91 protein-coding genes, 1 tRNA gene and 1 pseudogene are annotated in these 87044 nt (G+C 62.8%); 53 read left to right on the top strand and 40 right to left on the bottom strand.

Annotated elements, in window-relative coordinates:
- Positions 1-200, top strand: a pseudogene (locus M511_RS13010) (IS701 family transposase); the annotation flags it as partial.
- A 668-nt stretch (positions 201-868) separates the two neighbouring features.
- Here the strand turns inward: M511_RS13010 and M511_RS13005 are convergent.
- The 3 genes from M511_RS13005 to M511_RS12995 all read right to left on the bottom strand — a co-directional run bounded on the left by M511_RS13005 (position 869) and on the right by M511_RS12995 (position 4630).
- Positions 869-1516 carry a 5'-methylthioadenosine/S-adenosylhomocysteine nucleosidase gene (locus M511_RS13005; RefSeq protein WP_085502411.1) on the bottom strand — a complete coding sequence of 216 codons (648 nt, stop codon included), beginning with the start codon at positions 1514-1516 and terminating at the stop codon, positions 869-871.
- Between the two features lie 93 nt (positions 1517-1609).
- Complete coding sequence (locus M511_RS13000; RefSeq protein WP_010391992.1) at positions 1610-3208, bottom strand: PAS-domain containing protein; 1599 nt, start codon at positions 3206-3208, stop codon at positions 1610-1612.
- 78 nt (positions 3209-3286) lie between these two features.
- Positions 3287-4630, bottom strand: a complete 1344-nt coding sequence (locus M511_RS12995; protein WP_176224549.1) for an ActS/PrrB/RegB family redox-sensitive histidine kinase — start codon at positions 4628-4630, stop codon at positions 3287-3289.
- A 92-nt stretch (positions 4631-4722) separates the two neighbouring features.
- Here M511_RS12995 and M511_RS12990 point away from each other — a divergent pair, with 92 nt between their 5' ends.
- The 3 genes from M511_RS12990 to M511_RS12980 all read left to right on the top strand — a co-directional run bounded on the left by M511_RS12990 (position 4723) and on the right by M511_RS12980 (position 6351).
- Positions 4723-5382, top strand: coding sequence for an SCO family protein (locus M511_RS12990; protein ID WP_085502410.1), 660 nt, complete (start codon positions 4723-4725; stop codon positions 5380-5382).
- Positions 5383-5412: 30 nt separating this feature from the next.
- Positions 5413-5961, top strand: coding sequence for an ActR/PrrA/RegA family redox response regulator transcription factor (locus M511_RS12985; protein WP_010391997.1), 549 nt, complete (start codon positions 5413-5415; stop codon positions 5959-5961).
- A gap of 81 nt (positions 5962-6042) precedes the next feature.
- Positions 6043-6351: an H-NS histone family protein gene (locus M511_RS12980; RefSeq protein WP_029371213.1), complete on the top strand. Its 309-nt coding sequence runs from the start codon at positions 6043-6045 to the stop codon at positions 6349-6351.
- A gap of 42 nt (positions 6352-6393) precedes the next feature.
- Here M511_RS12980 and M511_RS12975 read toward each other — a convergent pair whose 3' ends face one another.
- The 3 genes from M511_RS12975 to M511_RS12965 all read right to left on the bottom strand — a co-directional run bounded on the left by M511_RS12975 (position 6394) and on the right by M511_RS12965 (position 8266).
- Positions 6394-6999, bottom strand: coding sequence for an HD domain-containing protein (locus tag M511_RS12975; RefSeq protein ID WP_029371215.1), 606 nt, complete (start codon positions 6997-6999; stop codon positions 6394-6396).
- A 119-nt stretch (positions 7000-7118) separates the two neighbouring features.
- Positions 7119-7655 (bottom strand): protein-export chaperone SecB, encoded by a 537-nt coding sequence (gene secB / locus M511_RS12970; RefSeq protein WP_010392003.1) that lies wholly within the window; start codon positions 7653-7655, stop codon positions 7119-7121.
- Between the two features lie 50 nt (positions 7656-7705).
- The gene (locus M511_RS12965; RefSeq protein ID WP_010392005.1) at positions 7706-8266 is read right to left on the bottom strand and encodes an FxsA family protein; all 561 of its coding nucleotides are present in this window, start codon (positions 8264-8266) and stop codon (positions 7706-7708) included.
- 109 nt (positions 8267-8375) lie between these two features.
- Between M511_RS12965 and M511_RS12960 the strand changes: the two genes are divergently transcribed.
- Entirely contained in the window at positions 8376-9032 is a 657-nt protein-coding gene (locus M511_RS12960) for a Tim44/TimA family putative adaptor protein (protein WP_085502409.1), read from the top strand.
- Positions 9033-9035: 3 nt separating this feature from the next.
- Positions 9036-9653 (top strand): Smr/MutS family protein, encoded by a 618-nt coding sequence (locus M511_RS12955; protein WP_085502408.1) that lies wholly within the window; start codon positions 9036-9038, stop codon positions 9651-9653.
- On the opposite strand, the gene M511_RS12950 is transcribed toward M511_RS12955, so the two are convergent.
- The 4 genes from M511_RS12950 to hslV all read right to left on the bottom strand — a co-directional run bounded on the left by M511_RS12950 (position 9650) and on the right by hslV (position 12941).
- Positions 9650-10723, bottom strand: a complete 1074-nt coding sequence (locus tag M511_RS12950; protein ID WP_010392012.1) for an alpha/beta hydrolase — start codon at positions 10721-10723, stop codon at positions 9650-9652. The genes M511_RS12955 and M511_RS12950 overlap by 4 nt on opposite strands.
- A gap of 60 nt (positions 10724-10783) precedes the next feature.
- Positions 10784-10960 carry a PLDc N-terminal domain-containing protein gene (locus M511_RS12945; protein ID WP_010392014.1) on the bottom strand — a complete coding sequence of 59 codons (177 nt, stop codon included), beginning with the start codon at positions 10958-10960 and terminating at the stop codon, positions 10784-10786.
- 56 nt (positions 10961-11016) lie between these two features.
- A complete protein-coding gene (hslU, locus tag M511_RS12940) occupies positions 11017-12321 on the bottom strand; it encodes an ATP-dependent protease ATPase subunit HslU (protein WP_010392016.1) in 1305 nt (434 codons plus the stop codon).
- Positions 12322-12386: 65 nt separating this feature from the next.
- Positions 12387-12941, bottom strand: a complete 555-nt coding sequence (hslV, locus tag M511_RS12935; RefSeq protein ID WP_010392018.1) for an ATP-dependent protease subunit HslV — start codon at positions 12939-12941, stop codon at positions 12387-12389.
- A gap of 102 nt (positions 12942-13043) precedes the next feature.
- Here hslV and M511_RS12930 point away from each other — a divergent pair, with 102 nt between their 5' ends.
- Complete coding sequence (locus M511_RS12930) at positions 13044-13964, top strand: hypothetical protein (protein ID WP_010392020.1); 921 nt, start codon at positions 13044-13046, stop codon at positions 13962-13964.
- A 4-nt stretch (positions 13965-13968) separates the two neighbouring features.
- Here M511_RS12930 and trxA read toward each other — a convergent pair whose 3' ends face one another.
- From trxA to dapB, 6 genes are read right to left on the bottom strand one after another with little or no spacing between them, the layout of a single operon-like run.
- On the bottom strand, positions 13969-14292 hold the full coding sequence (gene trxA, locus M511_RS12925; RefSeq protein ID WP_010392022.1) for a thioredoxin: 324 nt from the start codon (positions 14290-14292) through the stop codon (positions 13969-13971).
- Positions 14293-14345: 53 nt separating this feature from the next.
- The gene (addA, locus tag M511_RS12920) at positions 14346-17726 is read right to left on the bottom strand and encodes a double-strand break repair helicase AddA (RefSeq protein ID WP_085502407.1); all 3381 of its coding nucleotides are present in this window, start codon (positions 17724-17726) and stop codon (positions 14346-14348) included.
- On the bottom strand, positions 17716-20658 hold the full coding sequence (gene addB / locus M511_RS12915) for a double-strand break repair protein AddB (RefSeq protein WP_085502406.1): 2943 nt from the start codon (positions 20656-20658) through the stop codon (positions 17716-17718). Before addB ends, addA begins: the two co-directional genes overlap by 11 nt.
- The gene (locus M511_RS12910) at positions 20651-21322 is read right to left on the bottom strand and encodes a nucleotidyltransferase family protein (RefSeq protein ID WP_085502405.1); all 672 of its coding nucleotides are present in this window, start codon (positions 21320-21322) and stop codon (positions 20651-20653) included. The genes addB and M511_RS12910 overlap by 8 nt, the downstream gene beginning before the upstream one ends.
- Positions 21319-22737 carry a tRNA (adenosine(37)-N6)-threonylcarbamoyltransferase complex ATPase subunit type 1 TsaE gene (tsaE, locus tag M511_RS12905; protein ID WP_085502404.1) on the bottom strand — a complete coding sequence of 473 codons (1419 nt, stop codon included), beginning with the start codon at positions 22735-22737 and terminating at the stop codon, positions 21319-21321. Before tsaE ends, M511_RS12910 begins: the two co-directional genes overlap by 4 nt.
- A 31-nt stretch (positions 22738-22768) precedes the next feature.
- Entirely contained in the window at positions 22769-23575 is an 807-nt protein-coding gene (gene dapB / locus M511_RS12900; RefSeq protein ID WP_085502403.1) for a 4-hydroxy-tetrahydrodipicolinate reductase, read from the bottom strand.
- A 69-nt stretch (positions 23576-23644) separates the two neighbouring features.
- Between dapB and rbfA the strand changes: the two genes are divergently transcribed.
- Genes rbfA through truB form a run of 3 tightly spaced genes read left to right on the top strand, consistent with a single transcriptional unit; the run spans position 23645 to position 25719 of the window.
- Complete coding sequence (gene rbfA / locus M511_RS12895; protein ID WP_010392035.1) at positions 23645-24076, top strand: 30S ribosome-binding factor RbfA; 432 nt, start codon at positions 23645-23647, stop codon at positions 24074-24076.
- Positions 24066-24821 (top strand): phosphodiester glycosidase family protein, encoded by a 756-nt coding sequence (locus tag M511_RS12890; protein ID WP_010392037.1) that lies wholly within the window; start codon positions 24066-24068, stop codon positions 24819-24821. Before rbfA ends, M511_RS12890 begins: the two co-directional genes overlap by 11 nt.
- Position 24822: 1 nt before the next feature.
- On the top strand, positions 24823-25719 hold the full coding sequence (gene truB / locus M511_RS12885; RefSeq protein WP_085502402.1) for a tRNA pseudouridine(55) synthase TruB: 897 nt from the start codon (positions 24823-24825) through the stop codon (positions 25717-25719).
- A 3-nt stretch (positions 25720-25722) separates the two neighbouring features.
- On the opposite strand, the gene M511_RS12880 is transcribed toward truB, so the two are convergent.
- From M511_RS12880 to M511_RS12850, 7 genes are read right to left on the bottom strand one after another with little or no spacing between them, the layout of a single operon-like run.
- Complete coding sequence (locus tag M511_RS12880; protein ID WP_085502401.1) at positions 25723-26370, bottom strand: pseudouridine synthase; 648 nt, start codon at positions 26368-26370, stop codon at positions 25723-25725.
- Positions 26367-26993: a LysE family translocator gene (locus tag M511_RS12875; protein ID WP_085502400.1), complete on the bottom strand. Its 627-nt coding sequence runs from the start codon at positions 26991-26993 to the stop codon at positions 26367-26369. The genes M511_RS12880 and M511_RS12875 overlap by 4 nt, the downstream gene beginning before the upstream one ends.
- Before the next feature lie 50 nt (positions 26994-27043).
- Positions 27044-27439 carry a GFA family protein gene (locus tag M511_RS12870; protein ID WP_085502399.1) on the bottom strand — a complete coding sequence of 132 codons (396 nt, stop codon included), beginning with the start codon at positions 27437-27439 and terminating at the stop codon, positions 27044-27046.
- Positions 27417-27869 carry a GAF domain-containing protein gene (locus M511_RS12865; RefSeq protein ID WP_085502398.1) on the bottom strand — a complete coding sequence of 151 codons (453 nt, stop codon included), beginning with the start codon at positions 27867-27869 and terminating at the stop codon, positions 27417-27419. Before M511_RS12865 ends, M511_RS12870 begins: the two co-directional genes overlap by 23 nt.
- A 9-nt stretch (positions 27870-27878) precedes the next feature.
- Positions 27879-28721, bottom strand: coding sequence for an NAD-dependent epimerase/dehydratase family protein (locus M511_RS12860; RefSeq protein WP_085502397.1), 843 nt, complete (start codon positions 28719-28721; stop codon positions 27879-27881).
- A complete protein-coding gene (locus tag M511_RS12855) occupies positions 28718-29572 on the bottom strand; it encodes a glycosyltransferase (RefSeq protein ID WP_085502396.1) in 855 nt (284 codons plus the stop codon). The genes M511_RS12860 and M511_RS12855 overlap by 4 nt, the downstream gene beginning before the upstream one ends.
- Entirely contained in the window at positions 29569-30786 is a 1218-nt protein-coding gene (locus M511_RS12850) for an NAD-dependent epimerase/dehydratase family protein (RefSeq protein WP_085502395.1), read from the bottom strand. The genes M511_RS12855 and M511_RS12850 overlap by 4 nt, the downstream gene beginning before the upstream one ends.
- Before the next feature lie 153 nt (positions 30787-30939).
- Here M511_RS12850 and M511_RS12845 point away from each other — a divergent pair, with 153 nt between their 5' ends.
- The 5 genes from M511_RS12845 to M511_RS12825 all read left to right on the top strand — a co-directional run bounded on the left by M511_RS12845 (position 30940) and on the right by M511_RS12825 (position 34661).
- On the top strand, positions 30940-31386 hold the full coding sequence (locus M511_RS12845; RefSeq protein ID WP_085502394.1) for an RrF2 family transcriptional regulator: 447 nt from the start codon (positions 30940-30942) through the stop codon (positions 31384-31386).
- Positions 31387-31530: 144 nt separating this feature from the next.
- The gene (locus tag M511_RS12840; protein WP_085502393.1) at positions 31531-32379 is read left to right on the top strand and encodes a shikimate dehydrogenase; all 849 of its coding nucleotides are present in this window, start codon (positions 31531-31533) and stop codon (positions 32377-32379) included.
- On the top strand, positions 32376-32975 hold the full coding sequence (coaE, locus tag M511_RS12835; RefSeq protein WP_010392060.1) for a dephospho-CoA kinase: 600 nt from the start codon (positions 32376-32378) through the stop codon (positions 32973-32975). Before M511_RS12840 ends, coaE begins: the two co-directional genes overlap by 4 nt.
- On the top strand, positions 32968-33687 hold the full coding sequence (dnaQ, locus tag M511_RS12830) for a DNA polymerase III subunit epsilon (RefSeq protein WP_085502392.1): 720 nt from the start codon (positions 32968-32970) through the stop codon (positions 33685-33687). Before coaE ends, dnaQ begins: the two co-directional genes overlap by 8 nt.
- 47 nt (positions 33688-33734) lie before the next feature.
- Complete coding sequence (locus tag M511_RS12825; protein ID WP_010392064.1) at positions 33735-34661, top strand: YihY/virulence factor BrkB family protein; 927 nt, start codon at positions 33735-33737, stop codon at positions 34659-34661.
- On the opposite strand, the gene M511_RS12820 is transcribed toward M511_RS12825, so the two are convergent.
- From M511_RS12820 to M511_RS12810, 3 genes are read right to left on the bottom strand one after another with little or no spacing between them, the layout of a single operon-like run.
- Positions 34658-36439, bottom strand: a complete 1782-nt coding sequence (locus M511_RS12820) for a sensor histidine kinase (protein WP_085502391.1) — start codon at positions 36437-36439, stop codon at positions 34658-34660. The genes M511_RS12825 and M511_RS12820 overlap by 4 nt on opposite strands.
- 9 nt (positions 36440-36448) lie before the next feature.
- Positions 36449-37042: an RNA polymerase sigma factor gene (locus M511_RS12815; RefSeq protein ID WP_085502390.1), complete on the bottom strand. Its 594-nt coding sequence runs from the start codon at positions 37040-37042 to the stop codon at positions 36449-36451.
- Between the two features lie 5 nt (positions 37043-37047).
- Positions 37048-37194, bottom strand: coding sequence for a NepR family anti-sigma factor (locus M511_RS12810; RefSeq protein ID WP_010392070.1), 147 nt, complete (start codon positions 37192-37194; stop codon positions 37048-37050).
- Between the two features lie 98 nt (positions 37195-37292).
- Here M511_RS12810 and M511_RS12805 point away from each other — a divergent pair, with 98 nt between their 5' ends.
- On the top strand, positions 37293-38099 hold the full coding sequence (locus tag M511_RS12805; protein WP_010392073.1) for a response regulator: 807 nt from the start codon (positions 37293-37295) through the stop codon (positions 38097-38099).
- A gap of 40 nt (positions 38100-38139) precedes the next feature.
- Here the strand turns inward: M511_RS12805 and M511_RS12800 are convergent, their stop codons facing one another.
- The 10 genes from M511_RS12800 to M511_RS12750 form a co-directional block, all read right to left on the bottom strand.
- Positions 38140-39108, bottom strand: coding sequence for an NAD(P)H-dependent flavin oxidoreductase (locus tag M511_RS12800; protein ID WP_010392075.1), 969 nt, complete (start codon positions 39106-39108; stop codon positions 38140-38142).
- Positions 39109-39191: 83 nt separating this feature from the next.
- The gene (locus tag M511_RS12795; protein ID WP_085502389.1) at positions 39192-40247 is read right to left on the bottom strand and encodes an aldo/keto reductase; all 1056 of its coding nucleotides are present in this window, start codon (positions 40245-40247) and stop codon (positions 39192-39194) included.
- Between the two features lie 19 nt (positions 40248-40266).
- Positions 40267-40362 (bottom strand) — tRNA-Sec (locus tag M511_RS12790).
- A 459-nt stretch (positions 40363-40821) separates the two neighbouring features.
- Positions 40822-42753: a selenocysteine-specific translation elongation factor gene (gene selB / locus M511_RS12785; RefSeq protein ID WP_010392078.1), complete on the bottom strand. Its 1932-nt coding sequence runs from the start codon at positions 42751-42753 to the stop codon at positions 40822-40824.
- A 19-nt stretch (positions 42754-42772) separates the two neighbouring features.
- Positions 42773-43681: a formate dehydrogenase accessory protein FdhE gene (gene fdhE, locus M511_RS12780; RefSeq protein ID WP_085502388.1), complete on the bottom strand. Its 909-nt coding sequence runs from the start codon at positions 43679-43681 to the stop codon at positions 42773-42775.
- Positions 43682-43705: 24 nt separating this feature from the next.
- Positions 43706-44392, bottom strand: a complete 687-nt coding sequence (locus M511_RS12775; RefSeq protein ID WP_085502387.1) for a formate dehydrogenase subunit gamma — start codon at positions 44390-44392, stop codon at positions 43706-43708.
- On the bottom strand, positions 44392-45390 hold the full coding sequence (gene fdxH / locus M511_RS12770; RefSeq protein ID WP_085502386.1) for a formate dehydrogenase subunit beta: 999 nt from the start codon (positions 45388-45390) through the stop codon (positions 44392-44394). The genes M511_RS12775 and fdxH overlap by 1 nt, the downstream gene beginning before the upstream one ends.
- Positions 45387-48470, bottom strand: coding sequence for a formate dehydrogenase-N subunit alpha (gene fdnG, locus M511_RS12765; RefSeq protein WP_139824586.1), 3084 nt, complete (start codon positions 48468-48470; stop codon positions 45387-45389). The genes fdxH and fdnG overlap by 4 nt, the downstream gene beginning before the upstream one ends.
- 161 nt (positions 48471-48631) lie before the next feature.
- Positions 48632-49708 carry an FAD-binding oxidoreductase gene (locus M511_RS12755; protein WP_085502384.1) on the bottom strand — a complete coding sequence of 359 codons (1077 nt, stop codon included), beginning with the start codon at positions 49706-49708 and terminating at the stop codon, positions 48632-48634.
- Positions 49708-50946, bottom strand: a complete 1239-nt coding sequence (locus tag M511_RS12750; protein ID WP_010392092.1) for an aromatic ring-hydroxylating oxygenase subunit alpha — start codon at positions 50944-50946, stop codon at positions 49708-49710. The genes M511_RS12755 and M511_RS12750 overlap by 1 nt, the downstream gene beginning before the upstream one ends.
- 583 nt (positions 50947-51529) lie before the next feature.
- Between M511_RS12750 and M511_RS12745 the strand changes: the two genes are divergently transcribed.
- From M511_RS12745 to M511_RS12715, 7 genes are all read left to right on the top strand, one after another.
- Positions 51530-51976: a CopD family protein gene (locus M511_RS12745; RefSeq protein WP_010392094.1), complete on the top strand. Its 447-nt coding sequence runs from the start codon at positions 51530-51532 to the stop codon at positions 51974-51976.
- Positions 51977-52103: 127 nt separating this feature from the next.
- A complete protein-coding gene (gene rho / locus M511_RS12740) occupies positions 52104-53375 on the top strand; it encodes a transcription termination factor Rho (protein WP_010392096.1) in 1272 nt (423 codons plus the stop codon).
- Between the two features lie 16 nt (positions 53376-53391).
- On the top strand, positions 53392-54651 hold the full coding sequence (gene mnmE / locus M511_RS12735) for a tRNA uridine-5-carboxymethylaminomethyl(34) synthesis GTPase MnmE (RefSeq protein ID WP_085502383.1): 1260 nt from the start codon (positions 53392-53394) through the stop codon (positions 54649-54651).
- Positions 54652-54659: 8 nt separating this feature from the next.
- The gene (mnmG, locus tag M511_RS12730) at positions 54660-56522 is read left to right on the top strand and encodes a tRNA uridine-5-carboxymethylaminomethyl(34) synthesis enzyme MnmG (protein ID WP_085502382.1); all 1863 of its coding nucleotides are present in this window, start codon (positions 54660-54662) and stop codon (positions 56520-56522) included.
- On the top strand, positions 56516-57103 hold the full coding sequence (rsmG, locus tag M511_RS12725) for a 16S rRNA (guanine(527)-N(7))-methyltransferase RsmG (protein WP_085502381.1): 588 nt from the start codon (positions 56516-56518) through the stop codon (positions 57101-57103). The genes mnmG and rsmG overlap by 7 nt, the downstream gene beginning before the upstream one ends.
- Positions 57096-57872 (top strand): ParA family protein, encoded by a 777-nt coding sequence (locus M511_RS12720; RefSeq protein ID WP_010392105.1) that lies wholly within the window; start codon positions 57096-57098, stop codon positions 57870-57872. Before rsmG ends, M511_RS12720 begins: the two co-directional genes overlap by 8 nt.
- A 9-nt stretch (positions 57873-57881) precedes the next feature.
- Positions 57882-58760 carry a ParB/RepB/Spo0J family partition protein gene (locus M511_RS12715; protein WP_085502380.1) on the top strand — a complete coding sequence of 293 codons (879 nt, stop codon included), beginning with the start codon at positions 57882-57884 and terminating at the stop codon, positions 58758-58760.
- A 118-nt stretch (positions 58761-58878) separates the two neighbouring features.
- Here M511_RS12715 and M511_RS12710 read toward each other — a convergent pair whose 3' ends face one another.
- The gene (locus M511_RS12710; RefSeq protein ID WP_010392108.1) at positions 58879-59421 is read right to left on the bottom strand and encodes a nucleotide exchange factor GrpE; all 543 of its coding nucleotides are present in this window, start codon (positions 59419-59421) and stop codon (positions 58879-58881) included.
- A 7-nt stretch (positions 59422-59428) separates the two neighbouring features.
- Positions 59429-60484 (bottom strand): heat-inducible transcriptional repressor HrcA, encoded by a 1056-nt coding sequence (gene hrcA / locus M511_RS12705; protein WP_010392110.1) that lies wholly within the window; start codon positions 60482-60484, stop codon positions 59429-59431.
- Positions 60485-60570: 86 nt separating this feature from the next.
- Here hrcA and rph point away from each other — a divergent pair, with 86 nt between their 5' ends.
- The 14 genes from rph to M511_RS12635 all read left to right on the top strand — a co-directional run bounded on the left by rph (position 60571) and on the right by M511_RS12635 (position 71981).
- Positions 60571-61293 carry a ribonuclease PH gene (gene rph, locus M511_RS12700; protein ID WP_010392113.1) on the top strand — a complete coding sequence of 241 codons (723 nt, stop codon included), beginning with the start codon at positions 60571-60573 and terminating at the stop codon, positions 61291-61293.
- A complete protein-coding gene (rdgB, locus tag M511_RS12695; protein ID WP_085502379.1) occupies positions 61281-61886 on the top strand; it encodes an RdgB/HAM1 family non-canonical purine NTP pyrophosphatase in 606 nt (201 codons plus the stop codon). Before rph ends, rdgB begins: the two co-directional genes overlap by 13 nt.
- Positions 61879-62253 carry a RidA family protein gene (locus M511_RS12690; RefSeq protein ID WP_029371229.1) on the top strand — a complete coding sequence of 125 codons (375 nt, stop codon included), beginning with the start codon at positions 61879-61881 and terminating at the stop codon, positions 62251-62253. Before rdgB ends, M511_RS12690 begins: the two co-directional genes overlap by 8 nt.
- An 8-nt stretch (positions 62254-62261) precedes the next feature.
- Positions 62262-63473, top strand: coding sequence for a radical SAM family heme chaperone HemW (gene hemW / locus M511_RS12685; protein ID WP_139824585.1), 1212 nt, complete (start codon positions 62262-62264; stop codon positions 63471-63473).
- Between the two features lie 2 nt (positions 63474-63475).
- Positions 63476-63829 carry a YbaN family protein gene (locus tag M511_RS12680; protein WP_010392123.1) on the top strand — a complete coding sequence of 118 codons (354 nt, stop codon included), beginning with the start codon at positions 63476-63478 and terminating at the stop codon, positions 63827-63829.
- Between the two features lie 120 nt (positions 63830-63949).
- On the top strand, positions 63950-64534 hold the full coding sequence (gene gfa, locus M511_RS12675; RefSeq protein WP_010392124.1) for an S-(hydroxymethyl)glutathione synthase: 585 nt from the start codon (positions 63950-63952) through the stop codon (positions 64532-64534).
- A gap of 99 nt (positions 64535-64633) precedes the next feature.
- Entirely contained in the window at positions 64634-65761 is a 1128-nt protein-coding gene (locus tag M511_RS12670) for an S-(hydroxymethyl)glutathione dehydrogenase/class III alcohol dehydrogenase (protein WP_010392127.1), read from the top strand.
- Between the two features lie 75 nt (positions 65762-65836).
- Positions 65837-66472 carry an ATP-dependent Clp protease proteolytic subunit gene (locus M511_RS12665; protein WP_029371233.1) on the top strand — a complete coding sequence of 212 codons (636 nt, stop codon included), beginning with the start codon at positions 65837-65839 and terminating at the stop codon, positions 66470-66472.
- 13 nt (positions 66473-66485) lie between these two features.
- Positions 66486-67004, top strand: coding sequence for a GNAT family N-acetyltransferase (locus M511_RS12660; protein ID WP_010392129.1), 519 nt, complete (start codon positions 66486-66488; stop codon positions 67002-67004).
- Positions 67001-67840, top strand: a complete 840-nt coding sequence (fghA, locus tag M511_RS12655) for an S-formylglutathione hydrolase (RefSeq protein ID WP_010392131.1) — start codon at positions 67001-67003, stop codon at positions 67838-67840. The genes M511_RS12660 and fghA overlap by 4 nt, the downstream gene beginning before the upstream one ends.
- Before the next feature lie 189 nt (positions 67841-68029).
- Positions 68030-69832 carry a methanol/ethanol family PQQ-dependent dehydrogenase gene (locus M511_RS12650; protein ID WP_010392133.1) on the top strand — a complete coding sequence of 601 codons (1803 nt, stop codon included), beginning with the start codon at positions 68030-68032 and terminating at the stop codon, positions 69830-69832.
- 105 nt (positions 69833-69937) lie between these two features.
- Positions 69938-70633, top strand: a complete 696-nt coding sequence (locus M511_RS12645; protein WP_010392134.1) for a c-type cytochrome, methanol metabolism-related — start codon at positions 69938-69940, stop codon at positions 70631-70633.
- Positions 70630-71442 (top strand): substrate-binding domain-containing protein, encoded by an 813-nt coding sequence (locus M511_RS12640; protein ID WP_085502378.1) that lies wholly within the window; start codon positions 70630-70632, stop codon positions 71440-71442. Before M511_RS12645 ends, M511_RS12640 begins: the two co-directional genes overlap by 4 nt.
- On the top strand, positions 71439-71981 hold the full coding sequence (locus tag M511_RS12635; protein ID WP_010392138.1) for a PQQ-dependent catabolism-associated CXXCW motif protein: 543 nt from the start codon (positions 71439-71441) through the stop codon (positions 71979-71981). Before M511_RS12640 ends, M511_RS12635 begins: the two co-directional genes overlap by 4 nt.
- Before the next feature lie 27 nt (positions 71982-72008).
- Here the strand turns inward: M511_RS12635 and M511_RS12630 are convergent, their stop codons facing one another.
- Both M511_RS12630 and M511_RS12625 read right to left on the bottom strand, forming a co-directional pair.
- The gene (locus tag M511_RS12630; protein WP_010392140.1) at positions 72009-72560 is read right to left on the bottom strand and encodes an SRPBCC family protein; all 552 of its coding nucleotides are present in this window, start codon (positions 72558-72560) and stop codon (positions 72009-72011) included.
- Positions 72557-73084: a DUF3280 domain-containing protein gene (locus M511_RS12625; RefSeq protein WP_085502377.1), complete on the bottom strand. Its 528-nt coding sequence runs from the start codon at positions 73082-73084 to the stop codon at positions 72557-72559. The genes M511_RS12630 and M511_RS12625 overlap by 4 nt, the downstream gene beginning before the upstream one ends.
- Positions 73085-73236: 152 nt before the next feature.
- Between M511_RS12625 and M511_RS12620 the strand changes: the two genes are divergently transcribed.
- The 16 genes from M511_RS12620 (at position 73237) to M511_RS12545 (ending at position 86949) form a co-directional block, all read left to right on the top strand.
- Entirely contained in the window at positions 73237-74433 is a 1197-nt protein-coding gene (locus tag M511_RS12620) for an ABC transporter substrate-binding protein (protein ID WP_010392142.1), read from the top strand.
- 8 nt (positions 74434-74441) lie between these two features.
- Positions 74442-75413 carry a YVTN family beta-propeller repeat protein gene (locus M511_RS12615; RefSeq protein WP_010392144.1) on the top strand — a complete coding sequence of 324 codons (972 nt, stop codon included), beginning with the start codon at positions 74442-74444 and terminating at the stop codon, positions 75411-75413.
- A gap of 26 nt (positions 75414-75439) precedes the next feature.
- Positions 75440-76006, top strand: coding sequence for a cupredoxin domain-containing protein (locus tag M511_RS12610; RefSeq protein ID WP_139824584.1), 567 nt, complete (start codon positions 75440-75442; stop codon positions 76004-76006).
- 37 nt (positions 76007-76043) lie between these two features.
- Positions 76044-76766, top strand: a complete 723-nt coding sequence (locus tag M511_RS12605; protein ID WP_085502376.1) for an ABC transporter ATP-binding protein — start codon at positions 76044-76046, stop codon at positions 76764-76766.
- Positions 76763-77581, top strand: coding sequence for an ABC transporter permease (locus tag M511_RS12600; protein ID WP_010392147.1), 819 nt, complete (start codon positions 76763-76765; stop codon positions 77579-77581). The genes M511_RS12605 and M511_RS12600 overlap by 4 nt, the downstream gene beginning before the upstream one ends.
- Positions 77578-78192 (top strand): hypothetical protein, encoded by a 615-nt coding sequence (locus M511_RS12595; RefSeq protein ID WP_085502375.1) that lies wholly within the window; start codon positions 77578-77580, stop codon positions 78190-78192. Before M511_RS12600 ends, M511_RS12595 begins: the two co-directional genes overlap by 4 nt.
- Entirely contained in the window at positions 78189-78806 is a 618-nt protein-coding gene (gene mobA / locus M511_RS12590; protein WP_085502374.1) for a molybdenum cofactor guanylyltransferase MobA, read from the top strand. The genes M511_RS12595 and mobA overlap by 4 nt, the downstream gene beginning before the upstream one ends.
- Before the next feature lie 179 nt (positions 78807-78985).
- Positions 78986-79135, top strand: coding sequence for a hypothetical protein (locus M511_RS12585; protein ID WP_010392150.1), 150 nt, complete (start codon positions 78986-78988; stop codon positions 79133-79135).
- A gap of 84 nt (positions 79136-79219) precedes the next feature.
- Positions 79220-80572 (top strand): LLM class flavin-dependent oxidoreductase, encoded by a 1353-nt coding sequence (locus M511_RS12580; RefSeq protein WP_085502373.1) that lies wholly within the window; start codon positions 79220-79222, stop codon positions 80570-80572.
- Positions 80573-80576: 4 nt separating this feature from the next.
- A complete protein-coding gene (locus tag M511_RS12575; protein WP_010392152.1) occupies positions 80577-81416 on the top strand; it encodes an ABC transporter permease in 840 nt (279 codons plus the stop codon).
- A 29-nt stretch (positions 81417-81445) separates the two neighbouring features.
- Positions 81446-82429, top strand: a complete 984-nt coding sequence (locus M511_RS12570; RefSeq protein WP_010392154.1) for an ABC transporter substrate-binding protein — start codon at positions 81446-81448, stop codon at positions 82427-82429.
- Complete coding sequence (locus M511_RS12565) at positions 82426-83199, top strand: ABC transporter ATP-binding protein (RefSeq protein WP_010392156.1); 774 nt, start codon at positions 82426-82428, stop codon at positions 83197-83199. Before M511_RS12570 ends, M511_RS12565 begins: the two co-directional genes overlap by 4 nt.
- Positions 83200-83368: 169 nt before the next feature.
- Positions 83369-84001, top strand: coding sequence for a CerR family C-terminal domain-containing protein (locus tag M511_RS12560; RefSeq protein WP_240547625.1), 633 nt, complete (start codon positions 83369-83371; stop codon positions 83999-84001).
- Positions 83994-84935 carry an HlyD family secretion protein gene (locus M511_RS12555; protein WP_085502371.1) on the top strand — a complete coding sequence of 314 codons (942 nt, stop codon included), beginning with the start codon at positions 83994-83996 and terminating at the stop codon, positions 84933-84935. Before M511_RS12560 ends, M511_RS12555 begins: the two co-directional genes overlap by 8 nt.
- Complete coding sequence (locus M511_RS12550; protein WP_010392163.1) at positions 84932-85840, top strand: ABC transporter ATP-binding protein; 909 nt, start codon at positions 84932-84934, stop codon at positions 85838-85840. The genes M511_RS12555 and M511_RS12550 overlap by 4 nt, the downstream gene beginning before the upstream one ends.
- Complete coding sequence (locus M511_RS12545; protein ID WP_085502370.1) at positions 85837-86949, top strand: ABC transporter permease; 1113 nt, start codon at positions 85837-85839, stop codon at positions 86947-86949. Before M511_RS12550 ends, M511_RS12545 begins: the two co-directional genes overlap by 4 nt.
- The last annotated feature ends 95 nt before the right edge of the window (positions 86950-87044 follow it).

Raw genomic sequence — 87044 nt, 5'->3', positions numbered from 1 at the left:
ACCGATGGGCGATCGAGGACAGTTTCGAGACCGCGAAGAACGAGCTTGGCCTCGATCACAACGAGACGCGCTCGTGGCACGGCTGGCACCGCCATGTTTCCCTGGTCATGCTGGCCTTCGCCATGACGGCCGTCATCCGCCATCATGCCAATGTCGCACCACCCCCAAAAACGATGCGCGGGCCCCATCGCTACCCCTGATCCGATGGTCTGTCCAGGAAATCCGCCGCATCGCCAATCGCATGGCACAGCGTCAAATCCAGCCCGCGCAGATCATCGCATGGTCATTGTGGCGAAGGGCGCATCAGGCCGCAGCAAGACAGGCTCATATCAAACTGAAAACGCAACTGTAATGTTAGCCGAGTGTAGTTGCTATGCAGAAGCTTACCAATGGCGCCCGGGGCCGGAAATCAGATGGTCGGTGACCGCTCTTGAACAGGCATAAGGCCAGTCCAGGGCAATGGCTTCCTCACTAGTTTCAACGGTACAGCCTTTTTCTGCAAACGCAGGACAAATCCCCGAAGGGGGGTCAGAATCAGCATGCCAAGAACGGGAAACCGGCATCCGCAGCCAGAGCATACGGATCAAGATCGCCCCCGGTTTTGGGGTTCTGACAGGTCAAAACCTTTCCGGTTAGGCGGATACCCGGCTGGCGCTACTGGCCCAGGTGGTATGCCGGAGCATGCCTGGCTGGCGCAGCCTTTTCCCCGCAAACCCCTCCGCGAGGGAGGTCATGGACCGCAAGCGCCCACCTTTGCCTTTTATTGCCGGACCAAGGTTGTGTGACCCACCGCCTCAGCTAAAGGATGCCAAGATTGGCAGCGTCATATCGGGCACGTCTTTGATGATCACATTGCCCGATGCTGCGGTCAGCCGCATTCCAGCAGCAGGTCGCCCCTTTCCAGTGCCTCGCTAAGGCGGTCCACCGCTTCAGCCAGCCGCTCATCGACCAGATGCAGATACTGTGTCCAGTCCGACAGGTGCGACAGCTCTTCGGCCCCGTCCGAAATGCCGCGCAGCCCAATCAGCGGGATGTTGAAACGCTGACAGGCGCGCAGCACAGCATAGGTTTCCATATCGACCATATCCGCATGGATATCGTCATAGGCAGCACCGCTGACAACGCTTGCCCCGGTCGCAAGGCTCGCCTCGGCAATGCCCGGGATGCGCAGCGCCAGATCGATGCGCCCCGGCAGACCCAGCAGCGGCGTTTCGCCCCGTGGGAAGCCCAGTGCCGAGGCATCCATGTCGCGATATTCCAGCGATGAGACCTGATATATGCCAAGCTGCTCAAGCCGCCGCGATCCGGCTGAGCCGAGCGAGACCACCAGTTCGGGCAACTCACCCTGCAGTGACAGCTGCGTCAGGGCCGCTGTCAGCGCCACTGCCGCCTCGACCGGGCCAACACCCGTCATCAACGGCCTGATCCGCGCCCGCAGATGCGGACCGTATTCGCTATCGACCGCCATGACGAAAAGCACACGCCGCCCGGCGACAAGATCGGGGCTGGTCGTCATGACCGCCCGGATTGACGAGACATCCACCCTGTCATCAATCGCTCCCTGAATATTTCGGACAAGGAAGCGCAGACCGGCCGAAAGGGCAAGATATCACCCGGTCACCATACGCCGTTCCTTGGCCTTTTCCGCAGGCTTAAGGTTGGTCGCAGCCCCGTGGATAGTTTCGTGCCCCAAAGGCAGGCTGGGCATCGACGCAGCAAAGCAAAGCAGCAACCGCCCGCCCGACAGGCCGCGCAACTCCCAGGACAGCAGCCCGCCAGCAGGGCCTGCCATAGCCCCGTGCAGAGGCTCGTCAAGCAGGGCAGAGTCCAGCGCCTCGCGCAGGGTGGCAAGGCCGGGGCTGGCACCGCAGGCAGCCGACCAGACCGCGACATGATCCGTCAGGGTGGTCGGAATCGCCTTGCCCCAAAGTTCGGCATAGCGGCGGTTCGACAGCAGCAGCGCACCATTGCCGGAAAACACCGCCATCGCATCCTCGATCGCGTCCAAGACCTCGGCCCCAAGCGACAGGTCAGCCCGGAACTTGCGGGTCAGCGAGATTTCCGAGGTGATATCCTCAAACAGGAAGGCCACCGCGCCGTCGGGATGCGGGCGCCCGGTAACGCGATAGGTCTGACCACCGGGCAGAGACCACATTTCGACATGGTGGCCGGTAGATGCGGCAGCCTCAAGGCTGTTCATCTGATTGCGCCAGCTGCGGTAATCCTTGGGCTCAGGCACCATCCGCGCCTCGCGCAGGCGGTCCAGAAAGGCGTAAAGCGTCGGACGCGCGGTCAGAAAGCCGGTGGCAAGCCCGGTCAGATCGATCAATGCCGGGTTGAAAAGTTGCAGATTGCGATCACGGTCAAAGATAGCAAGCCCTATGGGCAGATCTGCAAAGGTCTTGGTCAGCGTCTGGACGAATTCGCGCAAAGAGCGCTCGGCGCGCACCGCAGCATCCGCAGGCAGGGCGATGGCCACAGTCTGATCAGACATTTCATGCAGATAACAATCATACCAGCGGCTTTGCCCACCCGCATCAACCTGCACCCGTCGCGCCGAACCCGGGCTGCTGGTACTGGCCTGCGCTGGCCGTGCGGACAGATCAATGAGCTGCGGCAGCGGCCAGGCCACATGTCCCTGCGCGTCAACCAGCCCCAGATAGGCCGAGTTCGCCCATGTTACCTGTCCCTGCCGGTCCTCGCGCCAGGCAAGCATCGGCGAATGATCCATAGTGCTGCGCAGGGTCTCAAGCTCTTGCTCCATCGCACGGAGTGTCAGGGAGTCGACCAGAATTCCTGCGTTTTCCGCCGCAAGATCGGCAAGCGTCAGACGCATGAACCCCTCTCCCAGATCCTCGATCAGCAGGCGCAAGGGACTTTCGCTCTCATGTTCACACAGTTCATGGCGCGCAGCACTGCCCAGATCTGGTAAACGCGCCGCAAACTCTGGCAGGCGCATACCAAGCCATGCGGTCAGGCGCTGCCAGTCGCCCTCACCCGGCAAAGTTGCAAGCAACGCCCGGGCCGGTGGTGTCGCATCGACCAGTGCGGTACCGCAGAACAGGAAAACAATAGGCTCGATTTCCCGTTCCAGCTGGCCTGCGCGCCGGGCCTTTTCGCCTTGCCGGTCCAGCAGCCGGATCAACGCCAGTGCCAGCAGCACCGCCAGCGCCGCCGCCAGGAAGGCGATAAGGAAATGCACGACCATGGCAAAGCATCCCTGAGCAAGACCAACGCTTACAGCCTGAAGCGGATACTTTAAAAAGTGGTTAACGCTATTTGAAAATTATGAGCGAATTTCAGGATTTGGCCCCAAAGCCGCCCGATTTTCAGCCTCGATCATCTCGCGCGGCCAGGTCACCACGACTTGGGCACCGCCATGGGGGGCGTTGGCAAAGTTCAGCCACGCACCAGAGCGTTCCAACAGCGCCTTGGCAATAAAGAGGCCCAACCCCATCCCCTCGTAGCTGCGCCCGTCCTCGGCCCGGGGGCGGGTGGTCAGAAACGGGCTGCCAATGCGCGGCAGCAGCCCCGAGGGGAAGCCGGGACCGTCATCGACGATCCGCACCCAGATATTGCGACGGTCGGCCCCGGTCTCAATCGTCACCCGGCCCGAGGCGAAATCGACAGCATTCTGGATCAGGTTGCGCAGGCCGTGGATCACCGCGGCGTCGCGCTGGACAATCAGCCGCTCGGGCGCGGGCAGGATCGAGATCTCGGCCCCGCGATCCTGGTGGGGCGAGGCTGCCTCGGCCAGAACCTCGGTCAGGGGTGCTGATCGAATCAGCAGGTCATCGCGCCCCGCACCGCCCATCGAGTTCAGAATGTCCCGGCAACGATCCGCGGACTGGCGGACCAGGGCGACGTCCTCGGCCAGATCCTCACGATCAGGCAGGGCGTCGGCAAGCTCATCGGCAAGCTCGGCGCTGACCAGCTTGATGGTGGCCAGGGGCGTTCCCAGCTCATGCGCGGCTGCGGCGACGACACCGCCCAGATGTTGCAGCTTTTGTTCCCGCTCCAGCGCCAGACGGGCAGCGAACAGCGCGTCCGAGGTGGCATTGACCTCACCCGCAACCAGACGGGCATAGGCCGAGAAAAACACCGCGCCGATGACAATGGCGAACCAGTGCCCGACCAGAAGTGGCTCGCGCAGCGCCACCAGCCCCTGCGGTCCAAAGGTCAGCGGCTGGGCAAAAATCGCAGCCAGAGTGACCATAAGGAAAGTGGCAATCCCCAGCGCCAGCAGGTGCCGAGGCGGCAGAGCCGTTGCAGCAATCGTCACCGGGGCCAGCAACAGCAGGGCAAACGGGTTCGCAAGCCCCCCGGTCAGTGCAAGCAAGGTCGCAACCTGCGCCAGATCAAAGCCCAGCTGCCAGGCAGCCTCGCGCGCCGGGATGCGTCGGCCCGGACGCGCCATCAGCATCACGTTCAGCGCCACGGCCAGCCCGATCACCAAGAGAACCCCAAGCAGGGGAAAGCCCGCGCCGATCACCAGCGCGGCGCCAACGGCGGCAAGCTGTCCGGCAATGGCCACCCAGCGCAGCAGGATCAGTGTACGCAGGCGGATCGGTTCGGGCGCGGGCTGTCCGGGGAACAGGTCGATGCGGCGAGAGACAAGGCCGAGGGGCACGTCGGGTCTTTCTGCTTGAGACAGGGTTTCGCATTGATAGCCACGGCAGAATGGGCGATCAATGCGCCGCACAGCCGCAAAGGTGCGTCACGATGACGAGCAAAGACCGCAGAATCCTGATCTTTGGCAGCCTGATTGCGGGAATTTTGCTTGTCGCCGGCGCGTTCTGGCTTTCTCCGGGTCGGGCTGATCCCTTTGCCGTTTGCCGTAAAGGCACGGTCTCTGGTGATTTTGGCGGGTTGGGTGGGTCATTTGAACTGACCGATCAAAACGGGCAGCGTGTCAGCGACGGGCAGGTGCTGGCAGAACCCGCACTGCTTTATTTCGGCTATACCTATTGCCCCGATGTCTGCCCGCTAGACAATGCGCGCAATGCCGAGGCGGTTTCGATCCTTGATCAACAGGGCATCGCGGTCAGGCCGGTCTTTATCTCTGTCGATCCCGGGCGCGACACGCCCGAGGTGCTGAAAGGCTTCGCCCAGGCCATGCATCCACGGATGATCGGGCTGACCGGGACCCCCGATGAAATCGCAAAGGTCGCAAAATCCTGGCGCAGCTATTACATGGTGAAAGATCAGGACGATCCGGAAAACTATCTCGTGGACCATACCACCAGCACTTACCTGATCATTCCCGCCGCCGGGACGGTCGAAATCTTTGGCCGCGACATTCCGGCGCAAGAGGTTGCAGACCGCTCTGCCTGTTTCGTTACCGTAGCGGCAGAGTTTGACCGATCCGGAAAAACCCCCTAATCAACACACAGCGTTCAAAGGCGAGCAAATATGGCAGAGGATTACGCAATCGGACCCGACCCCAGTCTGCTTCTGGTCGATGACGACGAGATCTTTCTGAACCGTCTGGCGCGCGCCATGGAAAAACGTGGCTTTAACGTCATTCGCGCCGCCTCGGTCGCCGAGGCCCGCGCCGCAGTCGCTGAACGCGCCCCGGCCTATGCGGTGGTCGATCTGCGGCTGGAAGATGGCTACGGGCTGGATGTCGTCGATGCCCTGCGCGAGGCCCGCGAAGACGCCCGCATCGTCGTTCTGACCGGCTACGGCGCGATCGCCACAGCCGTGGCGGCGGTCAAAATGGGCGCGACCGATTACCTGTCAAAACCTGCTGATGCCGATGATGTGACCCGCGCGCTGCTGTCGCGGAATGAGACGCTGCCGCCCCCGCCCGAAACCCCCATGTCTGCTGATCGGGTGCGCTGGGAGCATATTCAGCGCGTTTACGAACAATGTGATCGTAATGTCAGCGAGACGGCAAGGCGGCTGCATATGCATCGCCGGACCCTACAAAGAATTTTGGCAAAGCGCAGCCCACGTTAATAGCAGAGGCCTGAAAAAGATTGCATTCCAATGCAGAATGCAAATATTGAGGCACACAAACTGCAGAATAAGGATAAACGTATGAGCATCGATCTGGACGCCCTGTCCTTACGCGAGCTTCGGGACCTGCGGAATAAGCTTGATCGCGCTATTTCGACTTTTGAAGACCGTCGCAAGCGTGAAGCTTTGGCCGCAGCCGAGAGTGCTGCCCGGGAATTTGGCTTTAACCTGGCCGAGTTGACCGTTGCCAAGCAAGCACGCGGCAAAGTCGCACCCAAATACGCGAACCCCGAGGATCCGTCCCAGACCTGGACCGGCCGCGGACGCAAGCCCCGCTGGGTACAAGAAGCTCTGGACGCAGGTAAAAATCTGAAAGATATGGAAATCTAGGCCGTTACTGCATTCTCCATGCGGTGACTTGCTTTATGTTTATTAGTATTTGTCTAATTCTGTTATGAGTTCGGAAAAGCGGCGTAGAAACGCGTTGCGGGTTTCCAGTGGTGGACGCAAACGTATTTCCAGCCCTTGTACAATTTCTGGTTGTGGAACTGGAAATAACCGATCTGCTTCTGCCCTGGAAAACCCGGCAATCTGAATGGCTTCCAGCCAGGCCGAAATCCGGTCGGCACGCTTTATTGCGCGCTTAACCGGGGCGGGTAATTGCGCGGGTAAACCAAAGCGGCGATGAATTGCCGCCGTCAAACGCGCATCCATTTCTCCATATTCACTGCCAAGCGCGGCTTTTACCGGGGAGATCATGTCCCCAATCACATATTCCGGTGCATCGTGCAGCAGTGCGGCCAAACGCCAGCGCGGATCGCATCCGGGATTTATGCGGTCGTGGATCTCCACGACCAACAGTGAATGTTCGGCCACCGTATAAGCCCAGTCGCCCCGGGTCTGCCCGTTCCAGCGCGCGACAAAGGCTAAACCATGGGCAATGTCGCCGATCTCGATATCGACCGGGGTCGGGTCCAGAAGATCCAGCCGCCGCCCTGACAGCATCCTCTGCCAGGCCCGTTTTGTGCCTTTTGTCATGCTGCGCTCCGTCTTTTTTGCAATGGGCAGGGCCGTCAGGCCCACGCCAGACATGCAAAGGGTCTGCGGTCAGGAAACCGCAGACCCCAAGGGACCAGTCTCACTTAGAAGTGAACGGTTCAGGACAGCGGCTGATCGGCAGGACGCTGGTCCTGCATGCGCCGGGCAATTTCCTGCCGGTACAACGTCACGAAATCCACCGGGTCCATGTTAAAGGGCGGGAAGCCACCGTCACGCGTCACGTCCGAAACGATGCGTCGCACATAGGGGAACATCAGCCGCGGGCATTCGATCATCAGGAACGGATGCAACTGGTCCTCGGGCACGCCCTCGACCAGAAAGATCCCGCCATAATCCAGTTCGCACAGAAACAGCGGCGACTTGTCCTTGGCGTTCGAGGACTGCACGCGGAATTTGCTGATCACTTCGTACTGGTTGTCGGCCGGGCGCTTGCGGGCGTCCAGGCTGACCTGCACGCTGATCTCGGGCTGGACCTCGCCCGAGGGCAGACCCTTTTGCGCAACCACATTCTCAAAGGACAGGTCGCGGACATATTGCGTCAGGATCTGCAGGCGCACCGCTGGCTGCTGGCCCGCATTCTGCCCGGGGTTCTGGGCATCGGGCGCGCCAGCGCCGTTGTTGTTTTCGTCGCTCATCAAGTTCTCCTCGGATCTTGAGGCGGTTCTAGCACCGCCCGGCCCGCCACTCAATGCCGGGTCCAGCCCGAGTTGCCGGGTTTCCCGCCGGTCCCGCTTTGATCGGTCAGACCCTCGCGCACCGGGGCTGGCGGGTCGTCCTGAACCGAATATTCGCCGTCGATCACGCCATCCTCGCGCCCGCCCCGACCGGGCCGAAAACCCGCCGGATAATCGGTGCCGAAATCAGCGCCGCTTTGGCTATAGTGCAGCCCCATACCCGAGACCTGAACACGTGAGGCCATCTGTCGCAGGATCAGACTGCGCACCGGCGGGATCAGCAGCAACAGTCCAAGCATGCTGGTGAAAAGCCCGGGCACCACCAGAAGCATGCCGCCGATCATCACCAGCGCACCATGGGCCATAGGCCGGCCGGGCGCGCGAAATTCTTGCATCGCACGTTGCAGATCCATCGCAGCACGCGTGCTTTGCCAGCGCATCACTGCCACCCCCAAAAACGCCGAGCCGATGACCAGCGCGATGGCTGGCAGGACGCCGATCGCGCCTCCGACCTGGATGAACAGCGCGATTTCGATGATCGGCAAAACCACGAATGGCAAGAACAGCCACATAAAGCCTTATCCTCCGGCAGCTTCTCTTTCCGGCGTCAACTGGACTTGGGCCGGTCTCCACCCTACATAAGCATGCAAACCGCCGTTACAAAGCTCGTTAGGTCCGTTGATGTCGAACCCCCTGCTGCAACTGATCGTCCTGGCGGCGATTGCCGTGTTCCTGATCCTGCGTCTAAGGGGGGTCCTGGGCACACGAGATGGATTCGAACCGCCGCGCGTGCCCGAAGAACCGGCGCAGCGCAGCCGGTTCGACGTTATCGACGGCACAGCCGAACCGGGTGACAGCGACATCGCCGATCACGCCGAACCGGGCAGCCCCACCGCCAGGGCTTTGGCCGAGATGAAGCGGCTTGAGCCCGATTTTGCCGTTGGCCCGTTCCTGTCTGGCGCAAAAGCTGCCTATGAAATGATCCTGATGGCCTTTGAACGCGGCGACCTGTCCGAGGTCCGCGCCTTTCTCGCCCCCGAGATCGCGCAGGCCTTTGATGCGGTGATCGAGGATCGCAAATCGCGCGGCCTGACCACCGAGGCGCAGTTCCTTGGCACCCGCGAAACCGCGCTTGCAGCGGCCGAGTTCACGCAGGCGACCGGCATGGCCGAGCTTTCGGTGCGCTTCGTCGGCGAAATGATCGTCGCCACCCGCGATGCCGAAGGCAATGTGGTCGAAGGCGATCCCAAGGCTGCCCGCAAACAGCGCGACACCTGGACCTTTGCCCGCCGCATGGGTCAGGATGATCCGAACTGGCAGCTTGTTGCCACGGCCTGAACCATGAAGCGGCGGCGGGGACTTTCGACCGAGGACAAGGTCCTGTGGTCCCGCGTCGCCGCCAGCGTCGATCCATTGCACCCCGGGGGCAGGCATCCCGCACCAGCGGATGATCCGCCCCCGGCACTGACCCCGACAAAAATAGCGCCCTCGCGGCAGGCGGCCGAGCCGGTGCCGCCGCCCTCGCTAGCCGGACTGCGGCTTGGCAACCGCAAGGATGCCGCCTCGACCCGCATCGACCTGTCCCCCTTGCCGAATGAGGCGCTGGACGCCCAGCCCCTGCGCATGGATCACAAGACCCATCGCCAGATGACGCGCGGCAAGCTGTCGCCCGAGGCGCGGATCGACCTGCATGGCATGACACTGGCCGTTGCCCAGCCGGTGCTGACCCGCTTTATCATGCAGGCGCGGGCAGACCGATTACGGCTGGTTCTGGTCATCACCGGCAAGGGACGGGCAGGCGGGCCGGATGCGCCGCTGCCGGTCAGGCCCGGGGCCCTGCGCCACAATGTGCCGCATTGGCTGCATATGCCGCCACTAAGCACAGCCGTGCTGCAGGTCCGTCCAGCGCATCGCCGCCACGGCGGTGAAGGCGCCTATTACGTTTATCTGCGCCGCTAGAAAGCGGGCGAGATCACGATCTGGGCCGCACGCTCGGCATGCAGCGTGGCGCGGGTCAGCGGCCCCAGCCCGCCCGAGGCATCGAGCGAGAATTTCTGGTTCAGCTCTTGCGCCTGCGACAGGATCTGCAACAGTGCCGGAGAGGTGGCGACATTGAAATGCCCGTCTCCGGTCGAAAAGGCACCGACATCGACCAGTGTCACCGGCAGATCCGCCACCGGCGCCGCATCGGTCAGACTGCCCAGCCGCACCTCTTCGGCCGAGATCAGCGCCGAAAGGCTAAGCGCCCGATCCCGCCCCGAGGTAAAGATGACAAAGGGTTGCGGCAGCCGCCCGATCGCTTTGGCCTGCATCCGGAACAGGTCGACGTTGATATCGGGCGACAGCAGCACCACCCCGCCGATACGGTCAAGCGTCTGACGTTTGCCGCCGATGGCCATCTGGCGCAGGCTCTCCATCAGCAGCGCAGCACCCATCGAATGTGCCACCAGAATGACCTTGCCGGCACCCGCATCAGTGGCGATGTCGATGCTGCTTTCCAGTGCATCGCGGGAATAAAGGATGGTTTCGCGATCTGCCGCATAGGCCAGCGGCTGCCCGCGTGATGGCCATGAGAAATGCAGCGGCACTCCGGGCAGGCTCAGGTCATGTTCAAGCTGGGCAAAGCGATAAAGCCCCTCGGCAAAGGTATTGTTGTAACCATGAACGAACAGGACTACGTCGCGGTCGCCTGCGGGCCGCGCGGCGATGGCATGGCGCAGATCGGCGCGGAAATCCCGGGGGCGGGGATAGCGCACAAATTCTGAAACCAGAAAGTCGCGTCGGGGATCGGGCCTTGCCCCCCTGCGGGGATAGGTGATCGAGCCGGGCTGGCGCTCGGGCGGGACCGAGACATCGACGCGGCCAAAGCTTACCTGCTCCTGACCACGGCCATCGGGGGTGCGGTTGGTAGCGATATAGATGCGCTCGACATGACCGACCCCCGCCGCCTCGGGGGCGATGGTGATATCCCCCCGTGGCGCACAAGCCGCGAGCAACAAGATAAGCGAAAACAGGATCCGCGCCGACATATCCCCCGCCTTTCAGACTTGCGGGGGACAATGCCATGCCGCGACGCGGCAGGAAAGTCCTCAGCCGTAATTCGCCTTGGGACCCGCCAGCCACCAGATGATCAACCCGACCACGGGCAGGATAGCCACCAGCGCGATCCAGATCAGCTTGGTCGTCGTGGTTTCATTCGTGTTGATGATCGAGGCAATGGCCCAGACATCCAGCGCGAAGATGATGAATCCGAAGACATATCCCATAAGCGTTCCCCACCGTTGCGTCATCTGCACAACGGTGGGAAAGGCGTCAGGGTTCCCTAAAGCACATAGCGAGACAGGTCGGTCGAACGCGCCAGATCGCCCAGATGCTTTTCGACAAAGGCTTCATCGACCACCACCGTCTCGCCCGAGCGGTCGGGGGCGCTGAAGGACAGCTCTTCGAACACCCGCTCCATCACCGTGTAAAGGCGGCGGGCACCGATGTTCTCGACCGAACTGTTCACCTCGGCAGCGATCCGGGCAAGCGCACGAATGCCATCATCGGTAAACTGGACCGTCACCCCCTCGGTCGCCATCAGGCCGGTGTATTGCCGGGTCAGGGCGTTGTCGGTCTCGGTCAGGATGCGGATAAAGTCCTCTTCGGTCAGGGCCCGCAGCTCGACCCGGATCGGCAGGCGGCCCTGAAGTTCGGGCAGCAGGTCCGATGGCTTGGCGATGTGGAAAGCGCCGCTGGTGATGAACAGGATGTGATCCGTCCTGACCGGGCCGTATTTTGTGGAAACCGTGGTCCCCTCGATCAGCGGCAGCAGGTCGCGCTGCACCCCCTCGCGCGAGACATCGCCGCCCCTTGCATCGGTACGCGCGGCGACCTTGTCGATCTCATCAATAAAGACGATGCCGTTTTCCTGCACCGCCTCAAGCGCGGCGGCGCGGACCACCTCGTCATCCAAAAGCTTGTCTGCCTCTTCCGCGATCAACAGTTCATAGCTTTCCGCGACGGTGATCTTGCGGCGAACCTGCCGGCCGCCGAAAGCCTTGAAAAGACCTGACAGATCCATCATCCCGCCCATGGCACCGGGCTGGCCGGGGATCTCCATCATGCCCAGGGGGTTCGAGCTGTCGCGCAGCTCAAGCTCGATCACCTTGTCGTCCAGCTCACCACGTTTCAGCTTTTCGCGGAACATCTCGCGGGTCTGCTCGCGGGCGCCTTCGCCGGCAAGGGCGGCAACAACGCGGTCCTCAGCCGATTTATGGGCGCGGGCCTTGACCTGTTCGCGCATACGCTCCCGCGTCTCGATGATCGCGGCATCGGTCAGGTCGCGGATGATCTGTTCGACGTCGCGGCCGACATAGCCGACCTCGGTGAACTTGGTCGCCTCGACCTTCAGGAAAGGGGCGCGGGCCAGCTTGGCAAGGCGGCGGCTGATCTCGGTCTTACCGACACCGGTCGGGCCGATCATCAGGATGTTCTTGGGATAGACCTCGTCGCGCAGATCGTCGCCAAGCTGCCGCCGCCGCCAGCGGTTGCGCAGCGCCACGGCCACGGCGCGCTTGGCGTCCCTTTGCCCGATGATGAAGCGATCCAGCTCCGAGACAATCTCGCGCGGCGTCAAGTCACTCATGCTCTACCTTTCCTGTCAGGGGCTACCGGCGGCCATCCTGTTTCCTGCTCACGGGCGGCGGGGCGTCAGCCCAGCACCTCGACCGTCAGATTTCCGTTGGTGTAGACACAGATATCGGCGGCAATCGCCATCGCCTTGCGCGCGACAGCCTCGGCATCCAGGTCGCTTTCCATCAGCCCCCGCGCAGCGGCAAGGGCAAAGTTCCCGCCCGAACCGATGGCCGCCACGTCATGTTCAGGCTCAAGCACGTCGCCCGCGCCGGTGACGACGAAAATATCCTTGCCATCGGTCACGATCAGCATGGCCTCAAGATTGCGCAGGTATTTGTCCATGCGCCAGTCCTTGGCCAGATCGACACAGGCGCGGGCCAGTTGCCCGGGCGCCGCCTCAAGCTTCTTTTCCAGCCGTTCCAGCAGGGTAAAGGCATCGGCGGTCGAACCGGCAAAACCAACGACAACGTCATGCCCGCCCGGGTTTAGCCGGCGCACCTTGCGTGCCGTGCCCTTCATGACCGTCTGGCCAACGCTGACCTGCCCGTCCCCGGCGACGACGACACGGCCATTGCGCCGCACCGCCAGAATCGTGGTTCCGTGCCAGCCGGGAAATTTGTCTTCGGACATGCCTATCTCCGATCTCAGCCCTGCCGCGTCAGATATGGGTCCATGGCCGCTTTCGCAACCCGCCCCCTTCCACAGCGCCGCGCGGGCCGATAGCTTGCCGGCATGACCAAAGCGCCAATCCTGCGTGTCTATCTGGAAGGTTCGATGCTGCGATCGGCCCGGGCAGGCAGTTTTAACTTCATGGCCGTTCTGCGCCGCGCGGTCGAAGGCGCGGGCTGGCAGGTCGAATGGCACGAAACCGGCCATATGGCGCGGATGGCGGCCCCCCTGCGGGGCGGATATGCGCTGTTTCACATGGAGGCCCCCACGCATGAGCGGGCGCTGACCTTTCGCCGCGCCTATCACTATCCGTTCTGGCAGATCGAGCCGGTGCAGCAGCGCTGGCGCTTTCAGGTCGCAAAACGCAGCTACGACCCCGCAACCGTCGATCCCGAGGCAGCGCACACCTTTGCCGAGCGGCTGCGCACAAGGGTCCTGCCCGGTCCGCCGCCGCAGCGGGGCAAGACAGTGCTGGTGCCGCTACAGGGCCACATCCGCCGCTGCCGGTCATTCCAGAGCACGAGCCCGGTCGAGATGCTTGATGCCGTTGCTGCCACCGGGCGCCCGACCGTCGCCACCCTGCACCCAAGAGAGATCTATGACGACGCCGACCATGCCGCGCTGGACCAGCTTGCTGCGCGCTACCCCAACCTGAAAATCGGCGGCGACACGATGCGGATCTTGCGCGACTGCGCCTTTGTCGCGACGCAAAACAGCGCTGTCGCTTTTGACGGCTATCTGCTGGGCAAGCCTGCGGTCCTGTTCGGGCAGATCGACTTTCACCACATCGGCCTGAATGTCGCCGATCTGGGCGTGGCAGAGGCACTGGCCCGCGCCGAGACACATGCCCCGGATTTCGACCGCTACCTGTTCTGGTTTCTTCAGGAAAATTCGATCAATGCCTCGCGGCCCGATGCAGGGGCGCGGATCATTGATGCAATGCGCAGGGGCGGCTGGCCTATCGGCACCGCCCCCGACGCGTAAAGGATCAGATCGACTCGTCGATCCAGGCTTTCAGCGCAGCTTTAGGCGCAGCGCCGATCTTGTTCGAAACGACTTGCCCGTCCTTGAACAGGAAAAGCGCCGGAATACCGCGCACGCCAAGGGCGGCGGGGCTTTCGGGGTTCTCGTCCACGTTGATTTTGACGATTTTCACACGGCCTTCGTATTCGGCTGCCAGCTCTTCCAGCGAGGGGCCGATCTGGCGGCAAGGCCCGCACCATTCGGCCCAGAAATCGACCACGACAGGGGTCGAGGACTGACGGACTTCGCTGTCGAATTCGGCGTCGGTAACGGCTTGAGTGTTGGCCATAGGGCTCTCCTGCAATGTGCCGGCTGGCACCGGCGGGGCGTATCGGACAAGAGCTATGCACCGTCGGTGCCGGGGTCAAGGCCCGCCATGACCCGATCCAGCAGCGCATCCGGCAGCACCATCAGGCTGCGCGCGACCGTCCACAGAACCGCAACCCCGACCTGCGCATCGGGCCAGATCTGGCGCAGCGCAGCGCGATAGGCGGCCATCTGGCGCAGAATGCCCAAGGGCACCGCCTCGGGTCGGTCGGGCACTTCGCGGTTCGATTTGTAGTCAACGGCGACGATCCGTCCCGGCTCGATCACCAGCCGGTCCACCGCACCGGTCAGGGTGCCGATACCCGGAATATCGGCGGCCAAAGCTACCTCGGTCAGCACCTCGGCCTTGTCTGACAAGGCAAAGACCTGCGCAAGGTCCGGGGCCTCGATCACCGCGCGAACCTCATCCAGCAGCGCGCTCATCTCTTCGGGGCCGGGCAATCCGCCCTCGGCATCGGCAAGCACGTCGCGGGCGACCCCGGGCCAGTCCGAGGGGTCACGGTCGGGCAGATGCTCAAGCAGCAGATGCAGCCGGGTCCCGGCAAGCATTGCGGCCTCGGCGTCGCCATCACCATCGCCGGGGGTACCAATCACCTTGGCCCCACCCAAAGCGGTCGCTGCCACCGGCCGGGCCTTTGGCGGCGCAGGCGGCGGGGACGAACGCAGCCACTGCGGCTCATCCAGAGGTGCGCGGCTTTCCCGGATAGCTTCGGGCGCATTCTCGGGCCAGTCGCCAAAAGACAGGCGGCGGATCTCGCCGCCCCAAGGGGCGGGCAGGCGTGTTTGGGTCAGATCGCTGCGGCCCATGCCAGCCTCGACCATCGCGTGCCAGCTGTCCTCGCCCACGCCGGTATCACCGGCTGCGGCAACGATCAGCCAGCTTTCTGCGCGCGTCAGACCTACATAGAGCAACCGCTTGCGTTCCTGTAGCTGACGCTCGGTTTGCAGCGCGGCCAGCTCTTCGACCGGCTCGGGACGCTCGCCATTGCGGCCCCGCCACAGCGCCAGCCCGTCCGGCCCGACCAGCACCGGCATCTCGCGCGGGGCACGGCGTGTCGCGCAGTCGGGCATGATGACGATCGGGCTTTCCAGACCTTTCGAGCCGTGCACGGTCATCACCCGGATCAACCCTTCGCCATCTCCGGCGGAACCGGCCTGACGGCGTACCTCGACATCGCCCCCGGTCAGCCAGACCAGAAACCCGGTCAGCGAGGGGGTCTCCATGCTTTCATAGCTCAGCGCCTGGGACAGCAGCTCATCTATGCCGTCCTCGGCCTCGGGACCCAGACGGGCGATCAGCCGCTCGCGCCCGCCATGGCGGATCAGCAGGCGCTGGATCAGGTCATAGGGGCGCATAAAGCCGGTCTGACCCATCAGATCGGACAGCACCTCGACCGCATGACGGTGCTGGGATTCGCGCAACCGCCGCCACAGGTATTCGCCACGTTTTCGTCCCGAGGCGAGGCGATAAAGTTCCTCTTCGGACAGACCGAACAGCGGCGAGCGCAGGCAGGCGGCCAGCGACAGATCATCCTCGGGCGTGGCCAGCACCGACAGCAGGGCGCGGATGTCACGAACCGCCAGCTCTCCGGCCAGTTTCAGCCGGTCGGCACCGGCGACAGGCAGGGCCGCCGCCTTCAGCGCCGCGATGATCTCGGCAAAAAGCTCAGACCGGCGCTGGACAAGGATCAGCACATCCCCTGCGCGGATCCGGCGTGCCCTGCCGATCTTGGCGTCAAAGATCGGTTGGCCCAGCATGTCACCGACCGCGGCGGCGATGGCGCGGGCCAGCTGCACCGTTTCCGAATTCTCGGCCGGCTGATCGACCGGAGCGGTCCAGTCCCCCGGTTCGGGCTTTTCAGGTTTGGGGATCGGCGGCCACAGATCCACCCGGCCCGGCATCTTATCCCGAAAGGCGCGGTGCTGTGGCGGATCGCCAAGCCCGCGCGCCGCATCACCGGCAAAGACCTGATCGACCAGCGACAGGATCGCGGTCGAACTGCGGAAAGAATGGCGCAGCTCAAGCATCTGCATGGGGTTCTGGACCGCCTCGAACGCCTCGGCAAAGCCCGCGCGCCGGGCCTCGAATACGGCGATATCGGCACCCTGAAACGAATAGATCGACTGTTTGGGGTCGCCCACGACAAAAAGGCTGCGCCGGTCCGTTCGCGCCCCCTGACCCGAGGTGAACTCATCCGTCAGCCGTTCGATCACCTGCCATTGGGCGGGACTTGTGTCCTGCGCCTCATCGACAAGGATATGATCAATGCCGCCATCCAGCCGGAAAAGCACCCATTGCGCCATGCTGTTTTCGGACAACAGCCGTGCGGTGCGTTCGATCAGATCGTCAAAGTCCAGATGGCCATGCGCCGCCTTATGGGCGCGATAGCGGGTCAGAAACGCATGGCCAAAGCGGTGCAGCGCCAGCGTCCGCTCAGCATGGGTCAGGGCAACACGACGAGGGCGGGCGGCCTCGACCCGCTCCATCAGGATGGCAAGGTCGTCGATCAGCCCGGCGCAGGGACCGTTGCGCAGATCCTTGGTCGGAAAGCTGTCATATTTGGCGCTGAAGGGTTGCTTCGCCCCCGCACCGGTCAGCAGCACCGATTCAAGGATCGCAAGCTCGGCCAGCCCCGGCTGCGTCCAATTGCCGGGCATCAGCTTTTCTGCCGCCTTCTGGTCGGTGCTGCGGCCTTTCAGCAGATGCGGGATCAGCGCCGGAATGACCATCGCGCCATCCGCGAAACATTCCGCCAGCAGCGCCTGCATGTCCTCGCCAGGTTCAAGCCCGCTGGCCGCCCATAGCGTATCGCGGTCCGCAGGTGCATCGAACCCTCGCAACCCGGCAAGAAAGGCGTCAAGTTTGTCGCCGGAATGCAAAAGCAGAAGGTCCTGCAATTCAGGCACCTGATCGCGGGCCATCTCCTCGATGATCTCGGCACGGATCAGGGCGGCGCTGCGGTCATCAAGTTCGGTAAAGCCGTGGGGCACCCCGGCCTCGATCGGAAAGCGGCGCAGGACCCCGGCGCAAAAGCTGTGGATCGTCTGGACCTTCAGCCCGCCCGGCGTCTCGATTGCGCGGGCAAACAGCCGGCGCGCGGCAGGCAGATCAGGCGCGCCCGCCTCGCCCAGCCGGGCCAGCTCGGCGCGCAGATCGGCCTCGGGCAGCATCGCCCATTTACCCAGTCGCGACAAAAGACGGTTCTGCATCTCGGTCGCTGCGGCCTTGGTATAGGTCAGGCACAGGATGCGCTCGGGTGCGGTTCCGGCCAGCAGAAGCCGCGCCACGCGGTCGGTCAGCACCCGTGTCTTGCCCGAGCCCGCATTCGCGGTCAGCCAGGTCGAGCGATGCGGGTCCGCCGCCCGCACCTGCGCCAGCGTCGCCTCATCCATCATCGCCGAACCTCTGCTTTTTCGGCATCTCGGTCGTGTCCCATTCCCCATGCCGTGACAGGTGGTCATAGTCGCTGGCATGGTCCGACCGCTCCATCGCCAGACGGGCGGTAAAGCCGCGCTCGCCCGTCAGATAACGGCGGATCAGGGTCACAAAGCCCTGCCAGGTTTCCTCGGCAAGTTCGGGGCTGAACTCGCGGCCCTGGGTTTTTCCCTCGCCGCCAAGCTGGATATAGCTGATCCCTTCGACCTCAGCCGGACCCAGCGCCTGAAAGGCTCCGTTCTGAACCATCGCCGCCTCAAGCGGCAGTTGCTTGTCGAAATGCCGGATCTGCTTATCGGTCGGGGGCGGGCCGGATTTGTAGTCATAGACATGCACCCGGCCGTCCTGCAGCAGATCCAGCCGGTCGGGTCGGGCGATCAGACGGAAATCCAGCCCCTCGACACTCAGGGCGCCGTATTCCTCGACCACGGTCGGGGTGCCGCGCGACAGCCGGTCGACCTCATCCGCGATCAGCCGATCAGCAATACCGGCGATACGCGCCCGCCAGAAAAGCCGCGCCGAGGGCCATGGCACCTCGGCCTCAAGCACCTCATCGGTGATGGACAGCAAGCGCGATTTCATCGCCGCAGGTGTCTCGGGCAGTTCGGGAAGGCCACGCAGAAAGCGGTCCATGATCACATGCAGGACGTTGCCCCGCTCGGCCGCGTCCGGCTCGGGGCGCAGGGGATCCAGCGCGCGCAGGCCCAGAACCCGGCGGGCATAGACCGAATAGGGGTCGCGGATCAGTGTCCGCACCTCGGTCACCGACATTTCGCGCAGCGCCGGGGGCGGCGGGACAGGCGAAGGACGCGGCGCAGGCTCAGGCTGAATGCGCGGACGGGCCTGGACCTCGACAAGATCAAGCCAGTACCGACCGCGGCTGCGCATCGCCTCCAGCGCTTCGGGCCCCTGCTGGGCGGGCAGGCCGCCAAGCAGGTTCACAAGCCGGTTCAGCCAGCGCGAGGGGATCGTCTCGGCCTCGGCATCGCGGCGGGCGCGGGTCAGCACCACCTGCGCAGCGCCAACTGCCTGCTGAAAGTCATGCGCGGCAAGACCCACGCGCCGTTCGGGCAGGGTCAGCCCCGCTGCCAGCCGCATCGGCCGCGACAGCCAGGGATCAGGGGGCAGCGCCTGCGGCCAGCCGCCCTCGTTCAGGCCGGACAGGATGACCAGTCCGGCCTCGGGTCCGACCGCCTCGGTCCGGGCCTCACGCGGGCCGCGAAAACGGACCAGAGGATGGGCGGCCACATCCTGCCGCACCGCCTGACCTTGCAGCTCTTCGTAAAGCAGATCGCGGAATTCGCCCGGACGCAGATCATGGCCCATGGCGGCATGAGCGGCCAGATGGTCAAGCACCCCGCGCGCAAGCCCGCCCGATGCCTTGGCCCACAGTCCGGACGCATCTGCATCCCCCCCCGGACCCGCGGCCAGCTCTTCGGCCAAGGCGCGCAGATCGCGCAGCCGGTCGGCCAGCGGGCGCGGTGCCCGGTCGCGGGCCAGCGGCACGATCCGCTCAAGCAGACCTGCCAGCCACAGCGCCCAGGGTTTGCTAGAGGCATCGCCCCTGTCCGCCCAGTCCCGCAGCGCCTTACCATCGGGAAAGGCGGGGCCGTTGCGACGCAGGTGCAATTCCAGATCGCGGGTGTGGCGGTTGTGTTCGCGCCGGTAATCAGCGCCAAGCCCGGTTGCCGTCACCGGATGCTTAAGCAGCACCAGCAACGCGTCCACCATCATTTCCGTCCCGAAAAGATCGGCGACATGACGCAGGAACAGGCCGGGCGCGGTCAGTGGCAGGGGCTGACCGGCGGAATCGTCAGGGATGATGCCCCAGCGGTCCAGCGCTGACTGCACGCGACGGGTCAGCATGCGGTCAGCGGCAATCAGTGTCACCGGCCGGGCATCCCCGACCGCCTTGCGGATGATAAGCGCGACGGCCTCGGCCTCTTCGCCGGGACTTTCGGCTTCGATCAGTGTCAGGTTTGCGGTCGCAGGCGGCAGATCGCCAAGCTGCGGACCTTCCTCAATCCATTGGTCGGTGACTGGTGCAGGCCGCAGCGCCAGCGAAATCAGCCTGTTGCGTGCCGGATCAGGGGCCGCACCCTCGACCCATTCGCGGGGTGGGCCGAATTCCTCCAGAAAGGGCGCATAGCGGGCCTGGGGGTGATCCTCGGCCATGACATCCAGCCCGTCCCAGACCGATTGCGGCAGGTCGGCATCAAACCCGGGCAGCACCACCGCCCCCATCGGCAGGCGGGCCACGGCGCGCATGAAATCCCGGGTCGCGCCATGCGAGCCAGTCGAGCCCGCGACAATCACCGGCCCTTGCGGCAATTGCTCGCCCCGCGCCCAGGCAGCGGCAAGCGCCTCGGCCGCGGCGCGCTGCCGGGCCTCGCGGTCCTGCGGCGGATCGGCAAGATAGTAGCCCGCCGCAATCTTGAGAAAGGCCAGCGCCCGACCCCAATGCTGGGCATGTTCGCTGGCGTCGATCTTTTCAAGCGCCTCGGGACCAAGCCCCTCAAGCTGCATCTCGGCCATCAGCGCCGCAAGCGATGCCGCCAGTTCCGGCACCGACTGCCCTTGCGCCAGATCGGGATCGGCCCGCAGCGCCGCGTCTATCAGCCGCCCCAGCTCCAGCCGGCGGGCCAGAGGCGCGGTGGCCGCGCCGCCGCCCAGATCGGCGATCAGTCGCAATTGCGGCAAAAGCAGCGGCCCGCGCCGGATAAAGGCCTGACGCAGCGCCATCAGCGACTGACCCGAGTTCGCATAGACCGTGACCCGCGCCATCTCTTGCGGGGGGCGGCCCTCCATGCGGCGGATCAGCCCCTCGGCCAGCGCGCCGGGAAAATCGGCTCCGCAGGGCAGGGCGAACAGGCCGTTCTGCCAGTCACTCATCAATCAGTGCCTCGGCCAGCGGGATGCAGTCAGGCCGGCCAACGTCACACCACAGGCCGGGGTGGACAAGGCCGTAGGCCCGGCCCTCGGCAATCATCAGGTCCCACAGGCGGTTCAGCGAAAACACCTCATCGGGGATCTCGGCCAGCCGGTCGTGCCGGATGATCTGCGCGCCGCCATAGACCAGGTCCCCCTTGCGGATCAGCCGGCCTGCGGGGTCAAGGCTGAAATCTCCGCCCCCCTGACGGCCACGCGTCTGCGCAAGCGGCACCAGCATCAAAAGCGCGTCCATATCCTCGCGCCAGCCATCAAGCAGCGCGCGGACCGGGTTCGGACCAGTCCAGATCACATCGGGATTCACGGTGATGACCGGGCCCGGGCCCAGCAACGGCAGTGCCTTGCGCAGCCCGCCCCCGGTTTCAAGCAACAGATCGGATTCGTCCGAAATGGCGACATCCTGTCCGGCAAGGTGGTCACGTATCTGCTGGCCCAGATGGTGGATGTTCACCGCCAGCCGGGTGGCGCCCGCCTGCCGTCCCAGCGCCAGCGCCCGGTCAAGCAGCGTCTGGCTGCCGACCTTGATCAACGGTTTCGGTACCCGGTCGGTCAACGGCGCCATGCGGGTGCCCTTGCCCGCAGCAAAGACCATCATCGGCAAGCTCATCCGGCAATCCCTTCGATCACCTTGGGCGTGGGGGCGGGGACACCCTCCAGTGCCTCGACCAGCGGGGCCAGCGCAGGATGGGTCAGGTCGCGCTGGATCGCCGCCCAGACGCGCGGCATGAACGCCAGGTAGCGCCGCTTGCCGTCGCGCTGTGCCAGCCGGGTAAAGATACCCATGATGCGCAGGTTGCGCTGCGCGCCCAGCAGCGCATAGACGGCACGGAACCGCGCCTCATCAACCCCGGTCGCGGCGATGTAACGGGCGATCTGGGCCTCTTCGATCTCGGGCGCGACATCGCGGCGCGCATCCTGCAATGCCGAGACAAGGTCATAGGCCGGGTGCACCGCCACCGCGTCCTGAAAATCCAGAAGCCCCAGCGGAGCATCGTCGCGCCAGACGACATTCTCGGCGTGAAAGTCACGCAGACCCAGCACCGGAGGCATGTCCGCGGCCAGTTCGGCATGCAGCCGTTCGATCACCGGGGCGACCTCGGCCCCCTTGCCGGGCGCGCCAGCGGCGGCGGGGTAATATTCGGCAAAAAGCCCGACCTGATGGGCCAGTTCCGCCCCATCGAGGCGCAGCACGAAATCGGGCGGCTCGTGCCCATGCAGCTGCACCAGAAGGTCGGTCATGCGATCATAGATACGCGGCGCAAGCTCGGGCTGGGCCTCAAGCACGCGGGCAACCAGATCGTCGCCCAGATCCTCGATCAGCAGCAGGCCCTGCGCCTGATCGGTGGCGAGTATCCCGGGCGCATGCAGGTCAAGGGCGCGCAGCCATTGCGTCATCGCCACATAGGGCGCGGTCACACCGGGCGAGGCATCCATCAGCACCGCACTGCGCCCGTCCGGTTCGATCAGCCGGAAGTAGCGCCGCGACGAGGCATCTCCGGCCAGCGGGACCAGCCGCGCCTCGGACCAGCCGGCGCGATGGATCAGCCGGGCAATGGCGGGCAGGCGGGTCATCGCGCCCCAATGCGGCTCGGCCCCGGCAATCGTGATACGGCGCAGATCGGGCGCCTCGGGCAAGGGCTCCAGCCCGATGGTCAGCGGATCGGGCAGGGGGCCGCCGTGTTCGGGCCATTCGATCAGCACGATCGCCTCACGCATGGCATCATCAAGGCCCAGCTCTTCCAGCTCGTCGGGATGGGTCAGCCGGTAAAGATCGGCGTGCCAGATCTCGGTCCCCATCGGGTCGGCATAGGTCTGGACAAGGGTAAAGGTCGGGCTGGGCACCTCTTCGGCCCCCGCACCCTGACGTGCGCGGATAAGGGCGCGGGCGAAATGCGTCTTGCCCGCACCGACCGGCCCCTGCAACGCGACCACGTCGCCGGGTTTCAGAACAGCCGCCATGATCCGCGCAAGGCATGCGGTCAGGTCGGCATCGGCATGATCAAGCGTCGCAAGCAGGGTCATCACAGGAAACCTAATGCGGGACGCGCCCCTGTCAAAGCCCCAGAACGTCGGCCATGTCGTATTCCCCCGGCCCCTTGTCCTGTCCCCACAGCGCAGCGCGCAACGCACCGCGGGCAAAGATGGCGCGGTCGGTGGCAACATGGCGCAGCACCACCCGTTCACCCGCGGTGGCAAAGATCACATCGTGTTCGCCCACGATATCGCCGCCACGAATGGCGCTGAAACCGATCGAGCCGGGAACACGGGCGCCAGTGATCCCTTCGCGCGCCGGGGTGCGCAGCTCGTCCAGGCTGTGGCCCCGCCCGGCGGCGGCAGCTTCGCCCAGCATCAGCGCCGTGCCCGAAGGAGCATCGACCTTGCGGTTGTGATGGGCCTCGACCACCTCGACATCCCAGTCCTCGCCCAGGGTGGCTGCGATCCTGCGGGTCAGGCCGACAAGCAGGTTCACCCCAAGGCTCATGTTTCCCGCGCGTATGATCGGCGCATGACGGGCGGCCGCCTTCAGCTTGGCCAGATCTTCGGGCTCAAAGCCGGTGGTGCCGATCACATGCACGGCACGCGCCTGCGCGGTCAGTTCCGCAAAGGCCACGGTTGTCGCCGGAGTGGTAAAATCAATCACCGCCTGTGCCTTGGCAATCGCCTCGACCGGGTCGTCGGTCACGGTGATTCCCAGCGCCGCACCGCCCATTGCCTCACCCAGGTCGCGGCCGACCCAGGAGTTGCCCTCGCGCACGATGGCACCGGCAAGGCGGGCCTGATCCGAGGCAAGAACGGTGCGCACAAGCATCTGACCCATGCGGCCGGATGCGCCCGTGATGACGATTCCCGGTTTTTCCATACTCGATCTCCCGTTTCAGGCATGTCTATCCCGTTGCGGCGCGGGCCGCGACCCCCTACATCTGCGCCCATGGCACAGAACCGCTTTCATTCCGGCGCAGGATCTTCGCATCATGGCCCCTCGCAGCGCCAGCTTCGCGTCGGCGAGCTGATTCGCCGCACGCTTTCCGACGTCCTCCTGCGGGGGGACGTTCACGACCCCGACCTGAACCGGCATTCGATCACGGTCGGAGAGGTCAGGACTTCGCCCGATCTCAAGGTCGCAACTGCCTATGTGCTGCCGCTGGGCGGGCACGACGCCCAGGAGGCGCTGGCCGCGCTGCGCCGCAACTCGGGCGAGCTGCGCCACCTTGTCGCCAAGGCGATGACGCTGAAATACGCGCCGCAGCTGCGCTTTGTCCTAGACGAGACCTTCGACCGTATGGATGACACCCGCCGCCTTCTGTCCGAAGATCGCGTGCGGCGTGATATCGAATCGGCCCCGGAAGACGATGAAGACTGACCTCAGGCGCCGGCTTGGCCTCGCCATCGGCGCGCTGATCGCCATGACCCTGCCCGCCGTAGCAGGGATCTGCGAAAAGCGTGACTTTGACGGGCAGAACTATGTGATCTGCACGCTGACGGCCGAACAGGAGCCGGGGCTCAGGCTGTGGCTGAACGGTCCCGACGGGCGTGTTCTGGGCGATTTTACCTCTGTTCGCCGCACCCTCGCCGAAGACGAAGTGCTGGGGTTTGCCATGAACGCGGGCATGTATCACCCCGATTACTCTCCGGTCGGGCTTTACGTCAGTGAGGGCGTCACCCGACACGATCTGGTCACGGCGGGCGGAGGCGGCAATTTCGGCATGTTGCCAAACGGCGTCTTTTGCGCCGGCGGCACGCGGCCCTATCAGGTGATCGAAAGCCGCGCTTTTGCCAAGGCCCGGCCCGAATGCCGCATCGCCACCCAGTCGGGACCGATGCTGGTGATCGACGGCGCACTGCACCCGCGCTTTCTGGTGGACAGCGACAGCCGTTATATCCGCAACGGTGTCGGCGTCTCGCCCGACGGGCAGACGGCGTGGTTCGCCATCTCGGACCGCGCAGTGACCTTTCACGAATTCGGCCGGTTGTTCCGCGACGGGCTTGGGGCGCGTGACGCGCTCTATTTCGATGGCTCGGTCTCGCGGCTATACGCCCCAGACCTTGGCCGCGCCGATTTCGGCCGGCGGCTGGGGCCGATTATTGGATATGTAGGACAGAACTAGAATGGCGCGAAAAAAGGGACGCGAGATCCACGGTTGGCTGATCGTGGACAAGCCTGCGGGCATTGGCTCGACCGATGTGGTCAGCAAGGTCCGCTGGGCGCTCGACGCGAAAAAGGCCGGCCACGCCGGGACGCTGGACCCCGATGCGACCGGCGTGCTGGCCGTGGCGCTGGGTGAGGCGACCAAGACCGTGCCGGTCCTGACCGAGGCGCTGAAAGCCTATGATTTTACCGTGCTCTGGGGCGCCGAGACGACGACCGACGACGCTTCGGGCGAGGTGACAAGGACCAGCGACATGCGCCCTGACGAGGCCGCGATCCGCGCCGCACTGCCCGATTTCACCGGCGAGATCATGCAGGTCCCCCCCGCCGTTTCGGCGGTCCGTATCGATGGCGCACGCGCCTATGACCTTGCTCGTGAGGGCGAGACGGTCGAGCTTGCCGCCCGCCCGCTGTGGGTGGAATCGCTTGAACTGCTGGCAGCGACCTCCGACAGCGCCGATCTGCGCATGGTCTGCGGCAAAGGCGGCTATGTCCGTTCGATCGCGCGCGACCTTGGCCGCAAACTGGGCTGCCTTGGCCATGTCGGACAGCTGCGCCGCATCTGGTCAGGCCCCTTCGACGCCGGGGACGGCTTTGCCTTTGACCGCATCGACCGCGCCAATCAGGCCGAGATCGAGGCCGCATTGCTGCCCGTACAAGCCGCCCTGACCGACCTGCCCGAGATGCAGGCGACCGAAATCGGCGCCACCCGTATCCTGAACGGCAACCCCGGTCAGGTTCTGGGCCATGCCGAGTTCGGCGAAGAGGTCTGGGTCAGCCGCAACGGTCGCGCCCTGTGCATCGGCCGTTACATGGGTGGCGAGGTCCAGCCATCGCGAGTCTTTAATCTGGGCTAAGGCTCAGAACGGCACGGGCGCGGAAAAGCTTTGCATGACACCGGTTTCCGGGTGTTTGAAACGCAGGCTTTCGGCATGCAGCATCAGCCGCGGGAAATCCGCCGCCGCGCCCGTCGCATAAAGCGGATCGCCAAGGATCGGGTGGCCAAGCTCGGCCATGTGCACCCGCAACTGATGGCTGCGGCCGGTGATCGGCATCAGCCGCACGCGCGTCTCGGCATCCGAGGATTTGACCACCCGCCATTCGGTCTGTGCAGGGCGACCCTGTTCATGATCGACCTTCTGTTGCGGGCGATTCGGCCAGTCGACGATCAGCGGCAGGTCCACCATGCCGCTTTTCGGCTCAAGCCGACCCCAGAGCCGGGCGACATAGGTCTTTTTCGTACGGCGGTCCTCGAACTGTCTGGACAGATGCCGCTGCGCATGGGGCGTCAGGCCAAAAACCATCACCCCCGAGGTGTCCATGTCCAGCCGATGCACCAAAAGCACGGTGGGAAAGGCCGTGCGCAACCGCTCGATCAGGCAGTCGGCGCGATCTTCGCCCCGGCCGGGCACGGACAACAGGCCCGCCGGCTTTTCTACCACGAGGATTTCGTGATCGGCATGGATCACGCGCGGCTGCTCGGCCGTCGGCTGATAGGAAAAGCTCATTTCCAGACCAGCCGCAGCGCCAGACCGGCAAACATCACCGCCGCGATGCGATTGACGACGCCAAGCCTTTGCCCGATCACCTTGCCTGCAAGCCCCGCAACCACGCCATAGCCCATGGTGACCAGCGTCCCCGACAGGGTGAACATCAGCCCCAGCCCCAGAATCTGTTGCCATATCGGGCCGTATTCCGGGCGGGTGAACTGGGGCAGAAAGGCCAGCAGGAACAGCACCGGCTTGGGGTTCAGCAGGTTTGACAGCGCGCCGCGGCGAATGATGTTCCAGCTGCGGCTGGCGGCGCTGGTCTGTAGCGTGATCGCCCCGGCGTTCCAGCTTTTCCATGCCAGAAACAACAGATAAGCCGCCCCGGCATATTTGATCGCCGCAAGCGCGCCCGGATGGGCGGCAACCAGCGCGCCCAGGCCGATCGTCGCCATGACGACATGGCAGACGACGCCAAGCCCGACCCCGAACCCGGCCAAAGCCCCCGCGCGCGGCCCGTTCTGTATGCCACAGGCGCTGGCAAAGAACACATCCTGCCCCGGCGCAAAATTCAGCACCAATGCCCCGGCCATGAAGGCCAGAAGCTGTTGCAACGGAAAATTCGCCAGCGTGTCCCAGATCATCGCGCGCCCCTTTTTTCCCGCCGCCTATGCCGGGCGACGCACGGCGTCAACTATTCGTGCGGATCCTGAGGCAGCCCGTCGATGATCTGATAATAATCACCCTTGTCGGTGACAAAGATATGCCCCTGCAACTGCAACCCGGTCGGGCTGTCGATGGCGCCCGCCGCCACGTCGATAACGGGGGACCCGTCGCGCTGCCAGAACAGCGAACTGCCGCATTCGGCGCAAAAGCCGCGCCGGGCGATGTCCGAGGCGCGATACCATTTCACCTCGCCCTCGATCTGCAGCGACCGGGGCAGAATCGCAGCCCAGTAATGCCCCGACCAACGCCGGCACTGGCTGCAATGGCAGGCCTTGAGGTCATGCCCTGCGTCATAGGTGCCGTGAAAGCGGATGGCGCCGCAAAGGCAATGGCCAGTGAATTCAGTCGCGTCCGAACGTGGCATCAAGGATCTCCTGCAGGCGGCCGGCGTCTTGTTGCGTAAAGGCGTCGGGCTGGTCGCTGTCGATATCCAGAACGCCGACCAGCCGTTCACCGCTGGAAATGACCGGGATCACCAGTTCGGACCTTGTCGAACTGGCGCAGGCGATATGTCCGGGAAAAGCGTCCACATCGGGGACAAGCTGGGTTTGCCGCGTCCGCGCCGCCGCCCCGCAGACCCCACGCGAAAACGGAATCACCAGACAGCCATGCCCGCCCTGATAAGGGCCGATCTTAAGTAATCCGGGCTCGGTCACGCGATAAAAGCCGGTCCAGTCGAAACGGTCGTCCGAGTGGTGGATTTCGCAGGCCAGCGTTGCCATAAGCGCGACCTCGTCAGTCTCGCCATGGGTCAGGGCACGGATGCGGGCAGCAAGGTCATCATAATCTGGCATATGGCCAGATTAACCACGGCTCGCAGCACTGTCACCCTGCAGATCACGCAGGATCGCGGGCATCTCGCACCGTAAAAACGCCCTTCCGCCCGGCCTCCAACCCAAAGCCTCCAGCCGGGAGCAAAGCGGCAGGCGCAGCGCCGAGGCATCGGCGCGCCCGGGCAGGACCGTTCCGCAGCCGGTCAGCCGCGCCACCTCGGCCAGCAGGTCCTGCCGGTCCAGCACCAGATCGCTGACGTTATAGCTGCCCGCCATCGCGGGATCGGCCAGTACCATCAGCGCCGCATTGGCAAGGTCCGCACCATGCACCTCGGTCGCGACGCGGGGAGTGGGGGTCTGGCCCTGCAGGAAATCCGCAATCAGCGCGGCCCATTTCTGCGGCGTGCCCGGGCCATAAAGGCCGGTCGGGCGCAGGCTGGCGGTCAGGAAAGCGGCATCTGCCATTTTGAACAGCGCCGCCTCGGCCCGTGCCTTGACCTCGCCATAAAGGCTGGTCGGCGCGGGGGGCAGATCGTCGGGCAGCGCCATCCCCTCGGGGTGGCCGTCATGCACTGCGCGCGAGGATAGAAACAGCACCCGGCCCACCCCCTGATCCCGGGCCGCACGGAAAAGCATCAGCGAGCCATCAAGGTTCGCGCGCAAAAATCCCTGCGGATCGTCACCCTCACCGCCGCGATAGCGCCCGGGCAGGTGGTGAAATGCAGCATGTATCAGCGCATCGCAGCCCGAAAGACCGGGCAGATCGCCCAGCCGCCAACCGGGCAGTGTCAGCACCTCATGCCCCGCCCCCAGCGCGGCGCGATGCAGCCAGCGCCCGACGAGGCCCGAAGCCCCGGTCACCGCGATCCTCATGCCCCGCCCCCTGCCGCACCGGGCGGGGGTGGCAGATCGCGCAGATCAGGAACCGGACCGTCGCCGGCATGGGCGCGCCACAGCTCGATCAGCGGGGCAAGCTGCCGGGCCTTGGCATGGTCCTGCCACGGTTTTTCATACTGGTAATGCAACACGCGGATATCCTGCCAGTGCCAGAGCTGGGGCAGGTTCAGCCACACATATTGCAGCATGTTGTCGAACACCGGCAGGCCGTGCCAATTCGGAAAGAAGCTTTCCAGGAACGTCTGGTCGGTCCTCCGCCAGAACTGCCCCGGCTGGTCCAGACGAGCCAGCATTGCCTGAAAGGTCATCGCCGAAGGTCTCGCCGTGAACACACCCGAGTTCAGCCGATGAAAATCGGCCAGCGATTCATAGACATTCGGCGCGGCCGAGAACTCGGGGTAGTCGAAAAGCCGGTCGATGTTTTGCAAAACGATGGCATCGGCGTCGATAAAGACCACCCGCGCATAATCCAGCTGCCACAGCCGCAGCTTGGCAAAATTGTCCAGGGGCGTGTGAAAGGGCGGCTTTTCACCCTTGGTAAAGGGCGCTGCGCCATGCAGCCGGTCACGGGCATGCAGCACATTGAACCCCTCGGAGGTCGGCAACAGATCGACGCGCACCGGCCGCACATCCAGTGCCCGCAACCCCTCGACCGCATCCGAGGGCAGGTCAGTATAAAGCAGGACCAGATCGGCGCTGGTCCCGGTCCGCCGTAACGAACGAAACAGCGCCGCCGCCCCGGTCGCATAGTCGGGGTTGGTGGCCAGCGTGACAAAGGCGCGGTCGGACCGCGCCTTGCCTTCTGGGTGAATGCCTTGGGAAATCACGATACGGAACGCAGCCTGTTGCCTTCGGGATCATGCTCAATCCGGCGCGCAAGGTCGCGGGTCCAGGCCGAGACCGCCGGTACGCGCGAACGGTCGATGCGATGGGCATATTTGCGCGCCACCTCGACCACCTCGGACAACAGACCTTCGGCAAGAGTAATCGGTTCCAGACCCAGCGCCAGGAACTGGTCGTTCTTGACCACCAGCTCATTCTCATCGGCCTCTTTGCGGGGGTTCGGCAGATAGGCGACCTCGGCCCCGGTCAAGCGCGCAATCATCTCGGCCAGGTCCCGGACGCGGTGGGTCTCGGTCATCTGGTTAAAGATGCGCACCCGTTCCCCGGCCTGCGGGGCGTCGTTCAAGGCCAGCTCGATACAGCGCACCGAGTCCTGAATATGAATAAAGGCACGCGTCTGGCCGCCGGTGCCATGCACAGTCAGCGGATAGCCGATCGCCGCCTGAATCAGAAAGCGGTTCAGCACCGTGCCGTAATCGCCATCATAGTCAAAGCGGTTGATCAGCTGTTCGTGCCGGCGGGTCTGGTCGGTATGGGTGCCCCAGACGATCCCTTGATGCAGGTCGGTGATCCGCAGCCCGTCATTCTGGGCATAGAACTGGAACATGATCTGATCGAGGCTCTTGGTCATGTGATAGACCGAGCCGGGACGGGTCGGGTACAGGATCTGCTGTTCGCGCGGGCCGGCGGGCGTGTCGATCGAGACATCCAGATAACCCTCGGGGATCGGGGCGCCAACGGTCGAATAGCCATAAACCCCCATGGTACCCAGATGAACCAAATGGGCATTGATGCCGGTTTCGACCAGCGCAGCCAGCAGATTATGCGTGGCGTTGATGTTGTTGTCGACGGTATAGACCTTGTGGCGGTCGGTCTTCATCGAATAGGGCGCGGCGCGCTGTTCGGCGAAATGGATGACCGCGTCGGGACGGTATTCGGCCAGCCACGCCTTCAGCCGCTCATATTCGGTGGCAAGGTTCAAAAGGTGGAAATGGATGCGCCGCCCGGTCTGCTCCTGCCAGATGCGGCAGCGTTCCTGAATCGAATCCATCGGCGTCAGCGATTGCACCCCCAGCTCGGTGTCGATCCAGCGCCGCGACAGATTGTCCACTATATGGATATCATGGCCCAGGTTCGACAGATGCAGGGCCGTCGGCCAGCCCACGAAACCGTCACCGCCAAGAACTGCGATACGCATGGTCTTCTCCTCGCTTTTGCCGGCAGGAATGCGCTGGCAATGTGTCAAAACGATAACGCTTTGGTGTCGGTTCCTAGACGAAATAAAACCCTGCCTGCAAATTCTTGCCGAAATCATTGCATGATGAGACAGTGAACACTAAGGATTTCCTTTATGATCTCGCAGAAAACGAAATATGCCATCAAGGCTCTGATGGCCCTGGCAGATGAGGTAGCCGCCGGCGGCAATGCCCTGACGATCGAAGAGATCGCGCAGCGATCCGGCGCACCCAAACGTTTTCTCGAACATATCATGCTGGAACTGCGCAACGCCGGCTATGTCGGTTCGCGGCGTGGCCGGACAGGCGGCTATGTGCTGATCAAGCGACCTCAGGAAATCTCGATTGGCGAGCTTTTGCGTCAGGTGGACGGGCCTATCGCGCCTTTGCCCTGCCTGTCGCGCCGGTCCTACCAACGCTGCGAGGATTGCGAGGACGAGGCGACCTGCCGCCTGCGCCGCATGTTCGGACAGGTGTTCTGGTCCTACCTGCTGCTGATCGAATCGCTGACGCTGGAAGATCTGGTGGCCGAGGGCGACCTGCCGGAAATCAGCCTGGCCTGAGACATTGGTTGCATTCCTGCCATGGCGGCGGGGGACAAAGGGGCGATGCCGCTTGACCCCGGCACGGGCGGGCGGCAGTTGTGAGGCAACATATCTGTCCGATGCCGGGGTGATGACCCCATTGGAAAGCGCCGCAGGTTCGCCATGGTTGATACCCCCTCTGCCTCACGTAACGTGCCGATTGCCGGCGTCATAGGCTGGCCGATTGCACATTCCCGCTCGCCCCGGCTGCACGGGCACTGGCTGCAACGCTATGGTATCACAGGCCATTACGTGCCCCTGCCGGTGATGCCCGAACATCTGGCCGAGGTTCTGCGCGCCATGCCGCGCATGGGTTTTGTCGGTGCAAATGTTACCATCCCGCATAAGGAAAGCGTGCTGGCGCTGGCCGATGTCGTCACCGACCGCGCGGCGCTGATCGGCGCAGCGAATACGCTGATTTTCCGCCCAGATGGCAAGATTCATGCCGATAATACAGACGGTTACGGATTTATTGCCAATATCCGCCAGCATGCGCCGGACTGGATCCCCGGCCTTGGCCCGGCCGCGGTGATCGGGGCCGGGGGTGCGGCGCGGGCGGTGGTCGCCTCGCTGCTGGAAAGCGGCGTACCCGAGTTGCGCATCACCAACCGCACCCGCATCCGGGCCGAGCAGATCAAGGCCGAGTTCGGCGCCAAGGTCGTGGTCTATGACTGGGCACAGGCCGGCAACATGCTGGAGGGCGCGGTGACCGTGGTGAACGCCACCTCGATGGGGATGGAGGGCAAGCCTCCGCTGCGGGTGCCACTGGACGCGCTGGCATCCGGAACGCTGGCCACCGATCTGGTCTATACCCCGCTGATGACTTCCTTTTTGCAAGAGGCGCAGGCCCGCGGATGCAAGATCGTGGACGGGCTTGGCATGTTGTTGCATCAGGCAACCCCGGGCTTTGAACGCTGGTTCGGCCACCGCCCCGAGGTCGATGACGAACTGCGCCGGGCCGTTCTGGCATGAGCTTCCGTCTTGGCCTGACGGGTGGGGTCGGCATGGGCAAATCGACCGCCGCCGGGATGTTTCGCGACCTTGGCCACCCGGTCTGGGATGCGGATGCGGCGGTGCATCGCCTCTATGCCCCGGGCGGCCGGGCGGTCGCTCCGGTCGCGGCGGCCTTTCCCGGTGTGCTCGGCCCTGATGGCAGCATTGATCGCGCCGCCCTGCGCGAAAAGCTGGCGGCCAGGCCCGAGGGTTTTCGCCGCCTTGAAGCCATCGTTCATCCCCTGGTGGCCGAAGATCGCGCCGCCTTTATATCCACTCATGCCGATGCGCCCATTGTGGTCCTGGACATCCCGCTGTTGTTCGAAGGCGGGATGCAGGCGCAGATGGACGGCGTGGCGGTTGTCTCGGCCCCGCCCGAGGTGCAGCGCGCCCGCGTCCTTGCCCGACCCGGCATGACCGAGGCGAATTTCCAGATGATCCTGTCGCGCCAGATGCCTGACGCCGAAAAACGCAAACGCGCCGACTGGGTAATCCCTTCGGACACGCTGGAAGGCGCGCGCGCCGCCATTGTGGACATCTGCAACCTGATCATGGCAGGTAAGGCCCATGCGTGAGATCGTACTGGATACCGAAACCACGGGCTTTGACCCCGATACCGGCGACCGCATCGTCGAGATCGGCGCGGTCGAGCTGATGAACCACCTGCCCACCGGGCAGACCTTTCACGTCTATATCAACCCCGAACGCCCGATGCCGCAGGAGGCATTCGAGGTGCACGGTCTTGGCGACAACTTTCTGCGCGACAAGCCCAAATTCGCTGAAATCGCCGCCGATTTCGTCAAATTCATCGGCGATGACGCCAAGCTGGTGATCCATAACGCCAGCTTTGACATGAAATTCCTCAATGCCGAGCTAAAGCTGTGCGGCTATCCGACCATGCCCTACAGCCGCGCGATCGACACCTTGGAAATCGCGCGCAGTCAGTTTCCGGGGGCGCAAAACTCGCTTGATGCGCTGTGCCGGCGCTTTCGTATCGACAACTCGAACCGGACGCTGCACGGGGCGCTGCTGGACAGCGAATTGCTGGCCGAGGTCTATCTGGCCCTGCGCGGGGGCCGCCAGCCGGGGCTGGTTCTGGAGGGCGGGCCGCTGCGCGGCCGCTCGGGCACGGGAGCTGTGTCGCAGGGCAACGGCCCACGCAGCGCACGTCCACGCCCCCTCCCCCCCCGCATCACCGCCGCCGAGGCCGAGGCCCATGCCGCCTTTGTCGAAAAGCTGGGCGAAAAGGCGGTATGGCTGCGCTATCTCAGTGCCGGGACCAACTGACCAGCGGAACCTTTGCTGCGGGGAAACCCTTTCCTCCCCGCCGTTTCATGCAACCGATTAACGAGGGCGGGCTATTGATCAGGGAATGGTGGCAGTTCCTTCTGGCGATCTTTGAACGGATGGACAAAATCCACCTCAGCCTGATCGCGGCCGGCGTTGCCTTCTACGCCATGTTCGCAGTCTTTCCGGGTCTTGCTGCGCTGTTTGCGATCTGGGGCCTGTGGTACGACCCCCAGGTGATCGAGGAATATGTCCACGCCACCGACGGTTTCATCCCGCCCAGCGCCGCCGATATCATCTATGGCCAGATCAACGCGCTGGCGTCGGCCGGGCGCACGCAACTGGGCTGGGCGACGGCGATTTCCTTTCTGATCGCCACCGTTTCGGCCCGCGCGGGCGTTGACGGGCTGATCCGGGGGCTGAATGCCGCCTATGGTGTGCGCTCACATTCGACGGTCATGGGTTTTGTCCTTGCCTATGTGCTGACGCTGGTCATCGTCGCGGTCTGCGCCCTTGGCCTTGCGATGATCGTCATTTTGCCCATCGCCTTTACCCTGCTGCCCGGAGTGCTTTTGCCCACTGGCTGGCTGACCGGTGCACTGCCGTGGATGGCGATCTTTCTGATCGTGCTGCTGGTGATCGGCATCCTTTACCGCTACGGCCCTAACGTGAAGGCGCCGCGCACCCCGATCTTTACCTGGGGTTCGGTTTTTGCGGCTCTGGCCTGGGCCGCGGCGTCCTATGGATTTTCGGCCTATCTTGCCAGCTTCAACAGCTACAACCGCATCTATGGCTCGATCGGTGCGGTGATCGCACTGCTGATGTGGTTCTATCTGGGCGGGTTCACCGTCATGCTGGGGGCGGTTATCAATGTCGAGCTGGCCCGCCGCCGCCGAGTCGTGGCCGCACGAAAACTGCGCCAGGCAGCACGCGAAGCCAGCATTCCAGTCAGCAAGAAAGACCAGGGGGCCTAATGTCGCGCACCCGGTCGTGCGGCCGAGGTCAGCACCACCGGCGGCGTCTCGACCGGTTCACGCTTGTGCATATGCTCGACCCGGAAACGCAGGGTAAGAAGGAAACGGCCATCACCGGTCTCTTGCCGCGCCTCGCCCTCAAGCTGGGTCGAAAAGGCCTCGATCAGCTGACTGCCAAGCCCCGTCCCTTCGGCAAGGCTGGTGGTCCCCAGCGAGTTCTCGACCTCCAGAACCGCATGTTGCGGCCCGTCTGCGCGCAGCGAGACCCGGACCCAAGGCTCACCCTCCGGGTCTGACGCGCCGGAATATTTCAGCGCATTGGTAAATGCCTCGGTCGCAAGCAGGCTCAGCGGGACCGCCTGATCCGGCATCAGCTCAAGCGGCTCCAGCCGGGTGTCGATACGCAGCCCCGCCCCCGGACCCAGCGTCGCATTGGCCATCTGGTTGATGATGTCCTTGATCAGCCGGTCGGCATGGACCGAGTCCAGATGCTCGGCCTGATAGAGGTTGCGATAGATTGTGGCCAAAGACGCAACCCGGTCCTGAACCGACCGCAGCACGCGGCGCGCGTCGTCGTGGTCGATTACCCGGATCTGCATGTTGATGATCGAAGCGATCAGTTGCAGGTTGTTCTTGACCCGGTGATGGACCTCTTTCAGCAAGACGGTCTTTTCGTTGACTGCCGCCTCCATCGCCTCTTCGTCACGGATCAGGATGCGGGCCATATTGTGGAATGTCTGGCTCATATCCTCGATTTCGGCCGGGGCGTCGATCAGAACCGGAGGTGGGGCCGAGCGGTCGCCGATGGCAAAGCGGCGCATCTGGCCACGCAATTCGCGGATATGGCGCAGCACCAGCCGGTAGACGGCGAAATAGGCAACGGCAAGCGAAGCCGCCCACAGGATCAGCGGCAGGATCAGCGCCGTGCGCCGGGTGATGTCGATGCCGGTGATGCCGGATTCGGCGCGGTTCCACGAACCCAGCGCATAGACCAGCCCCGGCACCACCGGCACGACGCTATAAACCCGCCGTTCGCCAGAATTCGAGATGTCGCGGAAGGTAGTCTCGCTGCGCGACAAAAGCGAGGGCAGGGATTTGCCGCGCGGCAGAACCTCGGTGATGTCACCGTCACCCTCGCGGTCCGAAGAGATCACCTCGCCCTGGTTGTTAAAGGTCAGGATGCGCGCGCCATCCGTCTCAAGCCCCGACACATGGGCCGAGCGCAGCAGATCATGCGACATCGAAACGGTGACAAAGCCCAAAAGCTCTACCCCGCTGTAAAGCGGCTGGATAACCACCACCACCGACCTTCCGGTGACCGGACCGTGCTCGCTGGTGGTGACCAGCGTGCCGGGGCTTTGGATGAATTGCTGAAAGGCCGGCGTGCCACTGAGATCATGCACCCCCCGCACCGAGGAACATTCCGTCACCCCGTCCAGCCGGGTGAAGCCGGCATAGACAAAGTTCACCGTGCGCTGCACCAGCCCGCGCATGATATCCGAACAGGCTTGCGGACGGTCCATCGTCTCAAGCACCGCCGGACCCAGCGCATCTGCGGTGCCGAGCGCGCTTTGCAGCAATGCCCGCTCACCCGCAGCCGAAGTGGCGGTGCGACCCAGAAGCGCGATCTCGGCCGAACGTTCATATTCACGCGACAGATGCAGCGTCTGAATGACCGAGATCAGGCCGATGGGCAAAATCGCCACCGACAGGAGGCCGCCCAGCCGAAAACCAAGGCCCTTGCTGAATTCCAGCCTCTCCAGAAAGCGCCGCAGCACGATCGAAACTCAGCGCAGAATCGGGGTATTCAGTGCCATGACAGCCAGAGTGGTACGATCCGTCATCTCGATTTCTTCGCCCTCTTCCAGATGCAGAAGCTCGGCCAGGCGACGGCGGCCCCGGTTGGCGCGCGACTTGACCGTGCCCACGGCAACACCGGTCATGGCCGCCGCTTCCTCATAGGAAAAGCCCGAAGCGCCCACCAGAATCAAGGCCTCGCGCTGCTCGTCGGGCAGCTGTTCAAAGGCCACGCGGAAATCATTGAGCGCAAGACGGCCGTCATGGTCGGGGCGGGTGGCCTGCCGGGCGGCATGGATGCCGTCGGTGTCGTTCACCTCGCGCCGCGTCTTGCGCCGGGCAGAATAGAAGGTGTTTCGCAAAATGGTGAAAAGCCAGGCGCGCAGATTGGTTCCGGGCTGGAATTTTTCGATATTTGCCCAGGCCTTAACGATGGTGTCCTGCACCAGATCGTCAGCCGAGGACCCGTCACGCGTCAGCGACAGGGCAAAGGCGCGCAGCGCAGGCAGGTGCTCGACCAACTCGTCCCGAGGATCTGCATGGCCTTCGGGACGGGCGGGGCGTGCCGATTTCTGATCGGTCATCCAGTTCACTCCTGCTCGCGCAGTTTTTCCAGCAGTTGCAGGAATTTGTCAGGAACTTGCTGGGATACATCCTGTTCGTAAACGCGGCGCAGATTTTCGTCGATCTGCTTCTGGATGGCTGCTCGCCTGCGTTCCTCACGCCTGGTATTCATTTTTTAGTTATTCCCGGTAATCTTGTGCGCACGTTGCCTAACCGTTACCTATCCAATCAGGTTCCATCACACGACGCATTTTTTTTGAGGTATCCCAAATGACCGCAGCGGATCTTGCCCAGTCCATCAGCCGGGAACTTCCCTACCTGCGGCGCTATGCGCGTGCACTGACCGGCAGTCAGACCGCCGGCGACAATTACGCCGCCGCGACGCTAGAAGCAATCCTGTCCGATCGCAGCCTGATGGATGGCGAGGATGACACCCGCATCGGGTTGTTCCGCACCTTCCACGCGATCTGGCAAAGCTCGGGCCAGCCCGTCGATATCGAGGCCCAGTCCCCTCGCGAAGCCCGCGCCCAGGCCCATCTGCGCAGCCTCACCCCGAATTCGCGTGAGGCGCTGCTTTTGCGTACGATCGAGGAACTGCGCTACGACCAGATCGCCCGCGTCATGCAATGCACCCAGCCCGAAGCCGAAGAGCTGGTGCAGATCGCACTGAACGAAATGAGCCGCTCGATTGCTGGCAAGGTCATGGTGATCGAGGATGAAACCATCATCGCCATGGACCTGAAGGGCATTGTTCAGTCGATGGGCCATGATGTGACCGGCATTGCCCGCACCCATAGCGCCGCCGTCGATCTGGCCAAGCAAAAGCGCCCCGACCTGATCCTTGCCGATATCCAGCTGGCAGACGGTTCATCGGGGATTGATGCGGTGAACGAACTGCTGCGCGACCTTGGCGACATCCCGGTGATCTTCATCACCGCCTTCCCCGAGCGGCTGCTGACCGGCGACCGGCCCGAGCCGGCCTTCCTGATCTCAAAGCCCTATTCCGAAGAGCAGGTGCGTTCGGCAGTCAGCCAAGCCATGTTCTTTGCCACGACCGAAGGGCTGAGCGCCGCCTGACGACCCCTGACGGGCGGCCCCGTACGGGGCCTGCCCCCGGTCACGAGGCGCAAAGCGCCGTCTTGGCCTCGGTATATTCCCGTGTCAGCCGGTCGATCAGGCTGGCCGCCGGAACGATCTCGCGCACCGCACCGATGCCCTGACCCGAGCCCCAGATCTGGCTCCACGCCTTGGGACGCGACGAGGCGTCCGAGAAATTCATATCCGAGACATCGCCGCGCTCAAGCCTGTCAGGATCAAGCCCCGCCGCACGGATAGACGGCGCAAGATAGTTCCCCGACACGCCGGTAAAGAGCGATGAGGTAACGATATCCTCGGCGCCGCTTTCAACGATCATGCGTTTGTATTCGGGCTGGGCGTTCGCCTCTTCGGTCGCGATGAAGGGGCTGCCGACATAGGCCAGATCCGCACCCATGGCTTGCGCCGCCAATACCGCCCGCCCGGTGGCGATGGCGCCTGACAGCAACAGCGGCCCGTCGAACCATGTGCGGATCTCTTGCACCAGCGCAAAGGGGGATTGCGGCCCGGCATGACCGCCAGCCCCGGCCGCGACAGCGATCAGCCCGTCAGCACCCTTTTCGATCGCCTTGCGGGCGAAGGTATTGTTGATCACGTCATGCAGCGCGATGCCGCCACAGTCGTGGGCGGCCGCGTTGACCTCGGGCCGGGCACCAAGGCTGGTGATCCAGATCGGCACCTTGTGCCTGTGACAGATCTCGATATCCCGCTCCAGCCGCGCGTTCGAGCGATGAACGATCTGGTTCACCGCGAAAGGTGCAGCGGGATTGTCGGGGTTGGCCTGATTGTGGCGGTCCAGCTCTTCCTGGATGCGGGTCAGCCAGACATCCAGCAGCGGCGGCTCACCATCCTTTTCACGCGCGTTCAGGGCGGGGAAACTGCCGACGATCCCGGCCTTGCATTGCGCAATGACCAGATCGGGCCCCGAGACGATGAACATGGGCGAGGCAACGACGGGAAGACGCAGGCGCGACAGGATCGGGGGCAGCATGGGGTTCCTCGTGTCTTGGTGACGCGGGCAGATTGCCCGCGCCCGGTCGATCTGCCAACCGTGCCGTGGCGTCGCGCGGTGGCTCAGTAGGGCAGCGGATGGCTGCGATGCAGCCTGTCGATCCGTGCCAGCGCATCGTCCGACAGCCGCAGATCCAGCCCGGCCAGCAGGTGATCCAGCTGCCCCAGATCGGTCGCGCCAAGGATGGGGATGCAGTGAAATGGCCGCTGCCGGGTAAAGGCGATGGCCATATGGATCGGATCCAGCCCCAGCTCGGCCGCGAGCCCGTGCCAGGCGGCGACCGCCTGATCGGCGCGGACAGTGCGCCGCCCGCCCAGATCACCCGGCCCGCCGGTGGCGCGGTCTGTGGCAACACGGCTGCCAACGGGCTCGTCTCCGTTCAGGTATTTCCCGGTCAGAAGTCCGGCCGCCAGCGGCGAATAAGCCAGCAGCGTCACCTTTTCATTCACCGCAAGTTCGGCCAGATCAGTGTCAAAGGCGCGATAAAGCAGCGAATATTCGTTCTGGATGCTTACCATGCGGGGTCCGCCCATACGCTCGGCCACATCAAGCCAGCGCGCTGTTCCCCAGGCGGATTCGTTGGACAGGCCGATGGCGCGAACCTTGCCGGCGCGCACAACCTCGTCCAGCGCGGTCAGCACGTCCTCCATATGCGCCAGCGTTTCGGCACGGTCCTGTTTCGAGGGGTCATAGCGCCAGTTCTGACGGAACGCATAGCTGCCCCGCACCGGCCAGTGCAGCTGGTAAAGGTCGATGTAATCGGTCTTCAGCCGCTTCAGCGAGGCGTCGACGGTCTGACGCAGGATCGCGCCGTTGAACCCTTCGGCCCGCACCTTGTCACCCGGTCCGGCAGCCTTGGTCGCAATCTGTACCCGGTCGCGGCCCCCGCGTGAGGCAAGCCAGTTGCCGACGATTTCCTCGGTCTGGCCCACGGTCTCGCGGCGGACCGGGTTCACCGGATACAGCTCGGCAGTATCAAAGAAGGTGATGCCTGCGGCCAGCGCCCGGTCCATCTGGGTGTGGCCATCGGCCCCTGCCGTCTGATTGCCAAAGGTCATCGTGCCAAGGCACACCTCGCTGACCCGGATATCGCTGCCGCCAAGCGTCGTGCTGTCCATTCTGTCCCCTCATCGCAATTGGCGGAAGAGAGTGGGAGTCGAACCCACCCGGGACAGGCTCACTGCCCCAACCGGATTTGAAGTCCGGCCGCCCCACCGGGGACGATTCTCTTCCATTGCCATTGTTTTCAATGGCATAGCGCCTGCCCCCCCGTCAGAGAAAGCTTACCGGTCCCGCAACGTTCGGTGTGTTCATGTTACGGTCCCGTTCCGTTCCCGGCGCGATTGAGCCTCTTTAACACGGGCGTTCCAGCGAACGGAACCAGCATAATGCGGCGCAGGCAACAGGGGCAGCGATCCCCCGGTGACTGACGCAAAAGCAGCAGGGGTGACCCGACATGCATCCCACGCTCAAGGGGTCCTGCCTGCCAGATCATTCCCTGACGCCGATCTACCAAAGGGGATGAGGGGTAGTCCCCATCAACACCTGCTGAAAGTCACCAGCGCATCCTGACCGGAAGCCGGCCTTCTCGGCCGGCCCGTGCATTGTCTGGGTCACGGCAAGATAGAAACTCAGACGCAAACGCATCGAGGGAACGCTTAAGCGCCAGCCTTTCTGGTCATTCGCCTGCGCTCAGGGCTGGCCGCCTTGACCATCGGGGGTGAACAGGTCGATCCGGTGCGGATTGATGCGACGCAGATCGCCACGACGCAGGGTCAACCCCAGCTTGTCAAAGAAATCAAGGATCTGGATCGCCACTTTGCGCCCGTTCTGCACCCGGTCGCGAAAGGCAGGCGCGGTGAACCAGCCGTCTGACGATCGCGCCCCCAGATCTCGGATGATGCCCACCATCTCGACCGTGGTGGCGCGGGCAAAGAAATGGTCATGCGCAATCTGGTCAAGGCGGCCCTGACGGGCGGCCATGCGCAGGATGCGGCGGACCTCGGTTTCCCCGGCACCGAATTCATGGGCAAAATCACGCACGCGGGGTGGGCGAAAACGTTCCTCCCCGCTCAGCCGGGGCAGGATCAGCTCCAACAGCGCCTCATCCTCGGGCGAAAGCCGGGGCAGGTGGCCGGGCAGGCGGATAAAGGCACCGTCCAGCGCGATACGGCCCGCCTCGGCCTCAGCCCGCAGCAGGGCCGCAAAATCAGCCTTGGGCAGGCGCGGGGTCAACATCAGCCGAAGCTTTTCACGGCCCACACCCTGAAGATCGGCGTTTTCGGCGTGAAAGGCAGCAAGCTCTGCCTGCATCGCCTCGCGCAGCGCATCAAGCCGGGCAGGGGCCAGAGCCTGCCTGCTGCCCGGAATGGTGGCGACACCCGAGGCCGTGACGGCGCGATCAAGCTCGGGCAAAGCAAGCGCACGGTCGCGGGCAAAGCCGTCAAGGTCGATCACCGTCAGATCGGCCAGAGCCGTCAACGCCCGCGCCGGGTCAGGCATGGCCATGGCGCGCAAGGCTGCCAGACGCTCAGGCCGGGCCCGGTGTCGGGCGGGCGCGCGCAGGTCGATCAACCGTCCCCCGCCGATGGTGCGCCGGGCCGAAACATCACGCAGGATGAACCGCTCACCCGCCGTAGCGGCAAGCGGACGGTCAAGAACAAGCTGCGCCAGCCTCTCAGCACCGGGCGCAATCGGCCCCTCCAGCGGCACGACGCGGACCCCGGTCTCGGCCGCGCCCAGATGCAGGCGAGCGGGAAACCATGTGGTCAGTGCTTTTGGTTCGGTCCCAAGCACCCGCAGGGCCACGTCGATGCGCTGGCTTGGCGCATGCAGCACCGGGTCCAGCGCGACATCGCCGCGGTGGATTGCATCGCGTGCCACGCCCTCTCCGGCAAGGTTCAGGGCACAGCGCTGACCGGCAAGCCCCTCACCAGCCTTGCGGTTCTGGGCGTGAATGCCGCGCACCCGCGCAGCAAGACCCGAGGGGCTGATCACGATCTGATCCCCCACCGCCACCCGGCCCGACAGAACGGTGCCGGTGACGACAGTACCGGTCCCGGCCAGCGTAAAGCTGCGGTCGATGGCCATACGAAACCGCGCCTCGGTCGCACGTATGGCAGTCTCGGTCTCGGCCTGCATCAGCGCGACACGCAAAGGGTCGATGCCGGCGCCTGTCAGGGCCGAAACCGCAAAGACCGGCGCACCGGCAAGGCCGGTCGGGGCCAGAAGCGCCGCAATCTCGGCCTCAAGCCGGGCGATGCGGTCTGGCAGAGCCAGATCGGCCTTGGTCAGCGCCACCATCCCGCGCGAGATGCCAAGCAGGTCAAGAATGGCCAGATGTTCGCGCGTTTGCGGCATGATGCCGTCATCGGCAGCCACGACCAGCAACGCCATGTCGATGCCGCCCGCGCCGGCAAGCATGGTGTGGACGAATTTCTCGTGCCCCGGCACATCGACAAAGCCGGTAACCGTCCCACCGCCCAGATCGGCGTAGGCAAAGCCAAGTTCGATGGTGATGCCGCGGGCCTTTTCCTCGGCCAGGCGGTCGGTCTCGACCCCTGTCAGGGCGCGGACCAGCGCGGTCTTACCATGGTCGATATGCCCCGCCGTGCCGACGATCATCGTCCGCGCCGCACCGCCGTCAGTAACCGATCAGGAAGGGGTTAAAGCCGCCCCGTTTCCATTCGGTATCCCGCATCATCAGATCAAGCCCAAGGCTGGCAACATCGTCCGCCACCGGCTCAAGCGAGGGGTTACGGTTCTGATAAAGGATCTTGACCCAGCTTTCACACTCGCGACAGACCTCGGCCTTGACGGTCGCCTCGTCCGTCTCGACCGAGCGATACGAGATGCCCTTGGTCGAACCGCAGCAAAGGCAGGTCACCCGCACCTCGTTCCACAACGTCTGGCACGTCGCGCAAGAACAATAGCGCGCGCCCTCGGCACCGATATTCTCGGTCACCACGCTTGATACGGGGCGCCCGCCACAAGCCGGACAGGTGCCGGTGCGGATGCGCACCAGCTTTTCAGGATCAAGCCTCGCGGCCTGCGTCGCGGCAAGGACCTGTAGCGCGGCAGCAGCAAAAAGATGCGGGGCAACGCTATCCTCGGGGATGGTGCCGGTCAGGACATTGCCCATCACCCAGTCCAGATCCGAAGGCTCGGCCGCCTGCAAAGCAGCCAGCGCCAGCCGGGCAGGTTCGGGCATCTCAAGCCCGGAAAGCCGCTTGAGCAGCAGGGGCAGGGCCTCTGCCAGCCCCCTGCGCATCGCATTGCGGTCCAACGGCGGCATGCGGCTGGAGCGGGCAAGCTCGATCCGCTCGGCCGGGATGGGCCCGGGCCGGGGCAGTTCGCCAGCCAGATCGGCCTGAGCGCGACAGATCCCGGCCAGAAAGCGCAGATAGGGCGCAAGGTTCGGGCTGTGCCCGGCCAGAAAGTCGAACCGCTCGGCCCGGGTGGTAAACAGCGCCACGGGATCGGGCAGGCGCGCCAAGGGAACCTTGGCGACGCCGCCGATCATCGAGGGGTCGGGTTTCAGAGCGGTGGACATGGCTTCCTTTCGGATCGCTTGGGCCTACTTTGCCGGGCCGCTTTCCCCGCGTCCAGCCAGTTCACGCAACCATTTGCGGTGGTGTCGCCAGGCCCAGCCGCCGGTCACGGTGCCACGCGTCATGGCGCGCAGCGTGCCGCGGGTCCAGATCGCCGCATAGACATGCAGGATAAAGGTCAGGATGATCGCAATCGCAGCAAGCGCATGGACAAGCACCGCCCAGCGCCGCACCGGGATGGTGACCAGATCAGAGAAATATTCCTGCCAGATCATCACCCCCGATACGATCAGCACCACGATCAGCACCGACATGGCCCAGAAGACGAATTTCTGCCCGGCATTGTATTTGCCAAGTTCAGGCAGTTTCTCTTCTTCGCCGCGCACGACATCACCGATCTGACTGACCCAGGTCCGGTCCTCGGGGCGGGGCAGGTTCAGCCGCCACATCTGCAAAAACAGCAGCAGGAAGCTGAAAAACAGCAGCACACCCACGAAAGGATGCAGCCAGCGCGTCACCTGCCCCCCACCGAACAAGCCGGTCAGGAAGTAAAGCGAAGGGTGAAACAGCGCCAGCCCCGAGACCAGCAGCACGATCAGGCTGGCCGCCGTCACCCAGTGGTTCAGCCGGGTGATGCCGCGATAACGGCTGACGGTGACCGGGCGGCGGCTTTCGATGTGATCGCCCCTGGCCGAGAATACACGCCTCGACATCACACCACCCCCTTTTCTGGCGTGGTCGGGGACTCGCTGCCCTCGACCAGCTTTTCGGCATGGACCTCATCCTCGGCCGAGACCTTGTTGGCGCGCGCAAGCAGCCCATGCAGGACCGAGCCGACAGCAGCAGCGCCGATGGCGGCAAGGCCCAGCGTCTTGGTCACGCCCTTCCAGCCCTGAACCACCGGCGAGATGCGCGGCTCTTCGGGCAGGTTCGAGTAAAGCGAGGGCTGATCGGCGTGGTGCAGCACGTAAAAGACATGCGTGCCGCCAACCCCTTCGGGATCATAGATGCCGGCATTGTCATAGCCGCGCGATTTCAGATCCTCGACCCGCGCTTCGGCATGGGCAAGCATATCCTCTTTGGTGCCAAAGACGATTGCCTGGGTCGGACAGGCCTTGGCACAGGCCGGCCCCTGACCCACCGCCACCCGATCCGAACAGAGCGTGCATTTATAGCTCTTGTGATCGATCTTGCTGACCCGCGGGATGTTAAAGGGACAGCCGGTGACACAATAGCCGCAACCGATGCAGTTTTCGTGAATGAAATCCACGATACCGTTCGAGTATTGCACGATGGCGCCCGGCGCCGGGCAGGCCTTGAGACAGCCCGGATCGGCGCAATGCATGCAGCCGTCCTTGCGGATCAGCCACTCGAAATCGCCCGTCTGCGGGTTCTCGTATTCCGAGAAGCGCATCAGGGTGAACATGTCGGGCGTCAGATCATGCGGGTTCTCATAGAGACCGACGTTATGTTCGATCTCGGGTGAGGTGTCGTTCCACTCGGCGCAAGCTGACTGGCAGGCCTTGCAGCCAATGCATTTCGACACGTCGATCAGCTTGGCCACCGGCGTCAACTCGCGCGTCGGCGGCGGCAGATCAGGCATGGCCGAGGCGCGGACGACATCGCCCGGCCCCAGATTGGCCTGCATCGGTTGTACAGGCGGGTTTGAAACCGCCGTGCGCGGACTATCGAGGTTCGCATCCGTCGTCATGATACGGCCTCCCCTGTGGCGGGTTCGATATTGACCAGGAACGCCTTGAATTCAGGCGTTTCGACGTTGGCGTCGCCGACAAAGGGCGTCAGGCTGTTCGGCCCCCAGCCCTTGCGCGCTGCCCCCATAAAGCCCCAGTGCAGCGGGATGCCGATGACATGCACCAGCTTGTCGCCACATTGCATGGGCTTTAGTCGCCCGGTCACCAGCGCCTTGGCACGGACCTCGCCCCGCTTGGACCAGACCCGTACCGAAGCGCCAGGCTGAATGCCCTTTTCAGCGGCCAGCTCACGGCTGATCTCGACAAAGAATTCGGGCTGCAGGGCCGCGTTGATGCGGTTGTGCTTGGTCCAGTAGTGGAAATGCTCGGTCAACCGGTACGAGGTCGCCACAAAGGGGAACTCGTCACTGGTGGCGAACTGCTCGGCATCGCTGGCAAAGACCCGCGCCACCGGGTTGCCGCGCATCTCCGGGTTAAAGACGTTGGCAATCGGCGACTCGAACGGCTCCATATGGGTCGGGAAAGGTCCGTCCCGCATCATGCCCCGGGTGAACAGGCGCGAAACGCCTTCGGGGTTCATGATAAAGGGGCCGACCTCTTCCGGCCTGGAGGCGGGGGCAATGTCGGGCACGTCATAGCCCGTCCATTTCTGGCCGTCCCACTCAAGCAGCTTGCGCGACGGATCCCAGGGCCGGCCCTGCACATCAGCAGAGGCGCGGTTGTAAAGGATCCGGCGGTTCAGCGGCCAGGCGAACGCCCAGTTCGGATAGGCTCCGGTCTCGTCGGGGTCATTATTGTCCCGGCGGGCCATGTTGTTGCCTTCCTCGTTCCAGCAGCCGGCATAAATCCAGCAGGCGCCCATGGTCGTGCCATCGTCGCGATACTGACTAAAGTTCAGCAGCTGTTTGCCCCTGGCCGTCAGAACCTTGGCCGGGTCGGCGGTGTCGCGGACATCCTCCAGCGCCCTGCCGTTCAGTTCCTTGGCCAGTTCTTCGGGCGAGGGCTCATCGGGGTCGGCATAGTCCCAGGTCAGGTTCAGGATCGGATCGGGGAAGACCCCGCCTTCATCCTCATACAGCTTTTTCACGCGCAGGAAGATCTGCGCCATGATCCAGGTGTCGTGCTTTGCCTGACCGGGCGGCGTCGCCGCAGCCCAGTGCCATTGCAGCCAGCGGCCCGAGTTGACCAGCGCACCGTCGTCCTCGGCAAAGCAGCTGGAGGGCAGTTCCAGCACCTCGGTCTGAATCGAGGCGGTGTCCACGTCGTTATGTTCGCCGTGGTTTTCCCAGAAATGCGCCGTCTCGGTGGCCAGCGGGTCCATCACCACCAGAAGCTTGAGCTTGCTCAGCGCCGAGGTCAGCTTGCCCCGGTTCGGGAAAGCCAGCAACGGGTTGAAGCCCTGACAGAAATAGATGTTGACCTTGCCCGCATCCATCAGCTCGAACATGCGCAGGATGTCATAGGTCGGCACATCCAGCTTGGGCAGGTAATGATAGGCCCAGTCGTTCTCGGCCGTGGCCGCATCCCCCCACATGGCCTTCATGAAGCTGACCATGAACTTGGGATAGTTCTGCCAATAGCTGGTCTGACCCGGCCGCAGCGGCTTAAAGCTGCGGCTGGACATATAGGTCTGCCAGTCCGGTTCCTTTTCGGTCGGGATATTCAGATAACCCGGGATCAGGTTCGACATCAGACCGATATCGGTCAGACCCTGGATGTTAGAGTGGCCGCGCAGGGCGTTCATCCCGCCGCCCCGGACACCGATATTGCCAAGGATCAGCTGCAACATCGCCATGCCGCGGATGTTTTGCGAACCCTTGGAGTGCTGCGTCCAGCCAAGAGCATACATCGAGGTCATGGTCTTGTCGGGGGCCGAGCACTCTCCGATCATCTCGGCGACCTTGAGGAAGCGATCTTTTGGCGTGCCACAGACCTGCTCGACCAGTTCGGGCGTATAGCGCGAGACATGCTCTTTCAGCAGATTCCAGACACAGCGCGGATGCTCCAGCGTCGGGTCAACCTCGGCATATCCGTCCTCGCCGAGGACATAGTCCCAGCTTGAGCGGTCGTAATCCCGCTTTTCGGGGTCATAGCCGGTGAACAGGCCGTCGTTCCAGCCGAAACCCTCCTTCACGATGAAGGGCGCGTTGGTAAAGGCCTTCACATATTCCCACTGGACCTTGTCGTTCTGGATCATCCAGTTGATCAAAGCCATGAGGAAAACGATGTCCGAACCCGGGCGGATCGGCGCATAGTAATCGGACACCGAAGCCGTGCGGGTGAAACGCGGGTCCACCACAATCAGCTTGGCGCCACGGTGGGCTTTGGCCTCGGTCACCCATTTGAAGCCGCAGGGATGCGCTTCGGCAGCGTTGCCGCCCATGACGACCACGAGGTCGGTATTCTTGATGTCGGTCCAGGAGTTGGTCATCGCTCCACGGCCAAATGTCGGGCCCAAACTGGACACCGTGGGGCCGTGTCAGACGCGCGCCTGGTTATCGAATCCGACAATCCCCATGGCCCGGACCGTCTTGTAGGTCAGCCATGCGGTTTCATTGGTGGTTGCCGACGCAGCCAGAAAACCGGTCGAGGTCCAGCGGTTGACCGTCACGCCATCATCATTGGTCAGGACCATATTGGCGTCGCGGTCGTCCTTAAGGGCACGGGCAATCTTGTCCAGCGCCTCTTCCCAGGAAATCTCTTCGAAGGTTGCCGAACCGGGGCGCCGGATGCGCGGCGTCGTCAGCCGGGTTTCGGCATTGACGAAATCCTTCAGCGCCGCACCTTTCGGGCACAGCGTGCCGCGGTTGGTCGGATGGTCGGCATCGCCTTCGATATGCACGACCCTGGCCTCTTCGCCGGCCTTCAGATCACCGTTCGAATAGATGATGATGCCGCAGGCGACCGAACAATAGGGACAGGTGTTGCGCGTCTCGGTCATCGAGGCCAGCTTGAAGGCACGGACCCGCGCCTGCTCTGCCGCCTCTGCCCCGCCGAAGCCCATGGCCCCAAGCGATGTCGCCGCGACACCCGCGCCGGCCAGTTTTAGAAAACCGCGCCGCGAGAGGTCGATGTTCATCGTGCCCTCCTTTTGCCTGTCGAGTAGATAGGTACCCTCGAGGATGCGCCCTGTATGGTAGAAATGTCAAGGCAGGCACGGGAACGGGCGGTCCCCCAAGGAACCGCCCGCGCCTTTGAAAAATACAGGTTTTTCGTCAGGTTTTGCCCTGATCCTGCGTTCTAGACATCAACGGCGACCGCCCCGATGGGATGTGAGCAGCAGGCAAGGATATAGCCTTCCTCGATATCCTCGTCGGTGATGCCGCCGTTATGGACCATATGCACCTCGCCCGAGGTTTTGCGGATCTTGCAGGTCCCGCAAAGGCCAAAGGTGCAGCCCGAGGGGATGTTCAGCCCGTTCGCCTTGGCAACTGCCAGAACGGTGTCCGTCTCGTGGCATTTCGCAGTGACGCCCGATGCCGAAAAAGTGATCTGCGCCGCGCTTTCCTCATCAGGGACAACATCGTCCAGCACAGGGGCATCGGTCTCATTACGGACCGGCGCGCCAAAGCTTTCCTGATGATAACGGTCCATGTCAAAGCCAAGCGCGATCAGCATGTCGCGCACCGCCTGCATGAACGGCTCGGGGCCGCAGCAAAAGACCTCTCGTTCCAGATAGTCCGGGGCCATGAGGCCCAGCATGATCTGGTTCAGCCGCCCGCGATAGCCGTGCCAGCTGCGGAAGGGGTCGCCCTCTTCGACCGAAAAGCGCAGTTGCAGCCCCGGCACCCGGTCCGCCATGCCCTCAAGCCGCTGGCGAAAGATGATGTCGCTGGGCGTCCGCGCCGCATGGACAAAGACGATGTCGGGCATTTCACCCGAATCCCAGGCCCATGTGGTCATCGACATCATCGGTGTGATGCCCGACCCCGCCGAGATGAACAGGTATTTCGACGCCTCATGCCGGACGAACGAGAAAATACCCGCCGGACCAAAGGCCTTGATGCGCATCCCCGGCCGCAGATGGTCCAGCATCCAGCGCGTGCCGATGCTGCCCGGCTGCGCCTTGACCGTGACCGAGATCGACAGCGGCCGCGAAGGGCTTGAACTGATCGTATATGTCCGCTGCACATTGCCGCCGGGCACGGGCAGATCAAGCGTGATGAACTGACCGGGCTGATAGTCGAACCACGCCCCTGACGGCGAACGGAAGGTAAAGGTGGCGGTGTCCGATGTCTCGGGCACCACCATCGCGCATTCCAGCGGTTCGTCGTCTTTCCACGGCTTATCGCCGAATGCCTTGACCAGTACTGCCATTATTCAGCCGCCATTGCCGGGGTCGGGGACAGACGTTCAGCCATCGTGTCGCAATACCAGTCGATGAACTGGACCACGCCTTCTTCCTGGATCATCGAATAGGGACCCGGTTCATAGGCGGGCGACAGGATGCCGCGCTGGTTTTCCTCGACCACCTGGCGGTCCTCGTCATTGGTGTTCAGCCAGACGCGGGTCAGGGTCTCGATGTCGTAATCCTGACCTTCGACCGCATCCTTGTGAACCAGCCAGTTGGTCGTGACCAGCGTTTCCGTCGGGCTTAGCGGCAGGACGCGGAACACGATCGAATGATCGGCAAGGAAGTGGTTCCAGGTGTTGGGATAGTGGAAGAACAACAGGCTGCCCGCATCGTTGAAGGGCATCTGGCCCATCCGCTTTGACACCGCGGCCTTGGTGCTGAGCGTATAGCTTTCAGCGTTGTTCAACAGCGGAATGCGCGCCAGACGCCACTGCATCCGCGGGTGATTGATAAAGCGCGAGGGCAGGCCGGCCGCCTCGCAGCGGTTCCAGTGCTCAAGGATTTCGGGGCTGGCGCTGTCGGGACCTTCCATCGCTGTCATGCGCGGGTTGTCAGAATAGGTCCGGCACAGCGAAGGATGGCTGCCGCCGCAATGGTAGCATTCGCGGTTATTCTCGATCACCAGCTTCCAGTTGCCCTTTTCGATAATGCTGGACGAGAATGCGACCTTGGCATCTGCAAGTCCGCTGGGCGCGAGATAGGTCGCAAGCTTGCTGGCCAGATCGGCAATCGCCGGCGGCACCTGCGCAAGACAGATGAACACCATGCCGCTGAGATCCACGCAATGCACAGGCTTGAGGCCGAATTTCGAGGCGTCAAAGTCGTCGCCCATATCACGGGCATAGACCAGCTTGCCGTCCAGCTCATAGGTCCACTGGTGATAGGGGCAGACCAGTTTGGCGGTCGAGCCGTTCGGCTTGGAACAGATGCGCTGGCCGCGATGGCGGCAAACGTTGTGGAAGGCGCGGATTTTGCCATCACCACCGCGCACGATCAGCACCGGATAGGAACCGACCTGAAGGGTGGCATAATTGCCGGTCTTGGGGATCTCGCAGGCCGGGATGGCGTAGATCCATTCTTTGTACCAGATCTGTTCCAGATCCGCCTGGAACACTCCCTCATCGCAATAAAGATCACGCGTCAGGGCGTGATCCTTTCGCCGGTTGGTGATCTGGTTGAGAATTTCGGCTGTGTTCAACATGGCTCGATTCCGTCACAAGAGAGCTAACCCAACCCAAGCATTGCACCCCTTTGAGGCGGCGTAATTCGCCAAATACGACGCTCGGATGACGGAAACAGACATCGGAGGGGTACCGGCGCGTCTGCTGCCGGTAGCAACCAAGTATAAACCATCCCTGTGCGGACCGTGCAGGCAGCTGTCGGGCAGAGCTTTGGAACAAGTCTGGGGATAACTCCGTGACATCCGGGGGCCGAATCTGTGGAGATCCCACACCCTTTTCCCATCCCCGCATTCCCGCCCCGAACAGAGCACGAACGAAGATCGGTTCTCCACATGTCCAAAACTGACGAGGAATCCTCCACAAGCTGTGGAAAAGAATAATTTTCACAAACTTATCCACAGAACGATATATTATATCTCTATGTTTTATTGATAAATTTTCAAAGAAGGCGGATCAGGACTCTTGTTTTCCACAGAGGATCTCAGCTGGGGAATTTTGCTCTGAAACAATGATTTCCAGTCATCCACAGGCCTTATTACAACCACATCCTTTCTTTATCTTCATTCTTTCTTTGATAGAGAGAAGGCGTGCCGGAGGTTCCTCATGACTGATTTCCTGTCCCTTGCTTATCCATGGATCAAATCACTGCATGTGATGGCAGTGATTTCGTGGATGGCGGGGCTGTTCTATCTGCCTCGGCTGTTCGTTTATCATGCCGAACGAGCGGGAATTGGCGATGAACCTGTTCAATCATTTGAAATCATGGAAGAAAAACTTCTTCGGATGATCATGAATCCAGCGATGATCGTCAGTTGGGGGGCAGGGCTTGCCCTTGTACTGACACCGGGGATCGTCGATTGGACGATGATCTGGCCATGGAGCAAAGCCCTTGGCGTCATCGGGATGACCTGGTTTCACATGTGGCTTGCTGGTCAGCGCAAGGCACTGTTGCAAGGCAAAGGGCTGAGCGGGCGAAGCTATCGCATGATGAATGAGCTGCCGACGCTTTTCATGGCGGTTATTGTCCTGTCCGTGATCGTCAAGTTCTGAAAGAATTGACTCGCGGCCCAATTCTGCCTATGTGAGCCGGAACCGCCGTCCGGCGGGGATTCTCCAGATACATTTTTCCTGCGCCGGCCGGCCTGAGTGCCAGGCGGTGCTCGCCCATAGGCAAGACATGACCGAAGAACGCCTCAATCTGTCCGATCTCAAGGCCAAGAGCCCCGCTGACCTGCTGGCCATGGCCGAGGAATGGGAAATCGAGAACGCCTCGACCATGCGCAAGGGCGAGATGATGTTCTCGTTGCTGAAAGAACATGCCGAAGAAGGCTATGAAATCGGCGGTGACGGCGTTCTTGAGGTGGTGCAGGACGGTTTTGGCTTCCTGCGCTCGCCCGAGGCGAACTATCTGCCCGGTCCTGATGATATTTATGTCAGCCCCGACATGATCCGCCAGCACAGCCTGCGCACCGGTGACACGGTCGAAGGCGTGATCCGTGCGCCCGGCGAGAATGAGCGTTATTTCGCCCTGACAAAAGTAGAACGGATCAATTTTGAGGATCCTGACAAAGCCCGTCACAAGGTCGCCTTTGACAACCTGACCCCGCTTTACCCCAATGAGCGGCTGAAGATGGAGATCGAAGACCCGACTATCAAAGACCGTTCGGCCCGGATCATTGATCTGGTGGCGCCGATTGGTAAGGGGCAGCGTTCGCTGATCGTTGCACCGCCGCGCACCGGTAAGACGGTCCTGTTGCAAAATATTGCGCATTCGATCGAAAAGAACCATCCCGAGTGCTATCTGATCGTCCTGTTGATCGACGAGCGCCCGGAAGAGGTGACCGATATGCAGCGTTCGGTTAAGGGTGAGGTGATCTCCTCGACCTTTGACGAACCGGCCAGCCGTCACGTTGCCGTTTCGGAAATGGTGATCGAAAAGGCCAAGCGTCTGGTCGAGCATAAGCGAGATGTTGTCATCCTGCTCGACTCGATCACAAGACTTGGTAGGGCGTTCAACACCGTCGTGCCCAGTTCGGGTAAAGTTCTGACCGGCGGTGTCGATGCGAATGCGCTTCAGCGTCCAAAACGCTTCTTTGGCGCGGCGCGGAATATCGAAGAGGGCGGTTCGCTGACCATCATCGCGACAGCACTAATCGACACCGGTTCGCGCATGGACGAGGTGATCTTTGAAGAATTCAAAGGCACTGGCAACAGCGAGATCGTTCTGGATCGTAAAGTCGCTGACAAGCGTGTCTTCCCGGCGATGGACATCCTTAAGTCCGGCACCCGTAAAGAGGAACTGCTGGTCGATCCCAAAGATCTGCAGAAAACCTATCTGCTGCGGCGTATCCTGAACCCGATGGGCACAACGGATGCGATCGAGTTCCTGATCTCGAAGCTGAAGCAGACCAAGACCAATGGCGAGTTCTTCGATTCAATGAACGCCTGATGGCGCGGAGGATGCGGTGGACACGATCTTTGCCGAGGCGACGCCTCCCGGTCGGGGAGGCGTCTCGGTTGTCCGCCTGAGCGGGCCGAAGGCACGTGCGGCACTGGAATCACTTGCCGGACCGATAGCAGCACCACGAATTGCGGTGCTGCGCGCATTAAGGGATGGCGAAGATCTGATCGACCGCGCCCTGGTTCTATGGTTCGAGGAAGGGCACAGCTTTACCGGCGAAGAAGTGGCCGAGCTGCATATTCACGGTGCACCGATCATAGTGAACCGGCTGACTCAGGCTTTGCTGGCACGTGGTCTGCGGCGGGCTGAGGCAGGTGAGTTCACCAGGCGTGCATTCCTGAACGGCCGTATGGATCTTGCCGAGGCTGAAGGTCTGGCAGATCTTTTGGCAGCCGAGACCGAGGCGCAGCGCAAACTTGCCATGCGGGCGACTGAGGGGGAGCTTGGGCAGAAAGCTGACGAGCTGCGCTCGGGGTTGATCCGGGCCGGAGCTCTGGTTGAGGCCAGCATAGATTTTGTTGATGAGGATGTTCCCGAGGATGTTCCCGAAGAGGTCTTTGATCTGATCGATAAAGTGCGGTTGGATATTCAGCAGATGCTTGCAACTTATCCTGCCACTGAACGGCTGCGTCAGGGTTATGAGGTAGCGATTATTGGTCCTCCGAATGCTGGTAAATCCACACTGTTGAACCGGATCGGACAGCGCGAAGTAGCCTTGGTTTCCGATATTGCGGGGACAACACGGGATATTCTTGAGCTGCGCACTGACCTGCGTGGCCTGCCGGTGACTTTCCTGGACACGGCTGGTTTGCGTGAAAGCAGTGATCCGGTCGAGGCGATGGGCGTGGCCAGAGCTCTGAAGCGCGCTGAAGAGGCTGATCTGCGTATTCATCTTTCGGTCGATGGCATGCCTGTCGAGGAGGTGAAGGACGGAGATATTGTCATTCGCTCCAAATCCGATCTGGGACAAGGTGAGGGAATGGCGATTTCGGCCATGACCGGGGAAGGGGTCGCAGAGCTTTTGGATATGGTTTATGATCGCCTGCGAGTCAGGGCTGCTGATTCAGGTCTGGTCAGTCATCGTCGCCAAGCAGAAGCTTTGCAGCGAGCACTGCTTGCTTTGGAAGTTAACAAACATATGGCGCCAGAGCTGCTTGCAGAAGGGTTGCGTCAGGCAGCTCAAGCTTTGGCGATGATGGTTGGCAGGGTCGGGGCCGAGGATTATCTGGACGAGATCTTCAGCTCGTTCTGCATCGGAAAGTAGAGTTTCACGTGAAACATTACGACGTAATCGTGATTGGTGGAGGCCATGCCGGCGTCGAGGCCGCCATGGCCGCTGCCCGTATGGGCGTCGAAACGGCTCTGGTGACGATGAACCAGACCGATATCGGCACTATGTCCTGCAATCCTGCAATAGGTGGTCTTGGAAAAGGTCATTTGGTGCGAGAAATTGATGCACTGGACGGGATTATGGGGCGATTGGCAGATGCAGCTGGAATCCAGTTCCGCCTTCTTAATCGTCGCAAAGGTCCCGCTGTGCAGGGGCCGCGCGCGCAGGCTGATCGCAAACTCTACCGTCAGGCGGCGGGGCAAGCGGTTGCAGCGCAATCGGGATTGTCCGTTCTTCTGGGAGAAGCGGCTGAATTAGTTCAAGAAAATGGCCAGGTTGTCGGGCTGCGGCTGGCGGATGGGCGGGAGCTTCTGTCCCGACAGATTATTCTGACGACCGGGACTTTCCTCAATGGGCTGATCCATATCGGAGAGGTTACCAAACAGGCAGGCCGTTGGGGTGACTCTGCCTCTGTCTCACTTGCGGCTTCGCTGAAGCCCTTGGACCTGCCTCTGGGTCGGTTGAAAACCGGGACGCCGCCGCGCATTGCCCGCAGAAGTATTGACTGGGATAGTCTCGACCAGCAGCCCGGCGATGACGAGCCGACGATGTTCTCTTACCTGAACTCAGCGCCAATGGTTCAGCAAATCAGTTGCGCAGTCACCCACACCAATACTGAAACCCACCGGGTGATCCGCGAAAACCTCGGTCGTTCGGCGATGTACGGGGGACGAATCGATGGCGTCGGGCCGCGCTATTGTCCCTCGATCGAGGATAAAATTGTCCGCTTTGCTGACAAAGATTCGCATCAGATTTTCCTTGAACCAGAGGGGCTGGACAGCGATCTGGTCTATCCGAACGGCATCTCAACTTCCCTTCCGGAAGAAGTACAGATTGCCTATGTTCGCTCGATTCGCGGCTTGGAGCAGGCCGAAATCGTCCAGCCTGGCTATGCTGTGGAATATGACTACGTAGATCCGCGCGCCCTTACCCCGGCGCTAGAGGCCAAAGCGTTAACGGGCTTGTTCCTTGCCGGACAGATCAACGGCACTACCGGCTATGAGGAAGCGGCCGCCCAGGGGCTGGTTGCTGGCCTAAACGCTGCGCTGAAAGCTCAGGGCAGGGGTCCGCTGCATTTCAGCCGGTCGCAAAGCTATATTGGGGTGATGATCGACGATCTGGTTACCCGCGGGGTAAGCGAACCCTACCGCATGTTCACCTCGCGGGCAGAGTTCCGACTGTCGCTTCGTGCCGATAATGCCGATCAACGGCTTACCTCACTCGGGATCGAAACCGGATGCGTGGGACAAGAACGTCAGGCCGCTTTTGCCGAGAAGCAGAGACGCTATACTCTTGCCCGCCAGCGTGCGGAAGCGATCACCCTCTCTCCTTCGGATCTGCGGCGGGCAGGAATCGAGGTTCGTCAGGATGGCGTGCGCCGCAGTTTGTTCTCTCTCTTGGGGCAGCATGAAATCCCTCAAGATCAAGTACTTGAACTTGATCAGGAGCTTAGTTCGTACGATGCAGCGACCATCAAGCAGCTGGCCGTTGATGCGCTGTATCATCAATATGCGGATCGCCAGAGTCGGGATGCTGAGCTGTTGCGCAAGGAAGAAGCCGTCGCTATCCCGACTGACTTTGATTATGATGCCCTCTCTGGGCTATCGAATGAACTGAAATCAAAGCTCAAACAACATCAGCCAACTAGTCTGGCTGCAGCAGCGACAATTGAGGGGATGACCCCGGCAGCTTTGACACTCATTCTCGCCGTTATACGTACTGGGATGCGCCAAAAAGCATGCTGAGTGTTTCACGTGAAACAGCCGGGCAGTTGGCGGGTTATGCCGCGCTGCTACGGAAGTGGAATCCCGCTATCAATCTGATCGCCCCCTCGACGGTCGATCAGATCGAATCCCGCCATATCGCGGATTGCACCCATCTGGCTGAGGCTTCAGTTGGGGCACAGGGAAAATGGGTGGATTTAGGTAGCGGAGGCGGTTTACCGGCTGTTGTCTTAGCCATTGCTCGCCCCGATCTGAATGTAACGATGGTCGAAAGTGATCAGCGGAAAGCATCCTTTCTTCGTACTGCGATACGTGAGCTGTCGTTGAAAAATGCGCAGGTGATCTCCCAGCGTATCGAAGCTCTGGATCGGCTCGAAGCAGCGCATGTCAGTGCAAGGGCGCTTGCCCCTCTTCCACGCCTCATGTCATATGTGGAACGGCATCTGGAAACTGATGGAACTGCCTGGTTGATGAAGGGTCGTAACTGGCAAGCCGAGGTATCCGAGGCCCGGAAAGACTGGTCATTTGACCTGAAAGCACACCCAAGCGCGACAGATCCTGACGCGGCCATTCTGGAGATCACGGGAATTCGCCATGCTTGATACTCGCATTATTGCCGTTGCAAACCAGAAGGGTGGGGTTGGTAAAACCACCACGGCCATCAACTTGGGTGCGGCGCTGGCCGAGCAGGGGCAGAAGGTTGCAATCATAGACCTTGATCCTCAGGGCAATGCATCCACAGGATTAGGTGTGCCGCTGGAAGAGCGCGAGCTTACCTCTTATGATCTGCTGACCGGGGAGCAGACACTTCAGGACACCCTTCAAGACACCGATATTTCCGACCTGCAAATCGTGCCGTCAAACCGTGATCTGGCCTCAGCGGATCTTGAGCTGTCCAGTCGTGCCGGCCGAACGCAGCTTTTGCGGCGCAAGCTTTCGGGTACGATGGAATTCGACTATATCCTGATCGACTGTCCGCCGGCGCTTGGACTGCTGACGGTTAACGCGATGGTGGCTGCGCATAGTGTGCTGGTACCGCTGCAAGCAGAATTCTACGCGCTTGAAGGGCTGTCGCAGCTTTTGATGACGGTGCGCGAGGTGCGTCAGACCGCCAATCCCGATTTACGGATCGAAGGCGTGCTTTTGACCATGGCCGACAGCCGCAACAACCTGTCCCAGCAGGTTGAGGCTGATGCGCGTAACACCCTGTCTGGCCTTGTCTATCGCACGGTGATTCCGCGTAATGTCCGCTTGTCCGAAGCGCCTTCTCATGCAAAGCCAGTGCTGCATTACGATCCGAATTCCAAAGGAAGCCAGGCCTATCGTGAGCTGGCAAAGGAATTCTTGTCCCGTCAATTAGCGACCGCCTGAGGAGGAATCATGGTAGAGAACAGGGTAGAAAGACGTGGTCTTGGCCGTGGCCTCTCGGCGCTGATGGCCGATGTGGACCTGATTCCGTCCGAGCGTCCGGCACCGCGCCAGATGCTTCCGGTCGAACAGATCACCCCCAACCCCGACCAGCCCCGCCGCAGTTTTGCGCCTGAGGCGCTGCAGGAGCTGGCCGATTCGCTTCGCCACCGCGGCATGCTGCAGCCGCTGATCGTGCGTCCGCATCCGACTGATCGGGGGCTTTACCAGATTGTCGCCGGCGAACGTCGCTGGCGTGCAGCACAGATTGCCCAGCTGCATGAAGTTCCAGTCATCGTTCGTGACCTGAACGATACCGAAGTGCTGGAAGTTGCGATTGTCGAGAACATTCAGCGCGCAGATCTGAACGCGATCGAGGAGGCGAGCTCGTATCGCCAGCTCATGGAGCGTTTCGGCCATACGCAAGAAAAGCTGGCCGAAGCACTGAACAAAAGCCGCAGCCATATCGCCAACTTGCTTCGCCTGTTGAACCTGCCCGATCAGATTCAGGCCTGGCTCAAAGAAGGCAAACTGACTGCCGGTCACGCCCGTGCCCTGATCACTGCGCCGAATGCGGTTGAACTGGCACGCAGGGTGATTGAAAAGAACCTGTCGGTGCGCGAAACCGAAGAACTGGTTCGCCGGCAAGCCGAGGGTCCGAGGGCCCAGAAGCCCAGGGCGCCCAAGCAGGAAAAGGACGCAGACACCCGCGCCCTTGAGGGTGATCTGAGCGCGCATCTGAAGATGAAAGTGACGATCAGTCACTCGGGAACTGACGGAGGTCAGCTGGTGATTTCCTATCGCGACCTTGATCAGCTTGATCGTCTTTGCCAGATTCTTGCCGGGAACTGATACTATATCTGGTATATTTGGCCTATATTCCCACAAAACCAGCCAGATCAATCAATTACGCATGAAAAAACCCCCGGGGTTAGCTCCCGGGGGTTTTGTCTGGGAAGACGGGTAGTTCCTAGCTGGCAGGGGTTGAACTGACGCCAACCTTGGCCGGGCGGAGCAGACGGTCATGCAGCATGAAACCGTTATCCATAACCTGAATGATATTGCCGGCGATGGTGCCGGGAACCGGCGCCTCAAACATCGCCTCATGTTTCTGCGGGTCGAATTTCTCGCCGATTTCGGGGGTAATGACCTGAATTCCGTGCTTGGCAAAGACGTTGTTCAGCTCGCGCAGGGTCAACTCCACGCCTTCGATCAGTGCGGCTGCCGCGGCGCGCTGCTCTTCGCCGGCGGCCTCCAGGGCGCGGGTCAGTGCGTCATGTACCGGCAAAAGGTCACGCGCAAGTCGCGAGCCGCCGTACTGCTCGGCTTCGCGGCGGTCCTTGTCGGCGCGTTTGCGGGCATTCTCTGCATCGGCAAGCGCGCGGATAAACCGGTCGCGATAGTCGTCCCGTTCGGCGATCAGAGCCTCGACATCGGGCGAGGCCTGTTCATCGGCCAGCGGGTCGATGGTTTCCTCGTCCAGCGGGCTGCCGTTCGCGTTTTCCTTTGTCATATCCTCATCATCCTTTCCGGCCAGAGATCACCCGGCCGACAAGCTGCGCAGTATAGTCCACGATCGGGACGATGCGGCCATAGTTCAGCCGCGTCGGACCGATTACACCGACCGCGCCAACAATCTTCCGGTCGGCATTCATATAGGGCGAAACGACCAGAGAGGAACCGGAAAGTGAAAAAAGCTTGTTTTCCGAGCCGATGAAAATACGCACACCCTCACCCTGCTCGGCCAGTTCCAGAAACTCGGCGATGTCGCGCTTGCGCTCCAGATCGTCGAAAAGCCGGCGGACGCGGTCCAGATCGGCCTGTTCATGGGCCAGCAAATTGGCGCGTCCACGCACGATCAGGCGCGGATCGTTGTTTTCCCCGTCCCACATTGCGAGGCCCGAGGACGCAAGCTCGGCCGCCATGCTGTTCAGCTGACGGCGGCTTGCCTCGATCTCCTGTGCGACACTGCGCCGCAGTTCGGCCAGTGTGCGGCCCTCGGCCACGGTATTGAGGAAATTCGCTGCTTCGCGCATGGCGCTGGCGGTATGGCCGGGCGGGGGGGTAAATATACGATTCTCAACCCGACCATCGGCAAAGACCAGCACGACCAGCGCCCGGTCGGCCGCAAGGCCGATGAACTCAATATGCCGGACAGGGGCCTCTTGCTTGGGCATCAGCACCAGCGAGGCACCCTGCGTCAGCGCCGACAGTGCCGTACTGACCCGGTCAAGCATCGCGCCGGTGTCGCCGCTTTCATCGCCAAGCGTTTCCTCGATCATCTCGCGATCAGTGGACGAGACCGGACCGGCCTCCATCAGCCCGTCGACGAACAGCCGCAGCCCCAGCTGGGTCGGCATGCGTCCGGCCGAGATGTGCGGGTGATCAAGCAGGCCCAGAAGCTCAAGGTCCTGCATCACATTGCGGATTGTTGCTGCGCTGACTTTTTCGGTCATTTCCCGGGTCAGCGTGCGTGAGCCGACGGGCTCACCAGTGGCGAGATAGGCTTCGACCACGCGCCGAAACACTTCGCGCGAGCGGTCGTTCAGATCGGATAGCAGCGGAGTTTCAGGCATTGGCAATCTGGTCAGGTCGTTCACGGGTTGCAGTCGATAGCGTCAGACCTGTATCTGAACAGCAAAACCCCCGAAAGGAATGAAAGATGCGTCCCTCAGGCAGGAATTTAAGTGATATGCGCCCGATTTCAATCGAAACCGGGGTTTTGCGCCACGCCGAGGGCTCGTGCCTGATCTCTTGTGGCGATACGCGCGTGCTTTGCTCGGCCACGATCGAGGATAAGGCGCCGCCTTTTCTTAAGGGTTCGGGACAGGGCTGGGTGACGGCGGAATACGGAATGCTGCCGCGCGCCACGAACAGCCGCAACCGGCGCGAGGCTGCGGCGGGCCGCCAATCGGGCCGCACTCAGGAAATCCAGCGCCTGATCGGACGCGCCCTGCGCGCCGGCGTCGATCGCCGCGCCCTTGGCGAGCGGCAGATCGTCATCGACTGCGACGTGATCCAGGCTGATGGCGGCACGCGCTGCGCCTCGATCACCGGTGGCTGGGTGGCGCTGCGGCTGGCGGTCAACCGACTGCTCAAGGCCGGGATCATCACCTCTGATCCGATCATGGACCATGTCGCTGCGGTGTCCTGCGGGATCTATGCCGGTCAGGCGGTGCTGGATCTGGACTATGCCGAGGACAGCGAGGCAGGCACGGACGGCAATTTCATCATGACCGGCGCGGGCCGCCTGATCGAGGTGCAGATGTCGGCCGAGGGCGCGACTTTTACCCGGTCCGAGATGAACCAGCTGCTTGATCTTGCCGAGGCAGGCGTCGCCGAACTGGTCCGTGCCCAGAACGAGGCGATCTCATGCGCAAGCTGACCGAAAGAAGGCTGCTGCTTGCCACCCATAATCGCGGCAAGCTTGAAGAGATCCGCGCCATGATGGCCCCGCACGGGATCGAGGTCGTCAGCGCCGGAGAGCTGGGTCTGCCCGAACCCGCCGAGACCGAAAACAGCTTTATCGGTAATGCCCGCATCAAGGCGCTGGCCGCGATGCAGGCGACTGGCCTGCCGGTGCTTGCCGATGATAGTGGGATCACGGTTGACGGGCTTGATGGTGCACCCGGCGTCTATACCGCCGATTGGGCCGAGACGCCGAACGGGCGCGATTTCATGCAGGCCATGACACGTACCTGGCGCGAGCTTGATGAACGCGGCGTGCCCGAGCCACGCACCGCCCAATTCCGCGCTACGCTGATCCTACTGTGGCCTGACGGGCATGAAGAGATCTTTGAGGGTGTCGCTCCGGGCCATCTGGTCTGGCCGCCGCGTGGGGAACAGGGCCATGGATACGACCCGATCTTTGTGCCCGAAGGTCATGACGTGACCTATGCCGAAATGCCTGCCGAGCAAAAGAACGCGATCAGCCATCGCGCCCGCGCCTTTCGTCAATTGGAGGCGTTCCTTGCGTAGAATCTCGACCGGTTCCCCCTTTGAGGCCGCACTTGGCTACAGCCGTGCGGTGGTCAGGGGGCCGTGGTGCTTTGTTTCGGGAACCACGGGCTATGATTACACGGCCATGACCATGCCGGAAAGTGCGGCAGATCAGGCGCGTAACGCATTTGCCACCATCTTTGCCACGCTGGCCGAGGCCGGTTTTGCGCCCGCTGATATCGTGCGGGTGCAATACACGATCACCGATCCCCGGATCATTGATGAGATTACCCCGGTTCTGGGCGAAGCGATGAAGGATGCGTTACCTGCCGCGACAATGGTTGTAGCGGGGCTCATCAGACCCGAAATGAAGGTCGAGATCGAAGTGACCGCCTATCGGGAATGACCCAATCCATGCCAGCCCCCGCGCCAGCCTTTGCGCCAGACGGCACCGCGCATCCCGCCGCCACGCTGGCCGAGGACTGGCGGGCCGGGGGCTTTGGCCTTTACGTTCACTGGCCCTTTTGCGCAGCCAAATGCCCTTATTGCGATTTCAACAGCCATGTCGCGGCGGTGATAGACCAGGGCCGCTGGCTTGCCGCCTATCGGCGTGAAATCACGCGTCTGGGCGATGAGATCCCGGGCCGCGTTCTGAACAGCATCTTTTTCGGCGGTGGCACGCCCAGCCTGATGGCGCCTGAAACCGTCGCCGGTGTGATCGAGGCCGCCCGCGAGGCCTGGCCCTTTGCCAATGACATCGAGATCACGCTTGAGGCCAATCCGACCAGTGTCGAGATGGGCCGTTTTTGCGCCTATGCTGCGGCGGGGGTCAATCGCCTGTCGATGGGTGTGCAGGCGCTGAATGACCAGGATCTGCGCCGTCTGGGCCGAATGCATTCAGCGGCCGAGGCCCGCGCCGCCTTTGATATCGCGCGGGATTGCTTCACGCGGGTCAGCTTTGACCTGATCTATGCCCGTCAGGATCAGGATCGCGCCCATTGGCGGCGCGAGCTGACGCAGGCTCTTGGCATGGCGGTCGATCACCTCTCGGCCTATCAGTTGACGATTGAGCCCGGCACGGCCTTTGGCGCACGTCACGCCAAGGGTGGGCTCAGGGGCCTGCCGGATGATGATCTTTCGGCGGATATGTATCTTGATACGCAAGAGGTCTGCGCTGCTGCCGGGATGCCCGCCTATGAAATCTCGAACCACGCCCGGCCTGGCTCGGAAAGCCGCCATAACCTGATCTATTGGCGGCAGGGCGACTGGGCGGCAGCGGGTCCCGGCGCGCATGGCCGGTTGACCTTGCCCTCGGGCCGCTGGGCGACCGAGGCCCATCGCGCCCCTGCGGCCTGGCTTGAGGCGGTCGAGTCGCGGGGCAACGGTGAAAGCGGGCGCGAGGCTCTTGGTCTTGCCGACCGGGCGCTGGAGTATCTTTTGATGTCGATGCGTCTGTCCGAGGGGATGGAGATGTCGCGTTATCTTGCCCATGGGGCTGAACTGCCGCAGGCGCGGCTGGCGCATCTGACCGAACTGGGGCTGATTTCTGTCGAAGGTGACCGGCTGATGGCGACCGAGGCCGGACGGCCGGTGCTGAACGCGATCCTGCGCGAACTGGCAGGATAAAAATGCGCTATCTTTGGCTTTCCGTGGGCTGGCTCGCCCTGACACTGGGCGTGATCGGGGTGTTCTTGCCGGTCATGCCGACGGTGCCGTTCCTTTTGGTCGCGGTCTGGGCCTTTGCGCGCTCGTCCCCGCGCATCAGCGCCCGGATCATGCGCGATCCGCGCTTTGGGCCCCCGATCCGCGCCTGGCGCAAGCGTGGCGTCATCGGGCGCGCCGCCAAGATCTGGGCGGTTGCTGCCATGTCAGCCGGTGTTTGCTGGTCGCTGTGGCTTGGACTTGATCCCCGGCTTGTCGCCGCCCAGACGCTGATTTGCGCGGTGATCGGCCTCTGGCTTGTCACCCGGCCCGAGGTATGAGGTGCGGCCCCGTCCGGCTACGCAGCCGGACTGCCAGCGAATACAACCTTTTGCCCACTTGTTCCCAAGCGGGTGCCGCGCGAACCTCGACCCATCAGCTTTGAGGGGGAGAACGGGACTATGGTGGATACTTCGGGGGTGAAGATACATCCCGCCGTGGATAACGGCATCAAACCGGCCAGACCCGGCTTCTCGGGTGGGGAGTTGCATTGCAAGTGCAGCACCGATCCGGTCCGGGTCGCGATTCGCGCGCAAACCGCGCATAACCACGTCTGCGGCTGCACCAAATGCTGGAAGCCCGAGGGCGCGATCTTTTCACAGGTCGCGGTCGTCAGCCGCGATGCGCTTGAGGTGGTGCAAGGCGCCGACAAGCTTGAGATCGTGAACGCCGAGGCGCCGATCCAGCGTCATCGCTGCAAAGGGTGCGGTGCGCATATGTATGGCCGGATCGAAAACAAGGACCATCCCTTCTATGGGCTGGACTTTGTCCATACCGAACTGTCGGATGAGGACGGCTGGTCGCAACCCGAGTTTGCGGCCTTTGTCAGCTCGGTCATTGAATCGGGCGTCGATCCCAGCCGCATGGACGCGATCCGCGCCCGACTGCGTGAACTGGGGCTGGAACCCTATGACGCGCTGTCGCCGCCGCTGATGGATGCGATTGCCACCCATATCGCCAAGCGCTCGGGCGTTCTTGCCGCCTGAGTGTCCGACGGTCGTGACAGATGGCGGGGGTCGGTTTACCGGCCCCCGAATCCATGAGAAAACAGCAGGCCCAGGGCCGACACTTAAGGAGAATGTGATATGAGAACCCGTGCCGCCGTCGCGCTGGAAGCCGGCAAGCCGCTGGAAGTCATGGAAGTCAATCTCGAGGGCCCCAAGGCGGGCGAAGTGATGATCGAGATCAAGGCGACCGGCATTTGCCACACCGACGAATTCACCCTTTCGGGCGCTGATCCCGAAGGGATCTTTCCCTCGATCCTTGGTCACGAAGGTGCGGGCGTCGTGGTCGAGGTCGGTCCCGGCGTCACCTCGGTCAAGCCGGGGGATCACGTCATCCCGCTTTACACCCCTGAATGCCGCCAATGTCCGTCCTGCCTGTCGCGCAAGACGAACCTCTGCACCGCGATCCGCGCCACGCAGGGTCAGGGGCTCATGCCCGACGGCACCAGCCGTTTCAGCATGCTCGACGGTACGCCGATCTATCACTACATGGGCTGCTCGACCTTCTCGAACTACACCGTGCTGCCCGAAATCGCGGTGGCCAAGGTGCGCGAGGATGCGCCTTTCGACAAGATCTGCTACATCGGCTGCGGCGTCACCACTGGCATCGGTGCGGTGATCAACACCGCCAAGGTCGAAATCGGTGCCAAGGCGGTTGTCTTTGGTCTTGGCGGCATCGGCCTGAACGTGATTCAGGGGCTGCGCCTTGCCGGGGCTGACATGATTATCGGTGTCGATCTGAACGACGACAAAAAACCGATGGCCGAGCGTTTCGGGATGACCCATTTCATCAACCCGAAGAACTGCGAAAACGTGGTGCAGGAAATCGTCAACGTCACCAAGACGCCCTTCGACCAGATCGGCGGCGCGGATTACAGCTTTGACTGCACCGGCAACGTCAAGGTGATGCGCGATGCGCTGGAATGCACCCATCGCGGCTGGGGTGTCTCGGTCGTTATCGGCGTTGCGCCGGCGGGGGCCGAAATCAGCACCCGTCCGTTCCAGCTTGTCACCGGCCGGGTGTGGAAGGGCACGGCCTTTGGCGGCGCCCGCGGCCGCACCGATGTGCCGCAGATCGTCGACTGGTACATGGAAGGCAAGATCGAGATCGACCCGATGATCACCCACACCCTGACGCTGGATGAGATCAACAAAGGCTTTGATCTGATGCACCGGGGCGAGTCTATCCGCTCGGTCGTCCTTTACTGATCGTAAAGGCCTGCTTAGGTAAAAGGACGGCGGGGGCGGGAAACCGGTCCCGCCGTCAACATGAAAGGACCGATCATGGTAAAGCACTTCCGCCTGGACGACGATGACGACAACGAGGACGAGCGCCGCCAGGAGGGCCAGAAGGACGAAGGGCTTGGCCTTCCCGAAGGCGACCGGCTCGGCAAGCTCTATTTCAAGTCCCGTACGGTAATCGTTGCCGGTCAGATCACCGACAAGCTGGCGCAACGCACCGTGGCGCATCTGCTGGCCCTGGCCGAGGACAGCGACGCCCCGATCAACATGCTGATCAGCTCGCCCGGCGGTCATGTCGAATCCGGCGACATGATCCATGACGTGATCAAGTTCATCCGTCCGACCGTGCGCACTATCGGCTCGGGCTGGGTGGTCTCGGCCGGGGCGCTGATCTTTGTCGGTGCCGAGCGGGAAAACCGTTACTGCCTGCCCAACACCCGTTTCCTTCTGCATCAGCCCTCGGGTGGGATCGGCGGAACTTCCAGCGACATCATGATTCAGGCCGAACAGATGCGCCTGATGCTCGATCGGCTGAACCGGATCTTTGCTGATGCCACCGGCCAGACGGTCGAGCGGATCGAAAAAGACACCCAGCGTGATTTCTGGCTGAACACGCAAGAGGCGCTGGATTACGGTCTGCTGGGCAAGGTCATCCGCTCGGTGGATGAGCTGAAATGAAGGGAACGCATTGATGCGGGGCGGGGCTGATATCCTGATCCGTCCCGCAACGCCTGCGGATCATGAGGCGATCTGGACGATCCTTGAGCCTGTCTATCGTGCAGGCGAAACCTATTGCATCCCGACTGACATCACGCGGGAAGAGGCGCTGGCCGACTGGTTCGCCGCGCCCTTTACCGCTTTTGTCGCTGAACTGGACGGCAAGGTGCTGGGCGCCAGTCACGTCGGCCGCAACCGGCCCGGTCCTGCATCGCATGTGGCAAATGCAAGCTTTGCCACCCACCCCGAGGCGCGCGGTCGTGGTATCGCCAGCCGGCTGGTTACCCATGCCAAGGACTGGGCGCGTACGCAGGGTTTCCGGGCGATGCAGTTCAATTTCGTGGTGTCGACCAATTCCGATGCCGTTCATTCGTGGCAGAAAGCAGGTTTCGCCATTGTCGGCCGCCTGCCCGGCGCGTTTCTTCATCCCCGACATGGCTATGTCGACGCGCTGGTCATGTTCCACGACCTGACAGAAGGGAAGAACTCATGACGCTGGCCTATGAAACCCTCTCGGAGAACCGCAGCTTTGGCGGCATTCAGGGCGTCTATCGCCACCAGTCGCAGGCGACCGGTACGGCCATGACCTTTGCGGTCTATCTGCCGCCAGAGGCCAGGAATCGTAAGGTGCCGGTGCTTTGGTACCTCTCGGGCCTGACCTGCACGCATGAAAACGCCATGACCAAGGCCGGCGCACAGGAATGGGCGGCCGAGGCTGGAATCGCGCTGATCTTTCCCGACACCTCTCCGCGTGGCGAAGGGGTGGCTGATGATCCGGCTTATGATCTGGGGCAGGGCGCGGGTTTTTATGTCGATGCGACCGAGGCGCCCTGGGCACCGCATTTCCGCATGTGGCACTATGTTACCCATGAACTGCCCGAACTGGTCTTTAACAACTTCGCGCTTGATCGTGATGCGCAGGGCATTACCGGCCATTCGATGGGCGGGCATGGGGCGCTGACCATCGCGATGACATTCCCCGAGCGTTACAAGTCCGTTTCGGCCTTTGCCCCGATCGCCAACCCCAGCGAATCTGACTGGGGCCGCAAGCAGCTGACCGCCTATCTGGGGGCGGACAAGGCGGCATGGCGGGGCCATGACTCGACGTTGTTGATGCGCGAGCGCGGCTATCCGGGCGAAATCCTGATCGATCAGGGCACGGACGACCAGTTCCTTGACCTGCTCAAGCCCGAGGCGCTGGCCCATGCGATGACCGGGCGTCGTCAGCCCGGCTGCTTCCGCATGCAGCAGGGGTATGACCACAGCTATTTCTTTGTGCAGACCTTCATGGCCGACCACATCCAGTGGCACGCTGAACGGCTGGGCTGAGGTCCGGGCGATTTCGACAGTATGGGGCAGGGCGTTTGCCCCATACCTATTACCTAATTTCCCTAATACTTTGGTCCAAACAGCCAGCCGCTCGCGTTGACGTGAAGCCAGCTGGGCCTGAACCTTGGCCTACAGAAGGTGCCCGCGCGGGAGGAGACGCGCAGTCACCGTCATGGCGGAGGAAAATTCATGAAAAAGCTGATGAACAGTGCCTGTCTTGCGCTGCTCTTGTCCGGCGTCCCGGCGCTGGCCAATGACAGTGTGCTGGCCGAGATTGCCAAGCCCGAGCAATGGGCGATCCAGACGGGCGACTACGCGAACACGCGTTATTCGACGCTGGACAAAATCAACAAGGATAACGTCAAGGACCTGCGGGTAGCGTGGACCTTCTCGACCGGGGTGCTGCGCGGGCACGAAGGCTCGCCGCTGGTGATCGGCGACATCATGTATGTCCACACGCCGTTTCCGAACAACGTCTATGCACTGGATCTGAACGACAACGGCAAGATCCTGTGGCGCTATCAGCCGCAACAGGATCCGAACGTCATCGCGGTGATGTGCTGCGACACCGTGAACCGCGGCGTGGCCTATGCCGATGGCCTGATTCTGCTGCATCAGGCTGACACGACCCTGGTTGCTCTTGATGCCAAGACTGGCGAGGTGAAATGGTCGGTCAAGACCGGCGATCCCGCCATTGGTGAGACGAACACCGCGACCGTGATGCCGGTCAAGGACAAGGTCATCGTCGGTGTCTCGGGCGGCGAATACGGCGTGCGCGGCCGGGTGACGGCCTACAGCCTTGCTGACGGCAAAGAGGTGTGGAAGGCTTGGTCGACCGGCCCGGACGAAGAACTCCTCGTCGACCCGGAAAAGACCACCCATCTGGGCAAACCGGTCGGCAAGGACAGCTCGCTGAGCAGCTGGGAAGGTGATCAGTGGAAGATCGGCGGCGGCACCACCTGGGGCTGGTATTCCTATGACCCCGAGCTGAACCTGATCTACTATGGCACCGGCAACCCCTCGACCTGGAACCCGGCTCAGCGTCCGGGCGACAACAAGTGGTCGATGACCATCATGGCGCGTGATGCCGATACCGGCGTGGCCAGGTGGTTCTATCAGATGACGCCCCATGACGAATGGGACTATGACGGCGTCAACGAGATGATCCTGACCAACCAGACCATCGACGGTCAGGAACGCAAGCTGCTGACCCACTTTGACCGCAACGGTCTCGCCTACACGCTGGATCGCGAATCGGGCGAACTGCTGGTGGCCGAAAAATACGATCCGGCGGTGAACTGGACCACCGGCGTCGATATGGACCCGAATTCGGAAACCTATGGCCGCCCGGCCGTGGTCGCCGAATACTCGACCGACCAGAACGGCGAAGACACCAACACCACCGGCGTCTGCCCGGCGGCGCTTGGCACGAAAGACCAGCAGCCGGCGGCCTTCTCGCCCAAGACGAACCTGTTCTACGTCCCGACGAACCACGTCTGCATGGACTATGAGCCGTTCCGCGTCGCCTATAGCGCCGGTCAGCCCTATGTCGGCGCGACGCTGTCGATGTACCCTGCCCCGAACAGCCATGGCGGCATGGGCAACTTTATCGCCTGGGACAACGTCAAGGGCGAGATCAAATGGTCGATCCCGGAACAGTTCTCGGTCTGGTCGGGCGCTCTGGCGACGGCCGGCAACGTGGTCTTCTATGGCACGCTTGAGGGCTATCTGAAGGCGGTCGATGCCGAAACGGGCGATGAGCTTTACAAGTTCAAGACCCCCTCGGGCGTCATCGGTAACATCATGACCTATGAGCATGGCGGCAAACAGTACATCGGCGTCCTGTCGGGCGTCGGCGGTTGGGCCGGGATCGGCCTTGCGGCGGGCCTGACCAACCCCAACGACGGTCTTGGCGCCGTCGGCGGCTATGCCTCGCTGTCACAATACACCGAACTGGGCGGTCAGCTGACCGTGTTCGAGCTGCCGGGTTAATACTTTGGTGCAGAAAACCGAAAAGTGAGCTCGAAACATATCGCCCCAGGGGTAACCTTGGGGCGAAGCCATCATCTTCGGGTGACAGCCCCAGGGAGGAAATTCATGACCAGCAAGACGACCGCCAGCCTGATGGCGATTTGTGTCGCATGCGCGGCCGGCGCCATCACCGGAACGGCCCTTGCGCAGACAGACCAGACACCACCGGCTCAGACCGGGGCAGGAGCAGCAGCCGCCGTGTCGGGCGATGCGCAGCAGCCTGCTGCGGACCCCACAGCCGGGGCAGCAGCCCCCGCGGCACCCCAGGAGGAGGACCTGGAGGTTGTCGAACAGGGTGGCAAGCTTGTCCTGCCGAACGGCCAGGACATCACCCCCGACCATATGGAAAACGGTCGTTGGTACACGACCGAAGGCATCCCGACCTTCAAGATCGCCGAGGACGGGACGATCGATTACGCTGCATTCTCGGGTTATCGCCGTTATTCGGCGGAATGCCATGTCTGCCACGGCCCGGACGGCGAGGGTTCGACCTATGCTCCGGCGCTGAAGAACTCGGTCCTGAAGCTGGATTATTACGAGTTTCAGGAAATCGTCGCCTCGGGCAAGCAGGAGGTCAACACGGCGGCAAATCTCGTCATGCCGGCCTTTGGCACCAACCGCAACGTGTGGTGCTATATCGACGATATCTACGTCTATCTGCTGGCGCGGGGCGCAGGCGATCTGCCGCGCGGACGTCCGGCAAAGAAAGAGAGCAAGTCCGATGAATTCGCGGCGCAGGAAGATTCCTGCATGAGCGGATGAGACGCGCTCTTTCACTTATCGCACTGCTGACCTGCGCCGTGGCTCCGGCCACGGCGCAGGTTGCCGATCTGCGCTCCAAGACCGAATTCCGGGTCTGCGCTGATCCGGCCGCCGTGCCGATGTCGTCGCGCGACGAGGCCGGGTTTGAAAACCGCATCGCCCGGCTTTTCGGGGAAAAGCTGGGCTTGCCCGTGGTCTATACCTGGTTTCCGCAAGGGCCGGGCTTTATCCGCAAGACCCTCAGGGCCGGGATCTGCGATGTCGTCATCGGCTATGCCCAGGGTGATGAGCTGGTGCAAAACACCAACCATTATTACACCTCGGCCTATGGTATCGTGACGCGCAAGGATAGCCCGCTTGCCCCTGTCGATATGCTTGAGGACCCGGCGCTGAAGGATCATCCGATCGGCGTGGTGGCGGGGACGCCTCCGGCCACCAACCTCGCGCGGGCGGGGCTGGCCAAGGATATGCGCGGCTGGGATCTGTTTGTGGACAGGCGGGTCGAAGACCCGGTCGGCGATATGCTTGCTCAGGTCAAATCGGGCGAGCTTGCCGCCGCCGTGATCTGGGGACCACTGGCGGGACCGTTGGTCAAGCAGGACCCTGATCTGCAATTCACTCCGCTGCTTAAGGAAACGACCGGGCCGCGTATGTTCTATCGTATCACCATGGGTGTGCGGCCGGGCGAGGATGTCTGGAAGCGGCAGCTGAACAGCCTGATCCGCCGCCATCAGGATGAAATCGACGCGATCCTGCGTGATGCCGGTGTGCCGCTGCTTGACGATTACGGCAAGGCGCTGAGGGAATGAGACGGCTGGGGGTGGTGCTGGCGGTGGTTCTGGCCGGCGCTGCCCCGGCCCATCTTCGTGCCGAGGTGACCGGGCCGCAGGGTTTCCACGGAGAGCCCTACCGTTCGGAAACCCCAGCGACATTGGCCGGTGCACGGGTGATCGACGCGGCAGAGGCAATGCGTCTGCATGGCCAGGGCGTGCCCTTTATCGACGTGCTGCCCCGTACCGCGCGGCCCGAGGGTCTGCCTGAAGGTACGTTGTGGAATGAGCCGCCGCACCTGTCTATTCCCGGCGCGATCTGGCTTTACAACACCGGCTATGACCGGCTTGCCCCAGCCGAAGAGGCGCGGCTGGCGCAGGGGCTGGAACGTCTGTCAGGCGGTGACAAGGCGGCGCCTCTGGTCATGTTCTGCAAGCGAGACTGCTGGATGAGCTGGAATGCCGCCAAACGCGCCGTGGCGCTGGGCTATCAGGGCATCATCTGGTTTCCCGACGGAATCGAAGGCTGGCAAGAACAGGGTGGCGAGCTGGTACCCGCCACCCCGGTGGATTTCTAGCGCCCGTTTTCAGGCGGGCAGGGCAGATTACTCTGCCTTGCCAAATTTCTCGGACAGCGCATCAAGCCCGGCCTGATAGACGCCGGTCACCGCCGTGGTCGCGGCGTCGTCGTTCAGTTCGGGCGGGGGCTCGTTATTGGGATAGCCGCGATAGAAGCCACCCTTCCAATGGACCAGCGCCTTGCCGTCCTCATCCTTGACACAAAGGGTCGAGGCATAATTTGTCACCGGCAGGACGGTCAGCTCGACCGCCTCGATGCGATAGGCATAGCAGCGCTTTTCGGGCTGCAGCTTCGACAGCACCTCGGTAATCGTCGGATCACCCCCGTCGGCTTTCAGATGCAGCACGCGGGTCGATTTCTCGGGCTGGTCGGCCGAACCGTCGCCGGTCAGCTCAAGGCTTGCAACAGCCGGGTGCCAGCTCATATCGTCGAACTTGCCGATCACGGCCCAGACTTCGTCCGGGGTAGCGTCCAGCTTTTGCTGCAGCTCCACCTTCAGGCGGGGTGGGCCATGCGCCTCGGCCGCCGGAGCCAGCGCCATCGCCGCGCCCATGGTCAGGATCAGCAGTCGGATCATCCTTGTTCCTCCCGAAAGATGATGTTTTTCAACAGATAGCGATAGCCACGGCGAAAGCTTTCGTCGTTATTGCCGCGAATATCGACCGTACCGGCGCGCACGATCTCTCCGCTGGCGGCTTCGCGGATATAAAGGTTCAACGACAGGATCAGGTTCGAAACCTTTTGCACCTCGCCCGATATGGCATAGGTTGCGCCCATCTCGCGCGCGATGCGGCTGTCGCTGCCGTTCGATTGCGAGGGGTTCCTGATCTGCGCGACCTGATCGGCGGGTGGCTCGATCAGGGTAAAGCCACGGGCCTGCAGGTCCTCGGCGATAACGTCCTCGGCCATTTCGATTCGCAAGGTTTCATCCTCGCGCACGCCGTTGATGGCCCCCTCGGTCGAGGTGTCGATAAAGTACAGCCCGAACCAGACCGCGCTATCCGGCGCGGGCCCGGCACCATGAAGCGGCCCTGCCGCCCCGATGCCCGCAAGGGTCAGGGTCACGGCGCAGGCGATCAGGATGTGCCGCAGGAATGCCATGGCGGGAATCATGCGTCGCCGCAGCCTGCCCGTCCATAAGACGAAAGTCCGTGCGACTTAAGTTTCAGGAGAATCTGCCCGATCAGACAAGGGGAGTTTGCCGGGTTGGCGCGGGCGGATTGGCCCGGCATGATGCAGGCGGGAGGAGCGCCATGAAAGGCAGAATCATCATACTTTTGGCTGGATTGTCCATAGCAAACCAGGCCTTTGCACAAAATTCCGCGGATGGGGCACAGCCTCAGACCGTGCGGGCGGCGGTGCTGCGGGTCGATGCGCCGCATTTGCCGCCGATTTCGCGGCTGGACGCGGCGCCCGAGGATCTGGGTTTTGCCGGTGCGCGGCTGGCGATCGAGGATAACGACACCACCGGCCGCTTCATGGGACAGGATTTCGAGGCGGTCGAGGTCACGGCCACGCCTGAAACCGCCGCAGCGGAAATGGATAAGCTGCTGGCCGAGGGGTTCCCCTTTATCGTCACGCTGGCGGATGATGCCGAGACACTGGCGCTGGCCGATCAGGTGGGCGACAGGGCGCTGGTGCTGAACGCGCGGGCGCGGGGCGACAACCTGCGGGGCGCGGATTGCCGCATCAACGTGATCCATACCGCACCAAGCTACGCGATGCTTGCCGATGCGCTGGCACAGTTCCTGATGTGGAAGAAGTGGTCGAACTGGTTCCTGATCGCCGGCAGTCACCCCGAGGATGTCGCACTGGCCGACGCCTATCGTCGCGCAGCGGTCAAGTTTGGTGCCAAGATCGTCGAGGAACGGACCTATGAGGATACCGGCGGCAGCCGCCGCAGCGACAGCGGCCATGTTCAGGTCCAGCAGCAGATGCCGGTCTTTACCCAGCGCGCGGCGTCGCATGACGTTGTGATCGCAGCCGACGAAAACGGCGTCTTTGCCGACTGGCTGCCCTATGCGACCTGGGACCCGCGGCCGGTTACCGGCTCGTCCGGGCTGGTGCCCCGGTCCTGGGCGCCCTCGCTTGAGGCATGGGGGGCGACGCAGTTCCAGAACCGCTTTGAAAAGCTGGCAGGCCGCCCGATCCGCGAAGAGGACTACCAGACCTGGGTCGCGTTGCGCATGATCGGCGAGGCGGCGACCCGCACGCAAAGCACCGATCCTGCCAAGCTCAAAGAATTCATGCTCTCGGATAACTTTGAGGTCGCGGGCTTCAAGGGGCAGAAACTGACCATGCGCGACTGGGACCATCAGCTGCGCCAGCCGATCCTTTTGACCACCGGCTCTGTAACCGCATCGGTCAGCCCGCAGGATCAATACCTGCACCAGACATCCGCTCTGGATACGCTGGGCTTTGACCGGCCCGAAACCGAATGCAAGTTCTGAGGTGTAAGATGAAAGCTGCAACCGCCATCCTGACCTCGGCCCTGTGCCTTGGTTTTGCCCTGCCGGCCGCCGCCAACCGGGTCTTTGTCAGCAATGAAAAAGGCAATGACGTCACCGTTCTGGACAGCGAGACGCTGGAGGTGATCGGCACCTACCCCGTGGGCGCCCGCCCGCGCGGCATCACCATCAGCCCCGATGGCAAGGAACTGTATGTCTGCGCCTCGGACGATGACCTTGTGCGGGTCTTTAACCCCGAGACCATGGAGGAAACGCATACGCTGCCTTCGGGTCCGGACCCTGAACTGTTCGTGCTGCATCCCTCGGGCAACCCGCTTTACATCGCCAATGAGGACGACAACCTTGTGACCGTGGTCGATACCCGGACCCATAAGGTTCTGGCCGAGATCCCGGTCGGGGTCGAACCCGAGGGGATGGGCGTCAGCCCTGATGGCAAGGTGGTGATCAACACCTCTGAAACCACCAATATGGCGCATTTCATCAATAGCGAGACGTTTGAGATCTTTGCCAATGTGCTGGTCGATTCTCGTCCGCGCTTTGCCCAGTTCAACGATGCCGGGAACAAGCTATACGTCAGCTCGGAAATTGGCGGCACGGTCAGCGTGATCGACCCCGAAACGCAGCAGATCACCAAGAAGATCAGCTTTGAAATCCCGGGCGTTCTGCCCGAGGCGATCCAGCCCGTCGGCGTGCGCGTGACCAAAGACGGCAAAAAGGTCTTTGTCGCCCTGGGTCCTGCCAACCGCGTCGCGGTCATCAATGGCGAGACGGATGAGGTCGAGGATTATCTGCTTGTCGGTCAGCGCGTCTGGCAGATGGCCTTTACCCCCGACGAAAAATACCTGTTCACCACAAATGGCAATTCCAACGATGTCTCGGTGATCGACGTGGCCGCAAACAAGGTCATCAAATCCGTGCCTGTGGGCCAGCAGCCCTGGGGTGTCGTCGTCGCACCGAACTGATCCAAAAAACGAGGGAGGAGAATCACATGACCCGTTTCCTGACCATCCTGCTGATCATGGCTGGCCTTGCCGCGCCCGCAGTCGCCCAGGAAGAGACGCCGAAACCCGACGATGCTGCCGCCGCCGAGGCCGCCGCGCCCGAAGCCGATGGCGACGAGGATGACGACGACGATGAGGAAGAGGCCGCCGCCGAAGAGGGCGTGCACGAGGCCGGCTCGAAATTCGACTTTGGTTTCTCGGGGATCATGGCGCGTGATAACCGCACTGATCTTGCCCCGCTGACGCTGGGCGCGGGCAAGCCGGTCGCCACCGCGGAATACAAGCTGAAATCGGGCGGCTTCTACCGCATCGCCATCAATGCCGATGGCAGTCAGGAACTGGCGCTGTCGGGCGGAGATTTCTTCCGCGCCATCTGGATCAATGAGGTCGTGATCAACGATATCGAAATTCGGCCGATGGGCGTGCATTCGCTGGAATTCGACGATGCCGGTACTGCGACGATCAGCTTTATCGCCATCGTGCCGGGCCGCTACACTTTGTCGGTCCCCGGCTCGCATGGTGAAACGCAGCAGGCTGTGTTCAACATCCAGTGACGAGGGGTGCGGGGCCTTTGGGCCCCGCCTCTGTCAGATGCAGCAACAGGACGCGCTTTCGATTCAGAACGTCAGCCACAGCTTTGGCAGCTTTCAGGCGCTGAAGGATGTGTCTCTGACCGTGCCGCGCGGTGGGTTCACCGCGCTTTTGGGCGTAAACGGTGCCGGCAAGACGACGCTGTTTTCGCTGATCACCCGGCTTTACGACAACCGCTCGGGCCGGATCGAGGTCGCGGGCCATGACCTGCGCCGCCAGTCGGGCGCGGCGCTGGCGCGGCTGGGGGTGGTGTTCCAGTCCCGCGCGCTGGATCCCGACCTGACCGTGGCGCAGAATATGGAATATCACGCCGCGCTGCATGGCATTTCCCGGCGCGAGGCGCGGCCGCGCATCGCTGAGGTCCTGGCTCAGGTCGATCTGGCCGACCGGCTGAACGCGCGGGTTTCGTCCCTGTCGGGCGGTCAAAGCCGCCGGGCCGAGATCGCCCGTGCCCTGATCCACCGTCCCGAACTTTTGCTGCTTGACGAGCCGACGGTCGGCCTTGATGTCAGGTCGCGGGCCGAGGTGGTGGCCCTGACCCGCGCTTTGGTGCAGGGCGGGGTTTCGGCGCTTTGGGCCACGCATATCCTTGACGAGATCCGCCCCGGGGACGGGCTGGTCATCCTGCATAAAGGCGAGGTCCTGGCCCATGGCAATGCGGGCGAGATCGGCGATGGGGACCTGACCCGGACCTTTCTGCGCCTGACGGGGGAACAGGTATGAGCCGCCGCCTGACACCCCGCATGTGGCTGATCGCCTTTCTGGGCATTGCCCGGCGCGAGACGCTGCGTTTCATCAATCAGCGTGGCCGCTTTCTGGCGGCGCTGGTCCGTCCGCTGGTCTGGCTGTTTATCTTTGCCGCTGGTTTCCGGGCCGTCCTGGGGCTGTCGATCACGCCGCCTTATCAGACCTATGTTCTGTACGAGGTCTATGTGACGCCCGGTCTTTGCGCGATGATCCAGCTTTTCAACGGGATGCAGAGTTCGCTGTCGATGGTGCATGACCGTGAAACGGGGGCGATGCGCACGCTGCTGGTCAGCCCGTTTCCGCGCTGGTTTCTTTTGGCAAGCAAGCTGGTCGCGGGGGTGATCGTCTCGATCATCCAGGTCTATACCTTCCTTGGCATCGCCTGGCTCTGGGGGATCGAGGCGCCGCCTGTCGGCTATCTGACCGTGCTGCCTGCGCTGTTTCTGTCGGGGCTGATGCTTGGGGCGATGGGACTTTTCCTGTCCTCGACCATCCGGCAGCTGGAAAACTTTGCCGGGGTGATGAATTTCGTCATTTTCCCGATCTTTTTTGCCTCAAGCGCGCTCTATCCGCTGTGGAGAATGAACGAAAGCTCACCCCTCTTGCACGACATCTGCGCGGTGAACCCCTTCACCCATGCGGTTGAGCTGATCCGTTTTGCCCTTTACGCGCGTCTGGATCTTTTGTCCTTGTTGGTGGTGTCGGGCTGTCTGGTCCTGTTCTTTGCAGGGGCCGTGATCATGTATGATCCGGGCAAGGGGCTATGGGCGCGGCGAAAGGGGGGAGCATGAAATATCTGGTTCTGGCACTATGTCTTGTCGCAGGCGCGGCGCAGGGTCTTGTCGCAGGCGCGGCGCAGGCGGAAACAGGCGCGGACCCGGACTGGCCTTGTGTTCAGCGCAAGCAGCCGCATCTGTCGCTGGGACAGATGTGGAGCGGGCCCGAGCCGGACGAGACCGTCCGTGAACTGGCGCGCACGCCTGAAATCGCGGCGCTGGCCGACCGTCTTGAGCAGCGGCGCCTGCCTTTGGAAAAGGCCGAGGCCGAGGTTGCGGAATTTGCCAAGACCGCTGACAACAAGCAGCTGACAGCGCTGATGGTGGCGATTTTCGACCGGATCGACCCGCATCGTGCGGCGCTGATCGCGGGCATTGCCCGTTATGGCAACAAGCAGGTAGACTTGGCCAAGCGGATCGGGGATCACCGCCAGAAGATGGAAGAGATGCAAAAGGCCGAAAAACCGGACTTCGATGCCCTTGACGCTGAGGAAGAGCAGCTCGACTGGGACACGCGCATCTTTCAGGATCGCCAGCAGGCGCTGACCTATGTCTGTGAAACTCCGGTCATTCTTGAACAGCGGGTCTTTGCGCTGGCCCGCGCCATCGCAGCAGGGTTGAAATGAAGCACACCCCCGCCGTCATTCTTGCCGGAGGTCTGTCCAGACGCATGGGCGGGGGGAACAAGGCGCTGCGGATGCTGGAGGGCGAGACGTTGCTTGCCCGGGTGATCGCCCGGCTTTTGCCGCAATGCGGCCAGATTGCCATCAACGCCAATGGCGATCCCGAAGGCTTTGCCGAATACGGCCTGCCGGTGATCGCAGACGGCATTGCCGGTTTCGCCGGGCCTTTGGCCGGTATTCTGGCCGGGATGGAATGGGCAGCCGGTGAGGGGGCGGACAGCGTCGTCAGCGTCAGTGTCGATACGCCCTTTCTGCCCGGCGATCTGGTGCACAGGCTGCGCGAGGCGCGGGGACGCTCGGGCGTCGCCATTGCCGCAAGTCCGGATGAAACCGGGCAATTGCACGACCATCCGACCTGCGCGCTATGGCCGGTCGCGTTGCAACAGGAATTGCGGGCCGCGCTGGAATCGGGCCTGCATCGCGTCGGTCAGTTCGCCGCCGCCCATGACCCGGGGCGCGCGGTGTTCGACAGCCATCCCGTCGATCCGTTCATGAACCTTAACACGCCCGAGGATCTGGCCCGCGCAGCCGGATTCGTCAGGGCCGCGCCGCTTTAGAAAACATTGCTCTGACTCGGCCCTTTGGGCAGCGGTGACCGGCGAATCCGCCATCCTTATCTCTGCGCGTGGTTGCGGACGATAAAAGCTTTCTCCCTGACCTGGGGTTTTTGGAATGGCCGCGGCCGTTCTGGTCAGGGATATTAGACGACAAATCAGATCGTCATTAGGAGAGACCCATGACCCTCTGCATCGCCGGTTATCCCGGCCGTTCAGACGGCCTGCCGCAAGCTATGCTGGCGGTCGCTCTGATGGCAGATGAGGCCGCAATCTGCGCCATTGCCGTACCGCGATGTATGCGGCGGCACATGTTCGCCGCGACTGCCTGACCCTCACACCAGATCTCATCCCCTGATCCAGGCTGACCCGCCCTCTCGCGGGACCAGCCGAGTATTGCCAAAAGGAAAGCACAGATGACCCGCAAGATCCGCCTTGGTGCCTTTCTTCCCGGTGGCGGCCAGCATATTGCCGCCTGGCGCCACCCCGACCAGCCCGCCGACGGGGCGACCAGTTTTGATTTCCATCTCAAGCTTGCTCAAGAGGCCGAGCGCGGCCTTTTTGACGCCTATTTCCTTGCCGACGGGCTTGCCATCGCCTTTGGCGGCAGTATCGAGGGCGGCAATGCCAAGGTCGCGGGCTTTGAGCCGGTGACCCTGTTTTCGGCGCTTGCGCCGCTGACGCGGAACCTTGGCTTTATCGCCACCGCTTCGACCACCTACGAAGAACCCTATAACCTTGCGCGCAAATTCGCCTCGCTTGATCTGATATCGGGCGGGCGTACGGGCTGGAACGTGGTGACAACAGCCACGGAAAGCGCGGCGCATAACTTTAGCCTTGACCACCAGCACCCACATGCATGGCGCTATCGCCGGGCGGCGGAATTCGTCGATGTGGTCAAGAAACTTTGGGACAGTTTCGAGGATGACGCCTTTATCCGCGACAAGGAAACCGGGGTGTTCTTTGACGTCGATAAGGTGCATTTCACTGATCATCAGGGCGAACATTTCAAGGTCAGGGGGCCGCTGAACGTTTCGCGCTCGGCGCAGGGGCATCCGGTCATCGTCCAGGCCGGCCAGTCCGAGGACGGCCGCGGCCTTGCCGCCGCCACCGCCGAGGTGATCTTTACCGCCCATCAGCGTCTTGATACCGCGCAGGAATTCTATCGCGATATCAAGGCCCGGGCGCGTGGGCTGGGACGTAACCCCGATCACATCCTGATCATGCCGGGCGTCTCGCCCTTTGTCGGCCGGACCGAGGCCGAAGCGCGCGAAAAGTATGAGCGCCTTACCAGCCTGATCCTGGAAGAGGACGGAATCGCGCTGATCAAGGGGCTGACAGGCGGTACGCTGGATCTGACCGGCGCCGATCTGGATGGGCCGCTGCCGCCGCTTGATCCGACCGAGGGGATGAAGTCGCGCCAGACGCTGATCCGCCAGATCGCCGATGAAAACGGCTTTACCATCCGCCAGCTTTACCAATGGATCGCCTCGGCGCGCGGTCATTTCACCATTGTGGGCAGCGCCCGGCAGGTCGCCGATACCCTGCAGGAATGGTTCGAGAACGAGGGTGCGGATGGTTTCAATATCCTGCCGCCTTGGTTGCCGACCGGGCTGACCGATTTCGTCGATCTGGTCATCCCCGAGCTGCAACGCCGCGGGCTGTTCCGCACCGAATACGAAGGCCGGACCCTGCGCGAAAATCTGGGCCTGCCCTTCCCTGAAAACCGCTGGACGGTGCAGCGCCGTTCGGTTCATGCGGCGGAGTGACACGATGACCTATCAGCATCTCGACAGCACCACCGTGCAGGTATCCGGCGAAAGCGCAGAGCCGGGCCTGACCCGTCGCGGGGCGGCTTTTGCCCGTGAGGCATTGTCGCGCTATGGCCTTCTTGCCGGTTTCCTGATCCTTTGGCAGGTGGCAAGCCGGTCCGGCTGGGTCAGCCCCTCGGTGCTGCCGCCGCTGGATACCATCGCATCGGCGCTGTGGAACGGGATCGCCTCGGGTGCGCTGGTCGATGACATCGCGATCAGTCTGCAACGCTCGGGTATCGCTTTTGCTGCGGCGGTGGTGCTGGGCATCCCTTTGGGGCTGTTCATGGGCCAGATCGCGGCGGTGGAACGGGCGCTTGATCCGATCCTGCAACTTTTCCGTCAGACCTCGGCACTGGCGCTTTACCCGGTCTTTATCCTGCTATTGGGACTGGGTGAGACCTCCAAGATCTTTGTGATCTTCTGGGCGACGCTGTTTCCGGTCCTGTTGGCCACCATCGGCGGCGTGAAAGAGGTGGACCGCAAGCTGATCGAGATGGCCCGGACCTATGGCGCGACGCCCCTTGCGGTGTTCCGGCGTGTGATCCTGCCCGCGTCGGTTCCGTCGATCTTTGTCGGACTGCGACTGTCGGCGACCACGGCGCTATTGCTGTTGATCGCGGCTGAAATGATCGGCGCGAACAAGGGCCTGGGCTTTCAGGTGATGAACGCTCAGTACAATTTCCAGATCCCGCTGATGTTCGCGTCGATCTTTTTGCTGGCTGGTCTGGGGCTTGTGGCGAACTTCATCCTTGTTGCGCTGCAAAACCGCCTGTGCCGCTGGGCCGCGCCCGTCCGCTGATCACCCCCCTTTCAAGAAAGAGACACCCCATGACTGCTATCTTTTCCCTGCGCAGCCTTGCGCTGACGACCGCGCTTGGCCTTTCGTTCGGCACCGCTGCTGAGGCCGAGGTGACCCTACGCTATCTGGCCAGCCATGGCGGCCTGTCGGCCCATGAACTGGCCGAAGAACTGGGCTATTACGAAGGCACCGGGATCAAGCTTGAAAACCTTGGCTATGCCTCGGGCGGGCCTGAATCGCTGATCGCCCTTGCCGGGGGCAGTGCCGATATCGGCAGCGCGGCGACCTCGGCTGTGCTGAACTCGATTATCGGCGGGAATGACTTTGTCGCCGCCTATCCGACCCAGGGCATCAATGACGAGGTCCAGTCGATCTTTTACGTGCTCGAAGACAGCCCGATCAAGTCGATCGAGGATATCGCGGGCAAGACTGTCGCCGTGAACACTCTGGGTGCTCATCTGGATTATACCGTTCGCGAGGCGCTGCACCAAAAAGGGCTGCCGCAGGATGCGGTTAACCTTGTCGTCGTCCCGGGACCGCAGCTTGAACAGGTGCTGCGTTCAAAACAGGTGGATGTGTCGGCATTTGGCTATTGGCAGACCACCTTTGAGGGCGCGGCCCGTCAGGGTGGCGGTATCCGCGCGATCTTTGACGATACCGACGTGCTGGGCGAGATCGCGGGCGGCTTTGTCGTTCTGCGCCGCGACTGGGTAGATGCCCATCCGCAAGAGGCGCGCGCCTTTGTCGATGGTGCGGCCAAGGCGCTGGACTGGGCGCGCGAGAACCCTGACGAGGCCAAAAAGGTATTCGCCAAGGTGCTGAGCGAGCGGGGCGAAAACCCCGAGGTCGCGCAGTATTTCGCCGGCTACGGTGTGCGCAAAGGCGGCCTGCCGGTCGAGCGTGACATCCAGTTCTGGATCGACGTGCTTGAACGCGAAGGCAAGGTTGAAAAGGGCAAGCTCAAGGCAGCCGACATTCTGCTGGTCAGCGGCGAAGCGGTGGCGGCGAAATGACGGATCTGCAACCTTCCATCCTGCGCGGAGAGGTCAAGGTCAGGGGCCTGTCCAAATCCTATGCGCTGAACCGCAGTTCGCTTTCGGTGCTGCGTAATCTGGATCTGGACGTGAACGGTGGCGAGATCCTCGCCATCGTCGGCCCCTCGGGCTGCGGCAAGACCACGCTTTTGCGGGTACTCGCCGGACTTGAATCGCCCGACCGGGGCGAGGTTCTGATCGACGGCCATCCGGTAGCCGGCGTCGGGCGGGAACGGGCCGTGATCTTTCAGGAACCCCGGCTTCTGCCATGGCTCACGGTACTGGAAAACGTCGCCTTCGGGCTTGAGGTGCGGGGCGTTCCCGCCGCTCAGGCCCGCGAACGGGCGCGCCATTACATTCACCTTGTCGGTCTGACCGAATTTGCCGAGGCGTGGCCGCGCCAGCTTTCGGGTGGCATGGCGCAACGCGTCGGCATCGCCCGTGCCCTGACCGTGCAGCCCGAAATCCTGCTGCTGGACGAGCCTTTTGGCGCGCTGGACGCCATGACCAAGCTGACCATGCAAGAAGAGCTGGCCCGCATCTGGCGTGAAGAGGGCGTGACCATGATTCTTGTTACGCATGACCTTGAAGAAGCGATCTTTCTTGCCGATCGGGTGCTGGTCCTGTCCCGCGACAATAGCGACCCCGCCCGTCTGATTGATGTGGACCTGCCGCGACCACGGGATCGCAGCGAGCAGGGCTTTGTTGCCATGCGCCGCCGTCTGATGGCGGAGTTCGGTCTGCATTGACCGCGAGCCCTGTCTGGCCGCCTCTCCTCCCTCCGCCATGCGGGCCAGACAGGGTTTCGTGATCTTTTGCTTTCCTGCAGGCAATGGGTGCGGGCGCTTTGCGCGATGGTCTCGACTTAAGGGCGGAAATCCTGTATCAATCGATTGATTGATTTCTGGTATGTCGGCCATGAAACCGCATCCGACCCGCGTCGCGCTGATCCGCGCTGCTATGGAGCAGTTTGGGCATGGCGGCTTTGAGGCCGCCTCGACCCGGGCCATCGCTGCGCAGGCGGGGGTCAATATTTCCTCGATCGCCTATCATTTCGGCGGCAAAGAGGGGTTGCGCCTTGCCTGTGCCGATATGGTGGCGGAATGGGTGGCGCGTGTCGCCCGCCCTCTGCCCGCAGGTCAAGAGCGGCCGGATGCGCGTCTGGCGCGTCTGATCCTGCGGCGTCTGGTCCGCCGGATCGTGACCTTTCTGATTGTCAGCCCCGGTGCCAGCGACGCGGTAGCCTTTGTGCTGCGCGAACTGGCCCAGCCGGGCAGCCCGGTGCTGGACCGGCTTTACCTGACGCTGGTCGAGCCGCGCCACCGGGGGCTATGCGCGCTGTGGTCCGCCGCGACAGGCGCCGATGCCCAGGATGAGGACGTCAAGCTTGCCGTATTTTCGCTGTTCGGGCAGGCGGTCTATTTCCGTGTCGCCGCGCCCATCGTTCAGCGCCGGATGGGGTGGAGCCAGTATTCCCGCACCGAGGCCCGTGCGATCATGCGCCGCATGCTGATCAACCTTGACCGGATGATCGGGGGCGGGGATGGCTGACCTGCTGTGCGCATTGGGCTTTCTTGCTGCGTTGCTGCCCTATTGTGGGTCATCCGCACCGCTGGGCACCGGCTATGTCGAGGGCGAGTATATCCACATCGCACCGATAGCAGCAGCCCGGGTCGAGATGCTGGAAGTCCAGCGCGGTGACCGGGTCGAGGCGGGACAGCTTTTGGTCCAGATGGAAAACCGCGACGCTGCGTTCGCGCTGGCTGGGGCAGAGGCGGCCTATACCCGCGCGGCCAGCGCATTAGCTGATCTGGAAAAAGGTGGCCGCACGCCCGAGATTGCCGCCAGCGAGGCTGCCGTCGCCTCGGCCCGCGCCCATGCCGATCAGACGGCGCGCGAGGCCGTGCGGCAAGAGCGGTTGCTTGCACAGCGCGTCAGCTCGCCCGCTCAGCTGGACGATGCCCGCGCTGCTGCCGATATGGCGCAGGCCGCGCTGCATGAGGCCGAGGCCCGGCTGGCCGTGGTCGCCTTGCCCGCCCGTCCCGATGCCATCGCCGCCGCCCGCGCCACGCTGTCCGAGGCCGGGGCGAACCGCGAGGCGATGGAATGGCAGCTTCAGCAGCGTCGCCTGATCGCCCCAGCCCCGGGCATTGTTACCGATATCCTGCGCCATCCGGGTGAAATGGCCGGACCCTCGGCCCCTGTGCTGGTTTTTCTGCCGGACGGGGCGCTGCGGCTGCGCTTTTACGTCAGCGAAGCGGATATTTCGGCGCTGGTTTTGGGGACGCGGCTGACGGTCGGTTGCGACGGTTGCGCGCCCGTCACGGCCACCGTTTCATTCATCGCGGATGAGGCCGAGTTTACGCCTCCGGTCATCTATGCCCGCGACAGCCGGCAAAAGCTGGTCTATCTGGTCGAGGCCGTCCCGGACCCCGGCAATACGCTGAAGCCCGGCCAGATCGTTGAGGTCTGGGCTGAGCCATGACCGTGGTGACCGCCATTGATGTCTCGGGCCTGACGAAATCCTTTGGCGGCAGGAAGGTGGTCGATGACGTCGCCCTGAAGGTCGCCGAGGGCGAAATTGCCGGGTTTCTGGGCCCGAACGGCTCGGGCAAGACGACCTGCATTCGCATGATCTGCGGCCTTCTGACCCCCGATGCGGGCAGCGGTACGGTGCTGGGCCTTGACGTGCGCCGCGATCAGCGGGCGATCCGCCGACAGGTCGGCTATATGACGCAGCGGTTTTCCTTTTATGAAGACCTGTCGATCGAAGAGAACCTTGGTTTCGTCGCCGGGCTTTATGGCCTGCCGCGCCAGGCGGTGCGCGACACGCTTGAGGATCTGGGCCTGACCGCGCGTCGCGCCCAGCTTGCCGGCAGCCTGTCGGGCGGGTGGAAACAGCGGCTGGCGCTTGCCGCCTGCATCATGCATCAGCCGCGTCTTTTGCTGCTTGATGAGCCGACGGCGGGTGTCGATCCCAAGGCGCGCCGGCAGTTCTGGGACGAAATCCACGCCCGCGCGCTGTCGGGCATGACGGTGCTGGTTTCGACCCATTACATGGACGAGGCCGAGCGTTGTCACCGCATCAATTACATCGCCTATGGCAGGCTGGTGGTTTCGGGTACGGTGGCCAAGGTCATCGCGGGGGCAGGGCTGATCACGATGACCGTGCAGTCGCCCCGGCCCGGTGCGCTGGCCGAGCGGTTGCGCAAGGCCCCGGGCGTCGGGCAGGTCGAACCCTTTGGCACCTCGCTGCATGTGACCGGGCCCGACCGCGCAAGGCTTGAGGCGGCGTTGGCGGCCGAAGGGGTCTCGGGCCAGCCGGTCGAGACAAGCCTTGAGGATGTGTTCATCCGCCTGATGGATCAGTCGCAGGACAATATGCAATGAGCCTTTCGCTGACACGTCTGTGGGCGATCCTGCGCAAGGAATTCATCCAGATGCGCCGCGACCGGGTGACCTTTGCGATGATGCTGGGCGTGCCCATCATGCAATTGCTGCTGTTTGGCTATGCGATCAACAGCGATCCGCGCCACATGCCGACGGCGCTGATCGCACCGGTTCAGGATCAGTTCAGCCGCAGCCTTGTCGCCGCGCTTGAAAACAGTGGCTATTATCGCATCACCCATCCCGATGCGCAGCCCTCTGAGGCCGAGCGGCTGATCGCGCAAGGCAAGGTCTCATTTGTCGTCACCGTACCTGCTGATTTCGGCCAGCGGTTGCTGCGTGGCGAACGGGCGCAGGTCCTGGTCGAGGCTGACGGTTCGGACCCGACGGCCACCAGCGGCGCAATCGCCGCTTTGGGTGGTATCGCCGAAAGCGCCTTTCGCCGCGACCTTGCGGTGCCCGAGGCCGCAGGACCCGAGATCGTCGTCCACCGCCGCTATAACCCCGAGGGCATCACCCATTACAACATCGTCCCCGGTCTTTTGGGTGTGATCTTGCAAATGACCATGGTGATGATGACCGCCATGGCCCTGACCCGGGAGATCGAGCGCGGCACGATGGAGAACCTGCTTGCCATGCCCGCCACCGCGGCCGAGATCATGCTGGGCAAGATCGCGCCCTTTCTTGGCGTGGGGGCGGTGCAGGTCCTTGTGATCCTTGGTGCGGCATGGGCGCTGTTCGATGTGCCCTTCATGGGTTCGCCCGCGCTGTTGCTTGCCGGGGTGATGGTCTTTGTACTGGCGCTGGTGCTGCTTGGTTATCTGATCTCTACCGTCGCACGTACGCAGATGCAGGCGATGCAGATTGCGATATTCGTCTTTCTGCCCTCGATTCTGCTGTCGGGGTTTATGTTCCCGTTCCGGGGCATGCCCGGCTGGGCGCAGATGCTGGGTGAACTGTTGCCGGTCACCCATCTGCTGCGCCTCGTCCGGGGCATCATGCTAAAGGGGGCGGGGCTGCCCGATGTGCTGGCGCAATTCGGCGCGCTTTCGGTCATGGTGGTGGTGCTGGGGGCGCTGGCGCTGTTGCGGTTCCGCCGGACGCTGGACTAGCATTACAGTTGCGTTTTCAGTTTGATATGAGCCTGTCTTGCTGCGGCCTGATGCGCCCTTCGCCACAATGACCATGCGATGATCTGCGCGGGCTG

The sequence above is a fragment of the Paracoccus sp. J56 genome (assembly GCF_019633685.1).
GTDB lineage: Bacteria > Pseudomonadota > Alphaproteobacteria > Rhodobacterales > Rhodobacteraceae > Paracoccus > Paracoccus kondratievae.
Note: the sequence above shows the minus strand (reverse complement) of the source record. Positions and strands in the feature narration are given on the sequence as shown.

Excerpts from the sequence above, each read along its gene's own strand:
- secB (WP_010392003.1), bottom strand. The coding sequence starts at position 7,655 with ATGAGCGACGAAAACAACAACGGCGCTGGCGCGCCCGATGCCCAGAAC.
- M511_RS12665 (WP_029371233.1), top strand. The coding sequence starts at position 65,837 with ATGGTAAAGCACTTCCGCCTGGACGACGATGACGACAACGAGGACGAG.
- M511_RS12580 (WP_085502373.1), top strand. The coding sequence starts at position 79,220 with ATGACCCGCAAGATCCGCCTTGGTGCCTTTCTTCCCGGTGGCGGCCAG.
- rph (WP_010392113.1), top strand. The coding sequence starts at position 60,571 with ATGCGTCCCTCAGGCAGGAATTTAAGTGATATGCGCCCGATTTCAATC.
- fghA (WP_010392131.1), top strand. The coding sequence starts at position 67,001 with ATGACGCTGGCCTATGAAACCCTCTCGGAGAACCGCAGCTTTGGCGGC.
- M511_RS12845 (WP_085502394.1), top strand. The coding sequence starts at position 30,940 with ATGATCTCGCAGAAAACGAAATATGCCATCAAGGCTCTGATGGCCCTG.
- mobA (WP_085502374.1), top strand. The coding sequence starts at position 78,189 with ATGAAGCACACCCCCGCCGTCATTCTTGCCGGAGGTCTGTCCAGACGC.
- M511_RS12610 (WP_139824584.1), top strand. The coding sequence starts at position 75,440 with ATGACCCGTTTCCTGACCATCCTGCTGATCATGGCTGGCCTTGCCGCG.
- M511_RS12620 (WP_010392142.1), top strand. The coding sequence starts at position 73,237 with ATGAAAGGCAGAATCATCATACTTTTGGCTGGATTGTCCATAGCAAAC.
- fdhE (WP_085502388.1), bottom strand. The coding sequence starts at position 43,681 with ATGTCCACCGCTCTGAAACCCGACCCCTCGATGATCGGCGGCGTCGCC.
- addB (WP_085502406.1), bottom strand. The coding sequence starts at position 20,658 with ATGAGTGACTGGCAGAACGGCCTGTTCGCCCTGCCCTGCGGAGCCGAT.
- M511_RS12850 (WP_085502395.1), bottom strand. The coding sequence starts at position 30,786 with ATGCGTATCGCAGTTCTTGGCGGTGACGGTTTCGTGGGCTGGCCGACG.
- M511_RS12955 (WP_085502408.1), top strand. The coding sequence starts at position 9,036 with ATGAAGCGGCGGCGGGGACTTTCGACCGAGGACAAGGTCCTGTGGTCC.
- hrcA (WP_010392110.1), bottom strand. The coding sequence starts at position 60,484 with ATGCCTGAAACTCCGCTGCTATCCGATCTGAACGACCGCTCGCGCGAA.
- M511_RS12640 (WP_085502378.1), top strand. The coding sequence starts at position 70,630 with ATGAGACGCGCTCTTTCACTTATCGCACTGCTGACCTGCGCCGTGGCT.
- M511_RS12625 (WP_085502377.1), bottom strand. The coding sequence starts at position 73,084 with ATGGCATTCCTGCGGCACATCCTGATCGCCTGCGCCGTGACCCTGACC.
- M511_RS12545 (WP_085502370.1), top strand. The coding sequence starts at position 85,837 with ATGAGCCTTTCGCTGACACGTCTGTGGGCGATCCTGCGCAAGGAATTC.
- M511_RS12650 (WP_010392133.1), top strand. The coding sequence starts at position 68,030 with ATGAAAAAGCTGATGAACAGTGCCTGTCTTGCGCTGCTCTTGTCCGGC.
- M511_RS12795 (WP_085502389.1), bottom strand. The coding sequence starts at position 40,247 with ATGGACAGCACGACGCTTGGCGGCAGCGATATCCGGGTCAGCGAGGTG.
- addA (WP_085502407.1), bottom strand. The coding sequence starts at position 17,726 with ATGATGGATGAGGCGACGCTGGCGCAGGTGCGGGCGGCGGACCCGCAT.
- M511_RS12595 (WP_085502375.1), top strand. The coding sequence starts at position 77,578 with ATGAAATATCTGGTTCTGGCACTATGTCTTGTCGCAGGCGCGGCGCAG.
- M511_RS12800 (WP_010392075.1), bottom strand. The coding sequence starts at position 39,108 with ATGCTGCCCCCGATCCTGTCGCGCCTGCGTCTTCCCGTCGTTGCCTCG.
- M511_RS12555 (WP_085502371.1), top strand. The coding sequence starts at position 83,994 with ATGGCTGACCTGCTGTGCGCATTGGGCTTTCTTGCTGCGTTGCTGCCC.
- M511_RS12550 (WP_010392163.1), top strand. The coding sequence starts at position 84,932 with ATGACCGTGGTGACCGCCATTGATGTCTCGGGCCTGACGAAATCCTTT.
- M511_RS12645 (WP_010392134.1), top strand. The coding sequence starts at position 69,938 with ATGACCAGCAAGACGACCGCCAGCCTGATGGCGATTTGTGTCGCATGC.
- M511_RS12745 (WP_010392094.1), top strand. The coding sequence starts at position 51,530 with ATGACTGATTTCCTGTCCCTTGCTTATCCATGGATCAAATCACTGCAT.
- dnaQ (WP_085502392.1), top strand. The coding sequence starts at position 32,968 with ATGCGTGAGATCGTACTGGATACCGAAACCACGGGCTTTGACCCCGAT.
- M511_RS12710 (WP_010392108.1), bottom strand. The coding sequence starts at position 59,421 with ATGACAAAGGAAAACGCGAACGGCAGCCCGCTGGACGAGGAAACCATC.
- M511_RS12890 (WP_010392037.1), top strand. The coding sequence starts at position 24,066 with ATGAAGACTGACCTCAGGCGCCGGCTTGGCCTCGCCATCGGCGCGCTG.
- M511_RS12630 (WP_010392140.1), bottom strand. The coding sequence starts at position 72,560 with ATGATCCGACTGCTGATCCTGACCATGGGCGCGGCGATGGCGCTGGCT.
- M511_RS12865 (WP_085502398.1), bottom strand. The coding sequence starts at position 27,869 with ATGCCAGATTATGATGACCTTGCTGCCCGCATCCGTGCCCTGACCCAT.
- M511_RS12600 (WP_010392147.1), top strand. The coding sequence starts at position 76,763 with ATGAGCCGCCGCCTGACACCCCGCATGTGGCTGATCGCCTTTCTGGGC.
- M511_RS12945 (WP_010392014.1), bottom strand. The coding sequence starts at position 10,960 with ATGGGATATGTCTTCGGATTCATCATCTTCGCGCTGGATGTCTGGGCC.
- M511_RS12910 (WP_085502405.1), bottom strand. The coding sequence starts at position 21,322 with ATGAGCTTGCCGATGATGGTCTTTGCTGCGGGCAAGGGCACCCGCATG.
- selB (WP_010392078.1), bottom strand. The coding sequence starts at position 42,753 with ATGATCGTCGGCACGGCGGGGCATATCGACCATGGTAAGACCGCGCTG.
- M511_RS12615 (WP_010392144.1), top strand. The coding sequence starts at position 74,442 with ATGAAAGCTGCAACCGCCATCCTGACCTCGGCCCTGTGCCTTGGTTTT.
- M511_RS12720 (WP_010392105.1), top strand. The coding sequence starts at position 57,096 with ATGCTTGATACTCGCATTATTGCCGTTGCAAACCAGAAGGGTGGGGTT.
- M511_RS12635 (WP_010392138.1), top strand. The coding sequence starts at position 71,439 with ATGAGACGGCTGGGGGTGGTGCTGGCGGTGGTTCTGGCCGGCGCTGCC.
- M511_RS12870 (WP_085502399.1), bottom strand. The coding sequence starts at position 27,439 with ATGCCACGTTCGGACGCGACTGAATTCACTGGCCATTGCCTTTGCGGC.
- M511_RS12875 (WP_085502400.1), bottom strand. The coding sequence starts at position 26,993 with ATGATCTGGGACACGCTGGCGAATTTTCCGTTGCAACAGCTTCTGGCC.
- M511_RS12565 (WP_010392156.1), top strand. The coding sequence starts at position 82,426 with ATGACGGATCTGCAACCTTCCATCCTGCGCGGAGAGGTCAAGGTCAGG.
- gfa (WP_010392124.1), top strand. The coding sequence starts at position 63,950 with ATGGTGGATACTTCGGGGGTGAAGATACATCCCGCCGTGGATAACGGC.
- M511_RS12670 (WP_010392127.1), top strand. The coding sequence starts at position 64,634 with ATGAGAACCCGTGCCGCCGTCGCGCTGGAAGCCGGCAAGCCGCTGGAA.
- tsaE (WP_085502404.1), bottom strand. The coding sequence starts at position 22,737 with ATGACCCTGCTTGCGACGCTTGATCATGCCGATGCCGACCTGACCGCA.
- trxA (WP_010392022.1), bottom strand. The coding sequence starts at position 14,292 with ATGGCCAACACTCAAGCCGTTACCGACGCCGAATTCGACAGCGAAGTC.
- M511_RS12860 (WP_085502397.1), bottom strand. The coding sequence starts at position 28,721 with ATGAGGATCGCGGTGACCGGGGCTTCGGGCCTCGTCGGGCGCTGGCTG.
- M511_RS13005 (WP_085502411.1), bottom strand. The coding sequence starts at position 1,516 with ATGACGACCAGCCCCGATCTTGTCGCCGGGCGGCGTGTGCTTTTCGTC.
- M511_RS12930 (WP_010392020.1), top strand. The coding sequence starts at position 13,044 with ATGACCAAAGCGCCAATCCTGCGTGTCTATCTGGAAGGTTCGATGCTG.
- M511_RS12755 (WP_085502384.1), bottom strand. The coding sequence starts at position 49,708 with ATGGCAGTACTGGTCAAGGCATTCGGCGATAAGCCGTGGAAAGACGAC.
- M511_RS12560 (WP_240547625.1), top strand. The coding sequence starts at position 83,369 with ATGAAACCGCATCCGACCCGCGTCGCGCTGATCCGCGCTGCTATGGAG.
- dapB (WP_085502403.1), bottom strand. The coding sequence starts at position 23,575 with ATGGAAAAACCGGGAATCGTCATCACGGGCGCATCCGGCCGCATGGGT.
- M511_RS12815 (WP_085502390.1), bottom strand. The coding sequence starts at position 37,042 with ATGACCGATCAGAAATCGGCACGCCCCGCCCGTCCCGAAGGCCATGCA.
- hslV (WP_010392018.1), bottom strand. The coding sequence starts at position 12,941 with ATGTCCGAAGACAAATTTCCCGGCTGGCACGGAACCACGATTCTGGCG.
- M511_RS12980 (WP_029371213.1), top strand. The coding sequence starts at position 6,043 with ATGAGCATCGATCTGGACGCCCTGTCCTTACGCGAGCTTCGGGACCTG.
- M511_RS12960 (WP_085502409.1), top strand. The coding sequence starts at position 8,376 with ATGTCGAACCCCCTGCTGCAACTGATCGTCCTGGCGGCGATTGCCGTG.
- rsmG (WP_085502381.1), top strand. The coding sequence starts at position 56,516 with ATGCTGAGTGTTTCACGTGAAACAGCCGGGCAGTTGGCGGGTTATGCC.
- M511_RS12840 (WP_085502393.1), top strand. The coding sequence starts at position 31,531 with ATGGTTGATACCCCCTCTGCCTCACGTAACGTGCCGATTGCCGGCGTC.
- coaE (WP_010392060.1), top strand. The coding sequence starts at position 32,376 with ATGAGCTTCCGTCTTGGCCTGACGGGTGGGGTCGGCATGGGCAAATCG.
- M511_RS12715 (WP_085502380.1), top strand. The coding sequence starts at position 57,882 with ATGGTAGAGAACAGGGTAGAAAGACGTGGTCTTGGCCGTGGCCTCTCG.
- M511_RS12805 (WP_010392073.1), top strand. The coding sequence starts at position 37,293 with ATGACCGCAGCGGATCTTGCCCAGTCCATCAGCCGGGAACTTCCCTAC.
- M511_RS12985 (WP_010391997.1), top strand. The coding sequence starts at position 5,413 with ATGGCAGAGGATTACGCAATCGGACCCGACCCCAGTCTGCTTCTGGTC.
- hslU (WP_010392016.1), bottom strand. The coding sequence starts at position 12,321 with ATGAGTGACTTGACGCCGCGCGAGATTGTCTCGGAGCTGGATCGCTTC.
- hemW (WP_139824585.1), top strand. The coding sequence starts at position 62,262 with ATGCCAGCCCCCGCGCCAGCCTTTGCGCCAGACGGCACCGCGCATCCC.
- M511_RS12950 (WP_010392012.1), bottom strand. The coding sequence starts at position 10,723 with ATGTCGGCGCGGATCCTGTTTTCGCTTATCTTGTTGCTCGCGGCTTGT.
- M511_RS12570 (WP_010392154.1), top strand. The coding sequence starts at position 81,446 with ATGACTGCTATCTTTTCCCTGCGCAGCCTTGCGCTGACGACCGCGCTT.
- M511_RS12965 (WP_010392005.1), bottom strand. The coding sequence starts at position 8,266 with ATGTGGCTGTTCTTGCCATTCGTGGTTTTGCCGATCATCGAAATCGCG.
- M511_RS12660 (WP_010392129.1), top strand. The coding sequence starts at position 66,486 with ATGCGGGGCGGGGCTGATATCCTGATCCGTCCCGCAACGCCTGCGGAT.
- M511_RS12585 (WP_010392150.1), top strand. The coding sequence starts at position 78,986 with ATGACCCTCTGCATCGCCGGTTATCCCGGCCGTTCAGACGGCCTGCCG.
- M511_RS12775 (WP_085502387.1), bottom strand. The coding sequence starts at position 44,392 with ATGTCGAGGCGTGTATTCTCGGCCAGGGGCGATCACATCGAAAGCCGC.
- M511_RS12605 (WP_085502376.1), top strand. The coding sequence starts at position 76,044 with ATGCAGCAACAGGACGCGCTTTCGATTCAGAACGTCAGCCACAGCTTT.
- M511_RS12825 (WP_010392064.1), top strand. The coding sequence starts at position 33,735 with ATGCAACCGATTAACGAGGGCGGGCTATTGATCAGGGAATGGTGGCAG.
- M511_RS12810 (WP_010392070.1), bottom strand. The coding sequence starts at position 37,194 with ATGAATACCAGGCGTGAGGAACGCAGGCGAGCAGCCATCCAGAAGCAG.
- M511_RS12750 (WP_010392092.1), bottom strand. The coding sequence starts at position 50,946 with ATGTTGAACACAGCCGAAATTCTCAACCAGATCACCAACCGGCGAAAG.
- M511_RS12880 (WP_085502401.1), bottom strand. The coding sequence starts at position 26,370 with ATGAGCTTTTCCTATCAGCCGACGGCCGAGCAGCCGCGCGTGATCCAT.
- rdgB (WP_085502379.1), top strand. The coding sequence starts at position 61,281 with ATGCGCAAGCTGACCGAAAGAAGGCTGCTGCTTGCCACCCATAATCGC.
- M511_RS12990 (WP_085502410.1), top strand. The coding sequence starts at position 4,723 with ATGACGAGCAAAGACCGCAGAATCCTGATCTTTGGCAGCCTGATTGCG.
- M511_RS12575 (WP_010392152.1), top strand. The coding sequence starts at position 80,577 with ATGACCTATCAGCATCTCGACAGCACCACCGTGCAGGTATCCGGCGAA.
- M511_RS12975 (WP_029371215.1), bottom strand. The coding sequence starts at position 6,999 with ATGACAAAAGGCACAAAACGGGCCTGGCAGAGGATGCTGTCAGGGCGG.
- M511_RS12680 (WP_010392123.1), top strand. The coding sequence starts at position 63,476 with ATGCGCTATCTTTGGCTTTCCGTGGGCTGGCTCGCCCTGACACTGGGC.
- truB (WP_085502402.1), top strand. The coding sequence starts at position 24,823 with ATGGCGCGAAAAAAGGGACGCGAGATCCACGGTTGGCTGATCGTGGAC.
- fdxH (WP_085502386.1), bottom strand. The coding sequence starts at position 45,390 with ATGACGACGGATGCGAACCTCGATAGTCCGCGCACGGCGGTTTCAAAC.
- rho (WP_010392096.1), top strand. The coding sequence starts at position 52,104 with ATGACCGAAGAACGCCTCAATCTGTCCGATCTCAAGGCCAAGAGCCCC.
- rbfA (WP_010392035.1), top strand. The coding sequence starts at position 23,645 with ATGGCACAGAACCGCTTTCATTCCGGCGCAGGATCTTCGCATCATGGC.
- M511_RS13000 (WP_010391992.1), bottom strand. The coding sequence starts at position 3,208 with ATGGTCGTGCATTTCCTTATCGCCTTCCTGGCGGCGGCGCTGGCGGTG.